111 protein-coding genes and 2 pseudogenes (2 of these 113 cut by a window edge) are annotated in these 115,343 nt (G+C 68.4%); 88 read left to right on the top strand and 25 right to left on the bottom strand.

The annotated features are described in order from the left end of the window. The 4 genes from tig to clpX all read left to right on the top strand — a co-directional run. Window positions 1–127: the end of a trigger factor gene (gene tig / locus PWF70_RS14665; protein WP_006360018.1), read on the top strand. 1,238 nt of this gene lie to the left of the window's left edge; the window shows 127 of its 1,365 coding nt (coding positions 1,239–1,365); its start codon lies off the left edge, out of view; its stop codon occupies window positions 125–127. 258 nt (window positions 128–385) lie between these two features. Then, complete coding sequence (locus PWF70_RS14660; protein ID WP_006360017.1) at window positions 386–985, top strand: ATP-dependent Clp protease proteolytic subunit; 600 nt, start codon at window positions 386–388, stop codon at window positions 983–985. A gap of 59 nt (window positions 986–1,044) precedes the next feature. Beyond that, window positions 1,045–1,743, top strand: a complete 699-nt coding sequence (locus PWF70_RS14655) for an ATP-dependent Clp protease proteolytic subunit (RefSeq protein ID WP_005198934.1) — start codon at window positions 1,045–1,047, stop codon at window positions 1,741–1,743. A 198-nt stretch (window positions 1,744–1,941) separates the two neighbouring features. Further along, window positions 1,942–3,222 carry an ATP-dependent Clp protease ATP-binding subunit ClpX gene (gene clpX, locus PWF70_RS14650; protein ID WP_042375851.1) on the top strand — a complete coding sequence of 427 codons (1,281 nt, stop codon included), beginning with the start codon at window positions 1,942–1,944 and terminating at the stop codon, window positions 3,220–3,222. 81 nt (window positions 3,223–3,303) lie between these two features. Here the strand turns inward: clpX and PWF70_RS14645 are convergent, their stop codons facing one another. Further along, window positions 3,304–5,610 carry an FdhF/YdeP family oxidoreductase gene (locus tag PWF70_RS14645; RefSeq protein WP_042375904.1) on the bottom strand — a complete coding sequence of 769 codons (2,307 nt, stop codon included), beginning with the start codon at window positions 5,608–5,610 and terminating at the stop codon, window positions 3,304–3,306. 49 nt (window positions 5,611–5,659) lie between these two features. Between PWF70_RS14645 and mobA the strand changes: the two genes are divergently transcribed. The 12 genes from mobA to proB all read left to right on the top strand — a co-directional run bounded on the left by mobA (window position 5,660) and on the right by proB (window position 19,689). Then, on the top strand, window positions 5,660–6,307 hold the full coding sequence (mobA, locus tag PWF70_RS14640; RefSeq protein WP_081724849.1) for a molybdenum cofactor guanylyltransferase: 648 nt from the start codon (window positions 5,660–5,662) through the stop codon (window positions 6,305–6,307). 36 nt (window positions 6,308–6,343) lie between these two features. Further along, window positions 6,344–6,511 (top strand): SDR family oxidoreductase, encoded by a 168-nt coding sequence (locus tag PWF70_RS14635; protein ID WP_006357951.1) that lies wholly within the window; start codon window positions 6,344–6,346, stop codon window positions 6,509–6,511. Between the two features lie 52 nt (window positions 6,512–6,563). After that, window positions 6,564–9,236, top strand: a complete 2,673-nt coding sequence (locus PWF70_RS14630; RefSeq protein WP_279938518.1) for a valine--tRNA ligase — start codon at window positions 6,564–6,566, stop codon at window positions 9,234–9,236. Beyond that, complete coding sequence (folC, locus tag PWF70_RS14625) at window positions 9,233–10,759, top strand: bifunctional tetrahydrofolate synthase/dihydrofolate synthase (RefSeq protein ID WP_279938521.1); 1,527 nt, start codon at window positions 9,233–9,235, stop codon at window positions 10,757–10,759. Before PWF70_RS14630 ends, folC begins: the two co-directional genes overlap by 4 nt. Further along, complete coding sequence (locus tag PWF70_RS14620) at window positions 10,756–11,145, top strand: DUF4233 domain-containing protein (protein ID WP_143931953.1); 390 nt, start codon at window positions 10,756–10,758, stop codon at window positions 11,143–11,145. The genes folC and PWF70_RS14620 overlap by 4 nt, the downstream gene beginning before the upstream one ends. 195 nt (window positions 11,146–11,340) lie before the next feature. Next, the gene (locus PWF70_RS14615; RefSeq protein WP_279956794.1) at window positions 11,341–11,817 is read left to right on the top strand and encodes a hypothetical protein; all 477 of its coding nucleotides are present in this window, start codon (window positions 11,341–11,343) and stop codon (window positions 11,815–11,817) included. A gap of 38 nt (window positions 11,818–11,855) precedes the next feature. Beyond that, window positions 11,856–12,272, top strand: coding sequence for a nucleoside-diphosphate kinase (gene ndk / locus PWF70_RS14610; RefSeq protein ID WP_042375858.1), 417 nt, complete (start codon window positions 11,856–11,858; stop codon window positions 12,270–12,272). Between the two features lie 446 nt (window positions 12,273–12,718). Continuing rightward, window positions 12,719–16,090 carry a translation initiation factor IF-2 N-terminal domain-containing protein gene (locus tag PWF70_RS14605; RefSeq protein WP_035754082.1) on the top strand — a complete coding sequence of 1,124 codons (3,372 nt, stop codon included), beginning with the start codon at window positions 12,719–12,721 and terminating at the stop codon, window positions 16,088–16,090. Window positions 16,091–16,371: 281 nt separating this feature from the next. Then, complete coding sequence (gene rplU, locus PWF70_RS14600; protein ID WP_006357944.1) at window positions 16,372–16,683, top strand: 50S ribosomal protein L21; 312 nt, start codon at window positions 16,372–16,374, stop codon at window positions 16,681–16,683. Window positions 16,684–16,721: 38 nt separating this feature from the next. After that, on the top strand, window positions 16,722–16,985 hold the full coding sequence (rpmA, locus tag PWF70_RS14595; protein WP_005198946.1) for a 50S ribosomal protein L27: 264 nt from the start codon (window positions 16,722–16,724) through the stop codon (window positions 16,983–16,985). 95 nt (window positions 16,986–17,080) lie between these two features. Beyond that, entirely contained in the window at window positions 17,081–18,547 is a 1,467-nt protein-coding gene (gene obgE, locus PWF70_RS14590) for a GTPase ObgE (protein WP_035754083.1), read from the top strand. After that, a complete protein-coding gene (proB, locus tag PWF70_RS14585; protein WP_035754084.1) occupies window positions 18,544–19,689 on the top strand; it encodes a glutamate 5-kinase in 1,146 nt (381 codons plus the stop codon). Before obgE ends, proB begins: the two co-directional genes overlap by 4 nt. A 19-nt stretch (window positions 19,690–19,708) precedes the next feature. On the opposite strand, the gene PWF70_RS14580 is transcribed toward proB, so the two are convergent. After that, window positions 19,709–20,587, bottom strand: a complete 879-nt coding sequence (locus PWF70_RS14580; protein WP_006357941.1) for a Sir2 family NAD-dependent protein deacetylase — start codon at window positions 20,585–20,587, stop codon at window positions 19,709–19,711. 21 nt (window positions 20,588–20,608) lie between these two features. Next, window positions 20,609–21,196 carry a TetR/AcrR family transcriptional regulator gene (locus PWF70_RS14575; protein ID WP_006357940.1) on the bottom strand — a complete coding sequence of 196 codons (588 nt, stop codon included), beginning with the start codon at window positions 21,194–21,196 and terminating at the stop codon, window positions 20,609–20,611. 120 nt (window positions 21,197–21,316) lie between these two features. On the opposite strand from PWF70_RS14575, the gene PWF70_RS14570 reads away from it, so the two are divergent. Beyond that, a complete protein-coding gene (locus PWF70_RS14570) occupies window positions 21,317–22,168 on the top strand; it encodes an alpha/beta fold hydrolase (protein WP_286352653.1) in 852 nt (283 codons plus the stop codon). Between the two features lie 49 nt (window positions 22,169–22,217). On the opposite strand, the gene PWF70_RS14565 is transcribed toward PWF70_RS14570, so the two are convergent. From PWF70_RS14565 to ectA, 3 genes are all read right to left on the bottom strand, one after another. Further along, complete coding sequence (locus PWF70_RS14565; protein ID WP_042375860.1) at window positions 22,218–22,658, bottom strand: ectoine synthase; 441 nt, start codon at window positions 22,656–22,658, stop codon at window positions 22,218–22,220. Further along, window positions 22,655–23,944, bottom strand: coding sequence for a diaminobutyrate--2-oxoglutarate transaminase (ectB, locus tag PWF70_RS14560; protein WP_035754087.1), 1,290 nt, complete (start codon window positions 23,942–23,944; stop codon window positions 22,655–22,657). Before ectB ends, PWF70_RS14565 begins: the two co-directional genes overlap by 4 nt. Before the next feature lie 218 nt (window positions 23,945–24,162). Further along, complete coding sequence (gene ectA / locus PWF70_RS14555; protein ID WP_035754088.1) at window positions 24,163–24,690, bottom strand: diaminobutyrate acetyltransferase; 528 nt, start codon at window positions 24,688–24,690, stop codon at window positions 24,163–24,165. 164 nt (window positions 24,691–24,854) lie between these two features. Here ectA and rsmD point away from each other — a divergent pair, with 164 nt between their 5' ends. From rsmD to PWF70_RS14415, 28 genes are all read left to right on the top strand, one after another. Beyond that, window positions 24,855–25,415, top strand: coding sequence for a 16S rRNA (guanine(966)-N(2))-methyltransferase RsmD (gene rsmD, locus PWF70_RS14550; RefSeq protein ID WP_035754089.1), 561 nt, complete (start codon window positions 24,855–24,857; stop codon window positions 25,413–25,415). 38 nt (window positions 25,416–25,453) lie between these two features. Continuing rightward, window positions 25,454–25,942, top strand: a complete 489-nt coding sequence (gene coaD / locus PWF70_RS14545; RefSeq protein WP_006357934.1) for a pantetheine-phosphate adenylyltransferase — start codon at window positions 25,454–25,456, stop codon at window positions 25,940–25,942. A 122-nt stretch (window positions 25,943–26,064) separates the two neighbouring features. Further along, window positions 26,065–26,868, top strand: a complete 804-nt coding sequence (locus PWF70_RS14540; RefSeq protein WP_006357933.1) for a DivIVA domain-containing protein — start codon at window positions 26,065–26,067, stop codon at window positions 26,866–26,868. Between the two features lie 42 nt (window positions 26,869–26,910). After that, window positions 26,911–27,567, top strand: coding sequence for a YceD family protein (locus PWF70_RS14535; RefSeq protein WP_196222006.1), 657 nt, complete (start codon window positions 26,911–26,913; stop codon window positions 27,565–27,567). Continuing rightward, on the top strand, window positions 27,560–28,285 hold the full coding sequence (gene rnc, locus PWF70_RS14530) for a ribonuclease III (RefSeq protein ID WP_006357931.1): 726 nt from the start codon (window positions 27,560–27,562) through the stop codon (window positions 28,283–28,285). Before PWF70_RS14535 ends, rnc begins: the two co-directional genes overlap by 8 nt. 26 nt (window positions 28,286–28,311) lie before the next feature. Continuing rightward, complete coding sequence (gene mutM, locus PWF70_RS14525) at window positions 28,312–29,187, top strand: bifunctional DNA-formamidopyrimidine glycosylase/DNA-(apurinic or apyrimidinic site) lyase (RefSeq protein ID WP_042375862.1); 876 nt, start codon at window positions 28,312–28,314, stop codon at window positions 29,185–29,187. A 223-nt stretch (window positions 29,188–29,410) separates the two neighbouring features. Continuing rightward, window positions 29,411–30,805, top strand: a complete 1,395-nt coding sequence (locus tag PWF70_RS14520) for an HNH endonuclease signature motif containing protein (RefSeq protein ID WP_042375907.1) — start codon at window positions 29,411–29,413, stop codon at window positions 30,803–30,805. A gap of 103 nt (window positions 30,806–30,908) precedes the next feature. Beyond that, window positions 30,909–31,367: an OsmC family protein gene (locus PWF70_RS14515; RefSeq protein ID WP_042375863.1), complete on the top strand. Its 459-nt coding sequence runs from the start codon at window positions 30,909–30,911 to the stop codon at window positions 31,365–31,367. A gap of 4 nt (window positions 31,368–31,371) precedes the next feature. Continuing rightward, window positions 31,372–31,653 (top strand): acylphosphatase, encoded by a 282-nt coding sequence (locus PWF70_RS14510; RefSeq protein WP_042375867.1) that lies wholly within the window; start codon window positions 31,372–31,374, stop codon window positions 31,651–31,653. A 58-nt stretch (window positions 31,654–31,711) separates the two neighbouring features. Beyond that, on the top strand, window positions 31,712–35,320 hold the full coding sequence (gene smc, locus PWF70_RS14505) for a chromosome segregation protein SMC (RefSeq protein WP_241548859.1): 3,609 nt from the start codon (window positions 31,712–31,714) through the stop codon (window positions 35,318–35,320). Next, a complete protein-coding gene (gene ftsY / locus PWF70_RS14500; protein WP_042375873.1) occupies window positions 35,317–36,858 on the top strand; it encodes a signal recognition particle-docking protein FtsY in 1,542 nt (513 codons plus the stop codon). Before smc ends, ftsY begins: the two co-directional genes overlap by 4 nt. A 210-nt stretch (window positions 36,859–37,068) precedes the next feature. Further along, window positions 37,069–38,421, top strand: coding sequence for an ammonium transporter (locus PWF70_RS14495; protein WP_042375875.1), 1,353 nt, complete (start codon window positions 37,069–37,071; stop codon window positions 38,419–38,421). Between the two features lie 50 nt (window positions 38,422–38,471). Then, window positions 38,472–38,810: a P-II family nitrogen regulator gene (locus PWF70_RS14490; protein ID WP_005198965.1), complete on the top strand. Its 339-nt coding sequence runs from the start codon at window positions 38,472–38,474 to the stop codon at window positions 38,808–38,810. A gap of 115 nt (window positions 38,811–38,925) precedes the next feature. Then, a complete protein-coding gene (locus tag PWF70_RS14485; protein ID WP_081790108.1) occupies window positions 38,926–41,466 on the top strand; it encodes a [protein-PII] uridylyltransferase in 2,541 nt (846 codons plus the stop codon). Window positions 41,467–41,504: 38 nt separating this feature from the next. Then, on the top strand, window positions 41,505–43,064 hold the full coding sequence (ffh, locus tag PWF70_RS14480; protein WP_006357920.1) for a signal recognition particle protein: 1,560 nt from the start codon (window positions 41,505–41,507) through the stop codon (window positions 43,062–43,064). Window positions 43,065–43,067: 3 nt separating this feature from the next. Continuing rightward, window positions 43,068–44,162, top strand: a complete 1,095-nt coding sequence (locus tag PWF70_RS14475; protein ID WP_006357919.1) for an amidohydrolase family protein — start codon at window positions 43,068–43,070, stop codon at window positions 44,160–44,162. A gap of 401 nt (window positions 44,163–44,563) precedes the next feature. Beyond that, the gene (gene rpsP, locus PWF70_RS14470) at window positions 44,564–45,016 is read left to right on the top strand and encodes a 30S ribosomal protein S16 (RefSeq protein WP_006357918.1); all 453 of its coding nucleotides are present in this window, start codon (window positions 44,564–44,566) and stop codon (window positions 45,014–45,016) included. Next, the gene (locus PWF70_RS14465; RefSeq protein ID WP_286352652.1) at window positions 45,013–45,255 is read left to right on the top strand and encodes an RNA-binding protein; all 243 of its coding nucleotides are present in this window, start codon (window positions 45,013–45,015) and stop codon (window positions 45,253–45,255) included. Before rpsP ends, PWF70_RS14465 begins: the two co-directional genes overlap by 4 nt. 26 nt (window positions 45,256–45,281) lie before the next feature. Then, complete coding sequence (rimM, locus tag PWF70_RS14460; protein WP_075862615.1) at window positions 45,282–45,815, top strand: ribosome maturation factor RimM; 534 nt, start codon at window positions 45,282–45,284, stop codon at window positions 45,813–45,815. Further along, window positions 45,815–46,534: a tRNA (guanosine(37)-N1)-methyltransferase TrmD gene (trmD, locus tag PWF70_RS14455; RefSeq protein ID WP_075862616.1), complete on the top strand. Its 720-nt coding sequence runs from the start codon at window positions 45,815–45,817 to the stop codon at window positions 46,532–46,534. Before rimM ends, trmD begins: the two co-directional genes overlap by 1 nt. A gap of 35 nt (window positions 46,535–46,569) precedes the next feature. Further along, entirely contained in the window at window positions 46,570–46,923 is a 354-nt protein-coding gene (locus PWF70_RS14450) for a YbaB/EbfC family nucleoid-associated protein (protein WP_075862617.1), read from the top strand. Further along, the gene (locus PWF70_RS14445; protein ID WP_286352651.1) at window positions 46,920–47,255 is read left to right on the top strand and encodes a hypothetical protein; all 336 of its coding nucleotides are present in this window, start codon (window positions 46,920–46,922) and stop codon (window positions 47,253–47,255) included. Before PWF70_RS14450 ends, PWF70_RS14445 begins: the two co-directional genes overlap by 4 nt. Continuing rightward, entirely contained in the window at window positions 47,252–48,253 is a 1,002-nt protein-coding gene (locus PWF70_RS14440) for a hypothetical protein (protein ID WP_286352650.1), read from the top strand. Before PWF70_RS14445 ends, PWF70_RS14440 begins: the two co-directional genes overlap by 4 nt. A gap of 156 nt (window positions 48,254–48,409) precedes the next feature. Further along, window positions 48,410–48,751, top strand: a complete 342-nt coding sequence (rplS, locus tag PWF70_RS14435) for a 50S ribosomal protein L19 (RefSeq protein ID WP_005198975.1) — start codon at window positions 48,410–48,412, stop codon at window positions 48,749–48,751. Between the two features lie 18 nt (window positions 48,752–48,769). After that, window positions 48,770–49,621 carry a signal peptidase I gene (lepB, locus tag PWF70_RS14430; protein ID WP_006357911.1) on the top strand — a complete coding sequence of 284 codons (852 nt, stop codon included), beginning with the start codon at window positions 48,770–48,772 and terminating at the stop codon, window positions 49,619–49,621. 22 nt (window positions 49,622–49,643) lie between these two features. Continuing rightward, the gene (locus PWF70_RS14425; RefSeq protein ID WP_035754153.1) at window positions 49,644–50,330 is read left to right on the top strand and encodes a ribonuclease HII; all 687 of its coding nucleotides are present in this window, start codon (window positions 49,644–49,646) and stop codon (window positions 50,328–50,330) included. Next, window positions 50,327–50,638, top strand: a complete 312-nt coding sequence (locus PWF70_RS14420; protein WP_005198978.1) for a DUF2469 domain-containing protein — start codon at window positions 50,327–50,329, stop codon at window positions 50,636–50,638. The genes PWF70_RS14425 and PWF70_RS14420 overlap by 4 nt, the downstream gene beginning before the upstream one ends. A 114-nt stretch (window positions 50,639–50,752) precedes the next feature. Continuing rightward, complete coding sequence (locus tag PWF70_RS14415) at window positions 50,753–51,145, top strand: YraN family protein (RefSeq protein WP_006357909.1); 393 nt, start codon at window positions 50,753–50,755, stop codon at window positions 51,143–51,145. A 16-nt stretch (window positions 51,146–51,161) separates the two neighbouring features. Here PWF70_RS14415 and PWF70_RS14410 read toward each other — a convergent pair whose 3' ends face one another. From PWF70_RS14410 to PWF70_RS14400, 3 genes are all read right to left on the bottom strand, one after another. Next, window positions 51,162–52,463, bottom strand: a complete 1,302-nt coding sequence (locus PWF70_RS14410; RefSeq protein ID WP_286352649.1) for a glycoside hydrolase family 183 protein — start codon at window positions 52,461–52,463, stop codon at window positions 51,162–51,164. A gap of 98 nt (window positions 52,464–52,561) precedes the next feature. After that, window positions 52,562–53,200 (bottom strand): 5,6-dimethylbenzimidazole synthase, encoded by a 639-nt coding sequence (gene bluB, locus PWF70_RS14405; RefSeq protein ID WP_241548862.1) that lies wholly within the window; start codon window positions 53,198–53,200, stop codon window positions 52,562–52,564. Window positions 53,201–53,229: 29 nt separating this feature from the next. Further along, a complete protein-coding gene (locus PWF70_RS14400; protein ID WP_420914649.1) occupies window positions 53,230–54,861 on the bottom strand; it encodes a DUF222 domain-containing protein in 1,632 nt (543 codons plus the stop codon). Window positions 54,862–55,061: 200 nt separating this feature from the next. Between PWF70_RS14400 and PWF70_RS14395 the strand changes: the two genes are divergently transcribed. The 3 genes from PWF70_RS14395 to dprA all read left to right on the top strand — a co-directional run bounded on the left by PWF70_RS14395 (window position 55,062) and on the right by dprA (window position 57,955). Next, window positions 55,062–55,217: a hypothetical protein gene (locus PWF70_RS14395; protein ID WP_006357905.1), complete on the top strand. Its 156-nt coding sequence runs from the start codon at window positions 55,062–55,064 to the stop codon at window positions 55,215–55,217. A gap of 96 nt (window positions 55,218–55,313) precedes the next feature. Then, window positions 55,314–56,822 carry a YifB family Mg chelatase-like AAA ATPase gene (locus tag PWF70_RS14390; protein ID WP_127962897.1) on the top strand — a complete coding sequence of 503 codons (1,509 nt, stop codon included), beginning with the start codon at window positions 55,314–55,316 and terminating at the stop codon, window positions 56,820–56,822. Between the two features lie 20 nt (window positions 56,823–56,842). Beyond that, a complete protein-coding gene (gene dprA / locus PWF70_RS14385) occupies window positions 56,843–57,955 on the top strand; it encodes a DNA-processing protein DprA (protein WP_196813053.1) in 1,113 nt (370 codons plus the stop codon). A gap of 1 nt (window position 57,956) precedes the next feature. Here dprA and PWF70_RS14380 read toward each other — a convergent pair whose 3' ends face one another. After that, window positions 57,957–58,550: a TetR/AcrR family transcriptional regulator gene (locus PWF70_RS14380; protein WP_035754097.1), complete on the bottom strand. Its 594-nt coding sequence runs from the start codon at window positions 58,548–58,550 to the stop codon at window positions 57,957–57,959. Between the two features lie 182 nt (window positions 58,551–58,732). Between PWF70_RS14380 and PWF70_RS14375 the strand changes: the two genes are divergently transcribed. After that, the gene (locus PWF70_RS14375) at window positions 58,733–59,611 is read left to right on the top strand and encodes a siderophore-interacting protein (protein WP_006359264.1); all 879 of its coding nucleotides are present in this window, start codon (window positions 58,733–58,735) and stop codon (window positions 59,609–59,611) included. Between the two features lie 68 nt (window positions 59,612–59,679). Then, entirely contained in the window at window positions 59,680–60,564 is an 885-nt protein-coding gene (locus PWF70_RS14370) for a tyrosine recombinase XerC (RefSeq protein ID WP_035754155.1), read from the top strand. Here PWF70_RS14370 and PWF70_RS14365 read toward each other — a convergent pair whose 3' ends face one another. Then, entirely contained in the window at window positions 60,565–61,089 is a 525-nt protein-coding gene (locus PWF70_RS14365) for a M23 family metallopeptidase (protein WP_006359266.1), read from the bottom strand. A gap of 262 nt (window positions 61,090–61,351) precedes the next feature. Between PWF70_RS14365 and rpsB the strand changes: the two genes are divergently transcribed. Beyond that, a complete protein-coding gene (gene rpsB / locus PWF70_RS14360; protein WP_005198990.1) occupies window positions 61,352–62,173 on the top strand; it encodes a 30S ribosomal protein S2 in 822 nt (273 codons plus the stop codon). A gap of 55 nt (window positions 62,174–62,228) precedes the next feature. Further along, on the top strand, window positions 62,229–63,053 hold the full coding sequence (gene tsf / locus PWF70_RS14355) for a translation elongation factor Ts (RefSeq protein WP_006359267.1): 825 nt from the start codon (window positions 62,229–62,231) through the stop codon (window positions 63,051–63,053). Here the strand turns inward: tsf and PWF70_RS14350 are convergent. Continuing rightward, on the bottom strand, window positions 63,025–63,885 hold the full coding sequence (locus PWF70_RS14350) for an MFS transporter (RefSeq protein ID WP_006359268.1): 861 nt from the start codon (window positions 63,883–63,885) through the stop codon (window positions 63,025–63,027). The two genes, tsf and PWF70_RS14350, sit on opposite strands and share 29 nt — an antisense overlap. 17 nt (window positions 63,886–63,902) lie before the next feature. Here PWF70_RS14350 and PWF70_RS14345 point away from each other — a divergent pair. The 5 genes and pseudogenes from PWF70_RS14345 to PWF70_RS14325 all read left to right on the top strand — a co-directional run. Then, window positions 63,903–64,439, top strand: a pseudogene (locus PWF70_RS14345) (alpha/beta hydrolase); the annotation flags it as partial. Then, a complete protein-coding gene (locus tag PWF70_RS14340) occupies window positions 64,436–64,999 on the top strand; it encodes a glycosyltransferase family protein (protein ID WP_006359270.1) in 564 nt (187 codons plus the stop codon). The pseudogene PWF70_RS14345 and the gene PWF70_RS14340, both read left to right, overlap by 4 nt. Window positions 65,000–65,040: 41 nt before the next feature. Next, window positions 65,041–65,796, top strand: a complete 756-nt coding sequence (gene pyrH / locus PWF70_RS14335) for a UMP kinase (RefSeq protein ID WP_006359271.1) — start codon at window positions 65,041–65,043, stop codon at window positions 65,794–65,796. Window positions 65,797–65,873: 77 nt separating this feature from the next. Next, the gene (gene frr, locus PWF70_RS14330; protein ID WP_006359272.1) at window positions 65,874–66,431 is read left to right on the top strand and encodes a ribosome recycling factor; all 558 of its coding nucleotides are present in this window, start codon (window positions 65,874–65,876) and stop codon (window positions 66,429–66,431) included. After that, complete coding sequence (locus PWF70_RS14325; RefSeq protein WP_006359273.1) at window positions 66,428–67,294, top strand: phosphatidate cytidylyltransferase; 867 nt, start codon at window positions 66,428–66,430, stop codon at window positions 67,292–67,294. The genes frr and PWF70_RS14325 overlap by 4 nt, the downstream gene beginning before the upstream one ends. A 10-nt stretch (window positions 67,295–67,304) precedes the next feature. On the opposite strand, the gene PWF70_RS14320 is transcribed toward PWF70_RS14325, so the two are convergent. Then, window positions 67,305–67,739, bottom strand: a complete 435-nt coding sequence (locus tag PWF70_RS14320; protein WP_040004198.1) for a LapA family protein — start codon at window positions 67,737–67,739, stop codon at window positions 67,305–67,307. Window positions 67,740–67,769: 30 nt separating this feature from the next. Between PWF70_RS14320 and rlmN the strand changes: the two genes are divergently transcribed. Continuing rightward, window positions 67,770–68,876: a dual-specificity RNA methyltransferase RlmN gene (gene rlmN / locus PWF70_RS14315; RefSeq protein ID WP_040004199.1), complete on the top strand. Its 1,107-nt coding sequence runs from the start codon at window positions 67,770–67,772 to the stop codon at window positions 68,874–68,876. 81 nt (window positions 68,877–68,957) lie between these two features. Here the strand turns inward: rlmN and PWF70_RS14310 are convergent, their stop codons facing one another. Continuing rightward, the gene (locus PWF70_RS14310) at window positions 68,958–69,239 is read right to left on the bottom strand and encodes a DUF2631 domain-containing protein (protein WP_006359276.1); all 282 of its coding nucleotides are present in this window, start codon (window positions 69,237–69,239) and stop codon (window positions 68,958–68,960) included. A gap of 114 nt (window positions 69,240–69,353) precedes the next feature. Here PWF70_RS14310 and puuE point away from each other — a divergent pair, with 114 nt between their 5' ends. The 6 genes from puuE to PWF70_RS14280 all read left to right on the top strand — a co-directional run bounded on the left by puuE (window position 69,354) and on the right by PWF70_RS14280 (window position 76,860). After that, a complete protein-coding gene (gene puuE / locus PWF70_RS14305) occupies window positions 69,354–70,340 on the top strand; it encodes an allantoinase PuuE (RefSeq protein ID WP_006359277.1) in 987 nt (328 codons plus the stop codon). Window positions 70,341–70,353: 13 nt separating this feature from the next. Then, window positions 70,354–71,526 carry a 1-deoxy-D-xylulose-5-phosphate reductoisomerase gene (gene dxr / locus PWF70_RS14300; protein ID WP_035754162.1) on the top strand — a complete coding sequence of 391 codons (1,173 nt, stop codon included), beginning with the start codon at window positions 70,354–70,356 and terminating at the stop codon, window positions 71,524–71,526. A 34-nt stretch (window positions 71,527–71,560) separates the two neighbouring features. Beyond that, entirely contained in the window at window positions 71,561–72,787 is a 1,227-nt protein-coding gene (locus PWF70_RS14295; RefSeq protein WP_035754101.1) for a M50 family metallopeptidase, read from the top strand. 65 nt (window positions 72,788–72,852) lie between these two features. Continuing rightward, window positions 72,853–74,040: a flavodoxin-dependent (E)-4-hydroxy-3-methylbut-2-enyl-diphosphate synthase gene (gene ispG, locus PWF70_RS14290; protein ID WP_006359280.1), complete on the top strand. Its 1,188-nt coding sequence runs from the start codon at window positions 72,853–72,855 to the stop codon at window positions 74,038–74,040. Window positions 74,041–74,102: 62 nt separating this feature from the next. Continuing rightward, window positions 74,103–74,939, top strand: coding sequence for a GNAT family N-acetyltransferase (locus tag PWF70_RS14285; RefSeq protein ID WP_035754163.1), 837 nt, complete (start codon window positions 74,103–74,105; stop codon window positions 74,937–74,939). A gap of 82 nt (window positions 74,940–75,021) precedes the next feature. Next, window positions 75,022–76,860, top strand: coding sequence for a penicillin-binding transpeptidase domain-containing protein (locus tag PWF70_RS14280; protein ID WP_042375889.1), 1,839 nt, complete (start codon window positions 75,022–75,024; stop codon window positions 76,858–76,860). On the opposite strand, the gene PWF70_RS14275 is transcribed toward PWF70_RS14280, so the two are convergent. From PWF70_RS14275 to PWF70_RS14265, 3 genes are read right to left on the bottom strand one after another with little or no spacing between them, the layout of a single operon-like run. Further along, window positions 76,857–77,648 (bottom strand): heme ABC transporter ATP-binding protein, encoded by a 792-nt coding sequence (locus PWF70_RS14275; RefSeq protein WP_006359283.1) that lies wholly within the window; start codon window positions 77,646–77,648, stop codon window positions 76,857–76,859. The two genes, PWF70_RS14280 and PWF70_RS14275, sit on opposite strands and share 4 nt — an antisense overlap. Then, window positions 77,645–78,751, bottom strand: a complete 1,107-nt coding sequence (locus PWF70_RS14270) for a FecCD family ABC transporter permease (RefSeq protein ID WP_006359284.1) — start codon at window positions 78,749–78,751, stop codon at window positions 77,645–77,647. Before PWF70_RS14270 ends, PWF70_RS14275 begins: the two co-directional genes overlap by 4 nt. Then, entirely contained in the window at window positions 78,748–79,725 is a 978-nt protein-coding gene (locus PWF70_RS14265; RefSeq protein WP_042375910.1) for a heme/hemin ABC transporter substrate-binding protein, read from the bottom strand. Before PWF70_RS14265 ends, PWF70_RS14270 begins: the two co-directional genes overlap by 4 nt. A gap of 174 nt (window positions 79,726–79,899) precedes the next feature. On the opposite strand from PWF70_RS14265, the gene map reads away from it, so the two are divergent. Both map and PWF70_RS14255 read left to right on the top strand, forming a co-directional pair. After that, a complete protein-coding gene (gene map / locus PWF70_RS14260) occupies window positions 79,900–80,763 on the top strand; it encodes a type I methionyl aminopeptidase (protein ID WP_286352648.1) in 864 nt (287 codons plus the stop codon). Window positions 80,764–80,824: 61 nt separating this feature from the next. Continuing rightward, window positions 80,825–81,916: an IS630 family transposase gene (locus PWF70_RS14255; protein WP_006356718.1), complete on the top strand. Its 1,092-nt coding sequence runs from the start codon at window positions 80,825–80,827 to the stop codon at window positions 81,914–81,916. Here the strand turns inward: PWF70_RS14255 and PWF70_RS14250 are convergent. Next, entirely contained in the window at window positions 81,913–84,102 is a 2,190-nt protein-coding gene (locus PWF70_RS14250; protein WP_286352647.1) for a protein kinase domain-containing protein, read from the bottom strand. The two genes, PWF70_RS14255 and PWF70_RS14250, sit on opposite strands and share 4 nt — an antisense overlap. Window positions 84,103–84,242: 140 nt before the next feature. Between PWF70_RS14250 and PWF70_RS14245 the strand changes: the two genes are divergently transcribed. Both PWF70_RS14245 and PWF70_RS14240 read left to right on the top strand, forming a co-directional pair. After that, a complete protein-coding gene (locus tag PWF70_RS14245; RefSeq protein WP_419773390.1) occupies window positions 84,243–85,820 on the top strand; it encodes a cobyric acid synthase in 1,578 nt (525 codons plus the stop codon). A gap of 13 nt (window positions 85,821–85,833) precedes the next feature. Next, window positions 85,834–86,637, top strand: a complete 804-nt coding sequence (locus PWF70_RS14240) for an alpha/beta fold hydrolase (protein WP_006359290.1) — start codon at window positions 85,834–85,836, stop codon at window positions 86,635–86,637. A 7-nt stretch (window positions 86,638–86,644) separates the two neighbouring features. Here PWF70_RS14240 and mtr read toward each other — a convergent pair whose 3' ends face one another. After that, window positions 86,645–88,042 carry a mycothione reductase gene (gene mtr, locus PWF70_RS14235; RefSeq protein WP_006359291.1) on the bottom strand — a complete coding sequence of 466 codons (1,398 nt, stop codon included), beginning with the start codon at window positions 88,040–88,042 and terminating at the stop codon, window positions 86,645–86,647. Further along, window positions 88,039–89,100, bottom strand: coding sequence for an alpha/beta hydrolase (locus tag PWF70_RS14230; protein ID WP_006359292.1), 1,062 nt, complete (start codon window positions 89,098–89,100; stop codon window positions 88,039–88,041). Before PWF70_RS14230 ends, mtr begins: the two co-directional genes overlap by 4 nt. A 152-nt stretch (window positions 89,101–89,252) precedes the next feature. Between PWF70_RS14230 and mqo the strand changes: the two genes are divergently transcribed. From mqo to PWF70_RS14200, 6 genes are read left to right on the top strand one after another with little or no spacing between them, the layout of a single operon-like run. Then, window positions 89,253–90,779 (top strand): malate dehydrogenase (quinone), encoded by a 1,527-nt coding sequence (mqo, locus tag PWF70_RS14225; RefSeq protein ID WP_040004202.1) that lies wholly within the window; start codon window positions 89,253–89,255, stop codon window positions 90,777–90,779. Window positions 90,780–90,811: 32 nt separating this feature from the next. Then, window positions 90,812–91,309, top strand: a complete 498-nt coding sequence (locus tag PWF70_RS14220; RefSeq protein ID WP_006359294.1) for a GNAT family N-acetyltransferase — start codon at window positions 90,812–90,814, stop codon at window positions 91,307–91,309. Continuing rightward, window positions 91,306–93,210, top strand: coding sequence for a VWA domain-containing protein (locus PWF70_RS14215; RefSeq protein WP_286352646.1), 1,905 nt, complete (start codon window positions 91,306–91,308; stop codon window positions 93,208–93,210). The genes PWF70_RS14220 and PWF70_RS14215 overlap by 4 nt, the downstream gene beginning before the upstream one ends. A 24-nt stretch (window positions 93,211–93,234) precedes the next feature. Beyond that, window positions 93,235–93,852, top strand: coding sequence for a cob(I)yrinic acid a,c-diamide adenosyltransferase (cobO, locus tag PWF70_RS14210; protein WP_006359296.1), 618 nt, complete (start codon window positions 93,235–93,237; stop codon window positions 93,850–93,852). Beyond that, complete coding sequence (locus PWF70_RS14205) at window positions 93,846–95,306, top strand: cobyrinic acid a,c-diamide synthase CobB (RefSeq protein ID WP_035754114.1); 1,461 nt, start codon at window positions 93,846–93,848, stop codon at window positions 95,304–95,306. Before cobO ends, PWF70_RS14205 begins: the two co-directional genes overlap by 7 nt. Beyond that, on the top strand, window positions 95,303–96,934 hold the full coding sequence (locus PWF70_RS14200; RefSeq protein WP_035754165.1) for a GAF domain-containing sensor histidine kinase: 1,632 nt from the start codon (window positions 95,303–95,305) through the stop codon (window positions 96,932–96,934). The genes PWF70_RS14205 and PWF70_RS14200 overlap by 4 nt, the downstream gene beginning before the upstream one ends. Here PWF70_RS14200 and PWF70_RS14195 read toward each other — a convergent pair. Continuing rightward, window positions 96,931–97,596, bottom strand: coding sequence for a response regulator (locus tag PWF70_RS14195; RefSeq protein WP_006359299.1), 666 nt, complete (start codon window positions 97,594–97,596; stop codon window positions 96,931–96,933). The genes PWF70_RS14200 and PWF70_RS14195 overlap by 4 nt on opposite strands. Window positions 97,597–97,804: 208 nt before the next feature. Here PWF70_RS14195 and PWF70_RS14190 point away from each other — a divergent pair, with 208 nt between their 5' ends. From PWF70_RS14190 to PWF70_RS14175, 4 genes are all read left to right on the top strand, one after another. After that, window positions 97,805–98,800, top strand: a complete 996-nt coding sequence (locus PWF70_RS14190) for an acyl-ACP desaturase (protein WP_006359300.1) — start codon at window positions 97,805–97,807, stop codon at window positions 98,798–98,800. Next, window positions 98,797–99,090, top strand: coding sequence for a hypothetical protein (locus tag PWF70_RS14185; RefSeq protein ID WP_006359301.1), 294 nt, complete (start codon window positions 98,797–98,799; stop codon window positions 99,088–99,090). Before PWF70_RS14190 ends, PWF70_RS14185 begins: the two co-directional genes overlap by 4 nt. A 53-nt stretch (window positions 99,091–99,143) precedes the next feature. Beyond that, on the top strand, window positions 99,144–100,343 hold the full coding sequence (cobA, locus tag PWF70_RS14180; protein ID WP_187346506.1) for a uroporphyrinogen-III C-methyltransferase: 1,200 nt from the start codon (window positions 99,144–99,146) through the stop codon (window positions 100,341–100,343). Window positions 100,344–100,415: 72 nt separating this feature from the next. After that, window positions 100,416–101,915 carry a DHA2 family efflux MFS transporter permease subunit gene (locus PWF70_RS14175; RefSeq protein ID WP_035754115.1) on the top strand — a complete coding sequence of 500 codons (1,500 nt, stop codon included), beginning with the start codon at window positions 100,416–100,418 and terminating at the stop codon, window positions 101,913–101,915. Here PWF70_RS14175 and yaaA read toward each other — a convergent pair whose 3' ends face one another. Further along, complete coding sequence (yaaA, locus tag PWF70_RS14170; protein ID WP_187346505.1) at window positions 101,916–102,698, bottom strand: peroxide stress protein YaaA; 783 nt, start codon at window positions 102,696–102,698, stop codon at window positions 101,916–101,918. On the opposite strand from yaaA, the gene PWF70_RS14165 reads away from it, so the two are divergent. Beyond that, window positions 102,697–104,427, top strand: coding sequence for a proline--tRNA ligase (locus PWF70_RS14165; protein ID WP_035754166.1), 1,731 nt, complete (start codon window positions 102,697–102,699; stop codon window positions 104,425–104,427). The genes yaaA and PWF70_RS14165 overlap by 2 nt on opposite strands. Here PWF70_RS14165 and PWF70_RS14160 read toward each other — a convergent pair. Both PWF70_RS14160 and PWF70_RS14155 read right to left on the bottom strand, forming a co-directional pair. Beyond that, a complete protein-coding gene (locus tag PWF70_RS14160; RefSeq protein ID WP_006359306.1) occupies window positions 104,424–104,888 on the bottom strand; it encodes a ferritin-like domain-containing protein in 465 nt (154 codons plus the stop codon). The genes PWF70_RS14165 and PWF70_RS14160 overlap by 4 nt on opposite strands. Then, window positions 104,885–105,388, bottom strand: a complete 504-nt coding sequence (locus PWF70_RS14155; protein ID WP_006359307.1) for a hypothetical protein — start codon at window positions 105,386–105,388, stop codon at window positions 104,885–104,887. The genes PWF70_RS14160 and PWF70_RS14155 overlap by 4 nt, the downstream gene beginning before the upstream one ends. A gap of 116 nt (window positions 105,389–105,504) precedes the next feature. Between PWF70_RS14155 and rimP the strand changes: the two genes are divergently transcribed. The 7 genes and pseudogenes from rimP to PWF70_RS14120 all read left to right on the top strand — a co-directional run bounded on the left by rimP (window position 105,505) and on the right by PWF70_RS14120 (window position 113,387). Continuing rightward, entirely contained in the window at window positions 105,505–106,074 is a 570-nt protein-coding gene (gene rimP, locus PWF70_RS14150) for a ribosome maturation factor RimP (protein WP_006359308.1), read from the top strand. Between the two features lie 63 nt (window positions 106,075–106,137). Beyond that, window positions 106,138–107,148, top strand: a complete 1,011-nt coding sequence (gene nusA / locus PWF70_RS14145; protein ID WP_006359309.1) for a transcription termination factor NusA — start codon at window positions 106,138–106,140, stop codon at window positions 107,146–107,148. A 103-nt stretch (window positions 107,149–107,251) separates the two neighbouring features. Then, on the top strand, window positions 107,252–107,506 hold the full coding sequence (locus PWF70_RS14140) for a YlxR family protein (RefSeq protein ID WP_006359310.1): 255 nt from the start codon (window positions 107,252–107,254) through the stop codon (window positions 107,504–107,506). A 131-nt stretch (window positions 107,507–107,637) separates the two neighbouring features. Continuing rightward, window positions 107,638–110,516: pseudogene (gene infB, locus PWF70_RS14135) on the top strand (translation initiation factor IF-2). A 95-nt stretch (window positions 110,517–110,611) separates the two neighbouring features. Further along, the gene (gene rbfA, locus PWF70_RS14130) at window positions 110,612–111,061 is read left to right on the top strand and encodes a 30S ribosome-binding factor RbfA (protein ID WP_006359570.1); all 450 of its coding nucleotides are present in this window, start codon (window positions 110,612–110,614) and stop codon (window positions 111,059–111,061) included. Continuing rightward, window positions 111,058–112,014, top strand: coding sequence for a DHH family phosphoesterase (locus PWF70_RS14125; protein WP_006359569.1), 957 nt, complete (start codon window positions 111,058–111,060; stop codon window positions 112,012–112,014). The genes rbfA and PWF70_RS14125 overlap by 4 nt, the downstream gene beginning before the upstream one ends. Then, a complete protein-coding gene (locus PWF70_RS14120; RefSeq protein WP_075863345.1) occupies window positions 112,011–113,387 on the top strand; it encodes an MATE family efflux transporter in 1,377 nt (458 codons plus the stop codon). Before PWF70_RS14125 ends, PWF70_RS14120 begins: the two co-directional genes overlap by 4 nt. A 3-nt stretch (window positions 113,388–113,390) precedes the next feature. Here the strand turns inward: PWF70_RS14120 and PWF70_RS14115 are convergent, their stop codons facing one another. Continuing rightward, window positions 113,391–114,266, bottom strand: coding sequence for a hypothetical protein (locus PWF70_RS14115; protein ID WP_035754118.1), 876 nt, complete (start codon window positions 114,264–114,266; stop codon window positions 113,391–113,393). 69 nt (window positions 114,267–114,335) lie between these two features. Between PWF70_RS14115 and PWF70_RS14110 the strand changes: the two genes are divergently transcribed. Both PWF70_RS14110 and PWF70_RS14105 read left to right on the top strand, forming a co-directional pair. Next, a complete protein-coding gene (locus tag PWF70_RS14110) occupies window positions 114,336–115,325 on the top strand; it encodes a metallophosphoesterase family protein (RefSeq protein WP_035754169.1) in 990 nt (329 codons plus the stop codon). Further along, a protein-coding gene (locus PWF70_RS14105) for a 4'-phosphopantetheinyl transferase family protein (RefSeq protein WP_006359565.1) crosses the window boundary here: on the top strand, window positions 115,322–115,343 show its 5' portion. Its footprint extends 635 nt past the window's final position; the window shows 22 of its 657 coding nt (coding positions 1–22); it begins with the start codon at window positions 115,322–115,324; its stop codon lies beyond the right edge, outside the window. The genes PWF70_RS14110 and PWF70_RS14105 overlap by 4 nt, the downstream gene beginning before the upstream one ends.

The following is a 115,343-nucleotide window of genomic DNA, read 5'->3' as shown; positions in this document are numbered from 1 at the left end:
GCTGGCCGGCATCGTCGGCGAGTTCACCGTCACCGACACCAAGGGCGCGACCGTCGACACCGCCGAGTTCTTCGGCGGCAACGACGAGGACGCCGAGTCGGACGAGGCGGCCGACGCCGACAACTGAGTCGACCCGGAACCTCACCACGCATCACCGATCGCCGGTCCCCGTTCGCGGGGGCCGGCGATCGGCGTCGGGTGCACCGTTCTGCATTCGCCGTTCACTGTGACGACCCGTTCTGCTCTCAGCGAATAGACGTGTCCTCGGGAGTGCCGGTGGGTGTGGATTGGTTAGTGTCGGTGAGGACGCCATCAGAGAAGAGAACATGTGCGACGCCCGAGACGGCGCGCACAGGTCATGACAACAAGGCAAAGGTAGGAACCCGTGAGTGAGCCGACCATCCACACACCCTCGATGAGTTCGGGTGTGGCTGGGTTGAACCTGACCGATTCGGTGTTCGAGCGTCTGCTGCGCGAACGCATCATCTTCCTGGGCACCCAGGTCGACGATGACATCGCCAACCGGCTGTGCGCACAGATCCTGCTGCTCGCCGCCGAGGACCCCACCAAGGACATCCACCTCTACATCAACTCGCCTGGTGGCTCGGTCACCGCGGGCATGGCCATCTTCGACACCATGCAACTCGCCGAGTGCGACGTCGCCACCTACGCGATGGGCATGGCGGCATCCATGGGCCAGTTCCTCCTCGCGGCCGGCACCAAGGGCAAGCGCCATGCCCTGCCGCACGCGCGGATCATGATGCACCAGCCGTCGGCGGGTATCGGCGGCACCGCGGCCGACATCGCCATCCAGGCCGAGCAGTTCGCGCTCACCAAGAAAGAGATGAACAAGCTCAACGCCGAGTTCAGCGGTCAGCCGCTCGAGAAGATCGAGGCCGATGCCGACCGCGACAAGTGGTTCACCGCAGAAGAGGCCAAGGAGTACGGCTTCGTCGACAAGGTGATCTCGCGTCCGGGTCAGTGACCCGGTCGATCGCGCGATCCAGCCACCCTCGAGCCACACCTACTCATTTGGAGCAACAGATGACCAACTCCCTTTCCCTGGACGGCATGCCCGCCGAGGTCGCCGCCGGTATCCCCGCGTCGGCGTTGGCGCTCAAGAACATCGAGGCGCGCTACATCCTGCCGTCGTTCATCGAGCACACCCCCAACGGTCAGCGCCAGTACGATCCGTACGCCAAGCTGTTCGAGGAGCGCATCGTCTTCGTCGGTACGCCGATCGACCAGGTCGTGTCCAACGATGTGATGGCGCAGCTGCTCGTCCTCGAATCGCAGGACCCGGATCGCGACATCACCATGTACATCAACTCGCCCGGCGGCAGCGTGCCCGACATGCTCGCCATCTACGACACGATGCAGTACGTCCACTGCGACATCGTGACCGTGTGCCTCGGCGAGGCGGCCTCGGCCGCGGCGATCCTGCTCGCCGGTGGAACCCCGGGTAAGCGTGCGGCCCTGCCGAACGCGACCGTGCTGATCCACCAGCCGCGCACCGGCGGTGCCTACCAGGGTCAGGTCTCCGACCTCGAGATCCAGGCCGCCGAGATCGAGCGCATCCGCGACCGGCTCGACGAGATCCTGTCCAATCACACCGGCCAGGACAAGGCGAAGATCCGCAAGGACACCGATCGCGACAACATCCTGACCGCTCACGCGGCCAAGGAATACGGAATCATCGACGAGGTCTTCGAATACCGCAAGAAGTCGATGAAGAAGTCCTAGCGACAACCCACAACCAGCACAGAAGTCGCGGGGATTTTCTGTCGCGACATTTGGCCTTATCGGTCGAAGTTCGAGCGGTGCGCGGGTACCGTCGGGTTACTGGGCATTCGGAGGTCGTCAGATCATCCGTGCCCGACTGCGCGCGACGCGACGGACCACGACGACAGTCCGGCAACGAGGAAGTAGGTACTACGCGAGATGGCACGAATCGGAGACGGTGGCGACCTGCTCAAGTGCTCTTTCTGCGGGAAGAGTCAGAAGCAGGTGAAGAAGCTCATCGCCGGCCCAGGCGTGTACATCTGCGATGAGTGCATCGACCTGTGCAACGAGATCATCGAGGAGGAGCTCGCCGAGAACGGCGACGTGAAACTCGACGAACTCCCGAAGCCCGCGGAGATCCGCGACTTCCTCGAGAAGTACGTCATCGGTCAGGACACGGCCAAGCGCACGCTCGCGGTGGCCGTCTACAACCACTACAAGCGCATCCAGGCGGGGGAGAAGAAGGACTCCCGCACGGGTGAGACCGTCGAACTGATGAAGTCGAACATCCTCATGCTCGGCCCGACCGGTTGTGGCAAGACGTACCTCGCGCAGACGCTGGCCAAGATGCTGAACGTGCCGTTCGCCATCGCCGACGCCACCGCCCTCACCGAGGCCGGCTACGTGGGTGAGGATGTCGAGAACATCCTGCTGAAGCTGATCCAGGCCGCCGACTACGACGTCAAGCGCGCCGAGACCGGCATCATCTACATCGACGAGGTCGACAAGATCGCCCGCAAGAGCGAGAACCCGTCGATCACTCGGGACGTGTCCGGTGAGGGCGTGCAGCAGGCGCTGCTGAAGATCCTCGAGGGCACTCAGGCATCGGTGCCGCCGCAGGGTGGTCGCAAGCACCCGCATCAGGAATTCATCCAGATCGACACCACCAACGTGCTGTTCATCGTGGCGGGTGCGTTCGCGGGTCTCGAGAAGATCGTGTCCGAGCGAATCGGCAAGCGCGGCTTGGGGTTCGGCAACGATGTGGCGAGCAAGGACGACGTCGACACCACCGATCAGTTTGCCGACGTCATGCCGGAGGACCTGATCAAGTTCGGGCTGATCCCCGAGTTCATCGGCCGTCTGCCGGTCGTCGCCTCGGTCACCAACCTCGACAAGGACTCGCTGGTGAGCATCCTGTCGGAGCCGAAGAACGCACTGGTGAAGCAGTACACCCGCCTGTTCGATATGGACAACGTCGAACTCGAGTTCACCCAGGACGCCCTCGAGGCGGTCGCCGACCAGGCGATTCATCGCGGCACCGGTGCTCGTGGTCTGCGCGCCATCATGGAAGAGGTACTGCTGCCGGTCATGTACGACATCCCGAGCCGCGACGACGTCGAGAAGGTCGTCGTCACTGGTGAGACGGTGCGCGACAACGTGTTGCCGACCATCGTGCCGCGCAAGGCCTCCAACGACGAGCGCCGCGACAAGACCGCCTGACGCGATCTCTTCGTAGACGACGAGAATCCCCGCCCGGATCGCCGGGCGGGGATTCTGTTCTCTCGCCTGAGGTCCGGCGGGTCAGGCCGGTTCGAGCCGGATGACCACGGCCTTGGACACCGGGGTGTTGGATTCCTTCGCCACCGAGCCCAGCGGCACCAGCGGGTTGGTCTCCGGGTAATAGGCGGCCGCGTTGCCCTGCGGGGTGTCGTACGCGACGATCTCGAAGCCGCGCACGCGACGCTCTTCGAGGCCGTTCTCGCCCTCGAACTCCGACACGATGTCCACGCGCTGGCCGTCGTGCAGTCCGAGTGCGGAGAGGTCCGCGGGACTGACCATGACCACATGCCGGTTGCCCTTGATCCCGCGGTAGCGGTCGTCGTGGCCGTAGACGGTGGTGTTGTACTGATCGTGGCTGCGCAGCGTCTGCAGGATGAGACGCCCCTCCGGGATGTGCACCCATTCGAGCGGATACGTCGCGAAGTTGGCCTTGCCGTTCGGGGTGTCGAAGGTCCGGTCGTCGCGGGGTGGATGCGGCAGGACGAAACCGTCGCTGCGCCGGACACGGATGTTGAAGTCCTCGAACCCCGGGATCACCCGTTCGATGCGATCGCGGATCGCGTCGTAGTTCCCCTTGAGTTCCTGCCACGGAACCGGATGATCGGCGCCGAGGGCGGCGGTGGCCAGGTCGCAGACGATGGCGACCTCGCTGCGCAGGTCGGCCGACACCGGCGGCAGCGAGCCCCGGGACAGGTGCACCACCGACATCGAGTCCTCGACCGAGACACGTTGGGCCACACCGTTGATGACGTCCCGGTCGGTTCGTCCGAGCGTCGGCAGGATGAGCGCCGCGCGACCGGTGACGGTATGCGATTCGTTGAGCTTGGTCGACACCTGCACGGTCAGGGCGCAGCGACGCAGCGCGTCTGCGGTGGCCTCGGTGTCGGGGGTGGCGGAGACGAAGTTGCCGCCCATCCCCATGAAGACCCGCACCTTGCCCGCGGCCATCGCGTTGATCGCCGCGACGGTGTCGTACCCGTGCTCGCGCGGGCTGACGATCCCGAACTCGGCATCCTGTGCGGCGAGGAAGGATTCGGGCATCTTCTCGAAGATGCCCATCGTGCGGTCGCCCTGGACGTTGGAATGGCCTCGCACCGGGCACAGTCCGGCCCCGACCTTGCCGATCATGCCGCGCAGCAACAGCACATTGGTGCCCTCGGCGATCGTCGCGACCGCGTGACGGTGCTGGGTGAGTCCCATCGCCCAGCACAGCACGATGCGCTGCGAGGTACGTACGGCGTCGGCGAGGTCGACGATCTGGGCTCTCGTCAGTCCCGTGATGGCGGCGACCTCGTCGATGTCGACGTCGTCGAGCAGGGCGAGGTAGTCCTCGGTGCCGGCGCACGACCCGGTGAGGAACTCGTGGTCGAAGACGGTGCCGGGGTTCGCCTGCTCGGCGTCGCGTAGCAGTCGGGCGACGCCCCGGAACAGGGCCATGTCCGAGCCGAGCCGGACCTGGAGGAAGTCGTCGGCGAGTTTGGTGCCCTCACCGATGACGCCGCCGATCTTCTGCGGGTCCTTGAACCGCATCAGGCCCGCCTCGGGCAGCGGGTTGATCGCGACGATCCGCGCCCCGTTGTTCTTGGCCTTCTCGAGGGTGGCCAGCATCCGTGGATGGTTGGTGCCGGGATTCTGGCCGGCGATGAGGATGAGGTCGGCGGCCTCGAGGTCGGGAACGGTCACCGACCCCTTGCCGATGCCGATGGACGTACCGAGCGCGGCGCCCGACGATTCGTGGCACATGTTCGAGCAGTCGGGGAGGTTGTTGGTCCCGAGGCTGCGTGCGAGCAGCTGGTAGACGAAGGCGGCCTCGTTGCTGGTCCGCCCGGAGGTGTAGAAGACGGCCTCGTCGGGGGAGGCCATCGCGGCGAACTCGTCGGCGATGATGCGGTTGGCGTCGTCCCAGCTCACCGGGCGGTAGTGGGTGTCGCCGGGGGCGAGATACATCGGATGCGCCAGCCGGCCCTGCTGCGAGAGCCAGTAGCCGCTGCGGGTGGCGAGGTCCTCGACGCTGTGGGCGGCGAAGAACTCGGGGGTCACCGAGCGCTTGGTGGCCTCCTCGGCGACGGCCTTCGCGCCGTTCTCGCAGAACTCGGCGTGTTTGCGGTGGCCGGGGGTCTCCGGCCAGGCGCAGCCGGGACAGTCGAATCCGTCGCGCTGGTTGAGTTTGACGAGCGTCTGCACGGTCCGCACCGGGCCCATCTGCTCGAGTCCGCGCTTGAGCGCCACGGCCACCGCGGGTACGCCGGCGGCCCAGGTCTTCACATGCTTGCGGTGGACATCGGTGGGCTCGTCGACGCGGGGGCCACCATCGGGGGTATGGCTCATGATGTCCATCTTGCCTCGTCGAGGTGATGGATCACGCACACTGGGTGTTGTGACTCAAGACACGGGATCAGACGGTTCGAAACTGGCGGCGATCGTTCTGGCCGGCGGGCGTTCGCGGCGGATGGGCAGCGACAAGGCGGCACTGGACTGGGAGGGTGAGCCGATGCTCGCCCGCGTGGTGCGGGTCGTCGCGCAACGGTGCGATCCGGTGCTCGTCGTGGCCGGTGCGACGTCGGCGGCCTTCCGCGGCATCGACGACATCCGGGACCGCGCGGCACCCGGCATCGACCGGTCCAGGGTGCACTGGGTGACCGATGAGCAGGAAGGGGCCGGCCCGCTGGGCGGGCTGGTGGCAGGCCTGGCCAAGGCCGCGGCCGACGGCGCCGACCTCGCTTTCGTGTGCGCCACCGACATGCCGCTGATCGCGCCCGAGCTCATCGACGAACTCCGACTGGGGCTCACCGACTCCACTCAGGCGGTGATCGCGCGCGACGCGCAGCGCGACCACCCGATGGCCGGGATCTACCGGACCGACGCGGGACCGGTGATCGCCGATCTGGTGGCCGGTGGTGAGCGCCGGATGCTCGGTGCGGTCGAGGCACTCAACACCCACCGCGTGGGCGTGTCCGACCCCGACTGGCTCGTGAACGTGAACGCGCCCGAGGACCTGCATCGTCTGCGTGTGACGACGGGCTGAGCGCAGTTGAACGCCGGCCGAGGAGTTCAGTCGCCGGTGGGCGTCCGCGGCGTTGCCGTGGCGTATCGGCTCGGCGAGCCGGTCGACGTGACCCGGCTCCTGCTGTTCCTCACGTCGCCGGAGGCGTCGTTCATCACGGGGGCGGAGTACGTCATCGACGGCGGACTCCTCCTCGGTCCGGCACTTCAGGCCGAGACCGCATGAACCCGTCCGCGAGTGAGGACCGGGGCGAGGTCACACCCGGCGGAAACATAGAATGGCGGCCGTGACATCACTCGACCCGACATCCGCGCCGCCCGAGAACGAGTTGCCGAAATCCTGGGACCCCGCCCAGCACGAGGCGACGCTCTACCAGGGCTGGGTCGATGCCGGCTACTTCACCGCCGACGCGAAGAGTGACAAGCCCCCGTTCTCGATCGTGATCCCGCCGCCCAATGTCAACGGGTCGCTGCACATGGGTCACGCCTACGAGCACGTCCTCATGGACGCGTTGTCGCGTCGTCGCCGGATGCAGGGCTACGAGGTGCTGTGGCTGCCCGGCATGGACCATGCCGCGATCGCCATGCAGACGATGGTCGAGCGCAAGCTGGCCGCCGAGGGCAAGACCCGCGACGACCTCGGCCGCGAGGCCTTCATCGAGCGCGTCTGGGCCGAGAAGGCCGAGATCGGCGGCAACATCGGTGAACAGATGCGCCGGCTCGGCGACAGCGTCGACTGGTCGCGCGAGCGCTTCACGATGGACGAGGGTCTGTCGCGTGCGGTGCACACGGTCTTCAAGAAGATGTTCGACGACGGGTTGATCTATCAGGCGGAGCGCCTGGTCAACTGGTCGCCGGTCCTCAAGACGGCGGTCAGCGACATCGAGGTCAGCTACGCCGACGTCGAGGGCGAACTCGTCAGCTTCCGTTACGGCTCGCTCGACGACTCCGAACCCCACATCGTGGTCGCCACGACGCGTCTGGAGACCATGCTCGGCGACACCGCGATCGCCGTGCACCCCGACGACGAGCGGTACGCGCACCTGATCGGCACCGAACTGCCGCACCCGTTCCTCGACCGGAACATCCCGATCGTCGCCGACGACTACGTCGACCCCGAATTCGGCAGCGGTGCGGTCAAGATCACCCCGGCCCACGACCCCAACGACTTCGCGCTGGGTCAGCGGCACAACCTGCCGATGCCGACGATCATGGACTCCTCCGCCCGGATCGCCGACACCGGAACGCAATTCGACGGCATGGACCGTTTCGAGGCGCGGGTCAAGGTGCGCGAGGCGCTCGCCGAGCAGGGTCGCATCGTCAAGGAGGTGCGCCCGTACCTGCACAGCGTCGGACACTCCGAGCGCACCGGTGAGCCGATCGAACCGCGACTGTCGATGCAGTGGTGGGTCGATGTCTCGTCGCTGGCCCAGGCCGCCGGAGACGCCGTCCGGGACGGTTCGACCGTGATCCACCCGAAGTCGATGGAGCCGCGCTGGTTCGGCTGGGTCGACGACATGCACGACTGGTGCATCTCGCGTCAGCTGTGGTGGGGTCACCGCATCCCGATCTGGTACGGCCCGGACGGCGAGGTCGTCTGCGTCGGACCCGACGAGGAGGCGCCGGAGGGGTACGTCCAGGAGACCGACGTCCTCGACACCTGGTTCTCCTCGGGTCTGTGGCCCTTCTCCACCATGGGGTGGCCGGAGAAGACCGACGACCTCGAGAAGTTCTATCCCACTTCGGTTCTCGTCACCGGTTACGACATCCTGTTCTTCTGGGTGGCGCGGATGATGATGTTCGGCACCTATGTCGGCAAGGACCTGGGCCCGGGCAACGAGATCCCGTTCCACAATCTGTTCCTGCACGGCCTGGTCCGCGACGAGCACGGCCGCAAGATGTCGAAGTCGAAGGGCAACGGCATCGACCCGCTCGACTGGGTGGAGCGCTTCGGCGCCGACGCGCTGCGCTTCACGCTGGCCCGCGGCGCGAACCCGGGCGCCGACATCTCGGTGGGCGAGGACCATGCCCAGTCGTCGCGCAACTTCGCGACCAAGCTGTACAACGCGGCGAAGTTCGCGATGATGAACGGCGCCAAGGTCGCCGCGCTGCCCGACGCGGAGGCATTGACCGACGCCGACCGCTGGATCCTCCGGCGCCTCGACGAGGTGCTCGCCGAGGTCGACGCCGGCTTCGAGTCCTACGAGTTCTCCAAGGCCTGCGAGTCGCTCTACCACTTCGCCTGGGACGAGGTGTGCGACTGGTACCTCGAGCTGGCCAAGGTGCAGTTCGCCGAGAACGACGAGAAGCGTTCGGAGACAACCTCCATCGTGCTCGGCGCGGTCCTCGAGCCGCTGCTGCGCGCGCTGTCGCCGGTGATGCCGTTCGTCACCGAGGTGCTGTGGAAGACGCTCACCGGGGGCGAGTCGCTGGTCATCGCCGAGTGGCCGACCCCGTCGGGACAGGACTGGTCGACCGATTCGGCGGCCCGGGTCGCCGACCTGCAGCGCCTCATCACCGAGGTGCGCCGCTTCCGTAGCGACCAGGGACTGCGTCCCGGTCAGCGGGTGGCCGCACAGTTCGACGGACTCGGAGAGTCGGGCATCGAGCCGCTGCTGCCGTATGTGCAGTCGCTGGCGCGTCTCGATGCCGCCGGACCCGGCTTCGGGGCGACCGCGACCATCGAGGTCCGGCTGTCCGTCGCGACCGTCACCGTCGCGATCGACACATCGGGAACAGTGGACGTCGAGGCCGAGCGGAAGCGCCTCACCAAGGACCTCGCGGTCGCCGAGAAGGAATTGGCGACCACCTCGGCCAAGCTGGGCAACGAGCAGTTCCTGTCGAAGGCCCCCGACCATGTGGTCACCAAGATCCGTGACCGCCAGCGGATCGCGACCGAAGAAGTCGAGCGCCTGAACGCGAAGCTGGCGAGTCTGGCCGGCGGCGCGTGAGCGACGAGACCGGCTTCCCCGAGGAGGATCCCGCCGTCGTCGGCGAGGACCCGTTGGGACTGTCGGAACTGCTCGACGCGGAGGAACGGGCGGCGGACGCCGAGCACGACCGTCCGCCGCTGACCGTCCACGACAGCGCCGACGATCTCGCCGAACTCGCCGACGTCGAGGCCGAACTCGACACCCGCTGGCCCGAGACCAAGATCGAGCCGTCGCTGACGCGGATCTCCACGCTGATGGATCTGCTCGGTTCGCCGCAGCGCAGCTACCCGGCGATCCACGTCGCGGGTACCAACGGCAAGACGTCGGTGACGCGGATGATCGATGCGCTGATGACCGCGCTGCATCGGCGGACCGGCCGGATCACGAGCCCTCATCTGCAGCGGGTCACCGAACGGATTTCGGTGGACGGCAAGCCGATTCGTGCGCGGACCTACATCGACACCTACCGCGAGCTCGAGCCGTACATCACGATGGTCGACGACAGCTCGACCGCGGCGGGAGGGCCGCGGATGAGCAAGTTCGAGGTGCTGACCGCGATGGCCTACGCGGTCTTCGCCGAGGCGCCGGTCGACGTGGCCGTGGTCGAGACCGGCATGGGTGGCCGCTGGGACGCCACCAATGTCATCGACGGCATCGTCTCGGTCATCACGCCCATCGCCATGGACCACGCCGACTATCTCGGCGACACGCTGTCGGCCATCGCGGGGGAGAAGGCCGGGATCATCAAGCCCGGTGAGCCCGACGCCCTTGGCGCCGTCGACCCGGTCACGATCATCGCCGAGCAGAACCCCGAGGTCATGGACGTGCTGCTGCGGGCCGCGGTCGAAGCGGGGACTGTCGTGGCTCGTCAGGGGTCGGAGTTCGCGGTCGTCGGCTCGGCCACCGCCGTCGGCGGTCAGATGCTCACGATCCAGGGGCTCGGCGGCGTCTACGACGAGGTGTTCCTGCCGCTGCACGGTGCTCATCAGGCCGCCAACGCGTCCTTGGCGCTCGCCGCGGTCGAGGCCTTCTTCGGTGCCGGCCCGGACCGTCAGCTCGACATCGACGCGATCCGGAGCGGTTTCGCCACGGTCGGCAATCCCGGCCGGCTCGAACGGCTCCGCAGCGCGCCGACGGTGTTCGCCGACGCCGCGCACAATCCGCACGGCGCGAACGCACTGGCCCAGACGCTCGCCGAGGAGTTCGACTTCCGGCGCCTCGTCGGCGTCATCGGTGTGCTCGGCGACAAGGACGCGCGGGGACTGCTCGAGGCGCTCGAGCCGGTGCTCGACGCCGTCGTCGTCACCAACAATGGCTCACCGCGTGCACTCGACGCCGAGACGCTCGCGGAGTACGCGACCGAGGTGTTCGGCGAGGAACGGGTCGTCGTGCAGCCGTTCCTGCCCGACGCCGTCGAAGAAGCCATCGCCCTCGCGGAGGAAGCCGAGGGCCAACGAGTCTCAGGTGCAGGCGTCGTGATCACCGGCTCGGTGGTCACCGCCGGCGCCGCGCGCACCTTGTTCGGTAAGGAACCGTCATGACCCGGTACACCCCACCCACCAACGACCCGTGGAAGGGCCTCCGCGGGGTGATGGCGGGGACGATGATCCTCGAGGTCATCGTCGTCATCCTCGCGTTCCCGATCGTCTGGCGCCTCGGCGGCGGACTGACCTGGGTGTCCGGTGGATACCTGATCCTGCTCGTGCTCGCCATGATCTCGGCCGCCGGGATGCAGGGCCGCCCGTATGCGCTCAAGCTCGACCTCGCCCTACAGGTGGCGGTGATCATCGGTGGCGTCTTCCACTGGTCCATCGCTGCGGTCGGTGTGGTCTTCGGGTCGGTCTGGCTCTACATCGTCTACATCAAGCGGGACGTGGAGAAGCGCGTCGAACAGGGCATGCTCCCCGGCCAGGAACCGATCGACTGACGCCTCTCACCTGGGTGGTCGAGGCGGCGGTTTGGTGATCGCAAAACCTGTGGCCGGACCGTTACCGGCGAAGCTGAGCGAACTGCGGGAGTTGCTGTAACAATGGCGCAAGCCGTGGGGGAGCGGACTGGTCCCCGCCCGGCTTTCTTTCATCGCGACTCGCAATCGCAGCGACATCCAAACGTGAGGACGTACGTGCAGTTCCTGTTTTCCCGGACCCCCGCCGGTATCGATCGCCCCCGCACCTCCGCCCGTCTCGGCCGCATGGCCGGCACGGCGCTGCTCGGGGCGGCCGCGTTCGCTCTGGGCGCTCCCGCCGTCGCCTCGGCGGAGCCCGCCCCCGAGCAGACGCCCCCGGCGCTCGAGGCGTTCTCGGTGCCCGAGGCAGGAGCGCCGGTGCCCGTCTCGCAGGGCGAGTTCAGCTACATCGCGACCCACGACATCACCACGCGCGCAGCCGGGATGAAGGCACCCGAGGCCATCGCGACCATGCCGGTGCCCGCCCAGTACCGTCCGGCGAATCTCGCTCTGGCGCAACAGTTCGACCTCGCTCTCGCCGGTGCGCTCGCCTCACCCGGGGGATGTCTGCAGATCGTCGTCGACCCGCAGGCACGCTCCGGCAGCCTGTTCAACTACGGGTTCTTCCCGGTCGCCGGTGAGTACTGCTCCTGACCGTCGAAATCCCCCGGCCGGTCGATAAGGTGTCAGTCGTGACTGAACGCACTCTCGTACTCATCAAGCCGGACGGCGTCGAACGCTCGCTCGTCGGCGACATCATCAGCCGTGTCGAGCGCAAGGGGCTCACCCTCGTCGCTCTCGAACTCAAGACCGCAGGCGACGAGGTGGCCCGCGCCCATTACGCCGAGCACGCGGACAAGCCCTTCTTCGGCTCGCTGCTGGAGTTCATCACCTCCGGCCCGCTGGTCGCCGCCGTCCTGGAGGGTCCGCGCGCCATCGCGGCCTTCCGCCAGATCGCCGGCGGCACCGATCCCGTGGAGAAGGCGGTGCCCGGCACCATCCGCGGCGATTTTGCCCTGAACACGCAGTACAACCTGGTCCACGGCTCGGACTCGCCGGAATCGGCCGAGCGTGAGATCGGTATCTGGTTCCCCGAACTCGCTGGCTGACCGGGGTCACCTCGGTTCGACTCGGTTCGACTCGGTTCGACGCGCGTGTCAAACGCGCATACTTTGCGGTCATCCGACCCCCGTGTGGGATACTTGCAGGGTTATCGCCGACACACTTTGTCGACGATGGCCGGATGACGCGCCTTGGTTCGGCGCGTCGCGGTGCGGCAGTCTCGCACCGCGACGCCCACAACCACAGCTGACCCCGCCGAGGTTCGTACTGCTGCCAGCAGCCGAACACTCAGGCTTCGCCCTGTGCCCGGTGTCGTGGAAGGCGCCCGGGATGCGGTCATCGACACAGCAAGAGCGTTCTCTGCTGAACCGACACTCGGCTCAGCGTGATGACGCGCAGACCACACAACACCGGCCATACGTGGACCGGGACACAGAGCAGACCCTCGCGTGGCCGCGTCAGCCCGACGCGCCCGGGGGTTCGAGGAGACTGAGTGACCGACAACGGGTCACCGGCTGACGCGAACGCAGCGCCAGAACCGGTGGAAGAATTTCCCAGCAAACTTCGTGTGCACGCACTGGCCCGCTTCCTGGGCCTGACGAGTCGGCAGGTGCTTGCGCACCTGGCCAATCTCGGGGTGCAGACACGCAGCCCCCAATCGAGCGTCGACCGTGAGTTGGCGCAGGCCGTGGCCGAACGGGTGCGGGCGAACGTCGATGCGGACGAGCCCGGCGTGACGCCGGCCGCCGCCGAGGAGGCCGCCCCCGAGGCGGCAGCCGACGTAGCCGCCACGACGGCAGAACCGGTCGCCGAGGAACCGGCCGCCCAGGAGCCCGCCCCCGAGGCGGAGGCCCCGACGGCCGACGAACCGCCGAGCCTGTTCTCGGCCGCCTCGACGCGATACGACGAGCCGGTTGCCACGCCCGCCGCCGAGTCCGACGCGTCCTACGGCACCCAGCCGCTGTTCCTGCAGCCGCAGGCCCCGGCCGACAAGCCGAAGGCAACCCGCGCGGCCAAGCAGGCGGACAAGACCGAGCAGGTCGACAAGCCCGCGAAGGCCGACGACTCGGACAAGCCGGAGGAAGCGTCGTCCACCGACGCCGATTCCGGCGCGACGACTCAGGAAGCCAAGGCACCCGAGACGAAGGTTGCCGAGACGAAGATTGCCGAGACGAAGGCTCCCGAAGCGGAGACCGTCGACTCGGATGTCTCCGACGAGACCGGCGCGGAGAACACCGACAGCTCCGACTCCGAGAGCGGTGACAACTCCGACACCGACGACTCGGGATCGGGTCGTAACCGTCGTCGGCGTCGCGGACGTCGTGGTCGCGGCCGCGGTCGCGGTGACCAGGGCGGTGACGGCGAGTCGGGCGATGCCTCGGACGACGACAACACCGACGACACCGACGACAAGGCCGAGGACACGACCCCCGACGTCGACTCCTCGACCGAGTCCGGCGAGACGACGACGGACGAGGCTGCAGACGATTCGAAGTCGGACGAGCCGACTTCTCGCCGCCGACGCCGTCGTCGGTCGGGGTCGGACACCTCGGAGGAGGCCGACCGCAAGGACTCTGCCTCCGACGACTCGTCGAAGGGCGAGTCGAAGGACGACGATTCCGATGACGACTCGGACGACAACGACGACGAGTCCGGTGACGATTCGGGTGAGGCGTCCTCGACCCGCCGCCGGCGTCGGCGTCGCCGCCGCAAGGGCGGGGGAGAGCCCGACGAGGGTTCGCCGGACGATCCGCCGAACACCGTCGTCCACGAGCGTGAACCCCGCAGCAAGCGGGCGCGCGACGAGGTGCAGGGCATCTCCGGTTCGACGCGACTCGAGGCCAAGCGTCAGCGCCGCCGCGACGGCCGCGACGCCGGTCGCCGGCGTCCGCCGATCCTGACCGAGTCGGAGTTCCTGGCCCGTCGTGAGGCCGTGGACCGCGTGATGGTGGTGCGCGAGCGCAGCGCCAACAGCAGCATCACCGACAGCGACGGCCACGACCATGCCGCGGTGGAGGACTACACCCAGGTCGCGGTCCTCGAGGACGGTGTCCTCGTCGAACACTTCGTCACCACGGCGACGTCGTCGTCGATGGTCGGCAACATCTACCTCGGCCGCGTCCAGAACGTGCTGCCCGGCATGGAGGCGGCCTTCGTCGACATCGGTCGCGGTCGCAACGGCGTGTTGTACGCCGGCGAGGTCAACTGGGACGCCGCCGGACTCGACGGCGGCTCGCGGAAGATCGAGCAGGCGCTCAAGCCCGGCGACCACGTGCTCGTACAGGTCAGCAAGGACCCGGTGGGACACAAGGGTGCCCGCCTGACCACGCAGATCTCGCTGGCCGGCCGGTACCTCGTCTACGTGCCCGGCGGGTCGTCGACCGGTATCAGCCGCAAGCTGCCCGACGTCGAGCGCAAGCGTCTCAAGCAGATCCTGTCGAAGCTGGTCCCCGAGGACGCCGGCGTGATCATCCGCACCGCCTCCGAGGGAGTGAGCGCCGAGGAGCTCGGTGCCGACATCGCCCGCCTCGAGGCGAAGTGGAAGTCGATCGAGGAGTCGGTCGAGAGCGTCAAGAAGTCCGGCTCCGGCGCGCCGAAGGCCCTCTACGAGGAGCCCGACCTGCTGGTCCGCGTGGTTCGCGACCTGTTCAACGAGGATTTCAAGAAGCTCGTCGTCGAGGGCGACAAGGCGTGGAACCTCGTCGAGGGCTACGTCAGCTCGGTTGCGCCCGACCTCATGGAGCGGGTGGAGAAGTTCAGCAAGCCGCATGCGGATGCCCCGGACTCGTTTGTGGTCCACCGCATCGACGAGCAGCTCGCGAAGGCGCTCGACCGCAAGGTGTGGCTGCCCTCGGGCGGCACGCTGATCATCGAGCACACCGAGGCGATGACGGTCGTTGACGTCAACACCGGCAAGTTCACCGGTTCGGGCGGAAACCTCGAGGAGACGGTCACCCGTAACAACCTCGAGGCGGCCGAGGAGATCGTGCGGCAGATGCGTCTGCGCGACATCGGCGGCATGATCATCGTCGACTTCATCGACATGGTCCTCGAGTCGAACCGGGACCTGGTGCTGCGTCGACTCACCGAGGCGCTGGCGCGGGACCGCACCCGTCACCAGGTGTCCGAGGTGACCTCGCTCGGCCTGGTCCAGATGACCCGCAAGCGTCTCGGAACCGGTCTGCTCGAAGCATTCTCGACCCCGTGCACCTCGTGTGGCGGGCGTGGACTCATCGTGCACGCGAATCCGGTCGAGGTGCGCGGCGACGATTCGGCGAAGTCGGACGGCGCGGGCTCCAAGCGTTCGCGCCGCGGCAAGAAGAAGTCGGAGGCCCCCGCCGAGGTGGCGGCGCCCAAGGCGGCTCCTCCGGCGATCCCGCCGCACAAGCCCGCCGCCGAGCACCCGTTGTTCCGGGCGATGGCCGCGAATCACCACGACGACGAACATCCCGAGGGCGAGCACCACGAGGGTGAGCACGTCGAGGTCGAGCAGGCTGTCGCGACTGCCGCCGAGACCCCGCCGGAGACGGAGCCAGCGCAGGCCCAGGAACCCACCAGGGCTGACGAACCCACCAAGGCCGACGAACCCACCAAGGTCGAAGAACCCGCCGAGGCCGCGGAACCGGCCGCGTCGACCGACGGCCAGGCGCCTGCGGCGAAGCGTCGCCGACGGGTGGTCCGGCGTCCGGCGCAGACGACGACCGCACCGGAGAACGTGGTGATGACGGCCGTGGACGCGGCTCCGGAAGCGCCCAAGACCACCTTCGGTCCCGTCTCCACGGGAGAGCCGGTGGTTGCGGTGCGTCGACGCCCACGGAAGCGGACGGCGGGCAGGCCCGCCGGACCGCCGCCGGCAGAAAGCTGAGGTCCGAGGTGAGGGACCGGCGGGGCGAGTTTGACCCGGCCGCCGCCGTTCCCGTAACCTTGGAAAGTCGCCTCCCGCGGAGGGTCTGCGCTGTTCTGCGTGCCACGTGCACCGGCAGCGGCGTGAATCCCGTGGCAGGCCCTCTGGTGTGATCTACAGCCACTCCCGGTCAGCTGACTGGGTCGACTGCGGCCCGCACCGGCATGCACACAACGAACGCCTTCGAGAGTGCCTCGGCGCTGGCGAAGGGCCCGACCAGACGAGTAAGAGGAAGAACTTCGATGGCAACGTACGCGATCGTCAAGACCGGCGGTAAGCAGTACAAGGTCGCTGAGGGCGACATTGTCAAGGTCGAGAAGATCGACGGAGAGATCGGCGCCACGGTGAGCCTGCCGGTCGCGCTTGTCGTCGACGGATCGAACCTGACCACCGACGCCGACAAGCTGGCCAAGATCTCGGTCACCGGCGAGGTCGTGGAGCACGTCAAGGGCCCCAAGATCCGCATTCACAAGTTCAAGAACAAGACCGGCTACCACAAGCGCCAGGGTCACCGTCAGAAGCTGACGGTCCTGAAGGTCACCGGCATCAAGTAGTTCGACAAGCTTCGCGAAGACCTCAGGAGGACTGACACATGGCACATAAGAAGGGCGCATCCAGCTCCCGCAACGGTCGCGATTCCAATGCCCAGCGACTCGGCGTGAAGCGCTTCGGTGGCCAGCAGGTGAGCGCAGGAGAGATCCTCGTTCGTCAGCGTGGCACCAAGTTCCACCCCGGCGTGAACGTCGGTCGCGGTGGCGACGACACCCTGTTCGCGCTCGCCGCGGGCGCGGTGGAGTTCGGCAGCAAGCGTGGCCGCAAGACGGTCAACATCGTCCCGGAAACCGCTCAGGTCTGACCCGAGCACTCCGGCACGACAAGCCTTTTCGCAGGGCGGGCAGGGTCATCACGTACCCGGCCCGCTCTGTTCTTTTTTGACGGAAGAAGGATTCGATGTCACGGTTCGTCGACCGCGTGACCATTCACGTCGCGGCGGGCAACGGTGGCCACGGTTGCGCCTCGGTTCACCGGGAGAAGTTCAAACCTCTCGGCGGCCCGGACGGCGGCAACGGCGGTAACGGCGGGTCGGTGCGACTCGTCGTCGACCCGCAGGTGCACACCCTGCTCGATTTCCACTTCCGTCCGCATGCCAAGGCGGGCAACGGCAAGCCCGGCGCCGGTGACAACCGCGACGGTGCCATGGGTGAGGACCTGGTCCTCAACGTGCCCGACGGTACGGTCGTCCTCGACGAGAACGGCACGATCCTCGCCGACCTCGTCGGCACCGGTACGACCTTCGAAGCCGCTCAGGGTGGCCGCGGTGGTCTCGGCAACGCCTCGCTCGCGTCGAAAGCCCGTAAGGCTCCCGGGTTCGCACTCCTGGGTGAGGAGGGCCAGCAGCGTTCGCTCGTCCTCGAGCTGAAGTCGGTGGCCGACGTCGGCCTCGTCGGCTTCCCGTCGGCGGGCAAGTCGTCGCTGGTGTCGGTGCTGTCGGCGGCCAAGCCGAAGATCGCCGACTACCCGTTCACCACGCTCGTGCCGAACCTCGGTGTGGTCCAGACCGCCGGTGACGTGTTCACCATCGCCGATGTGCCGGGTCTGATCCCGGGCGCCTCGACCGGTCGTGGTCTCGGCCTGGAGTTCCTGCGCCATCTCGAGCGGTGTGCTGTCCTCGCGCACGTCGTCGACTGCGCGACCCTCGAGCCCGGACGCGACCCGGTGTCCGACATCGACGCCCTCGAAGCCGAACTCGCCGCCTACAAGCCGGCACTCGACGCCGATCACGGTCTCGGTGACCTGGCCGAGCGGCCGCGTGTGGTGATCCTCAACAAGGTGGACGTCCCCGACGCCGCCGAACTCGCCGATCTCGTGGAACCCGAACTCGCCGAACGCGGTTGGCCCGTGTTCCGGATCTCGGCAGTGGCCCACGAGGGTCTGCGGGAACTGACCTTCGCGCTGGCGAAGATGGTCCGCGAGTACCGGGAAGCCCAGCCCGCCAAGACACCTCGCCGGGCGATCATCCGTCCGAAGGCCGTCGACGACACCGGTTTCACCATCGTCCGCGACCCCGAGATCGAGGGCGGCTTCATCGTCTACGGCACGCGGCCGGAGCGCTGGATCGCCCAGACGCAGTTCGACAACGACGAGGCCGTCGGTTACCTGGCCGATCGTCTCAACCGCCTCGGCGTCGAGGACGAACTGGTGAAGATGGGTGCCGAACCCGGCGCCCCGGTCACCATCGGTGCGGTCACCTTCGACTGGGAGCCGAGCACGCCCATGGGCGACGACGTCCCGGTCACCGGGCGTGGCACCGACATCCGACTCGACCGCAACGACCGTGTGGGTGCCGCCGAACGCAAGCAGGCCCGCCGGTTGCGGCGCGGACTGCCCGTCGAGGACGGAGAGCAGGACCAGTCGTGACCGCGGAGGTCGGCATCGAGGTGCGCGGCGTGCGGGAACAGATCGCGCACGCGCGCAGCGTGGTGGTGAAGATCGGCTCGTCGGCGCTGACCGACCTGGCCGAGGGACTCGACCGGGACCGGCTCGACGCCCTGGCGGACGCGCTCGAGGCGCGGATGCGCGCCGGCTCCGACGTCATCGTCGTGTCGTCGGGTGCGATCGGCGCGGGCATCGCCCCGCTCGGTCTCAAGAAGCGTCCGACCGACCTCGCCACCAAGCAGGCCGCGGCCAGCGTCGGACAGCTCGCCCTGGCGCACGCATGGGGTACTTCCTTCGCTCGGTACGGTCGCACCGTCGGGCAGGTCCTGCTGACCGCCGACGACATCTCGAACCGCTCGCATCACGCCAATGCCCAACGCACACTTGACCGTCTGCGGTCGCTCGGTGCGGTTGCCGTGGTCAACGAGAACGACACGGTCGCGACCAACGAGATCCGGTTCGGCGACAACGACCGGCTCGCCGCGCTCGTCGCCCACCTCAGCGGGGCGGACGCCCTGGTGCTCCTCTCCGACGTCGACGGCCTGTACGACGGCGACCCGCGCAAGGTCGGCGTGGACGGTCGGCGGGCGCGTCTGATCCCTGAGGTGAACGGGCCCGAGGACCTCGACGGCGTCATCGCCGGATCCGGGGGAACGCTCGGCACCGGCGGGATGGCCTCGAAGCTCGCCGCGGCCCGTCTGTCCGCGGACGCCGGTGTCCCGGTTCTGCTCGCCGCCGCGTCGTCCGCCGCGCAGGCGCTGGCCGATGCCTCGGTGGGCACGGTGTTCGCTGCCCGCGAGGAGCGGTTGTCCGCACGTCGCTTCTGGGTGCGTCACGCCGCCGACGCGCGGGGGAGGATCGTCCTCGACGACGGTGCGGTGGCAGCCGTATCCCGCAGGCGCCGTTCGCTTCTCGCAGCCGGCGTGGTCGGCGTCGAGGGCCGGTTCTTCGACGGCGACGTCGTCGAGCTGGTGGACCAGCGGGGCGTCGTGAAGGCGCGCGGGGTGGCATCCTATGACTTCGACGACATCACGTCGATGATCGGCCGTCAGACCGACGAACTCCCGCCCGAACTGCAGCGTCCCGTGGTGCACGCCGACGACCTCGTCGTCGTCTCGCGCTGAGCGTTGCCCGCTCGCGGACCTAGCGGTTCGCGAGCGCCGGTAGCACCACCCCGGCCCGGTGGTCGATCTTGAGCGATGCCAGCTCGTCGGCGCGGGTGTGGCCGCGATTGACGATGATCAACGGTTTGCCGGCGCGATGCGCCCTCCGAGCGAACCGAAGGCCCGACATGACCGTCAGCGACGATCCGACCACGAGTAGGGCATCCGCCTCGTCAACCGCCGAGAATGATTGCTCGACAAGAGGTTTGGGAACCGTCTCGCCGAAGTAGACGATGTCGGGTTTGAGGATGCCGCCGCAGTGCGGGCAGTCGATCATCCGGAAGTCCGTGGTGTCGGCGAGCATCGCGTCGGCGTCTGGCGCGACCTCGATGGCCCCACGCCCAGCCACGCGTTCGGCGAATCCGGTGTTGATCTCCTCGAGCTGTTGCGCGAGACGGTGCCGGGAGATCCGCCAGTCACACCGCAGGCAGCGCACGCGGCCGTAGCAGCCGTGCAGCTCCAGCACGCCCCTCGTCCCGGCCTTGGTGTGCAGCATGTCGACGTTCTGGGTGATCACCGCGGACACCCGGCCCTGGTCCTGCAGGCCGGTGAGTGCGAGGTGTGCCGGGTTGGGGAGGGCGGCGTCCATGTGGCGCCAGCCGACGTGGTTGCGTGCCCAGTAGTGCCGCCGGAACTCGGGGGAGGACAGGAACATCTCCAGGGTCATCGGCGTGCGCGGCGGCGACCCCGGGCTGCGGTAGTCGGGGATGCCCGAGTCGGTGGAGATGCCGGCGCCGGTCAGGACCGCGGTTCGGCGGCCGGCCAGGATGTCCGACGCGAGATCGATACGCTCGGCGACGTCGTCGTCGAGCGGTGTGTGGTCGGCCGGGGCGTGGCCGAGCTGAAGACGAGTGCGCACCCTGCCCAGGATAGGCGCGACTCAGACCGCGTCGACCTGGTCCAGCGCCGCGGTGGTCTGCGCGACAAACCATCGTTCCCACCGGTCGGGGGTCCACCCCCGATCTCCGACGAGGCGGAGCCAGGCGGTGCGCGAGGCGAGCATCCACATCGAGTCCACGTGCTCGTCGGCCGGCTCTTCTCCGAGGATCAGCGTGAGCGCCCAGCGCACCTCGGCCCAGCGGGTCTGTTCACGCTGGTCCCGCAGGATCGCCGCGTCGTCGTCGGTGACCGCGGCCTGGTCGAGAACGTGCTGGATGGCGGCCGACCGGAGGTGCGCGGCACTGAGCCAGCTCGCGGCAGCCCGGATGCGTGTGGCTCGATCGCCGTGTCCCATCGCCTGGTATTCAGTGGTCTCGCGGACCGGAACGGTCTCGTCGCGGCGCAGTGCCGAGACGATGCACGCGTCGAGCAGGTCGAGTTTGTCGGCGAACTGCCGGTAGACGGTGGGCCGTGTCAGCCCGGCGCGGGCCGCGACGGCGGCCATCGTCGTCGTCACCCAGCCTTCCTGGCAGAACATGGTGGTGGCGGTGTCGATGACCAGGGCGCGATTCTCGCGGGCGCGTGTCATTCGTAAAGCCGACGAGTAGGACCTGACCACGGGGATCAGTCTAGACATAATTCGAAATACACGGTGTAATGCCAATTATGGGTGACCCGCTCCGGGTGACCACCACGGGCGGGAGCGGCCATGACCGAATTCGATGTACCGACGCGTTTGGGGCGCATACGCGTTCGCGACGTCGGCGAGGGGCCGCCGGCGGTCCTGTGGCACAGCATGTTCGTCGATTCGGGTAGCTGGGATCGGATCGTTCCCGGGCTCGCGGGCCGACGACGGCTGTTCATCGTCGACGCCCCGTGGTGCGGTGCGAGCGAGAAGTCAGCCGCCGCCGCCGACATCGAGGCGTGTGCGGATGCCGTGCGGGAGATCATCGCGACGGTGGGGGATGTGTGCGGTGCCGAGGCCGTCGACTGGGTGGGCAACGCGTGGGGCGGTCACGTCGGCATGCATCTGGCCGCCGTCGAGCCGGAGCGGATCAACACACTGGTCGCGATGAGTGCGCCGACCCGTCCGATCGACCGGGCACTGCGGCGCCGGATCGGACTCCTGTTGCCGATGTACCGCGTCATCGGTGCGCGAGGCCCGGTGTGGTCGGCGATCTCGACCACGCTGTTCACCGACCGGACACGCAGCGACGATCCGGAGGCGATCGCGGTGTTGCGGCGCGGACTCCGGGCTTCCGGGCGGTCGATGATCCCGGCCATCCGCACAGCCATTCTGAACCGCACGGACCTCACGTGGGCGGCTGCGCGGATCACCTGTCCGGTGCTGTTCGTGACGACCGACGACCGCGGCGAGTGGACACCCGAGGAGGCCCGCGAGGTCGCGGCCACCATGCTCGATGCCCGTGAGGTCACCATCCGGGAGGCCCGGGTGATCCCGGCTCTCGAGCAGCCGGGCCAGACCGTTGACGCGGTGCTGGACTTCTGGGCGCAGAAGGCAGAAGAATCGCCACTCCCGGCGACAACCGCTGATAGCTAGCGATTGTCACCGGAAGTGGCGATCCTGGTGGGTCTTCTCAGGGGGCCGATCAGGAGGCCGCGGTCTCCTCGATGGCATCCTCGGCATGCTTGCCGGTCGGCTGCGGGACGGCGACCAGGGGGTACACGCCGTTCTCGTCGTGGACCTCGGTGCCGACCACCGGGGGATTGAACACGCACAGCATGCGCATCGGCGTGTCGGCGGTGACCGTGTGGCGTTCGTGGCCGTCCAGCAGATACATCGTGCCGGGGGCCAGGGGATGGGTCTCACCGGTCTCCCGGTTGAGCAGGGTGCCGGTGCCCTCGACAAGCCAGACGGCCTCGATGTGGTTGGCGTAGTGGAACTCGTTGACGCTGCCGGCTTCGATGGTGGTCTCGTGGAACGAGAACCCCACACCGTCGCCGCCGAGGACGATTCGCTTGGAGCGCCAGTGGCCGTCGGCCACGTCACGCTCGGTTCCGGTGATCTCTTCGGTGGTTCGGACGATCATCCGATCACCTCCTTGACTGCGTCGGAAAGGATGGACAGGCCGCGGTCGAGGTCCTCGCGCGAGATGGTCAACGGCGGGAGCAGCTTGACGACCTCGTCGGACGGACCCGACGTCTCGGCCAGCAAACCTGCGCCGAAGGCCAGCGCGCAGACCTTGCCTGCTGCCGTGTGTTCCTCGAACGCCAGGCCGCGGACCATGCCGCGACCGCGCGTCGAGATTCCCTCGTAGCGGTTGCAGAGGTCGGAGAAGACCTCGTGGATGCGCTCACCCTTTGTGTGGATGTCACGGCTCAGGGTGTCGTCGGACCAGTAGGCCTCGATGGCCTTGGCGGCGGTGACGAACGCGGGGTTGTTGCCGCGGAAGGTTCCGTTGTGCTCCCCGGGGGTCCAGACGTCGAGCTCCGGCTTGAACAGCGTCAGGGCGAACGGCAGACCGTAGCCGCTGATCGACTTCGACAGGGTGACGATGTCGGGCTTGATGCCGGCTTCCTCGAAGGAGAAGAACTCGCCGGTGCGGCCGCAACCCATCTGGACGTCGTCGACGATGAGCAGGATGTCGCGGCGCTCACACAGGTCGGCCAGGGCGCGCAGCCATTCGGCGCGTGCGACGTTGACGCCGCCCTCGCCCTGCACGGTCTCGACGATGACTGCGGCGGGGCGGTTGAGGCCACTGCCCGAGTCGTCGAGGACGCGCTCGAACCAGGCGAAGTCTTCCATGACGCCGCCGAAGTAGTTGTCGAACGGCATCGGGGTCGCATGGACCAGGGGGATGCCGGCGCCGGCACGCTTCATCGAGTTGCCGGTCACCGACAGCGAGCCCAGCGTCATGCCGTGGAAGGCGTTGGTGAAGCTGATGATCGACTCGCGGCCGGTCACCTTGCGGGCCAGCTTGAGTGCCGACTCGACGGCATTGGTGCCCGTGGGTCCGGGGAACTGGATCTTGTAGTCGAGTCCGCGGGGCTCGAGAATGTGCTTGGTGAACTTCTCGATGAAGTTGCCCTTGGCGACGGTGGCCATGTCCAGTCCATGGGTGATGCCGTCGGACTGGATGTACTCGATCAGAGCTTTCTTGAGCACGTCGTTGTTGTGGCCGTAGTTCAGCGAACCTGCGCCGGCGAAGAAGTCCAGGTACTCCCGACCGTTCTGGTCGGTGATGTAGGAGCCCTTGGCGGTGGTGAAGACCGCCGGCCAGTTGCGGCAGTAGCTGCGGACCTCGGACTCGTGCGTGGTGAACACAGAGTCGTCGAAAGTCTTGTCGAGAACAGGGGTGGTGTCGAGAAGTTGCATGACCTGCTTCCTTCTTCCTGGTATAACCGCGCTACAGCTATGTGAGCGCAGGAGTTCCGGTGCGGTTCGACGACCGCGTGTACCCAGAACTCGGAAATTTATGCCGGTTGTCGGCAACTTTTTCTGACTAGTGCCAACGACGTTGGGGCACTGCGTATTTCGATGGTGATCGGACTTACAACCCTCGACACGGGTGTGCCGGGATCACGCGCGAGCGCTCAGGGCTCGGGGATCTCCGGTTCGAGCATGTAGAGATCCTCGGGCTCGTGCGAGTCCGGAAAAGTGTTGGCGGCGAACAGGTCACGGCGCTCGAAACGGAGACCGCGGGCCTTCGCGACCGACTCGAACAGTCGCTGCGACGGGATGTTGTCGGGACTGATCGTGGTGTGCATCGCCACCATTCCGTGGCGGTTCGCACGATCGAACAGGTGATGCAGCATGGACGCGGCGACGCCGTGTCCACGCATCGAATCGTCCACGGCGACCTGCCACACCATGAGTGTGGAGGGGTCGCTCTGGCGGCGATATCCGGTGACGAAACCGACCGGACGGCCGTCTACTTCGGCGACGATCGAGGTGTCGGCGAAGTCGTGGCACCACAAGACGTAGGAGTACGACGAGTTGACGTCGAGAACCTTTGAGTCCGAGGCGATTTCCCAGAGGCGGGTACCGTCGGCGACAGTCGGCATCCGATAGTCGACGGTGAGGACAGTTGTTGGGGCCGTTCCTGCTTGTGAAGGGCTCATAACGCTCTCGACGTTAACAACGGGTATCCGGGAAGTCACCCACCAGCGGAAATTGCCTCATCGAACCCCTACCTTCTACCTGTTCAGACATGCAATGTGAAGTGAGTCACAAGAGTGTCACCCACGCGTCGATTCGGGGGTTCCCGGGGGAGCAGAATGGCCCCATGACGAGGATCATCGCGGGCGAGCTACGGGGTCGACGGCTCCGCGTTCCGGACGAGGGAACTCGTCCCACTTCCGACCGTGTGCGGGAGTCGGTCTTCAACATGCTCGACGCCCGATTCGATCTCGGCGGGCTCTGGGTCCTCGATCTGTACGCCGGGTCCGGGGCCCTCGGCATCGAGGCGGTCTCGCGTGGTGCGGCCGGCGCGACGTTCGTCGATTCCGCACGGAAGGCCGCCACCGTCATCGGCGCGAATGTGAAGGCCTGCGGGATCGCCTCGTCGGCCACCGTACTGACACGACCGGTGTCCGCCTACCTGTCCTCGCTGCCCGAGCGGAGATACGACCTCGTGTTCTCCGACCCGCCGTACGCGGTCGATGCGGCCGCACTGTCCGAGGATCTGACCAAGCTGGCCGCGTCCCGGCTCGCCGACGGCGCGCTGGTGGTGGTGGAGCGCTCGGCGCGCTCGACCGGTGACATCTGGCCCCGCGACTTCGAGGTCGTCGTCGACAAGAACTACGGCGACACCCGCGTCGAGGTCGGGGAGTTCATCGGCTCCTGACGCGCCTGATGTGTGGGGCCGGACGGTAAGTTCAGGCCATGACGACGGCAGTGTGTCCCGGTTCCTTCGATCCCTTCACCCTCGGCCACCGCTATGTGGTCGAACGCGCCGCGGCGTGTTTCGACGAGGTGGTCATCACCGTGGTGGTCAATCCGAACAAGCGAGGCATGTTCGGTGTCGACGAGCGGATCGCGCTCATCGAGGAGGACTGCGCGGATCTGCCCGGCGTGCGGGTCGATCGCTGGGAAGGCCTTCTCGTCGACTATCTGAAGCAGGAGTCGATCCACACCATCGTCAAGGGCCTGCGTTCGGCGGTCGACTTCGACTACGAGGTCCCGATGGCCCAGATGAACCGCGCACTCGCCGACGTCGAGACGGTCTTTCTGCTCACCGACCCCCGGTTCGCGCATGTGTCCAGCTCGCTCGTCAAAGAGGTGGCCAAGCTCGGCGGTGACGTCACGCCCTTCCTGTCGCCGCACATCCACAAGAACCTGACCGCGAAGCTCACCGGGGAGCGTTCCGTCTAGGACCCACCTGCGGGAATTGCGACACACCCCACGCGCTTCACTAATCACAGGCGCAACATTCGGCACAATAGTCACAGATTCACCAACTGTTGCAAACAGGCAAGCGCCGGATTGGGGTGGCTGTGTACCGGGTATTTGAGGCTCTCGACGAACTCGTGGCGATTGTCGAGGAGGCGCGGAGTGTGCCGATGACCGCGGGCTGTGTCGTGCCGCGCGGTGACGTGCTCGAACTCCTCGACGACATCAAGGACTCCATCCCGGGCGAACTCGACGACGCGCAGGACGTCCTCGATCAGCGCGACACCCTCATCGGCGATGCGCGCGAGCACGCCGAGACGACGGTGGCCAAGGCCGACTCCGAGTCCGAGGCCGTGCTGGCGCACGCCCGCGCCGAGGCCGACCGCATCCTGTCCGAGGCCAAGGCGCAGGCCGACCGCATGGTCGACGAGGCGAGCTCGCACTCGCACTCGCTCGTCGAGGACGCCACCGAGGAGGCGCGCCGGCTGCAGACCAGTGCCGCCCGCGAGTTCGAGGCCGTCACCGGTCGCGCCCGCGCCGAGGCGCAGCGCACCGTCGATGCGGCGAACAACACCTACGACAAGTCGGTGGCCGACGGCATCGCCGAGCAGCAGCGCCTGGTGTCGGAGACCGAGGTCGTCGGTGCGGCCAAGTCCGAAGCCGAACGCATCATCGACGCGGCCCACGCGGAGGCGGATCGCCTGCGCGGCGACTGCGACGTGTACGTGGACGAGAAGCTGGCCCAGTTCGAGGAGATCCTCACCGGCACACTGCGTTCGGTGAACCGTGGACGTCACCAGCTGCGCACCGGTGCGGGCATGCACGACTACGTCGAATACCCCCGCAGCGTCGACGAAGCGACCCGCAACTCCTACGACCGCGACCAGGGATCCCCGCTGGCGGTGTGACCTGCCCGACGGCCGATCCGGCGCATACCGTGGCGTCAGTCGATGATTCGCGATCGCGAGCGTATGGTGCAGTTTGTGTCTGATCATGCTGTGACATCAGAAGCGTCGCACGGTCCCGATTCGGCGTCGCGTCGCGATCCCTTCGTCCTCGACGTCCGGCCGCTGGGTCGGCGCCCGGGCACCATGTCCGAGGTGCACCGGACGGTCACGACCCCCGACAAGCTCGGGGTCGAGATGATCGGCATCCCGGCCGGCTCGGATGTCGATCTCGACCTCCGGCTCGAATCGGTGAGCGAGGGAATCCTGGTGACCGGCACCGCGTGCGGTGAGACCGCCGGTCAGTGTTCGCGCTGCATCGAACCGATCGACGGCACGGTGACTGTCTTCCTGACCGAGCTCTTCGCGTACCCCGACAGTGTGACCGAGCAGACCACCGAGGAAGACGACGTGCATCGCATCGTCGACGACCGCATCGACCTCGAGCAGTCGATCATCGACGCGGTCGCGCTGGAACTGCCGATGTCCCCGCTGTGCTCGGAGGACTGCCCGGGACTGTGCCAGGTGTGTGGCATCCGTCTCGCGGTCGCCGAACCGGGCCATGCGCACGAACTGATCGATCCCCGCTGGGCCGGTCTCGCGAACAAGTTCTCCGAACTCGCAGAAGACGGGAACCCGGACGACCAGGAAAGTCGTGACTGAAAGCACACGTGAGGAGGGTCGGCGGGCGCTGCTCGCCGCACTCGACACCGACATCCCCGAAGACCTTCTGACGCTGGCGCTCACGCACCGCTCGTACGCCTACGAGCACGGCGGTCTGCCGACCAACGAGCGCCTCGAGTTCCTCGGTGACTCCGTCCTGGGCGTGGTGATCACCGAGCGCCTGTACCTGCATTTTCCTGACCGTCCCGAGGGCGAACTCGCGAAGATCCGTGCGAGCGTGGTCAACATGCACGCGCTCGCCGACGTGGCACGCGGTCTCGGCGACGAGGGTGGCCTGGGCAAGTACCTGTATCTCGGCCGTGGCGAGGAGATGACGGGCGGTCGAGACAAGGACTCGATCCTCGCCGACGGTCTCGAATCCCTGTTCGGCGCGGTGTTTCTCAGCCACGGCCTGGAGACCTCGCAGCGGATCATCCTGCGCCTCTTCGACGAACGCATCGAGAAGGCCGGACAGCTCGGCGCCGGTCTGGACTGGAAGACCTCGCTGCAGGAGCTGAGCTCCGAACGCGGCTATGGCCCACCGCAGTACCAGATCTCGTCCACCGGCCCGGATCACAACAAAGAGTTCACCGCGATCGCGATGATCGCGGGGGAGAACCTCGGCGAGGGCGTCGGACGCACCAAGAAAGAGGCCGAGCAGCAGGCGGCGGCCCACGCGTGGAAGGCGCTCACCGAACGCGCCGAAGCGTCGTCGTGACAACAGCGTCGTGACAACAACTCTTCATGCCTGAACTACCCGAGGTCGAGACCGTCCGCATGGGTCTCGAGAAGCATCTGACCGGACGGACCGTGACCGCGGTCGAGGTGCTGCATCCGCGTGCCGCCCGCCGCCACGTCGGCGGCGAACCGGACCTGATCGGTCGCCTCGCGGGCAAACACGTCACCGGAGTGCGGCGTCGCGGCAAGTACATGTGGATCGACGTCGCCGACGACACCGACCGTGCCGCTCTCGTCGTGCATCTCGGCATGAGCGGGCAGATGCTCATCGCCCGCGACGGGGCGCCCGACCACACCCATCTCCGCATCCGCGCACACCTCGACGACGACAACGAACTGCGGTTCGTCGATCAGCGGACCTTCGGAGGTTGGCATCTCGACGACTATGCGGTCTCCGATGACGCGGCCGACATCCCGGTGTCGGTGGCGCACATCGCTCCCGACCCGTTCGACCCCGCCTTCGACTCGGCGGGCGTCGTAACGCGCATGCGCGCCAAGCACTCCGAGATCAAACGTGTCCTGCTCGACCAGACGGTCATCTCCGGGGTCGGCAACATCTACGCCGACGAGGCGCTGTGGCGGGCCCGACTTCACGGTGCGCGTGTCGCCGAGACGATCTCGCGTAAGAAGCTCCTCGAACTTATCGACGCCGCCACCGCGGTGATGACCGAGGCGGTCGAGGTCGGGGGCACGTCCTTCGACGCGCTGTACGTCAACGTCAACGGCCAGTCGGGGTACTTCGAACGCTCCCTCAACGCCTACGGGCGTGAGGGGCAGCCGTGCCGGCGATGCGGGGCGATCATGCGCCGGGAATCTTTCATGAACCGCAGCTCTTACTTTTGCCCGAAGTGCCAGACTGCTCCACGGCGTCGCACACGTTGAGTCCGTAGTGCTCCCTGCGCTTACGTGCGGAGCGTGACCGCGGCGAAGCCGCTGTGCAGGCATCGACGAGTCCGGTGAAGGCTACGAGCGTTCCGCGGAACGCTCGAAGAGCCTTGGCCAGCTGTTTTGTCGGTGGGCGCCGCTAAGTTGTTCGTATATCCGTTCGAACAGCTGGGGGCTTGGGGTGTCTGTTTCGGTGCTGCACGGTGAGAATGTGTCGTCGATGTTCGATGGCGCGGATCCGGCGTCCTTGTCCGATGACGTGTTGGAAAGCAGAGTGCTGGGTTATGCCGCGCAGATCACCGCGCTCACGGCCGAGTTCTTGTCTCTGGTGGCGGAATTGGATGAGCGGGAGTCGTGGCGGGGGCCGGGTGTGCATTCGCTCGCGCACTGGCTCTCGTGGAAGGCGGGTGTCTCTCAACGCACAGCGCAGGAGCAGGTACGGGTGGCGAAGGCTCTGACGGAGTTGCCGTTGATTCGGCAGGCGTTCGGTGCGGGGCGGTTGTCGTATTCGAAGGTGCGGGCGTTGACGCGGGTCGCGACCGCGTTGCGGGAGAAGGAACTGGTGAATCTGGCGTTGTCGTGTACGGCGTCGCAACTGGAGCGGGCGGTCCGTGCGATAGGACAGATCGACCGGGATCGTGGCATCGAGTCGGAGAATCGCCCACCGGTGGAGTCGACAGGCCGGTGGAAGTGGAATGCGGATGGCTCCTTGTCTGTGTCGCTGACGCTGTCTCCGCTAGACGGTGCCCGGCTTCTTGCCGGTGCGGTCCGGGCAGAGTACGAACGCACCCGGACCTGCGACGATGCGGATCTGTCCGCGGTGTCGAGCGTTCCGCGGAACGCTGCAAGCGAGTTGGAAACCGTGGATGGGGAACCGGACTCCGAGGTCAAACCGGCGAATCGTCGGGACCTGTGGCGAAATGTGCCGTCGAATCTGGCGCCGGCGTTGGTGGCCATGGCAGACATGGTGCACGAGGGGATCGCGATGCCTGATCTCGCACCGGGAGCCGAGATCCTGATACATACCGACGAGGGTGGGCAGCAGGCACACCTTGATGACGGGCCGGCACTGTCGGAGGCTGAGTTGGACGAGGCGCACTGCGGTGCTGCGGTTCGGAAGGCGTTGTCCAGCAGGGTTTCCGGAGCGCCGGGGAAGTTGGCGTTGCTGGGGTTGGGGCGTAAGTCGCGGACGCCGAACAAGGCACTCGTCAGGGCGTTGTTCGTGAGAGACCGGTGCTGTCAGATGCCCGGCTGTGAACGCACACGGCATCTGCACGCCCATCACGTGGTGTTCTGGTCGGCCGGTGGGGAGACCGAGTTGGACAATCTGATCTTGTTGTGTGGAAGCTGTCACCGTGCGTTGCATCGGGGTGAGTTCAGTATCACCGGGCATGGGTCGCAACGGTTTTCGTTCCACCGGCCGGGCGGTTCAGTGATCGACGTGAGTCCCGCGACACACGTGCCGGGGCAATGGTCGCCTGATGCGCGGGTGGCCGCGGATTCGACGGTGCCCGTGGGCGGCGGCAAGCCCGACCTCGGGTATGCGACCGAGGTGATCCACGCGGTGCGGGAATGGAAAGAACGCAACGCAAGCCGAGAGGCGGGAGCTGCCTGACGACGTCGGGCACGACCGGTTCGGGAATTCGTCCTGATCCACGGCTCTTACTATGGTCAGCGGTGCCAGCGCCGCCCCGCCGCCTGAGAGGACTCATCCCAGCATGACGATCGAACAGAACACAGCCACTCCGGCCCAGCCCGCGGAGCCCGCGCACACCGACCTCTGGGTCGAGCGCACCGGGACCCGGCTCTATACCGGCCGCAGCTCGCGCGGTGCCGAGGTGCTGATCGGCTCGCAGGATGTCGAGGGTGTCTTCACGCCGGGCGAGCTGCTGAAGATCGCGCTGGCGGCCTGCACGGGCATGTCGTCGGACCGTCCGCTGTCGCGCCGCCTCGGCGACGACTACGACGCCACGATCCGGGTCAGCGGTGACGCCGACCGTGAGAACGAGGTGTACCCGCGGATCTCCGAGATCCTCGAGGTCGACCTCTCCGAACTCGACCCCGACGCCGCGCAGCGCCTGCTCGTCGTCGTCGAGCGCGCCATCGACGCGGTGTGCACGGTCGGCCGCACCATCAAGGCCGGCGCCGAGGTCGACCTGAAGATCGAGACGGACTGACACCATGACCACCGACCGGGTCCGACTGTCGGCGTTCGTGCACGGCCACGTCCAGGGTGTGGGCTTCCGATGGTGGACGCGGTCGCGGGCCCTGGAGCTCGGTCTGGTCGGCTACGCGTCCAATCAGGCCGACGGACGGGTGCACGTCGTGGCCGAGGGACCCCGCGAGGAGGTGCAGGCGCTGCTCGATGCGCTGCGGTCCGGAGAGACCCCGGGCCGGGTGGATCTGGTCGTCGACAGTCTCGAGTCGGCACGCGGAGACCTGACCGGCTTCCTCGAGCGGTGAGCGCTGAACGGTGAGCGTTGCCCGAAACGCATCGCGATGGTGAGTACTCTGTACCGTCGTGCACCTCAAAAGCCTGACCCTGAAGGGCTTCAAGTCGTTCGCCTCGGCGACGACCCTGCGCTTCGAGCCGGGTATCACGTGCGTCGTCGGTCCCAACGGCTCGGGTAAGTCCAACGTCGTCGACGCCCTGACCTGGGTCATGGGCGAACAGGGCGCCAAGGCGCTGCGCGGCGGGAAGATGCAGGACGTGATCTTCGCCGGCACCTCCGGACGTCCGCCGCTGGGGCGTGCGGAGGTCACGCTGACCATCGACAACGCCGACGGTGCGCTGCCCATCGAATACTCCGAGGTCTCGATCACCCGCCGCATGTTCCGCGACGGCGCCGGCGAATACGAGATCAACGGCAGCACCTGCCGCCTCATGGACGTGCAGGAATTGCTCTCCGACTCCGGTATCGGCCGCGAGATGCACGTCATCGTCGGCCAGGGCCGCCTGTCGGCGATCCTGGAGTCGCGTCCCGAGGACCGTCGCGCGTTCATCGAGGAGGCCGCAGGCGTCCTCAAACACCGCAAACGCAAGGAAAAAGCGGTCCGCAAGCTCGACGCGATGCAGGCCAACCTGGCGCGTCTCACCGACCTCACCGCCGAGCTACGGCGTCAGCTCAAGCCGCTCGGCAGACAGGCCGAGGTCGCCCGCCGGGCGCAGACCGTGCAGGCCGATCTCCGCGACGCCCGGCTGCGCCTCGCCGCCGACGACCTGGTGATCCGCCGAGCCGAGATGGCCGAACACGCCGCCGTCGAGGACGAGGTCCGGCGCCGCCAGGACGAGGTGGCCGAGCAACTCGACGAGGCCAACGCGCAGGTCACCGAACACGAACAGCATCTCGCCGAGGTCACCCCGGCCGCCGCGGCGGCGAGCCGCGCCTGGTTCCGGCTGTCGGCGCTGGCCGAACGCGTCGACGCGACCCGCCGGGTCGCCGCCGAACGCAGCCGCTACCTCAGCGAGACCGCCACCGAGGCCACCGGACCCGATCCCGAGGAACTCGAGGAACAGGCCCTCGAAGCCGCCGAACTCGAGGCCGAACTGACCGAGGGCGTCGAGATCGCCGCCGAACAGCTCGAGACGGCACGCGAGGTGCTCCGCGAGCGCGAATCGATCGCCGAGGCCGCGGAAGCGGCACACCTGGCCGCCGTCCAGGCCATCGCCGACCGTCGGGAGGGTCTGGCCCGTCTGGAGGGCCAGGTCGACAACCTGCGGACGCGGTCGGAATCGGTCGACGCCGAGGCCGACCGCTTGACCGCTGCCATCGCCCACGCCACCGAGCGTGCGGAAAATGCTGCCTCACAACAAGATTCGGCGGCCAGTGAACTCGCGCAGCTGGAATCCTCCGAGCAGGCCCTCGACGAACACCACGAACGGTGCGTCGCCGCGCTGAACCTGTCCAACGAACGCGTCGCGACCCTGCAGGCCGAGCACCGCGAAGCCGAGCAGTCCATCGCCTCGCTGTCGGCGCGCGTGGAAGCCCTCGCCATGGGTCTCGAGCGCAACGACGGCGGTGCCTGGCTGCTCGACAACGCGCCCGACGGGTTACTCGGACCGATGTCGGAACTGCTCACCGTCGAGCCCGGTTTCGAGACCGCGATCGCCGGCGCCCTCGGCCCCGCGGTCGACGGCATCGTCACCGTTGACGGCATGGCGGCCATCCGTGCGCTCGAGGCCCTCAAATCCGGCGACGGGGGACGGGCCGCGCTGATCTGCGGTGGCCTCACCGAATCCGTCCGACCACGAGACGTCGCACTGCCCGACGGTGTGCGGTGGGCGGCTTCGGCGGTGACCTGCGGGCCGGAGATCCGCAACGCGATCGACACCGTCCTCGCCGACACCGTCGTCGTCGACGATCCGGCCCAGGGACTCGAGATCGCCCGTCGCCACGGCGTGCGCGTGGTCACCCACGCCGGCGACCGCATCGGCCCCGCGTCGATCGAGGGTGGCTCGTCGCGTCGCCCGTCGACGCTCGAGGTGCAGTCGGCCATCGACGCCGCGACCGAGGAACTCGCCGCCACCCGCCGCCGCGTCGAAGAGCTGGAGGCGGCACTCGACGGTGCTCTCACCGAACAGCGCGAACGCCGCGAAGCGGCGGAGGAAGCGCTCGCCGCGCTGCACGAATCGGATTCCAGTGTCGGCGCCGCCTATGAGCAGATGGCCCGGCTCGGCCACGAGATCCGCACCGCCCGTGCGGAGGCCGATCGCTTCACGCGTCAACGCAACCTCTTGGAAAAGGGTCGCGCCGAGACCCTGGAATCCCTGCACGAACTCGAGGAACGGTTGCGGCTGGCCCGCGACGAGTCGGATTCCGGACCGGAGATGGCGGCCGACGACTCCGAGCGGTCCACGGCCGCGGCAGCGGTCGGGATCGCCCGCGGCACCGAGATGGAGGCCCGCCTGGCACTGCGCACCGCCGAGGAACGTCTCGCCTCGGTGCGTGGGAAGGCCGACTCGTTGCGTCGAGCCGCCCAGCGTGAGCGGGAAGCACGGGAACGGGCGCGTCGTCAGGACGAGATCCGCCGGCAGGCCGCGGGTGTCGCGGCGGCGGTCGAGCGGGCCGGTGCCCGGGTCGCCGAACGTCTCGCGGCGGCGGTCGCGTCGGCGCAGGCGGGTCGCGACGAACTCGAGGAGATCCGGATCGCGCGGTCGGCGACTCTCGACGAGCTGCGCGTGCGGGCCGGTGAACTGACCACCACGCTGAACTCGTTGCGCGACACCGTGCATCGCGACGAGGTGGCCCGCGCCCAGGTGGCACTGCGCATCGAGCAGCTCGAGGAGCAGATCCTCGAGACGTTCGCGATGTCACCCGACGACCTGATCGCCGAATACGGTCCCGACGTACCGATGCCGCCCTCGGCACTGGAGATGCAGGAGTACGAGGAGGCCAAGGCGCGCGGCGACCAGGTGGTGGCCCCGGCGCCGATGCCGTACGACCGCGCCACCCAGGAGGCGCGCGCGAAGAAGGCGCAGAAGGACCTCAACACCCTCGGCCGGGTCAACCCGCTCGCGCTCGAGGAGTTCGCGGCGCTGGAGGAACGCTACAACTTCCTGTCCTCGCAGCTCGAGGACATCAAGGCCGCCCGTAAGGACCTGCTCGACGTCATCGAGGACGTGGACGCCCGCATCCTGCAGGTGTTCACCGAGGCCTACGCCGATGTCGAGCGAGAGTTCGGCCAGGTCTTCCAGACGCTGTTCCCCGGCGGTGAGGGCCGCCTGGTGCTGACCGAGCCCAACGACATGCTCACCACCGGCATCGAGGTGGAGGCCCGGCCGCCGGGTAAGAAGGTGAAGAGGCTGTCGCTGCTGTCGGGCGGGGAGAAGTCCCTGACCGCGGTCGCGATGCTCGTGGCGATCTTCCGCGCCCGCCCGTCGCCGTTCTACGTCATGGATGAGGTCGAGGCGGCGCTCGACGACACCAACCTGCGCCGACTCATCAAGCTGTTCGAGCAGCTGCGGGAGAAATCGCAGCTGATCGTCATCACACATCAGAAGCCCACGATGCAGATCGCCGACGCCCTCTACGGCGTCAGCATGCGCGGGGACGGCATCACGACCGTCATCTCGCAGCGCATGCGCGGCGTGAACATGCCCGTGGCTCAACAGGAGGACACCAGCCAGTGAACACCGGAATCATCATCGGGATCGTCATCGCGGTGGTCGTCATCGCCGCGCTGATCGTGATCGGACTGGTGCTGGCGCGTCGTCGTCGCATCTCGCTGTCCGACACGACGACGCAGCCGGAGATCGTCGACGGCACCACCCGTCAGGTCGACCGGTCCGGGGGATACCAGGCGGGGTCGGGCTTCAGTTTCAGTCGCGGTGACACGGCTCTGGCCGAACCGCCGGCCCGCAAGCCGGAACCACCGCGTGAGCCGGAACCGCAGCCCAAGCCGGAAGCGCCGGTCCAGCCGGTGGCGGAGCGCACCGACGTCGACGGCCAGCCCGCGATCGGCGACGACGCCGCGGTACCGCGTGACTCCCATCGCCGCGGGATCACCGAGGTGTCCCTCCCGGATGTGATCGAACCGGCCGAGGCGGAGCCGGAGACTGTCGAGCCGGAGACGACCGAGCCGGAGGCGAAGGTCGCAGAACCGGAAACCACCGAGCCGGAGGCGCCGGAGGCAGCCCAGGCCCCGGCGGTCGAGACTCCGGCGGTCGAGGAGCCGGTGGTCGAACCTCCAGTGACCACAGCGCCCGACGATGCGTCGGGTGCGGTGGCGGCACCGCCGCGCGAGGAGATCGCGCCGACTGCGGGGCGTCTGGGCAAGCTGCGCGGACGGCTGTCGCGGTCGCAGGGTGCGATCGGCAAGAGCGTGCTCGGTCTGCTCGGCGCGGGTGACCTCGACGAGGACAGCTGGGAGGAGATCGAGGACACCCTGCTGATGGCCGACCTCGGTACGGCCACCACCATGACCGTCGTCGAGAACCTCCGTACGGAACTGGCCGCCAACCCGGTGAAGAACGCGGGGGAGGCGCGGGCTCTCCTGAAACGGGTGCTCGTCGAGCAGCTCGATCCGACCCTGGACCGGTCGATCCGCGCGCTGCCGCATGCGGGGCGTCCGGCCGTCGTGCTGGTGGTCGGGGTCAACGGCACCGGAAAGACCACGACCACCGGCAAGCTGGCCCGTGTTCTCGTCGCCGACGGGCGTCGCGTACTGCTGGGGGCCGCCGACACCTTCCGTGCGGCCGCCGCCGATCAGCTGCAGACCTGGGGTGAGCGGGTCGGAGCGGAGATCGTGCGCGGCAAGGAGCAGGCCGATCCGGCCGCCGTGGCGTTCGACGCGGTCGACCGCGGGATCGCCACGGGTGTCGACGTCGTCATGATCGACACCGCGGGCCGACTGCACACCAAGACCGGCCTGATGGACGAGCTGGGCAAGGTCAAGCGAGTGGTGGAGAAGAAGGCGCCCGTCGACGAGGTGCTGCTCGTGCTCGACGCCACCGTCGGCCAGAACGGTCTGATGCAGGCGCGGGTGTTCGCCGAGGTCGTCGACATCACCGGCGTGGTGCTGACCAAGCTCGACGGCACGGCCAAGGGCGGCATCGTCTTCCATGTCCAGAAGGAGCTCGGGGTGCCGGTGAAACTGGTGGGTCTGGGCGAGGGCGCGGACGATCTGGCACCGTTCGAGCCGGAGGCGTTCGTCGACGCACTGCTGTGAAGTCGATTCACGATCGGCAAACCGGGGCGCAGTAGTGCCGGGATGAAACTGAGACAGGCCTCAGAGGCAACCTCGTATTTTACCTGAGCGAAATATAAATCGTTCATCGGGTTACGTGCCCGAAACGTCAAGGCACCACTGCCGAAACCGAGTGCCGACAAAGTCTTGGGAGGCGCCGAGCCGTCGGCGCATCCTGAGGAGGTTTTCACAGTGGTTTTGGCTCAGTTGCCAAACGAATCGTTTGGCCCTATCGACACGGGCAACACGGCATTCATGCTTGTGTCGGCCGCGCTTGTGTTGCTGATGACCCCAGGTCTCGCGTTCTTCTACGGGGGGTTGGCGCGCGGCAAGTCCGTCCTGAACATGATGATGATGTCGTTCGGTGCGTTGGCGTCGATCAGTGTCGTCTACGTCCTGTGGGGCTTCTCGATGTCGTTCAGTGACGGCATCACCGGTGAGAGCGACATTCTCGGTATCTTCGCCAACCCGTTCGCGCTGTTCGGGTCCGACCAGCTCATGAGCACGATCGGCGAGGGCGACAGCGAGCAGTTCGTCACCGGTGGATTGTCGATCCCGGCGATCGTCTTCATGGGCTTCCAGCTGACCTTCGCGGTCATCACCGTTGCCCTCATCAGTGGTGCGCTGGCCGAGCGGGTGAAGTTCTCGACCTGGATGGTCTTCACCGTCCTGTGGTCGACGATCGTGTACTTCCCTCTGTCCCACATGGTCTGGGGAGGCCTGGTCGGCGGCGGCGGTCTTCTCGGTGCCGGTGAGGACGGTCTCGCGGCCAAGATGTTCGGAACCGACAGCGAGGGCGCAGCCAATGTCGCACCGATCGACTTCGCGGGTGGCACCGTCGTGCACATCAACGCCGGTATCGCAGCGCTGGTGCTGGTCCTCATCATCGGCAAGCGCGTCGGGTTCGGGCGCACCGCATACCGTCCGCACAACATCCCCTTCGTGATGCTCGGCGCGGCACTCCTGTGGTTCGGCTGGTTCGGTTTCAACGTCGGGTCCGAGCTGGGCGCCGACCTTCTCGCCGGCCAGGTGTGGGTCAACACGACCGCCGCGACCGCCGCCGCGATCATCGGCTGGCTCGCAGTCGAACTCATTCGAGACAAGCACGCCACCAGCGTCGGCGCCGCATCGGGCATCGTGGCCGGTCTGGTCGCGATCACCCCGGCCTGTGGTGCGCTGACCCCGGTCGGCTCGCTGATCCTGGGTGTCATCGCAGGTGCGCTGGCCGCTCTCGCCATCGGTCTGAAGAACAAGTTCGGCTACGACGACTCGCTCGATGTCGTCGGCGTCCACCTGGTCGCCGGCCTGTGGGGCACCCTCGCCATCGGTCTCCTGGGCAAGGACGTCGGTCTCCTCTGGGGTGGCGATTACAAGCAGCTCGTGGTGCAGGCGGTCATCGCCTTCTTCGCGCTGGCCTTCACCGCTGTGCTCACCGCGATCATCGCCTTCGCCCTCAAGCCGCTCGGCTGGCGTGTCAGCGATGAGGACGAGAAGAGCGGCATCGACGAGGCAGAACACGCCGAGACTGCCTACGAGCTGGCATGACGCTCACGCCAAATCGCTACTACGCTGACACCCGTGGAGAGGGATAACAAATGAAGCTGATCACTGCAATCGTCAAGCCGTTCACGCTCGAGGACGTCAAAGCCGGCCTGGAGCAGGCGGGAATCCTGGGTATGACCGTCAGCGAGGTCCAGGGTTACGGACGCCAGAAGGGACACACCGAGGTCTACCGCGGCGCCGAGTACTCGGTCGACTTCGTGCCGAAGGTCCGCGTCGAGGTCGTCGTCGACGACTCGGCCGTGGACAAGGTCGTCGACGTGATTGTCGAGGCCGCCCGTACCGGCAAGATCGGTGACGGCAAGGTGTGGGTCTCGCCGGTCGAGTCGGTGGTGCGCGTCCGCACCGGCGAGCGCGGCGGCGACGCTCTGTAAGTGAGCTCGTGCCCTTTCTGAACCCCAGCGCGGCCCCGCGTCCGACGACGAGTCGGGCGCGGGGCCGCACCGTTCAACCCCCGAGACCGAGGAGCCTCCCGTAGCCGCCACCGACCTGGCCAAGACCCGCCGGCAGCTCACCGAGTCGAGCCGGAACGGGAAACTCGACGCACCGGCGCTCCGCCAGGTGCTCGTCGACCTGCACGAGTTCTGGCTCACCAGCAAGGGCGCCGAGCTCGGCATCAAGTCCCACAGCGGATTCGCGATCGTCGCGGTCGGCGGTCTGGGACGCGGCGAACTGCTGCCGTACTCCGACCTCGACCTGATCCTGCTGCACGACGACATGCCCGTCGAGCGGGTGTCCGAGGTCGCCGACGGGCTCTGGTATCCGTTGTGGGACGCCAACATTCCCCTTGACCACAGCGTCCGGACCGTGCCGCAGGCGCTGCAGGTCGCAGGCGAGGACGTGACCGCCGCCCTCGGCCTGCTCGAGGCCCGCCACATCGCAGGCGACGAGGACCTGTCGAGCCTGCTGATCGGTGGCGTACGCCAGCAGTGGCGCAACGACATCCGTAATCGTTTCCCCGACGTGGTCGCCCATGCGCAGGATCGCTGGCGTCGTGCCGGCGACATCGCGCACCGCGCGGAACCCGACCTGAAGAACGGTCGAGGAGGGCTGCGCGACGTCCAGCTCCTCGGTGCCCTGGCGATCGCCCAGCTCACCGACGGAATGGCGAGTCTGCGGCCGGATTCCCCCGGCGCCGGACCGCAGGTCGCGTACGAGCGTCTCCTCGACATCCGGACCGAGCTGCACCGCATAGCTGGTCGCCCGCGCGAGCAGGTCCGCGCCCAGGACGCCGACGAGATCGGTGCCGCGCTGCGGATCGGGGACCGGTTCGACCTGGCGCGCGTCATCAGCGACTCCGCCCGAACCATCAGCTATTCCATCGACGTCGGTCTGCGGACCGCGGGGAATGCTCTCCCGCGTCGCGGGCTGGCCAAGCTGCGCCGTTCCCCGCTGCGTCGTCCGCTCGACGAGGGCGTGGTCGAGCACAGTGGTGAGATCGTGTTGGCGCGCAACGCGATTCCGAGCAAGGACCCCGGGCTCATCCTCCGCGTGGCTGCCGCCTCGGCGCGGACGGGCCTGCCGATCAGCGCATCGACCCTGAGCCGACTGGCCGACTACGCACCGGAGCTGCGGGAGCCGTGGCCGGCCGAGGCGCGCAGCGACCTGCTGGTCCTGCTCAGCTCGGGCCACCACATGGTCGACCCGATCGAGGCGCTCGACCGCACCGGGCTCTGGGGTCGGCTGCTGCCGGAATGGGGTGCGGTGCGCGACCTCCCGCCGCGCGATGCGATCCACACCTGGACCGTCGATCGTCACCTCGTGGAGACCGCGGCCTACGCGAGCTCGATGACGACGCGGGTCTCGCGGCCCGATCTCCTCGTCCTCGGAGCGCTCATCCACGACCTCGGCAAGGGGCGGGGAGCCGACCACAGCATCGTCGGCGCCGAACTCGCGGTCCAGATCGGCAACCGGTTCGGTCTGTGGCCGCAGGACGTGACGATCCTGTCCGACATGGTGCGGCATCACCTCCTGCTGCCGCAGGTCGCGACGCGCCGCGACCTCGACGACCCGGCCACCGCCGAATTCGTCGCGACCACACTGGGTCACAACCGGGTGCTGCTGGAACTCCTTGCGGCACTGGCCGAAGCGGATTCGCGGGCGACCGGACCCGGCGTGTGGGGGGAGTGGAAGGCCTCACTCATCGGTGAGCTCGTCAGGCGGTCCATGCGCCACATCGACGGCGTTCCACCGGCCGTGCCCGAGCCGTTGACCCCCGAGCAGCTGGCGATTGCCGCCGAGGGGGACTTCGCGGTCCGGCTGGTGCGCGCCGACGGGCAGCACACCTACGACGTCACGATGGTGGCGCCGGATCAGCCCGGACTGCTGTCGAAGATGGCCGGGGTGCTCGCGCTCGGCGGTCTGCGCTCGCACAAGGCCTGCGCCCAGAGCCACGACGGCAAGGCGATCAACTCCTTCATCGTCGTGCCGATGTTCGGCAGTCCGCCCGACGCGGGTCTGCTCCGCCAGCAGCTCATCGCCTCGGTGAACGGCAAGATCGACGTCCTCGCGCGCCTCGATGCGCGCGAGCGGGACTCGCCGATACCGACGATCGCCTCGGTCAGCACCCTGCCCGGGACGATGGTGAGCCTCGGGGCGAGTGCCGGCAGCACCGATCCCGACGTCGACGGGGCGGGTCACCCGAAGAACGCCGTGCCCGCACTGTTCGCGGTCGCGCCGCCGCGGGTGACCTGGCTCGATGCCCCGGAGCCCGACGCCGCCGAGGGTGCGGTGCTGCTCGAGGTCCGGTCCGACGACCGGATCGGGTTGCTGAGCCGAGTGAGTTCGGTGCTGGAGAAGTTCGGTGCCGACATCCGGTGGGCGAAGGTCTCGACCCTGGGTGCGACCGTCGTCGACATCTTCAGCCTGCGGTTGGCCCCGAATGCCGAAACCGCCGACACCGAGCAGTTGCGTGCGACGATCACCGACGCGATCATCGCGGTGTGCCCGCCGCCGCAGCCCAAGCGTGACGAGGAGGACGGCCCGCAGACGCCCGGCGGGACGGGACGGTCCGGAGTGCCGATCTCCTAAATGGAATGACCGGGGAACCACATGGAAGGATGGGACCCATGTTCGATTCCCTCTCCGACCGGTTGACCGGTGCCCTGAAGGACCTCCGCGGCAAGGGGCGGCTCTCCGATGCCGACATCGACCGCACCTGCCGCGAGATCCGGCTCGCCCTGCTCGAGGCCGACGTCTCGCTGCCGGTGGTGCGCGCCTTCATCGCGCGGATCAAGGAACGGGCGAAGGGTGCGGAGGTCTCCGCGGCGCTGAACCCGGCCCAGACGGTCGTCAAGATCGTCAACGAGGAACTCATCGGCATCCTCGGCGGCGAGACCCGCCGGGTGCGGTTCGCGAAGAACCCGCCCACGGTCATCATGTTGGCCGGTCTGCAGGGCGCCGGTAAGACGACCCTCGCCGGCAAGCTGGGCAACTGGCTCAAGCAGCAGGGACACACGCCGCTGCTGGTGGCCTGTGACCTCCAGCGTCCGGGCGCGGTCTCGCAGCTGCAGATCGTCGGCGAGCGTGCGGGCGTGCCGGTCTTCGCGCCGCACCCCGGCACGGGCGTCGGCGGCGAGGGAACACTCGGCGTCACCTCCGGCGACCCGGTCTCGGTCGCCCGAGCCGGTGTCGAGGAGGCGAAGGCCAAGCACTACGACGTCGTCGTCATCGACACCGCGGGCCGCCTCGGTATCGACGCCGAGCTTATGAAGCAGGCCTCCGACATCCGCGACGCCACCACGCCCGACGAAGTGCTGTTCGTCGTCGACGCGATGATCGGTCAGGACGCGGTCACCACCGCCGAGGCCTTCGCCGACGGCGTCGGTTTCACCGGTGTCGTGCTGACCAAACTCGACGGCGACGCCCGCGGCGGTGCCGCCCTGTCGGTACGCGAGGTCACCGGTCAGCCGATCATGTTCGCGTCCTCCGGCGAGAAGCTCGAGGACTTCGACGTTTTCCACCCCGACCGCATGGCCAGCCGGATCCTCGGCATGGGCGACGTGCTCAGCCTCATCGAGCAGGCCGAGCAGCACTGGGACGCCGAGCAGGCCGAGGCCGCCGCGGCCAAGATCACGCAGGGTGAGCTGACCCTCGAGGACTTCCTCGAACAGATGCTGATGATCCGCAAGATGGGACCCATCGGCAACATCCTGGGCATGCTCCCCGGCGCGGGCCAGATGAAGGACGCGCTGTCGCAGGTCGACGACAAGCAGCTCGACCGGGTCCAGGCGATCATCCGCGGCATGACCCCCGCCGAGCGGGACAACCCGAAGATCATCAACGCCTCGCGCCGCCTGCGTATCGCCAACGGTTCGGGCGTGACCGTCAGTGAGGTCAACCAGCTCGTCGACCGCTTTTTCGAGGCCCGCAAGATGATGGCCCAGATGTCGGGGCGCATGGGCATGGGCGGGATGAACCGGAAGTCCAACCGCAAGGGCAAGAAGGGGAAGAAGGGCAAGGGACGCGGTCCCACGCCGCCGAAGGTGCGCGGTGGCTTCCCGGGGATGCCGGGTGGTATGCCCGCCGGCTTCCCGGACCTGTCCAACATGCCCGCCGGACTCGACCAGCTGCCGCCGGGCCTCGAGGGCATCGACGTCTCCCAGTTCCAGCCCAAGAAGAAGAAGTAGCCGATGGGCGGCACGGCGGAGGGTGACACGGCCCGCCACTACCGCGGCACCGATCCGCTCACCGGCGAACCGATCGAGTTCTGGGTGTCCGGTGAGACCATCAGCCACACGGCCATCGCCGATGCCGAGACCGCTGTCGACGGCGGCTGGATTCTGCCCGGTCTCGTCGACGCCCACAATCACGTCGGCATCGCACCCGGCCTCGGCGTCGACATCGAGCAGGCCCGCGGTTTCGCGTACGCCGACGCCCGGGCCGGGACGCTCCTGATCCGCGAGGTCGGCTCACCGCTCGACACCCACCCGCTCGACGATGATCCGGCGTGTCCGCGGTTCATCCGCTCCGGCAAGCACATCGCCCGGCCCAAGCGCTATCTGCGCGACTACGGAGTCGACCTCGACGACCCAGACGAGCTGGCCGCCGAGGTGGCACGCCAGGCGCGGGCCGGCGACGGCTGGGTGAAGATCGTGGGGGACTGGATCGACCGCGACGCCGGCGACCTCGCGCCGCTGTGGACGCGGGACCAGATCGAGGCCGCCGTCGCCGTCGCACACGAACACGGCGCCCGGATCACCGCGCACGTCTTCGGCACCGACGCCCTCGTCGACCTCATCGGAGCCGGTGTCGACTGCATCGAACACGGCACCGGGCTCACCGCCGATCTGATCGATCAGCTCGTCGAACGCTCGATCGCGTTGGTGCCCACCATGATCCAGGTGGAGAACTTCCCGGGCATCGCCGACGGCGCCGAGCGGTTCCCGACCTACGCCGCCCACATGCGCCGGTTGCACGCCGACGCGCCGAAGGTGTTCGAATCCGCCCGCGAGGCCGGGGTCGCGATCTTCGCCGGGACCGACGCCGGCGGGTTCGTCGAGCACGGGCGCATCGTCGACGAGATCGAGGCGCTCTCGAAGGTCGGTCTGGGCAACGCCGGGGCGATCGCAGCAGCGTCCGTGCAACCTCGACAGTGGCTCGGCGCCGACCTCCTGGCCGACGGCGACCGCGCCGATTTCGTGGTCTACGGCGAGAACCCTTGCGATGACCTGGGGGTCCTGCGTCATCCGCAGGCAGTGGTGTCGTCGGGCCGAAACATTCTGTGAGCAACGCCACAAGGTGACTGCTGGTTGCGTTTACCTACTGCCGCGTAAGGTAGCAACCGCGTTGCACAGGTTCGTAAGGGGACGAACCGATCAGCTCAGTGCAGACCCCGCCGAAACCGGGGGTGAAAACGGGGTTTCGGTGAGGGTCGCGCAAGCCTGGGGGCCGAATTCATCGGTAGGCAAGTGGCGTTGACGACGTACGGCATGTGGTTGTTCTCGCGGGGTGGACAACCACATGCCGGATTTCTTTCCGGAGCCTCTGGTCTGGCAGAATGGCTCGACGGTTCGTCGGATGCGGTCACGGCCGCCCGACGGTCACACCGAAACAGACGCAAAACCGGGTCCACCATTCCGGGTGGGTCGCAGAATTGCGCAGTGACCACACGAAAGTAGAAGAAGTCATGGCTGTCAAGATCAAGCTCACGCGGCTCGGCAAGATCCGCAACCCGCAGTACCGCATCGTCGTCGCCGACGCTCGGACCCGCCGCAACGGCCGGGTGATCGAGACCATCGGCAAGTACCACCCGAAGGAAGAGCCCTCGCTGATCGAGGTCGACTCCGAGCGCGCCCAGTACTGGCTGGGTGTCGGCGCACAGCCGACCGAGCCTGTGGCCGCGATCCTCAAGGTCACCGGTGACTGGCAGAAGTTCAAGGGCCTGCCGGGCGCCGAGGGCACCCTGAAGACCGCCGAGGCGAAGCCGTCCAAGCTCGACGTGTTCAACGCTGCGCTCGCCGCCGCCGAGAACGAGCCGGTCGCCGCGGCCACCACCCCGAAGAAGAAGGCCGCCAAGAAGGACGAGGCCCCGGCAGAGGAAGCTGCCGCCGAGGCTCCTGCCGCCGAGGGTGACGCGTGAGCGCTGTGGTCGCCGACGCGGTCGAGCATCTCGTCCGCGGAATCGTCTCGAACCCTGACGACGTCCGGGTCGACCTCGTCACCGGTCGTCGCGGCCGGCTCGTCGAGGTCCACGTGAGCCCCAACGATCTGGGTAAGGTCATCGGCCGCAACGGTCGGACGGCCACCGCCCTGCGCACCCTCGTCTCCGGTATCGGCGGACGCGGCATGCGCGTCGACATCGTCGACACCGACCGCTGACGGCCGACTCGCAGGACGAACGCATCGTGGATCTCGTCGTCGGACGCGTCGTGAAGTCGCACGGCATTCGTGGCGAACTCGTCGTCGACGTCCGTACCGACGAACCCGAACTGCGTTTCGCTCGCGGCTCGGTGCTGCGCGGCCGACTGCCGCGCGGTGGCGGAGAACGTGGATTCACCGTGACAGCCGCCCGGGAACATTCCGGGCGGCTGTTGGTGTCTCTCGAGGGCGTCGCCGGCCGCGATGCGGCCGACGCCCTGCGCGGCACCCTGTTTCTCATCGACTCCTCGGAGGTCGAACCGTCCGACGATCCGGACGAGTTCTACGACCATGAACTCGAAGGCGTCCCGGTGCAGCTCACCGACGGAACCGAGGTGGGCGTCGTCGAATCGGTGCTGCACATGCCCGGCGGCGAACTGTTGTCGGTGCGCACCCCCGACAAACGTGAGGTCCTCATCCCGTTCGTGCGGCAGATCGTCCCGACGGTGACCCGCGAACTCATCGTGATCGACCCGCCCGAGGGCCTCCTCGATCCGGACTCGGCCGACGGCGCGCAGTGATGCGCCTCGACATCGTCTCGATCTTCCCCGAATATCTCGATCCGCTGCGGGTTGCATTGCTGGGCAAGGCAATCGACGCCGGCCGCATCAGCGTCGACGTCCACGACCTGCGCGAGTGGACACACGATGTGCACCGCAGCGTCGACGACTCGCCGTACGGCGGCGGACCCGGCATGGTCATGAAGCCCGAGGTGTGGGGGCCGTGTCTCGACGACGTGTGCCCCGACGACGCGCTTCTCGTCGTCCCGACCCCGGCCGGTGTGCCGTTCACCCAGGCGACCGCCCAGCGGTGGAGCGCCGAGAGACATCTCGTCTTCGCCTGCGGCCGCTATGAGGGCATCGACCAGCGTGTCTTCGACGACGCGGCGCGCCGGGTGCGTGTCGAAGAGGTGTCTCTCGGCGACTTCGTCCTCATCGGCGGCGAGGTCGCGGTCATGGCGATGATCGAGGCGACGGTCCGGCTGATCGACGGTGTCCTCGGGAATCCTCGCTCGCACCAAGAGGATTCGTTCTCCGACGGGCTCCTCGAAGGGCCGAGCTACACGCGCCCGGTGAGCTGGCGCGGGCTCGACGTCCCGCCGGTGCTGCTCAGCGGCGATCATGCGAAGGTCGCGCGGTGGCGGCACGAGCAGGCTCTCGAACGGACCCGTGCCCGCCGGCCGGATCTTCTCGCCGAGCCTGTGAATCCCCACGATGGCCCCGAGGCCGATCCCCGCTAGGATTCGGCACAACTCGAGCGCACGGGGGAGGGCAGATGCAGGGCTATGAGGCCATGGTCGACGAACTCGACCGTCAACGCGCCGAACTCGCGCAGACCCGTGCCGCGCTGTCGGCGTTGACCTCCCGTGCGATCAGTCGCGACCGGCTCGTCGCCGTCACCGTCAATGCACGCGGCCTCGCCGTCGACATCTCGATCGATCCCACCGCGTTGCGTCGCTACCGTGCGGATCAGCTCTCCGAACTCCTCACCACCCTCATCGCCGAAGCCGATCATGCGCTGAGTACCCGGCGCAGTGAACTTCTCGCTGCCGCAACGGGTTCCGGAGTGGACTACGCCGACGCCCGTCTCGACACCGCCCGTCTCGACACCGCCCGGACCACCCGATGACGGCCGGAGGGCGCCGGAACCGGATCGCCGCGGACGTGGGCACCGCGGCGGATCTGTCCGCGCGCCTGGCCAACGCCGAGGCGCGGCTGGGTGCGGTGCACTCCGAACTCGTCGAACTGCTCGCCGACATCGACACCGCGGTCGGGGTCGGGGAGGGGGCGATGGCCTTCCGCCGGGGTTTCGGTCCCGCGAGCATCGAGTCGAGTGACCTGCTGCGGACCGCGGTCGCGCGCCTCGCCGAACATCGGCGGGCGCTGACCTCCGGTGTCGAGTCGCTCGCCGCCGCCGATGCCGACGCCGCAGCCGCCTTCGAACCCGGTGACCCGCGGTGAACTCTGCGCCCCGACAGATCGCGGACGAACTCGCACCGGGGGTGTGGCCGGGCGCGGACCCGATGTCGCTCCGTGAGGCCGCACGACGGGCACGCGCCCTCGCCGAATCCGTGGAACGGGTGACCGACGTGGTCGTCTTGGCCACCGCCGCGTACTCATCGCCGGCCGCCGGCGGCGCGGCCGTCGAGGGGGAGTTCGGCGACGCCGTCGTCGACGGGCTGGCCGAGGTCACCGGCGCCGGACCACAGTCCCTGCCCCACGTCGCCGAACGGCTTCGCGCCATGGCCGCGTCATTGGACACCTATGCCGATGTCGTCGTGGAGACCGAGCAGCAGCTGACGACGATCGCCCTCGTCGCCGACCGTGACCGGCATCGTGCGGAGGTCTTCGCCGAGGTCGGGGACGATTCGTGGCGGGTGAGTGCGGCAAGCGCCGGACGTCTGGCCCTGACGGCTGCCGGCGACGACTACACCCAACGGTCCGAGGAGGCCGGACAATCCGCCGGCGGAACCCCGCCCGCGGCGACCAGCGGGATGATGCCGTTCGCCCCGATGGGTGCGATGGGCGGTGCCGGAGCGATGGCCGCGGGCCTGGGTGCCGCAGTGGGCGCCGCCGCGTCGGGCGCCGACCGGGACACCGCCGGGGGAGACCTCACCTGGTTGCGCCGCCGCGCCGACGCCCTGCAGTCGACGGTGCCGCCGACCATCGCGGGCTGGTTCCGGACCGCGGTCGGCGTCGGCGTCGGAGCCCGTGGGCGCCGCGTGGTCGTCGTCGGGACCAACGATCCGCAGCCGTACCAACGCGCGGGGCTCGAACTAGCCGACGACGAGGCGCTGACCGCGAACGGGCGCGCACCCGAACTCGCGATCGTCGAACACATGACGAGCTCGGGGATCACTCCCACGGCGATCGCCGCAGCCACCCCGATGGACTCGGCCACCGTGTCGGCGCTGCGGGCCGCCGACGTGGTCGCGATGGCGCCCGGTTCACAGCGCTGACCGGCGATTTCGTCCGACCGGGGTGTCTCTGGCACAATAGTCGGGTTGCCTGTCCCGTGTGACGGGCACCGACGACTCGGAGTATGAACCGGTCCGAAGCCGCAAGGCCCGCCAGGTTCCTCTGCTCAACGTTCACGCCAGAATAGGACCCAACCAATGAACACGCTCGACTTCCTCGACAAGCAGTCCCTTCGCGACGATGTCCCGGAGTTCGGCCCCGGCGACACCCTCGACGTCCACGTCAAGGTCATCGAGGGCAGCAAGGAACGCGTCCAGGTGTTCAAGGGTGTCGTGATCCGTCGCCAGGGTGGCGGCGTCCGCGAGACCTTCACCGTCCGCAAGGTGTCCTTCGGCGTCGGCGTTGAGCGCACCTTCCCGGTGCACAGCCCGAACATCGCCAAGATCGACGTCCTCACCCGCGGTGACGTCCGTCGCGCCAAGCTCTACTACCTGCGTGATCTGCGCGGCAAGGCCGCAAAGATCAAGGAAAAGCGCTGACGCGTCTACCCTGACGAGGTGGCCGACACACAGCGACCCAGCGACGATCGCGACCTTGACACCGAAGGCAACGACGGTGAGAAGCGTCCCTGGCGGTTGAAGTCCGATCCGGACGAGGCCGAGGACGGCAATCGCAAGTCGGGTTCCGGTTCGTTCTTGCGCGAGGTCGCGATCATCGTGGGGTGCGTCCTGCTCCTCACCTGGCTGCTGCAGACCTTCATCGGCCGGCAGTACGTCATCCCGTCGGAGTCGATGGAGTCGACTCTGATCGGTTGCGACGGGTGCACCAACGATCGCATCGTCATCGACAAGTTGGTCTACCGCTTCGGGGACCCCGAGCCCGGTGACGTCGTCGTCTTCAAGGGACCGTCGGAATCATGGAACGGTGCCTGGGTGTCCCCGCGCTCGACCAACCCGGTCATGCACAAGATGCAGGATGCGCTGTCGTGGTTCGGTTTCGCACCGCCCGACGAGAACAATCTGGTCAAGCGCGTGATCGCGACCGGCGGGCAGACCATCGAGTGCCGCAACGACGAGGGTGTCGGCGTGAAGGTCGACGGCAAGCCGTTGCGCGAGCCGTACATCAACATGGAGCTGCAGCGCGAGACCCTGGCGGCCTTCGGGCCCGCTTCCGGGGTCAGCGACAAGCTGCCGCCGTGCCTCGGCCCCGACTTCGGTCCGATCAAGGTGCCCGAGGGCAACGTGTGGGTGATGGGCGACAACCGCCTCAACTCGCAGGACTCGCGGTACCACGTCGACGACCAGTACCAGGGCACCGTTCCGGTCAGCGACATTCGCGGCAAGGTCCGGACCATCATCTATCCCTTCTCGCGGATCGGTGGTGTCGGGTCGATCAATCCTCAGCAATGACCGTGTGGGGATTGCAGACACCATGAGCCGCTGGCCACCGCGTTCGCCCGTCCGTAGGGCAGCCGGACTGCGGACCTTCGAGTTCGCGCTCCACCGGCAGGGCCTCGGCCCGGTCGCGGGGGTCGACGAGGCCGGTCGCGGTGCGTGCGCCGGGCCGCTGGTGGTCGCGGCATGCGTGCTGAAACCGACGCAGCTGGCCTCCCTCGCCGACCTCGACGACTCCAAGCGGCTCACCGAGAAGACCCGTGAGACGCTGTACCAGTCGGTGACCCGGTACGCGCACGCCTGGAGCGCGGTGATCATCGACGCCGCCGAGATCGACCGGATCGGCATCCATGTCGCGAACATCGAGGGGATGCGCCGAGCGGTCGCCGCACTCGACGTGACTCCCGGATACGTGCTGTCCGACGGATTCGTGGTCCCCGGTCTGACCGCGCCGTCACTCCCCGTGATCGGCGGTGACGGGGCCGCGGCCTGCATCGCGGCCGCGAGCATCATCGCGAAGGTGACGCGGGATCGGATCATGGTCGCGATGGACGCCGACCTGCCCGGCTATGATTTCGCGATCCACAAGGGATACAGCACTGCTCTTCACATGTCCCGCATCGATGCGGCGGGACCGTCACCACAACACCGCATGTCGTACCGGAACGTCGCGGCACGAGTGGTCTCCAGCGCAAACGACGACAGAGATAGGCTTACAGGATGAGTGCTGAGGATCTCGAGAAGTACGAAACCGAGATGGAACTCTCTCTGTACCGCGAGTACAAGGACATTGTCGGCCAGTTCACCTATGTGGTGGAGACCGAGCGGCGCTTCTACCTTGCCAACGCGGTCGAGATGATTCCCCGCAACACCGACGGCGAGGTGTACTTCGAGCTTCGGATGAGTGACGCCTGGGTCTGGGACATGTACCGGCCGGCGCGTTTCGTCAAGCAGGTTCGGGTGATCACCTTCAAGGACGTCAACATCGAGGAGCTCGAGAAGCCGGAGCTACGGCTTCCCGACGAGCCCTGAACTCTCATGGGGTGATCCGGCCACCCTGTGCGTGGTGGGGTGGTTCTCCACAGATTCGGCCGCGGCGGGTGTGTTCCCGCCGCGGCCGAGTCGTGTTCGGGGAACCTTCAGCGCATGAGCAATCGCCGCGCGCACGTGGGCAAGCTGGGGGAGGACATCGCCGCCGAGTTCGTCGGCTCACTGGGTTGGGTTGTGCTGGAGCGCAACTGGCGCAACCGGTATGGCGAGCTCGACCTGATCGCCGTCGACCCGCAAGACCGGGCCGGTCCCACGCTGGTGGTCGTCGAGGTGAAGACGCGTGCCAGCCGCACGTTCGACGACGCCGTGATGGCCGTGACCCCGGACAAGCTCGCCCGGATGCGCCGGCTCGCCCGGACCTGGCTCACGGGGCAGGAACGACGATGGCATCAGATCCGGTTCGACGTCATCAGCGTGCAATTGGATGGCTTCACTCCCGACGACGCCGCGGCGGTGCGTGTGAGGCACCACCGCGGAGTCCACGAGTGAGTCTTCGAAGCGTGGGCTACAACTTGTCGAGGTCGGAGCGGATCAGCATGACGTTGTAGTCGCTCCAGCGGGAGGCGTTGAAGTACAACTCTTTTCCCGTGCCCGTCAGTGCCGGCGAGCTCGGCAACATCATCGGTCCGTAGACCACCGGGTTGCCGGGGGCCACGATGTTGCGCGGCGAGCTCCATGGGCCTTCCGGATGGTCCGCGGTGCGGAGCCGGATCCCGTTGTCCCCGTCGAGCATGAGGTATTTGTTCAGGGAGGGGCTCCACGCCACGGACAGTTCGCTGACCGGCTGACGGGCGACGACGCCTTCGGTGTCGTGGATGTCGCTGATGCTGTTGACCCACCCGGTGTTCTGACCGGACCAGTACTGGTACTTGCCGAGGTCGAGGATGTCCGCCGGCTTGAACCGCGCCAGGAACGCGGCCCCGAAACGGCCGTTGGGCGTACCGAATTGGTAGATGTAGTCCTCTTCATCGGTGCCGGGCCGGCCGCGCATGTACGCGTTCTGCTGGAACTTGCCGTTGTTGACGTCGATCGCGCGCAAGTTGCCGGGGAGTGCGAGGTCGATCGGTGCGTTGATGAGGATGGTGTCGGGGTCGCTGGTCCAGGTCTGACCGTTGTTGTCGGAGTACGCGATACCCGAATAGTTGGTGATCCAGTTGCCTGCCGAACCCCAGGACCGCACCGACATGTAGTTGATGTACTGCCGGAACCCGTTGCCGTGGGGGAGCGAGATCGCGGCGGTCGGGATCGTGGTGACCTCGATGTTCGAGATGCCCAGTGAGGGAATGAGTTCCTGGGCGTAGTTCGGCCTGCCGGGTGCGATCACGGTGCCGGATTCGACATCCCCGGCGACTCCGTCGGGGATGGTGATCTTTCCGTCGCCGAAGTCGTCGTCGTTCGTGCGCAGCAGGACGTTGTGCCGCCATTCCTGGCCGACGACACTGCAGTTGCCGAAGGTGTCGCCGAACGCCATCAACGTCTGCCCCCGGCCGTTGTCCCAGGCGATGCCGAGGTCGGTGCCGCTGATGCCGAAACGGTCGTAGGTGTCGTTGTTGCTGCGCGGCCCGGTGACCCAGCTGAGAACCTTCGAGATGTTCCCGTTGTAGACGGGGAGCGGGCCCTGCGGCCCACGCTCGGGCCCGGTGGAACTGCCCGACGACCCGGTACCGAAACTCGAGCCGGAGCCGGAATTGCCGCACGGCGCGGCCTCTGCGATGCCGGGACCGGCGGTCAGGACGATCGCGGAGGTACCGAGTGCGAAGGCTCCCGCCAGCGCCAGTCGGACACCCTTGGTGAAACGGCTGGGCACTCAGACCTCCGTGTGACAGGTGTTGCTGAAGTTGTGGACGTGACTATTGTTACTAGAGTTGTGTCACGGAAGGCCCCGAGATCGGTCACGATCCGGTGTCAGCGGATGAGGTGCCGCTTCTCGGAGTCTGTGCGCGACTGCCAGCCGACGCGTTCGAGTTCGGGGGTCTCGCTCTCGCGTTCGGGATATCCGACGCAGAGGTAGGCCACCAACTTCCAGGCGGGTGGGACGGCGAGGGCGGCGGTCACCTCGTTCGGGTCGAGGATGGACACCCAGCCGATTCCGACGCCGCGGGCCCGGGCGGCGAGCCACATCGTGGTGATTGCTGTGACGACGGAGTACTCGAGTGTCTCCGGCACGGTCTGGCGACCCAAGCCGTGGCCCTGGTCGGCATCGGGCTCGCAGAACACGGCCAGGTGGACCGGAGCGTCGTCGAGGCCGGCGAGTTTGAGTGACGAGTACAGCTGTCCGCGTTCGCCGGTGTACCCGCCGAGCGCTTCGGCGTTGCAGCGGACGAAGCTGTCGCGCACGGCCTCCCGCGCCGACCTGGTCTGCACCTCGACCCACCGCCAGGGCTGACTGTTGCCGACGGACGGTGAGAGCTCTGCCGCTTCGAGGATCTCGGGGAGGAGATGCGGCTCGAGCGGTTCGCGACTGAACCGGCGGACGTCGCGGCGCCAACGGAAGAGTCGGTTCAGGTCGTCGACGAACGCGTCGTCGAAAGTTCCGTCACTCATCGGTTGTCGAGCCTAGCGAGGGCGATCGATCAGAACGGCGCCGGTCCGTCGATTTGCTCGCGGCGTTCGCGTTCGCGCCGGTTACGGGCACGTTCGGCTCGCCGCCGGGCGTGCTTCGCGGCGGTTCGGTTGTTCGGTGGCGGGGTGTCGTCACCGGTGATGACCCGCGGGGTGGGTGGGGCCTGGGCGGGTTGCTCGAAGCGGATGCGGCGCAGGTTGGGGAAGAGGTCTTCCAGGGTTTCGGCGTCACCGCGGATGCGGTATCCCTCGGGGGTGATGAACTCGGTGACCAGGCGGCCGTCTTCGTCGCGGTACTGGACGTCGATCCAGTCGCCGAAGGTCTTGTGCAGGTGCCCGTACCGGCATTTGGCGTTCAGGTTCTCACTGGAAGTCAGTCCGCCGCGCGTCGGGCATTGACGGTCGAACTCGGCGACGTGGTCGAGGTCGCAGTCGAAGGACGACCGCTCACAACCCGGTTCGGTGCAGTAACCGTCGCGGATGCGGACGAAGTCGGCGCAGGCGGTGGTAGGACGATAGGGATCAGACGGTTGGGAGCCCGGGTATACGACGATCTCCGCCGAGGCCGTGCGCTTCCCGGCGGGGTCTGTCGCAGTATCGGTGACTGGTGAATCGACTCGTGGGCGTTCGTGTTCGGTGGCGACACGTGTCGGTGCGGTACGGACCGGAGTCACCGATTTGATCGTCGCGTCGGGCCGGTTGGCGAGATCACGGACGTGTTCGTCGGAGATGACGCCGTGGCCGTCGATCCAGCCGATCCCGGGTGCGCCGTTCAGGGTCGCAGGATCGGTGACGGCATGGATGACGATCTCGCTGCGCACCGACGCGACAGCCGCCCCGGGTTCGGGCACCTCGGCCGCGCAGTCCTCACGATCGCAGCAGCACTCGAACGGTGTGCTGGTCAGGAGGGCGAACGTCGCGTCGGAGGTGCGTTGCCCGACGGTGCGGCCGTCGTGTTTGCACACCGAGTCCGCGAGTGCGCGGACGGCTTTGGCGGCGATGCGGGTGTTTTCCGCGGACATGACCGCGGAGAACACGCCGGTGCCGTCGTCGAGGATGTCGATCCACATGCCCCGGTTGTCGAGGGCTTCTTTGCGGCGTTCGCGTACCAGGTCGGGGTCGTGGCGGAACACCAGGCGGTCGACCATGTCTCGCAGGCGTGCGCGGCTCCACGCGCCCTTCTTGGTGCGGAGGTTGGCGGCGATGTCGGCGTCGAGGATCGGGATGATCGACGAGTCGGCGGGGATGAGTGCGGTGCGGGATGCGATCACCTGCAGCTGCCAACGGGTCGTGATGCCATCGCGCAGGGTGTCGAGTACCTCGGGCAGGTTCTCGTGCAGGGTGATGGTTTCGTCGATGAGGATCTCGGCTTGGCGTCGTGTCAAAGACAATTGGCGCGACACCCGCTGGACGCACTCGGCCTCACCGGTGACGACGATCCCGCCGTCGAAGGTGTTGCCGGTGGTTATGCAGCGTTCGGCGATCGCGTGCACCGTCTTGTATCGGGCCCAGTGTTCGTGTGATTCGCGGTGCTGGGACGCTTTGAGTTCGTCCATGAGGGAGTACATGTCGGCGTCGTAGGGGTGGGCAGGGTCGATCCCGGCGAAAACCTCGCCAGTTGGATCGTTACGTTGCCCCGACACTCTGCCCCCAGAAGTGTTGCAGCGCCAACCCGGTCGGGCGGCTCACCTGTTGATAACCAATGTAAACCCGGCCACCGACAAGATCGGATTTCCATCCACAGGGTTCGTCTCGTTACATAGTTGTGCAGCAGCACTATTCGCCGATCTCATTCCGGAGAAACCGCTCGACTCGGGGCGGTGCACTGCGCGAGAATTCTCGAATGTCCGAGTACGAGAAGGTCACACGCTTCGAGGTCATTGATCACACGACCGGCGGTCGCGGTCGCGTCTACAGCAGGCATGACGTCTCGATCGAACTGAGCTATCAGGACGACGGCCGGACGCTCAAGGTCTTCGTCGACGATCCCAAGCCGTAGTCCGGGGCGGTGGACAACCCGTCTTCCTTCCACAGATAGCGCGTCGGGGAGTCGCTACGCCGTTTCAATCCGCGATTGCCGAAGAGACTGACTCTCATGTTGGGGCAAACACAGTCGGTGGGGCTCAATGCCTTTGCGGCGCGGGTCGTCGACGTGCAGGCGAGCGTCGGCTCGGGGTTACCGGGCTTCGCGGTGACCGGTAACCCGGACCCGTCGGTGCGTGAGGCGCGCGACCGGGTGCGGGCGGCGGTCAAGAACTCGGGGTTCAAATTCCCCGACCTGAAGGTGACGGTGGCGTTGTCGCCGGCGGACATGCCGAAGGTCGGTTCGGGTTTCGATCTGTCCATGGCAGTCGCGATTCTTGCAGCGACAGAACAGGTGTCGTCGGAGAAGCTGACGTCGACGATCTTCCTCGGTGAGCTCGGGCTCGACGGGAACGTCCGGCCGATCCGGGGAGTACTGCCCGCGGTGATCGCCGCCCGTCAGGCGGGTTATCGACGTGCGGTGGTGCCGATCGAGACCGTGGCCGAGGCGACGCTGGTCGAGGGGGTCGACGTCGGGGGAGCGTCGAGTCTCAAGGAGGTGGCCGCCTGGCTCGCCGGTGACCTCGTACTGGACAACTTTCAGCGGACGCCGCCCACGAAGCCGCCGCCGATACCGGACATGGCCGACGTGGTGGGTCAGCACGAGGCGCGGCATGCGCTCGAGATCGCCGCGGCCGGAGCACATCACGTTCTCATGACCGGGTCGCCCGGCATCGGGAAGACCATGCTCGCACGTCGGCTCCCGGGCATACTGCCACCGCTGGGCATCGAGGACTCGCTAGAAGTGACGGCGATCCACTCGCTGGTCGGGGAGTTGTCACCGGGACGCCCGCTGATCACCGAGCCGCCGTTCGTCGCGCCGCACCACAGTTCCTCGACGACGGCGCTGCTCGGCGGCGGAACCGGATTCGCCCGGCCGGGCGCGGTCTCCAAGGCACACCGGGGCGTCTTGTTCCTCGACGAATGCGCCGAGATGAGCGCGAAAGTCCTCGAATCCCTGCGGGAACCCCTCGAAGACGGCGAGGTGCGGGTGCCGCGGCGGGACGGCGTCGCGTCGTACCCGGCGCGGTTCCAGCTCATCCTCGCCGCGAATCCGTGCCCATGCGCACCCGCGCACGATGTCGACTGTGTATGCACCGCAGTCGTGCGACGCCGGTACCTCGGCAAGCTGTCGGGGCCGCTGCTCGACCGTGTCGACATCCGCGTCCGCATGGATCCGCCGGGCAACGCCGCGCTGATGAGCGGGACGGGGGAGTCGAGTGCCGAGGTCCGTGCCCGGGTCACCGCGGCGCGTGCGGCAGCGGTCGAGCGATGGTCCGAGTTCGGCTGGCGAACCAACGCCGAGGTGCCGGGAGCCGCACTCCGGCAGAAGTTCCGGCTCCCGCCCGATGTTCTCCGGCCCATCGAGTTGTTTCTCCGCGACGGGCGCGTGACGGCCCGTGGCGCCGACCGCGCGCTGCGACTGGCCTGGACCCTGAGCGATCTACGCGGCACTGATCAACCCGTCGAAGATGATGTCGCGCAAGCACTTCTGTACCGAGACCGAGGAGCAACGTGGTGAGTGGCAAGTACCCGGCGGAGATGACGGCATGGGCGTACCTGGCGCGCGTGGCCGAGCCGCCGTGTGCGGACGTGATCGCGCTGGTGGATCAGGTCGGTCCGGTGGACGCAGCATCGGCGATCCGCACCCGGGCTGTCCCGGACGGTCACGAACCGGTCCTGGCCGCGACGGCAGCCCGACACGAGTCCGACCGTGCGACCGAGGATCTCGACGCGGCCGCCGCGATCGGTGCACGGCTGGTCACCAGATCCGATCCGGAGTGGCCGGCCTGGGCGCTCCTCGCCCTCGGCCAGGCCGACACCGCCGCACGCGGCGGCGAGCCACTGGCGCTCTGGGTGCGTGGCCCCGCCCGGCTCGACGATCTCGCCGCCGCATCGGTCGCGCTCATCGGGTCCCGCGCGGCATCGCCCTACGGCGGGCACGTCACGCAGATGTTGGCATCGGGGCTCTCGGGCGAGGGCTTCGCGGTGATCTCCGGTGGCGCCTTCGGCATAGACGGGGTGGCGCACCGCGCCGTCGTCGCGGCCGGTGGGGTGACCGCGGCCGTGATGGCCTGTGGTATCGACCGCGACTATCCGGCTGCGCACTCCGCGCTGTTGGCGGAGATCGCCCGGACCGGCGCGATCATCAGCGAGTACCCGCCGGGCACGACCGCCGCCAAACATCGCTTCCTCACCCGTAACCGGCTGGTCGCGTCACTGTCGGGTGCGACTGTCGTCGTAGAGGCCGGCAGACGTTCGGGCGCGGCGAACACGGCCGCCTGGGCGCGGAAACTCGGCCGACCGCTGGGTGCGGTGCCCGGGCCGGTGACATCGGCGACGTCGGTCGGGTGTCATCGGATGATCGCCGACGGACTGGCGGTGCTGGTCTCCGACGTCGCGTCGGCGGTGAACCTTGTCCGGCCCGACGGCGGGGGAGACATCGGTCGGGGGAGGGCGAAACCGACCGACGGGCTCAGCGCCGAGCAGTTGCGCGTGCACGACGCGATTCCGGGCAGGGGTGGCGTGGGTATTCAGGAGATCGCCTTCGCGGCGGGGCTCGAGGTGCCGGCCGTCCGGGCGGCGTTGGCACGGCTCGACATCGACGGGCTGGTGGAAAACGTCGGCGGTCAGTGGCGGCTGGCCACCGGGTGACTCACTTCCGCGTCAGGATGTCCAGGAAGATGCGCAGATCGTCGGCCGTTGCCTCGCCGAGCCGTCCGTGAGCGTGCACGAAGCCGATACCTGCGTAGAGCAGCGTGGTGGCGCGGGCGTGGGCCTCGGCCTCGTCGAAGCCGAGTTCCCGCATCGCCTGATGGGAGATCTGGAAGATCTGTCCGTCGAGCTCGGCGATCGAGTCGGCGATCGACCCGTCGGTCTCTGCCCACCGGCGCATCGCGGCTTCCATCCGCCAGCGCCGGGGATCGGAGATGAGCCCTGCCATACCCTCTATCCGCTCGACCGGAGGGAGCTCCTCGAGGTTCGCGAGCCGGGTGACGGCCGCGGCCTGGACCTTCCGGCAGTGGTCGGCGAGCTCGGACTTCATCGTCGCGATGTCGGTGAAGTGCCAGTAGAAGCTGCCCTTGGTGACCCCGAGCCGGGAGCTGAGCCGCGAGATCTTCAGCCCGCCGATGCCGTCCTCGAGCAGGACCTCCACGGCCGCGTCGAGCCAGTCGTCGGCCCCGAGACGCGATCCGCGGACGGGAGCGCTGTCTTCTACGGGCTGGGGTTCCACTGGTTGGTCCGGCATGGAATCGCCTCTGGTCGGGGTCTCGCGACGTCTGATCTCAAGAATTGCGAACTCTCGGATCACATCGCTTGATCGTGAGAAAACCTTACAAAGGGCCACCAGTGCCTTCCCCGGACGAACCCGCACCGGCTCTTAGGCTCACCTAAGTTGAAGGCGTAAGGTGAACGCGACAAGGAGGTCCCATGGCCAAGCGTGTGAACACGATGACGGTGCTCCGTCGCGAGCAGATCAGCCCGCACTTCGTCCGCCTGTACCTCGGTGGCGAGGGTTTCGACGACTTCCAGGCGGCGGTCGGTACATCCGGTGACCCCGACACGGACATGTACGTGAAGTTCATCTTCGCGCCGGAGGGCGTGACCTACCCGGAGCCGTTCGACCTCCAGGAAGTCCGGACGACACTCCCGCCCGAACAGCAACCGGTCCTGCGCACCTACACGGTTCGCCGCGTCGACCCGCAGGCTCGCGAGATCCTCGTCGACTTCGTCGTCCACGGCGACGAGGGCATCGCCGGACCGTGGGCCGCATCGGTGGAGCCGGGCGAGACCGTTCGGTTCATCGGCCCGGGCAGCGGATACCGGCCCAAGTCCGACGCCGCGTGGCATCTCCTCGCGGCCGACGAGGCGGGACTGCCCGCCGTGGCCGCGGCACTCGAGGCGCTGCCCGCCGACGCGATCGCCAAGGTGTTCATCGAGGTCGCCGGACCCGAGGACGAACTCGACCTCATCGCACCCCCGGGTGCGGAGATCGTCTGGGTCCACCGCGGTGGAGCGGCCGGCGAGGTCGACGACTCGGTCGCCGGCGACAACGCGCCCCTCATCGCCGCCGTCCGCAACGCGGAATGGCTCGACGGCGAACCCCACGTCTTCATCCACGGTGAGGCGCAGGCCGTCATGCACAACCTGCGCAGCTACATTCGCAAGGAACGCAAGGTCAGTCCGGCCAACGCCTCGATCTCCGGGTACTGGCGCCGCGGCCGCACGGAAGAGGGCTTCCGGACATGGAAGGCCGAACTGCGCGCCGCCGAGGAAGGCGCGCCGGCCGGCCGGCCACCGAGTACGTAGGCATCGATCCGGCCACGGCACCGCGTGTGGGGTTGCACCCGCTCCAGTCGCGCGCTGTGCTGACGGGCATGCTCGACGACTTCGCCGATCACCTGCGCCTGGAGAAGGGTCGCAGTGAACACACCATCCGCGCCTATGTCGGTGGTGCACGTGCGCTGCTGTCGTTCGCGGGTGCCCGGGGAATCGCTGCGGCCGACATCGACCTCGCCCTCCTGCGTGCCTGGCTGGCCGAACTGACGCGGCGCGGCGCCGCCCGCACGACGATCGCGCGGCAGGTCTCCGCGGCGAAGACCTTCTGCGCGTGGGCGGTTCGCGAGGGCATCATGGCCGCCGACCCCTCACAGCGACTCAAGGCCCCGAAGGCCCATCGCACACTGCCGGCCGTCCTCGCGCCCGGCCAGGCCGACGCCGCGATCGGTGCGACCGCACAGGATCGTGACCCCGACGACCCGATCTCACTCCGGGACAGGTTGATCCTGGAGTTGTTGTACGCCAGCGGGATTCGCGTCGGCGAACTGTGCGGGCTGGACATCGACGACATCGACACGGGGCGTCGAATCCTGCGCGTGATCGGCAAGGGCGACAAGGAACGGTCCGTGCCCTACGGCGAACCCGCGGCCAAGGCCATCGACGACTGGTTGCGAGGCGGACGACCGGCACTGGCCACCGACACCTCGGGAGCTGCACTGCTACTGGGAGCACGTGGCGGCCGGCTCGACCAGCGGATGGCACGGTCGGTGGTGTCCGGCGCGGTCCAGGCCGCCGGTGGCCCGGCGATGGGGCCGCACGGCCTCCGGCACAGCGCCGCGACGCATCTCCTCGAAGGTGGCGCCGACCTACGCGTCGTACAGGAACTGCTCGGACACTCCTCGCTGGCGACGACGCAGATCTACACCCATGTGAGCGTCGAACGCCTCCGCGCAGTGCACCGTCAGGCGCATCCCCGGGCCTGATCAGGGTTCTCCGGCGTTCAGCGGTTTGAGCCGCACCCGCACGGCCCCGAGCAGACCCAGGGGATTCAGGTACTCGGCATCGCGCCCCACCCCGCGTCGAGCGCCCCAGTGCAGGCACGTGAGCGTCGGACATCCGGGATGCCCAGCGACGAGTGTGCCGATCGTGTCGCCCCGGGACACGGGGTCGCCCTCGCCGACGGTGGCCTCGACGGGCTCATAGGTGGTGATCAGCCCGTCCGGATGCTGCACCGAGACCACCGGCCGACCCGCCACCCGGCCGGCGAACCGCACACGACCGGCACCCGCCGTGGAGACCGCGACACCGGGTACGGCCGCCAGGTCGACGCCCCGGTGCCCCGGCTGCCACCGTTTCTCCGGCGCATCGAAGCCGGTCACGACGGTGGGACGGGGCGGCAGCGGCGCTGAATAGGGACGAGGCGCGGCGGTAACCTGGGGCGGCGTCGAGTACAGCACGACCAGGAACAAGGACGCCGCCAACGCGGTGCGGGAACCCGAGGTCTGCATTCCTGTTGGACGCACCGGAACGCGATCCGGATCCGTCGCCCGGGCAGGGGACCGGAGCGTTTTGGTTTTCGCTGGTCGACGCGCGTAAACTCTGGTCCGCACCTCATCGGTTGTTGATGGGGTGACTTCGCGCGCCTGCGACAACACGCCGAATGTGCAGTCCCGACCCGGTCATCGACCGAAATCGGGTGACATCCGCCGGCAGGCGCCAGGGTCGACACCAACCCGGTGCCGACAGACAACTGCGACAAAAGGAAATCTCATGGCTGTCGTGACCATGAAGCAGCTGCTTGACAGCGGCGCACACTTCGGGCACCAGACCCGCCGTTGGAACCCGAAGATGAAGCGATTCATCTTCACCGACCGCAACGGCATCTACATCATCGATCTGCAGCAGACGCTGACCTACATCGACAAGGCCTACGAGTTCGTCAAGGAGACCGTCGCCCACGGCGGCACCATCCTCTTCGTCGGCACCAAGAAGCAGGCTCAGGAGTCCATCGCCGCTGAGGCCACCCGCGTCGGGATGCCTTACGTCAACCAGCGTTGGCTCGGCGGCATGCTCACCAACTTCAACACCGTGCACAAGCGTCTCCAGCGCATGAAGGAGCTGGAGACCATGGAGCAGACCGGTGGCTTCGAGGGTCGCACCAAGAAGGAGATCTTGATGCTGACCCGCGAGAAGAACAAGCTCGAGCGCACGCTCGGCGGTATCCGCGACATGGCCAAGGTTCCCTCGGCCGTGTGGGTCGTCGACACCAACAAGGAGCACATCGCCGTCGGTGAGGCTCGCAAGCTGAACATCCCGGTCATCGCGATCCTGGACACCAACTGCGACCCCGACCTCGTCGACTACCCGATCCCGGGCAACGACGACGCCATCCGTTCGGCTGCTCTGCTGACCCGCGTCGTGGCCTCGGCCGTCGCCGAGGGCCTGCAGGCCCGCGCCGGTGCTGCCGGTGGCGACGCCAAGCCGGAGGCAGCCGCAGGCGAGCCGCTCGCCGAGTGGGAGCAGGAGCTGCTGACCCAGGCCGCCGCTCCGGCCGGTGGCGAAGCAGCCACCGACGCGCCGGCTGCCCAGTAACACCTGCCGCAGCAATTCGGTCCCACCACACTCTTTCGAAGGAGGCTCGCCAACGATGGCGAACTACACCGCAGCCGACGTGAAGCGACTTCGCGAACTCACCGGTTCTGGAATGCTGGACTGCAAGAACGCGCTGGCCAACAACGACGGTGATTTCGACAAGGCCGTCGAGGAGCTGCGCATCAAGGGCGCCAAGGACGTGGGCAAGCGCGCTGAGCGCTCCACCGCCGAGGGCCTGGTCGCCGCCAAGGGCGGTGCGCTGATCGAGATCAACTCCGAGACCGACTTCGTCGCCAAGAACGACGAGTTCCAGAAGCTCGCCGATGACATCGTCACCGCCGCCGCCGAGGCCAAGACCAACGATGTCGAGGAGCTGAAGAAGGCTGCTCTCGGCAGCGGCACGGTCGACGAGGCCATCGCCGCGCTCTCGGCCAAGATCGGCGAGAAGCTCGAGCTCCGTCGCGTCGTCTTCTACGACGGCCCGGTCGCCGTGTACCTGCACAAGCGTGCTTCGGACCTCCCGCCCGCCGTCGGCGTGCTGGTGTCCTACACCGGTGAGGGCGAGGGTGCCGCAGAGGCCGCTCGCGGCGCCGCCATGCAGGTCGCAGCTCTCAAGGCCAAGTACGCCACTCGCGAAGAGGTCCCCGCGGACGTCGTCGAGAACGAGCGTCGTATCGCCGAGCAGACCGCCAAGGAGGAGGGCAAGCCGGAGCAGGCTCTGCCCAAGATCGTGGAGGGTCGGGTCAACGGCTTCTACAAGGACGTCGTGCTGCTCGACCAGCCGTCGGTCCAGGATTCGAAGAAGACCGTCAAGGCTCTGCTCGACGAGGCCGGTGTGACCGTCAACGGCTTCACCCGCTTCGAGGTCGGACAGGCCTGATCGCCTCCGGGGTCTCCCCGGACGACGACTCGACCGCCCCGTCTCCCATCGTGGAGGCGGGGCGGTTGTCGTTGCGCCGCAACACGAATGTCAAACCGCCGACGCCGATGGCGAGTGCGGCCAGCACCCACAGCGTCGTGCGGAACGCGTCCAGGAAGGTGCGCGCGGTGACGGCCCGCGCCGCCTCCTGCGTGTAAGGCTGCGCGTCGGCGGCGATCGCCGCGACGGCGCTGTTCGCCGGGGTGTCGGCGCATCCCGGGACCGGTCGCTCCGGATGCGGTGAGGTGAGCTGTTGCGTCGCACACCAGGCGAACCGGTCGGCGACGGTCGGCCGGAACATCGGGTCGACCGGCGAATCCTCCAGGGCGACGGCGAGTTCGGCGCGTACCGCGGGCACACTGGTGTCGGTCTGCCCGGCCACCTGGCCGAAGAAGAACATCGTCACCAGCGCCAGGCCGATCGACGCCCCTATCTGCTGCACGGTGGGGATCGTGCCGCTGGCCGACCCGACCGTTTCCGGCGAGGTGTCGGAGAGGATGACCGCCTGAAGGGGTGCGACGAACAATCCCGTGCCCACCCCGCCGAGTACCAGGGGAGCCAGGATCGCGCCCACCGGAAGGATTTCCGACGCCGGGTCGAGGGTCATCGCGATCCATGCGAACGCCACCCCGACGGTGACCACACCGCCGAGCAGCACCCGGGGCGCGCCCATCCGGGCGACGGCCCACGGCGACGCGACCGACCCCACGGCCGCCCCGCCGGCGAACGGCAATGCGAGAAGTCCGGTGTCCAGTGCCGAGTACCCGAGACCGAACTGCGCGGAAATCGACACGGTGAAGAAGAATCCCGCGCAACGCGGTCGCCGGGATCTCGATGGCCGGCACCTCGGTGTTCCAGCTCTCGCTGCACGCGCCCGAACTGTACGAGGCGCTCGGTTCGTTCAGCGGGTGCGCGCAGACGAGCGATCCGCTGGGGCAGGCCGTGGTGCGCATGGTCGTCGAGGGGCGCGGCCACGGCAACACCCTCAACATGTGGGGGCCGCCGACGAGTCCGGCGTGGCGCGCCAACGATCCCTTCGTGCATGCGGAGTCGTTCCGCGGCAAGTCGATCTACGTGTCCAACGGTTCCGGTGCGCCGGGGCGTTACGACACGATCGACGGGCCGGGCATCGACGGCAACGGTTCCAAGCTGTTCGACCAGCTCGCCGTGGGCGCGGTGATCGAGACCGCCACGGCGGAGTGCACCCGCAATCTGCAGCGTCGGATGCGGGAGCTCGGGGTGCCGGCGACCTTCCATCTGTACGAGGGCGGCACCCACTCGTGGCCGTACTGGCAGGACGAACTGCACCGCGCCTGGCCCCAGTTCCGCGCGGCACTCGCCGGGTGACCCCCGACGACCTCGTCGTCTTCGTCGATGCCGACGTCGTCGACCCTGAACCGGCGGATGTCTCCCGGATGCTCGGCCCGCTGCTCACCACCCCGGGCCTGCAGCTGGTCAAGGGGTACCGCCGGGATCCGGCCGGTGGCGGTCGTGTCACGGAGTTGCTGGTGCGGCCCCTGGTCGCGTCGCTGTGTCCCGAGCTGGCGGGGATCATCCAACCGGTCGGCGGTGACCTCGCCGGGACACGCGACCTGCTGACGTCGATCCCGTTCGCGCCCGGCCACGGCGTCGACATCGGCATCCTCCTCGACACCCTCGCGGAGTTCGGGACAGATGCCGTCGGTCAGGTCGATCTGGGCGTCCGGGAATCGCGGAGTCGCCCGCTGGTGGAGCTCGGCCCGGTGGCGCGCCAGATCGTCGCCACCCTGCTCGAACGGCTCGGGATCGAGGACTCGCAGGCCCCCTGGCACAGTTTCTGCCCGACGGCGACGGGTATCGGTGTGTGCGGACGTTTCCGATGCCGGCCCGGACCGAGGAGTACGCGTGTCGCGAGTCGCATTCGGTGAGGACGTAACATAGTCCACCGAACCGACGAGTGAGGAAGCGAATGAGCGAAGCGCCCGATCCCACCCCATCCGATCTCAAGAAGGCCGAGCGTTCCGGATTCAAACGAGTCCTGTTGAAGCTGGGCGGTGAGATGTTCGGCGGGGGAGAGGTCGGTCTGGACCCGGACGTCGTGGCGACCGTGGCCGATCAGATCGCCGACGTCGTGAACTCCGGCGTCCAGGTGGCCGTCGTCATCGGCGGCGGCAACTTCTTCCGCGGGGCCGAACTGCAGCAGCGCGGCCTCGACCGCAGCCGCTCGGATTACATGGGCATGCTCGGCACCGTGATGAATTGCCTTGCTCTGCAAGACTTCCTGGAGAAGCGCGGCATCAGCACCCGCGTGCAGACCGCCATCACCATGGGCCAGGTCGCCGAGCCGTACCTGCCGCTGCGCGCCCAGCGCCACCTCGAGAAGGGGCGCGTGGTCATCTTCGGCGCCGGCATGGGCATGCCGTACTTCTCCACCGACACCACCGCGGCCCAGCGTGCGCTGGAGATCAAGGCGGAGGTGGTCCTCATGGCCAAGGCCGTCGACGGTGTCTACGACGCCGACCCGCGGACCGATCCGAACGCCAGGCTATTCACCGAGATCACCCACCGCGAGGTCCTCGACAAGGAACTCAAGGTCGCCGACGCGACCGCCTTCAGTCTGTGTATGGACAACAAGATGCCGATCTTGGTGTTCAATTTGCTCCAACAGGGCAACATCGCCAGGGCGGTGGCCGGTGACCGGATCGGCACGCTGGTCAGCACCTAGCAGCCCGCGACCCCACGAGAACACGGCCCGCACGAGAACCGGCCTGCCAGGCCCTACGGAACGGAACAAGGACGAAGATGATCGACGACGCGCTGCTCGACGCCGAGGAGAAGATGGAGAAGGCGGTCAACGTCGCCAAGGAGGACATGGGCTCCATCCGCACCGGACGTGCGAACCCGGCCATGTTCAACAGGATCAACATCGAGTACTACGGCTCCATGACCCCGGTGACGCAGGTCGCGTCGATCAACACGCCCGAGCCGCGCCTGGTCGTCATCAAGCCGTACGAGGCGTCGACGCTCCGTGACATCGAGACCGCGATCCGCAACTCCGATCTCGGCGTGAACCCGACCAACGACGGCACGATCATCCGCGTCGCCATCCCGCAGCTCACCGAGGAGCGTCGCCGCGACCTGGTGAAGCAGGCCAAGGGCAAGGGTGAGGACGCGAAGGTCGCCATCCGCAACGTGCGCCGCAAGGCCGCCGACGAGCTCAAGCGCATCCAGAAGGACGGCGAGGCGGGCGAGGACGAGGTCACCCGTGCTGAGAAGGAACTCGACAAGACCACGGCCACGTATGTGCATCAGGTCGACGAATTGGTGAAGCACAAAGAAGACGAATTGCTCGAGGTGTGAGCGAGAAGGCATCCGACCCCGAGAACAAGACCGGCCCCGAGAAGAAGTCACGGGCAGGTCGTGACCTGCCGGCCGCCATCGCGGTCGGAGGCACTCTCGGCGTCAGCATCATCCTGATCCTGCTGTTCGCGCCGATGCTCTGGTACGTCCTCGTCGCGGTCGCCTTCGCGATCGCGACCTGGGAGGTCACCAAGCGGCTGCAGACCGCGGGGTACAACGTCGCGTTCTGGCCGCTGCTCATCGGCGGTCAGGCCATCATCTGGGTCAGCTGGCCGTACGGGCCCACCGGCGTGCTGGTCGCGTTCGTCGCGACCGTGCTGGTGTCGATGGTGTGGAAACTGCTCGCCCAGGGCATCTCGAACGCACCGGAGAACTACCTCAAGGACCTCGCCCTCACGGTGTTCGTGCTGGCCTGGCTACCGCTCCTGGCGTCTTTCGGCGTCCACCTCGTCACGCAGGAGGACGGCGCCGCCCGGGTCGCGACCCTCATGGTGGTCGTCGTCTGCTCCGACGTCGGCGGATACGCCGCCGGTGTCATGTTCGGCAGGCACCCGATGGCGCCGGCGATCAGCCCCAAGAAGTCCTGGGAGGGTCTCGTCGGTTCGCTGCTCGTCGGCACGATCGGCGCGGTCGGCTGCATCACGTTCCTGATCGGCAGCCACTGGTGGATCGGTCTGATCCTCGGACCCGTGCTGGTCGTGTGCGCAACGCTCGGCGACCTGGTGGAGTCGCAGGTCAAGCGTGATCTCGGCATCAAGGACATGGGCACGCTGCTGCCGGGCCACGGCGGCATCATGGATCGCCTCGACAGCCTGCTGCCCTCGGCGTTCGTGGTGTGGGCGGTGCTGACGGCTCTGCTGTAGGGAGCCCGACCTACCCGGCGGCCCTCTTCAGCGCCCGACGCAGCTGCAACATGCGCAGACCGCCGATGATGGCGACGATCAACGCACCCGCGATCGCGGCGATCAGCAGGCTCACCCCGAGCGGGAGGTTGACCTCCCAGAAGATCAGCTCGATCCGCTGACTCTCCAGGTTCTGCACGATGAACACCAGCAGCAGGACCAGGATGATCGCGCCGATGACGACGCCGAACCAGGTCGCGCGGGTGCGGGTGTGCTCGACGTCGGCGACGGTCTGGCGCAGACGGTCGCGCTCGGCCAGCACGGCGTCGTGATCATCCGCGGCCGGTACCGGGGTCACGGGTGCGGGCTCGGGGACGGGCACGGCGTCATGAGCGGGGTGGGGCTCGCCCTGCGAACCCCACTGGGGGACCGGATTCCCGGTTCGTCGGCGATCGGGTGTGGTCATGGGTTCATCATGACATGCGACAATGGCCCGATGACCTCATTACCGCTGGTGTTCGACGCGCCCAAACGTGGGCTGCCGCCGACACACTTCGCCGACCTCGACGCCGCCGGCCGCGTCGCGGCGCTGGCCGAATTGGGTCTCCCGAAGTTCCGGGCCGATCAGCTGGCCCGGCAGTACTACGCGCGCCTCAACGGCGACGTCGAGGAGATGACCGATCTGCCCGCGGCCTCCCGCGACGCCGTGCGAGAAAAGCTCTTCCCGCAGCTCCTCACGCCGGTGCGGCACATCTCGTGCGACGACGACTCGACCCGCAAGACCCTGTGGCGCCTGCACGACGGCACTCTCCTCGAGAGCGTGCTGATGCGCTACACCGAGCGCAACACGCTGTGCATCTCCAGTCAGGCCGGCTGCGGCATGGCCTGCCCGTTCTGCGCCACCGGACAGGGTGGCCTCGACCGCAACCTGTCGACCGCCGAGATCGTCGACCAGGTGCGGGCCGCGGCGCGTGCCCTGCGCGACGGAGAACTCGGCGAGCCGGGACGCCTGTCGAACGTCGTGTTCATGGGCATGGGCGAGCCGCTCGCGAACTACAAGCGCGTCGTCAGTGCCGTCCGCCAGATCACCTCGCCGGCACCCGACGGGCTCGGGATCTCGGCGCGATCGGTGACCGTCTCGACCGTCGGTCTCGCCCCGTCGATCCGGCGTCTCGCCGATGAGGGCCTCGCGGTCACGCTCGCGGTGTCCCTGCACACCCCCGACGACGAACTGCGCGACACCCTCGTGCCGGTCAACAACCGTTGGTCGGTGGCCGAGGTGCTGGAGGCCGCGCGCTACTACGCCGACACCACCGGACGCCGCGTCTCCATCGAGTACGCGCTGATCCGCGACGTCAACGACCAGCCCTGGCGGGCCGACATGCTGGGACAGAAGCTGCACAAGGCGCTCGGCTCCCTCGTGCACGTGAACCTCATCCCGCTCAACCCCACACCGGGCTCGGAGTGGGATGCCAGTCCCAAGCCGGTGGAACGGGAGTTCGTGCGCCGCGTCCGCGAACAGGGCGTGTCCTGCACGGTGCGCGACACCCGCGGGCAGGAGATCGCCGCGGCCTGCGGCCAGCTCGCCGCCGAAGAGCGCTAGCCCGCAGGAGGCTGTGGACACAAAAAAACGCTGAACGGCAAAGCCGTTCAGCGTTTTTCGAATGTCTGGGTCAGGGGTGCGTCAGGACCACTTGCCGCGGTTCATCCACCAGCCGCGCACCACGAAGTACAGGACTCCGACCGCGAAGGCGATGAGCCAGAGGTCCTCGACGTGGCCGGTGTGGTTGCCGATCATCATGAGCAGCAGGAAGGCCGCGAAGAAGATGGCGGCACCGTAGAAGGTCTTCGTCGCCGATCCGAACCAGCCGAAACGAGCCGACGGTGCATCGGCGGGCTCACGACGCCAGCCGGTGTCGATGACGTCGGCGTGTCCGCCAGTGTGCTCCACATCGGTGCTTGCCACAGCCACTCCTCACAGCGCGGGTCGTCAGAAGTCTGACGAACGGTAGTAGTTCTCGATCAGCATAGCGGCACGGTGATCTCGCCGACCGAGCCCGGTGGGTGATTCGGTGACAGAATGCGGCACATGTCTTCGTCCGAGTTCCGCGATGGCCCGGGTGCGGGCCGTTCCCTGGCCGACTACCGCGCCGAGGCCTATCCCCGCGACATGGTCGGATACGGTGCCACGCCACCGAATCCGCAGTGGCCCGGCGACGCGAAGATCGCCGTCCAGTTCGTTCTCAACTACGAGGAGGGCGGCGAGAACAACGTGCTCGAGAACGACCGCGGCAGTGAGACCTTCCTGTCGGAGATGGTCGGCGCCCAGCCTTTCCCGAACCGGCACATGAGCATGGAGAGCATGTACGAGTACGGCTCGCGGGCCGGGGTGTGGCGGGTCCTGCGCGCCTTCGACCGCCGCGGGTTGCCGCTGACGATCTTCGCGGTCTCCCAGGCGATGGCCCGTAACCCCGAGGTGGCGGCGGCCTTCGTCGATCGCGGCCACGAGATCGCGTGCCACGGCTACCGGTGGCTCAACTATCAGCTGATCGACCCCGAGGTCGAACGTGATCACATGCGCGCAGGCATCGAACTGCTCACCGAGATCACCGGTGAACGCCCACGCGGCTGGTACACCGGCCGGGACTCACCCAACACGCGGCGCCTCGTCGTCGAACAGGGCGGATTCACCTACGACTCCGACAGTTACGCCGACGATCTGCCGTATTGGGTGAAGGTCCCGCGCGGCGACGAACTCGTCGATCACCTGGTCGTGCCCTACACCCTCGACACCAACGACATGCGGTTCTCCTCGCCCGGCGGCTTTCCGTCGGGGGAGCAGTTCTTCGCGCATCTGCGCGATGCCTTCGACGTGCTCTACCGCGAGGGCGTCGAGGGTGCGCCGAAGATGCTGTCCGTCGGACTGCACTGCCGGCTCGTGGGCCGGCCGGCACGGCTGGCGGCTCTCGAGCGGTTCCTCGACCACATCGGGTCCCACGACGACGTGTGGATCACCCGCCGGATCGACATCGCCGAACACTGGCGGAAGGTGCACCCGGCCGGCTGACACAATGGACAACGTGCCCACACGTGTCTTGATCCTCGGTTCGACCGGCTCCATCGGCGTTCAGGCGCTCGAGGTGATCGCCGAACATCCCGACCGCTTCGAGGTCGCCGGTCTCGGCGCGGGTGGCGGGAACCTCGACCGGCTGGCCGATCAGGCCGCGGCCTTCGGGGTCCCCGCATCTCGGCTGGCCGTCGCCGACGAGGCTCGCGCCGCCGAGCTCGCCGAACGACTCGGAGCGCCGGTTCTCGGTGGCACCGAAGCCATGTGCGACCTGATCGATGCGGTCGCCGCCGACGGCGGAACCGATGTGGTGCTGAACGCCGTGGTCGGTTCGATCGGCCTGGCGCCCTCGCTCGCCGCGCTGCGGACGGGTGCGCGTCTCGCGCTCGCGAACAAGGAGTCCCTCGTCGCCGGCGGGTCGCTCGTCCTCGATGCGGCGGCTCCCGACCAGATCGTCCCCGTCGACTCCGAGCATTCGGCCATTGCCCAGTGTCTGCGCGCCGGAACCGCCGCCGAGGTGGACCGCTTGGTCCTCACCGCGTCGGGCGGACCGTTCCGCGGCTGGTCGGCCGAACAGCTCCACAACGTCACCCCCGAGCAGGCCGGGCGCCATCCCACCTGGTCGATGGGCCCGATGATCACCCTCAACTCGGCGACCCTGGTCAACAAGGCCCTCGAGGTCATCGAGGCGCACCTGCTCTTCGACGTCGACTACGACCACATCGACGTCACCGTCCATCCGCAGTCGATCGTGCACTCGATGGTGACCTTCGTCGACGGCGCGACCGTCGCCAAGGCGTCGCCGCCGTCGATGAAGCTGCCCATCGCGCTGGCACTGGGCTGGCCGGATCGTGTCCCCGGATCGTCGACCGCGTGCGACTTCTCCACCGCCTCGGCGTGGACGTTCGAGCCCGTCGACGACAAGGTCTTCCCGGCGATCGAGCTCGCCCGGGAGGCGGGACGGGGTGGCGGGAGTCTCACCGCGGTGTACAACGCCGCGAACGAGGCGGCCGCCGCGGGCTTCTTCGCAGGTACGATCCGTTTTCCGCGGATCGTCGAGATCATCGGTGAGGTGCTCGGCGAGGCGGATCAGTGGCGAGTCGAGCCAGGTACTGTGGAGGAGGTCTTCGCCGCCGATCGGTGGGCCCGGGAGCGCGCCGCACAGCTGGTCGCCGCCTCGTCGTGATCGGTGCGCATCGTGATCTGGATGGAGTGAGTACGTGAGTTTCGCGATCGGTGTCACGCTCTTCGCGGTGGCGCTGTTGCTGTCGGTCGCCTGGCATGAGTGCGGTCACATGTGGGCCGCACAGGCAACCGGCATGAAGGTCCGTCGCTACTTCGTTGGCTTCGGGCCGACGATCTGGTCGACGCGCCGCGGCGAGACCGAGTACGGACTCAAGGCGATCCCGCTCGGCGGCTTCTGCGACATCGCGGGCATGACCCCGCACGAGGAGCTCACCGCCGACGAGCAGGACCGGGCGATGTACAAGCAGAAGGCCTGGAAACGCCTCGTCGTGCTGTTCGCCGGTCCCGCGCAGAACTTCATCCTCGGCTTCGTCCTGATCATCATCGTCGGCCTCACCTTCGGGCTGCCCGATCTCAGCCCGCCGCCGACCCCGGCGAAGGTCGCCGAGACCCAGTGCGTGTCGTCGACGATCACCATCGCCGACGGCGAGCAGACCAACTCGCCCTGCACCGGCGGCGGACCTGCGGCCGCCGCGGGTCTGCGCCCGGGCGACGAGATCGTGGCCATCAACGGGACACCCGTCGGCAAGGCCGCGGACCTGACCCCGGTCATCCGTGAGTCCACGGGCCCGGTGGTCCTCACCGTCGACCGCGCCGGTGAACGCCTCGACCTGACGATGACGCCCGAGCCGGTCACCGTCACCGCCAAGCGCGCCGACGGCACCACCGAGAGCGTGTCCTACAACATGGTCGGCATCGCCTACGACGCCCCGCCGGCGATCAAGGACTTCAGCGGCCTCGACGTGATCCCGGGTGCTTTCGTCTTCACCGGCGACCTGATCAAGGAGACCTGGAACGCGCTCCTGTCGCTGCCCACCAAGATTGGTGCACTGTGGACCGCGGTGACCGGTGGCGAGCGCGCGCTCGACACCCCGGTCAGCGTCTACGGTGCCTCGGTGCTCGGCGGCCAGGCGGTCGAACGCGGCCTGTGGGACATGTTCTGGATGCTGCTGATCAGCATCAACTTCTTCCTCGGCCTGTTCAACCTGGTCCCGCTGCTGCCGCTGGACGGCGGACACATGGCGATCGTCGGCTATGAGAAGGGCCGCGACACCGTCCGTCGCTGGTTCGGCCGGGCCCCCGGCGCGGCCGTCGACTACTACAAGCTGCTCCCGATCACCTACGCCGCGGTGGTGGTGATGGCCGGCTTCATGGTGCTCACCCTCACCGCCGACATCATCAACCCGATCAATCCGTGGTGACCTCCCACAACGAATTCCCACCCGACACCCGACACACCCACACCCGAATCCCAGAGGTGAATGCGATGAACGCCCCGACTCCTGCCAACGCCGTGCCGATCGGGCTCGGCATGCCGGCCGGACCCCCGCCGGTGCTGGCCCCGCGCCGCAAGACCCGGCAGCTGTTCGTCGGCTCGGTCGGCGTCGGCAGTGACCACCCCATCTCGGTGCAGTCGATGACGACCACCAAGACCCACGACATCAACGCGACCCTGCAGCAGATCGCGGAACTCACCGCGTCGGGCTGCGACATCGTGCGCGTGGCCTGCCCGCGACCCGAGGACGCCGAGGCGCTGCCGATCATCGCGAAGAAGTCCAAGATCCCGGTCATCGCCGACATCCACTTCCAGCCGAAGTACATCTTCGCCGCGATCGACGCGGGGTGTGCGGCGGTGCGCGTGAACCCGGGCAACATCAAGGAATTCGACGGCCGCGTGAAAGAGGTCGCGAAAGCCGCCGGGGACGCGGGCATCCCGATCCGCATCGGCGTGAACGCGGGCTCCCTGGACAAGCGCATCCTGCAGAAATACGGCAAGGCGACGCCCGAGGCGCTCGTCGAGTCGGCGCTGTGGGAGGCGGGTCTGTTCGAGGAGCACGGCTTCGGGGACATCAAGATCTCGGTCAAGCACAACGACCCGGTGATCATGGTCGAGGCCTACCGCCAGCTGGCCGCCCAGTGCGACTACCCGCTGCATCTCGGCGTCACCGAGGCCGGTCCGGCGTTCCAGGGCACCATCAAGTCGGCCGTGGCCTTCGGTGCACTGCTGAGCGAGGGCATCGGCGACACCATCCGCGTGTCGCTGTCGGCGCCGCCGGCCGAGGAGATCAAGGTCGGCGACCAGATCCTGCAGTCGCTCAACCTGCGTCCCCGCAAGCTCGAGATCGTGTCGTGCCCGTCGTGTGGCCGTGCCCAGGTCGACGTCTACAAGCTGGCCGACGAGGTGACCGCAGGCCTCGAGGGCATGGAGGTCCCGCTGCGCGTCGCCGTCATGGGCTGCGTGGTCAACGGACCGGGTGAGGCCCGCGAGGCCGACCTCGGCGTCGCCTCCGGAAACGGCAAGGGTCAGATCTTCGTCAAGGGCGAGGTCATCAAGACCGTGCCGGAGGCGCAGATCGTGGAGACATTGATCGAAGAAGCGCTGCGGATTGCCGAGGAATCAGGGGAAACTGGAGACGGCACGCACGTCGGCCCGCCGGTGGTCACCGTCTCCTAGGGTCCGCGACCCGAACCGAACGGGCGCTGTCGCGAGTCCCCATGGGGAAGTGAGGAGCGGTGGTGCTGAAGCTACTGGGCGACAAACCGCTCGGCGCGCGTGACTCGGCAGCCGTCGAACGCGTCCTCATGTCCGACCCGGTGGCGATGTGCATGGTCGCCGCGAGGTTCGAAACCCACGGCATCAACCCGCGCCTGCTCGGCGGTGAACTCTGGACCGCGCACGATCCGTCGACGTCGCTGTGTTTCTCCGGCGCCAACCTGATCCCGCTGATCGGGTCCGCCGACGACCTCGACTACTTCTCCGATCGCGCGGTCGCCGCACCCCGCGCCTGCTCGTCGATCGTCGGCCGCGCCGACCTGGTGTTGCCGATGTGGCAGCAGATCGAGCCCGTCTGGGGTCCGGCGCGAGAGGTGCGTCCGGTCCAGCCGCTGCTGGTCCTGTCCGGGAATCCGGCGGTCCCGTCGGATCCGGCCGTGCGGCTGGTGACCCTCGACGATCTCGACGCCTACATGCCGGCCGCGGTCGACATGTTCATCGGTGAGGTCGGCGTCGACCCGACGGCCGGCGACGGCGGACGTTCGTATCGCAGACGGCTGGCGTCGCTGATCTCGGCGCAACGTGTCTTCGCGCGTTTCGACGGTCCCGATGTCGTGTTCAAGGCGGAGATCGGGTCGCTGTCCCGGCGCGTCGGCCAGATCCAGGGTGTGTGGGTGTCGCCGGACCGACGCGGTGAGGGTCTGGGCCTGGGTGGCACCGCGGCCGTCGCCGAGGCGGTCGCCGCCCACGGACGACTTCCGAGCCTGTACGTCAACAGCTTCAACGAGACCGCCCGTGCGGTGTACGACCGTATCGGGTTCACCGAGGTCGGTACCTTCGCGACCGTCCTCGTCGACTGAACGGATCTCCGGGCGACGTCACACCGTGGCCTCCCGCGTGGCTTCCCGGGATCGGCCGGTCGCGGCCCTAGACTCGACCGCGATGTGGCGCACGCGAACTCGATGGACCCCGGCGGTGATCGTCGCGGTCTGTGCTGTCGTGATCACCGCGACCGCCGCCTGCTCGTCCGCGGAGGACGACGGCCCGCGCCGGGCCGCAGAACGATTCCTCGAGGCGTACTCGCAACAGGAACTCGACGCCGCGGCCGCCCTCACCGACGTGCCGCAGACCTCCCGCTCGGCGATGGAGTCGGCGTGGTCGGGACTCGCCGCGGAAGAGCTCGAGGCGAAAGCCGGCCGGGTCCGCGTCACCGGTGACACCGCCGAGGTGCAGGTCGACTACACCTGGGCGCTGCCGCGCGGTCGTGACTGGTCGTACGACGCGACGCTGCGCCTGGGCCGATCCGACTCCGGCTGGGCGGTGCGCTGGGCGTCGACCGCGGTCCATCCGAAACTCGGCGCCGACCAACGACTCTCGCTGCAGATCATCGAGGCGCCCCGGGCGACGGTGAACGAGGCCGACGGTTCGGAGGTCATGGTCAACGGCACTGTCGTCGGCGTGAACTTCGACCCGGAGAAGGCCACCGAACTGGGGGCCTCGGTCGCGTCCTCGGTCACGAGCGCGGTCGCCGTGCTGCGTCGGTTCAACCGCGACCTCGACGAGCAGCTGATCACCGAACAGGTCACCTCGAACGGTCAGCAGTATCCACTGGCCCGCCTCACCCACGCCCAGTTCGACCGGCTGCGCGACCAGCTCGCGATCCCCGGCGTCGTCACCAACGAACAGGCCGAGCTGGTCCCCAAGGACCCGAAGTTCGCGCCGGCGCTGCTGACCGAGGTCAAGAAGGTCGTCGACGGCGAGGTCGCCGGACGTGCCGGCTGGCGGGTGGTCTCGGTGAACCCCAACGGACTCGACGCCGACGTGCTGGCCGACCACGACGCCGACCCGTCGCCCGCCGTGTCGCTCAGCCTGTCGCGGACCGTGCAGAACGCCGCTCAGCGAGCGGTCAACGCCGCCAACAGATTTCAGGTCGCGATGGTCGTCGTGCAGCCGTCCACCGGCCGAATCCTCGCCGTCGCACAGAACCCCAATGCCGACCGGCAGGGTCCGATCGCGACGACCGGCCTGTACCCGCCCGGTTCGACCTTCAAGATGGTCACCGCGGCTGCCGCCATCAACCGCAAGATGGCCGGACCCGACACCACCGTCGGCTGCCCGGGGGAGATCCAGATCGGTCCGCGCCTGATCCCGAACTACAACGGCTTCTCGCTCGGCACGGTGTCGATGCTGCAGGCGTTCGCCGCGTCCTGCAACACCACGTTCGCCAAGCTCGCCAGCCAGATGGGTCCGTCGGACCTCGCCCACGCCGCCGCGGCGATGGGGATCGGTCAGCGGTACTCGATCGCCGGCCTCGACGCGGTGTCCGGGTCGGTGCCCATCGAGAACGAACTGGTCGCACGCAGCGAGGACGGCTTCGGCCAGGGCAAGGTGCTGGTGTCACCCCTCGGCCTGGCGCTCGTCGCCGCAACCGTCGCCAACGGTTCCAAAGCCCCGGTGCCGCAACTGATCCTGGACAAGCCCACCGAAATCGAGGGGCCGACCCCGACGATGCCGCCGGAGGTCTACCAGCAACTGCGGCCGATGATGCGCGCGGTCATCACCAGCGGTACCGCGTCGGTCATCGACGGTCGTGGAGCGGTGTTCGGCAAGACCGGTGAGGCCGAATTCGCCGGCGGATCTCACGCCTGGTTCGCCGGCTACCGCGGCGACATCGCCTTCGCGACGCTCGTCGTCCGCGGTGGCGACTCGAACAACGCGGTCGCCGTCACCCGCGACTTCTTCGACGGGCTGGGCCCGGGGTACGCGATCCGTACGCCCTAGCTGCGTTCGGGCAGGATCACCCGCCGCCCGCCGTGGTCGATGACCTCGACCGGATGGTCGTAGGTGCGGCTCAGCAGTTCGGCCGTCATCACCTCGTCGGTGGAACCGATGGCGAGCAGCTCACCGTGTTTCATCACCGCGATGCGGTCGGCGTAAGCCGCGGCGAGGGTCAGGTCGTGCACGACGAGCAGCACGGCGTTTCCGGCATCGCGGTGGATGCGCAGGATCTCGAGGACCTGTTCCTGGTGGTGGATGTCGAGGGCGGCGGTCGGCTCGTCGAGCATCATCACCGGGGTGTCCTGGGCCAGCGCCCGCGCCAGCGACACCCGGGCCTGCTGTCCGCCGGACAGCTGGGCGAAGGGGCGGTCGACGATGTCGGAGAGTTCGCACAGGTCGACGGCGTCGGCGATGACCGCGGGGGAGTCGGCGGCCCGCGGGGTCCGCAACCAGGGATAGCGGCCCATGGCGACGACCTCGGCAACGGTGAACGGGGTGTCCACGCGGTTCTGCTGGGTGACCACGCTGCGGTGTCGTGCGAGCTCGCGGAGCGAGGTGGTCGACACGTCCCGTCCGTCGATGGTCACGCGACCGCTCTTCGGGGGACGCGTGCCCGACAACACCGACAGCAGCGTCGATTTGCCGCATCCGTTGGGGCCGACCAGCGCGACGAGTTCGCCGGCATGGACCTCCAGGGACACACCGCGGACGACCTCACGGCCGCCGAGCTCGACCCGGACGCTCTCGGCGGCGATGCCCGGCGTACCCGGGGGTTGCACGACGGCGGTCACCAGCCCGCTCCCGCACGACGGCTGCGGCGCAGCAGGATGAAGAAGACCGGCCCGCCGATCAGTGCGGTGAACATGCCGAGGGGGAGGTCGGCGTCGCCGAGTATCGTGCGGGCCGCGAGGTCGGCGCCGGTGATGACCAGCGCGCCACCGATCACGCTGGTGGGCAGCAGGATCGAGTGTTTGGGGCCGACGATGAGTCGCATCACGTGCGGGACCACGAGGCCGACGAAGGCGATGATCCCGGCGAAGGCGACGGCCGCGGCGGTGAGGATCGCGGTCAGCACGATCGCCTGACGTCGAACCGATTCCACGTTGACGCCGAGCGACGCCGCCTGGATCTCACCGAGGGCGAGCAGGTCGAGTTTGTGGACCAGCAGTACGCAGGCGGCGACGCCCACGACCACGAGTGGCGCCACCACCCAGATCTCGCTCCAGGTGCGGCCGGCCAGCGAACCGAGCTGCCAGAAGATGATCTGCTCGCGGGCGGCGGTGGAGGCGACGAAGGTCAGGAAGGCAATGACGCCCGCGGCGAACGCGTTCACCGCGATACCGGTCAGCACCAGCATGATCGCCGACGACGATCCGTCGCGCAGCGAGAGCAGGTAGACCGCGGCGGCGGTGACGAGTCCGAAGAGGAAGGCCGCGCCGGCCAGCGCCCAGTTCCCGGCGGCCCCACCGGCTCCCGCCGATCCACCCGCGAGGACGATCACCAGGCAGGCGCCGATGGCCGACCCGGAGGACACCCCGATGATGCTCGGCTCGGCGAGCGGATTGGCGAGGACGCCCTGCAGCAGGCACCCCGCGGCGCCGAGTGCGGCACCGACGAACAGTCCGAGCACGATGCGCGGGAACCGGACGTTCCAGAGCGCCCCTTCGCCGTTGGGATGTGAGGGCAGCGGCCCGATCTCGAGGTGGAAGTGGTGCGCGATGCTGCCGAGCACCTCCAACGGTGGGATCTCCACCTGACCGATCCCGGCGGAGGCGATCGCGAGCGTCGCGGTCGCGAGAAGCATCACGGCGACGACGACGGTGTTGCGCATCCGGTGCGAGCGGGCGACTGGTGCCGCGGCGTCGGTCCTGGTCTCGGCGGTCGGGATGCTCACGTGTAGATCGCCTTCGCCAGCGCCGAGAGGACGAGTCCGACATCGGGACCGAAGGCCAGGATCTTGCTCTCGTCCATCTGCACGACGCGGCGGTTGCGGCCCGCCTCGGTGTCGGCGATCCCGGGAAGCGTCAGCACCCCGTCGGGTCCGCCGACGGTGTCGGCGCCCTGGGTCATGACGATGAGGACGTCGGGGTCGGCGGTGATCATCGACTCGGCGGTGACGGCGGTGAACGCACCGGTGAGCCGGGCCGCCTCACCGGCGTCCCGGCCGCCGAGTTCGGCGATCAGATCGTCGGCGCCCGAACCGGGACCGGCGAGGAGCAGGAGATTGCGGCCGCGGATGTAGAGGAAGGCCATCGTCGGGTCGCCGGAGGGGTCGGGGACGAGATCGCGGGCCGCCTCGATCTGCGCATCGGTGCGGTCGACGAGCTTCTCACCCGCCTCGGGAACGCCGAGTGCCTTGGCGACCGACCGCATCAACGTGTCGTTGGACGCGAGGTCGCGAGTGGCGGGGAACACCACGACGGTGACCCCGGAGTCGCGGATCTGGTCCACCGCGGTCACCGGTACCGTCGACTCGCTGACCAGCAGGACCGTCGGTGCAAGGGCCAGAACGGATTCGGCGTTGAGGCTGTGCCCGCGGTTCGTCACCACCGGGAGTCCGATCGCGGACGGGAAGGCCGTCGAGGTGTCGCGGCCGACGACCCGCGAGCCCATGCCGAGAGCGAAGACGATGCTGCCGAGGGTGCCGCTGACGTCGACGGCGATGATCCGGCTGGTGTCGGTCACGGTCACCGGTCCGTAGCGAACGGAATCGACGGTGACCGGCAGTGCCGATCTCGGATCGTCGGCGACGGGTGTCACGTCGTTTCCGTCGAGGGCGGCCGTCTGCGGCCCGTTGCGAAGGTGCGCACCGGGGGAGTGCCGGTCCTGTTCGATCGGGGTGACGAAGCACGCCGAGACGGTCACCATGGTGAGGACCACCACCAGCAAGGCCCGCACCGATCTGATCGACGCGCCCACCGTCACCACCTTCGAATCGGTTTCCGACGCCCAGTGGCGTGGAAGTCTTAGGGCGAGCTTAGTTGTCGCGAGCTTGCCGTCCGCGCGCCGGTCCTCCTCGGACGGGCGGATAAAGTGGTTCGCATGCCAGTTCGCAGTGTCCTGACCCCCGGTACCCCGACGCCGATCCGGACCGTGCCCGACTCCATCGAGCGGCCGGAATACGTGTGGAAACCCACCGTGAACGAGGGCCACGAACCCTGGGTGCAGACGCCGGAGACCATCGGGAAGATGCGCCTCGCCGGCAAGATCGCCGCGAATGCGCTCGCCGAGGCCGGCAAGGCCGTCGCACCCGGCGTGACGACCGATGAACTGGACCGGATCGCGCACGAGTACATGGTCGACCACGGCGCCTACCCGTCGACGCTGGGTTACAAGGACTTCCCCAAGTCCTGCTGCACCTCGCTCAACGAGGTGATCTGTCACGGCATCCCGGACTCGACCGTCATCGCCGACGGCGACATCGTCAACATCGATGTCACCGCCTACATCGACGGCGTGCACGGCGACACCAACGCGACCTTCCTCGCCGGGGACGTCGAGCAGGAGGTCGTCGACCTCGTCGAGCGCACCCGTACCGCCACCGAGCGGGCGATCAAGGCGGTCAAGCCGGGACGCGAACTCAACGTCGTCGGTCGCGTCATCGAGGCGTACGCGAATCGCTTCGGCTACAGCGTCGTCCGCGACTTCACCGGGCACGGCATCGGCGAGACCTTTCACAACGGGCTCGTGGTGCTGCACTACGACGAGCCCAACGTCGACACCGTCCTCGAACCCGGCATGGTGTTCACCATCGAGCCGATGATCAACCTCGGCGGCCTCGCCTGGGAGATGTGGGACGACGGCTGGACCGTGGTGACCGCCGACCGGAAGTGGACCGCGCAGTTCGAACACACCCTCGTGGTCACCGAGGACGGCGCAGAGATCCTGACCCTGCCGGACGCCTGATCGGCATTCCCCTGACTAGTGTCCTGAGTCATTAATTGTCGTTCGGTTGTTAGGCTAGGGAATGGCAACCCGGGGTCCGCGAGCAGTGGATATCGTTCTGACCGATGACGAGCGCCGTGAGCTCGAAGGGTGGGCGCGTCGACGAACGACAGCCTCGGGTTTGGCGATGCGATCACGAATCGTTCTCGCCGCCGCCGAGGGTGGTTCTAATACCGAAGTGGCACAACGACTCGGACTCAATCGAAGTACCGTGCGGCGGTGGCGAGGCCGGTTCGTCGAGCAACGCTGTGATGGGTTGCTCGACGAACCCAGGCCCGGTCGACCACGAACCGTCGACGACGAGCAGATCAAAGACTTGATCACCGCAACTCTCGAGACCACTCCGAAGAATGCGACACACTGGTCGACCCGGTCGATGGCTGAGCATCTCGACATGTCGCAGTCAACGGTGTCGCGTGTCTGGCGAGCGTTCGGATTGGCTCCGCACAAACAGGATTCGTGGAAGCTGTCGAAGGATCCTCTGTTTACCGAGAAGGTCCGCGACGTCGTCGGGCTCTACATGAACCCACCCGAACGTGCCTTGGTGCTCTGCGTTGACGAGAAAACCCAAATTCAAGCGCTCGATCGCACCCAGCCGATCTTTCCCATGCTCCCGGGCACCCCGCAACGGGCCAGCCACGACTACGTGCGCAACGGCACCTCCAGCCTGTACGCGGCGTTGGACATAGCGTCGGGAAAAGTCATCGGCTCGCTTCACTCACGCCATCGCGCAACAGAATTCATCGGATTCCTACGCAAGATCGACGCCGAGGTGCCCGACGAGCTCGACGTCCACCTGGTCATGGACAACGCCTCTACCCACAAGACACCCGCAGTGAAGCGATGGCTGACCTCGCACCCACGGTTTGTTGTCCACTTCACCCCGACCAGCTCATCCTGGATGAACCTCGTTGAACGCTGGTTCGCTGAACTGACCACCAAGAAGCTCCAACGTTCCACCCACCGCACCGTAAGAGCGCTCAACGCCGACATCAGAGCGTGGATCGACACCTGGAACGACAACCCCCGCCCCTACGTGTGGGTGAAGACCGCTGATCAAATCCTCGACTCCATCGCCCACTACTGCACACGAATTAATGACTCAGGACACTAGGCCGGGAAGCGCACGGGCTGCGGCTCGTTGCTGGTCGTCGTGGTCCCGTTGCCGAGCTGTCCCTTGCCGTTGAGTCCCCAGCAGTACATCTCGGCGCCCGCGACCGCGCAGACGTTGGCCGAGCCGGTGGTCACCTGGGTGACGCCCGACAGCCCGTTGATCCGGCTCGGGGCGTGGTCGGGGAGCGTGCTCCGCGAACCCCAGCAGTAGGCGGAACCGCTCGCCGCGGCGCAGGCGGCGTAACCCGCGGTGGAGACCTGTGTCGCGCCCCGCACATCGATCGGGGTCGGTCGCTGTCGGCTGACCTCGGTGCCGTCGCCGAGTTGACCGGAACCGTTCTCGCCCCAGCAGAACACGGTCCCCGAGCCGCCGGAACCGCTCGCCACCGCGCACGTCGAATAGAGACTCGTGCTGATCGAGGAGGGGGAGTCCAGGTCGAGCCTGGTCGGGGTGGGCCGGTTGGTGGTGGTGCCATCGCCGACCTGCCCGTCGGCGTTGTTGCCCCAGCAGTAGGCGGAGCCTGCGGCGATGGCACAGGTCGTCGTGTGCGAGGTCGAGACCGCCGTGACATCGGACAGACCCGAGACCCGCGTCGGGGTGGGGATGGTGGGGTCGGTGCCCGCACCGGTCTGCCCGTTGAGATTGTTGCCCCAGCAGTAGAGGTCGCCGGAGCTGATCGCGCAGGTGGTGAGGCCGACGGCCACCGCTCTCACGTCGGTCAGGCCGGACACCTTGGTCGGCAGCGTGACGTTCTGGCCGGTCGGCCCGGCACCCTGGCCCCAGCAGTAGAGGTCGCCCGAGGCGATCGCGCAGGTTCTACCGAGGCCGCCCATGCCGACCGCCGACACGTCCTCGAGACCGGACACCTTCTCCGGGCGCGCCCGGTCCGTCGTCGAACCGTCGCCGAGGGTGCCGTACAGGTTTCCGCCCCAGCAGAACAGCTCGCCGCCACGCACCGCGCAGGTGCTGTCGCCGCTCGAGGCGATGGACTCGAAGTCGCCCGAACCCGTTGTGGCACCGCTCGATCCGGCGGACGAACGCGTCGATGTCGAGGCCCCGGAAGCCGGGGTCGCCGGGGCGTCGTCGGAGCCGACCAGGACGATCGCGGTGATCACGAGCGCGAGGACGAGGACGAGGACACCTGCGCCGACACCCACGAAGAGCCCGGTTCGCTTTTTCGGCGGTGGCGGGGTGAAGCCGCCGGCGAAGACCGGGGCCGGGGTGTGTGGCCGGTGCGGGTGGTAGCCCGGTGGCGGGAGCGGGGGGCGCTGCCGGGTAGGCGGGTGTTGCCGAGCCGGAGGGTGATGGCCGACGCGTGGCGGAAACGCCGGGGCCGGCGTGGTGGGCGCCGCACGACGCGGGCCCGCGGCCACCGCCTGCTCGAGTGCCCGCGCGAAGTCCGTGCACGAGGCGAACCGGTCGCCGGGCTGCTTGGCCAGCGCCCGGGCGAAGACCGGATCGAGATGCGCCAGAGCCGGATCGTGGTCCGACGGCCGGGGCACGGGGGAGTTCACGTGACCCGAGATGAGTGCCATCGGCGTCGTGCCCGGGAACGGCTGACGGCCGGTGAGCAGCTGGAAGACGGTGCAGGCCAGGGCGTACTGGTCCGAGGCGGGGATCGCGGCCTCGCCGGTGAGCAGCTCGGGGGCGGCGTAGGCCAGGGTGCCGACGAACAGGTTGGTCGCGGTCATCTTGTTGCCGTCGACCAGTCGGGCGATACCGAAGTCGAGAACCGTGACGCGGGTGATGCGGCCGTCCGGTCCGCGGGCGACGACGATGTTCGCCGGCTTGATGTCGCGGTGGATGACCCGCTGACCATGCGCGTAGTCGAGAGCGTCGGCGACGCGACCGGCGATGGTGACGACCTCGTCGACGGGCATCGGGCCGGCGCCGGTGAGGTCTTTGCCGTCGAGGTAGGTCATCGAGAACCACGGGCTGCCGTGCTCGACGCCGTGGGTGAAGACGGTGACGATGCCGGGGTGATCGAGGGCTGCCGCTGTCCGGGCCTCGTTGCGGAACCGCTCGTGGAAGCTGGGGTCCGCAGGATTCGGCGAGATGATCTTCAGGGCCTCGCGACGGCCCAGTGTCGGGTGTTCGACGAGCCAGACCTGGCCCATCCCGCCGCGCCCGAGCAGGGAGACCACGCGATACCCGGCGAACACCGATCCGGGTTCCACGATCTCCACGCCCGACGACCCCCTGTCCCGACCTGCTCGCACAGGCCCTCCCGACCACGCCCTCGCAGGCGTTGCCGTCACTGTAACCAGCCGGAGCGGCCGGCGAGGCAAGTGGTGCGTCGTGTGAACGACCCCACCACTACGCTGTCGTGGTGGCCGATCTCGGTGGTGCGTTGCTCGTGGGCGGGACCAGTAGTGACGCCGGTAAGAGTCTCCTCGTCGCAGGTCTCTGTCGTGCTCTCGCGCGCGACGGCGTCCGGGTCGCGCCGTTCAAGGCGCAGAACATGTCCAACAACTCGGTGGTGACGCTCGACGGCGGTGAGATCGGCCGCGCCCAGGCCCTGCAGGCCTTCGCCTGCGGGCTCGAACCCTCGACGCGGTTCAATCCTGTTCTGCTGAAACCCGGCAGCGACCGGCGCTCCCATGTCGTGCTGCGAGGGCGCCCGGCCGGGGACGTCGGTGCCTGGGACTACATGGCCTGGCGGTCCCGGCTGAGGGAGGTCGTCACCGAGGAGCTCGCCGCGCTCCGCCGCGACTTCGACGTCGTGCTCTGTGAGGGAGCGGGTTCGGTCGCCGAGATCAACCTCCGCCGCAACGACATCGCCAACATGGGGCTCGCGCAGGCCGCACGGCTCCCGGTGCTGCTGGTCACCGACATCGACCGCGGTGGCTCGTTGGCCTCGCTGTTCGGCACCACCGCGATCCTCGAACCCGCAGACCAGGCGCTGATCGCGGGCTACGTCGTCAACAAGTTCCGGGGCGACCCGAGCATCCTCGAACCCGGGCTCCGGCAGGTCGAGGAGATCACCGGCCGCCCGACCCTCGGTGTCCTGCCGTTCGCCGACGACCTGTGGCTCGACGCCGAGGACTCGCTGGCCGCCCCCGTCGGTCGGCGGGTCGGGCCGCCGCTGGGCGCGGCCGGCTCGTGCGTCCGACTCCGCGTCGCCGCGATCCGGTTGCCCCGCATCTCCAATTCCACCGACGTCGAGGCGCTCGCCTGCGAACCGGGGGTCGACGTGACCTGGGTCGACGACCCGGGGAGCGTCGCCGCCGCCGACCTGGTGGTGATCCCGGGGACCCGTGCCACGGTCGCCGACCTCGCCTGGATGCGGGACCGCGGGCTCGCCGAGGCGGTCACCGCCCGCGCGGCCCGCGGTGCCCCCGTGGTCGCGATCTGCGGTGGTTTCCAGATGCTCGCCCGGACCATCGACGACACGATCGAATCCGGGCGCGGCCGCGTCGACGGCCTCGGCGTCTTCGACCTCGACATCTCCTTCGCCACCGACAAGACACTGCGCCAGGTCAGCGGTACCGGTCGTGGCGAGCGCATCGGCGGCTACGAGATCCACCACGGACGGGTCGTCGGGTCACGGGAGGACACCTGGATCGTCGACGACGTCGCCGGACCCGAAGGCGCGGTGCGCGGTGCGGTCCGTGGGACGCACTGGCACGGACTGCTGGCCAACGACGCCTTCCGGCGTCGTCTGCTCACCGAGGTGGCCGCCGAGGCCGGTGTGCGGGACTTCCGGGTCGCCGGCGACACCGCGGTGGAGGCGATCCGCCGCCGGCAGGTCGACACGATGGCCGACCTGGTCGCCGAGCACCTCGACATGGACGCGGTGATGCATCTCATCGCGACCGGGCCGCCCGCCTCCGCGCCGGTCATCCGCCACCACCTGGACCCCGACGCCGGTTCGGCGCAGACGCTATCGTGGCCCAATGACTGAAGATCAGCGTCAGGTGACCGTCAACGGCCTCACCTTCGACGTCCGGATCGGGGGACCGGAACGGGGCCCGTGGGTCCTGCTGCTTCACGGATTCCCGGTGGACGGATCCTGCTACGACGCGGTGCTCCCGCGACTCCACGAATCGGGCCTGCGGACGTTGGTCCTGAACCAGCGCGGCTACAGCCCCGGCGCACGACCCGAGGCCGTCGAGGACTATCACCTCAGCCACCTGGTGTCGGATGTGATCGCCGTGCTCGACGAACTGAAGGTCGGGTACGCGATCCTCGTCGGGCACGACTGGGGCGGCATCGTCGCGTGGCATCTCGCGGGCAAGTACCCCGACCGGTTCACCGGTCTGGTGGTCGCCAGCACCGGCCACCCGTCGGCGATGCGGGATGCACTCGCGGCGAGCGATCAGCGCGAACGATCGTCCTACATCCTCGATTTCGTCGCCGACGGCGCCGAGGAGACACTCCTCGCCGACGACGGCGCCAAGCTGCGCGCGGCCGGGGTCACCGCCGAGGAGCTCGCCCCGCTGCGCGAACCGGGCGCCCTGCGGGCTGCATTGAACTGGTACCGGGCCAACTTCGTCGGCGACATCAAGGGCACCATGGCGTGCCCGCCGGTGGAGATCCCGACGACGCTCGTCTGGAGCGACGCCGACGCCGCGCTCGGCCGTGAGCAGGCGCAGGGCAGCGGCCGGTACGCCTACTCCGACTTCCGGTTCTGCGAACTGGCCGGCGTCGACCACTGGATTCCGCAGAACGCTCCCGCCGAACTGGCCAGCGAGATCGCCCTGCGGTCGACGGTGTTCTAGATCGCCACTAGATCTCCAGACCCAACAGCGCGTTCTCGAGCACCTCGGGCATCGCCGGGTGGATCCAGTACTGCCCCTTGGCGACCTCGAGGGCGGTCTGGCCGAACGACATCGCCTGGATGACCGGCTGGATGACGGTCGGGGCCTGCGGGCCGATGATGTGCGTGCCGAGGATCTTGCCGGTGCCGCGTTCGGCGATCACCTTGCAGAAACCGGTGGTGTCCTCCATCGCCCAGCCGTAGGCGACGTCACCGTAGGCCTGGACCTTGACCGTGATGTCGTATCCGGCGTCGCGGGCCTCGTCTTCGGTCAGCCCCACCGAGGCGATCTGCGGGTGTGTGAAGACGGCCGCCGGGACGAACCGGTGGTCGAACTCGACGAGATCGTCTGCATCCCAACCCTTCAGCAGGTTGGCCTGCACCACCCGCTCCTCGTGGTTGGCGACGTGCTTGAGCTGGTACGGCGAGCTGACGTCGCCGAGCGCCCACACCCCGCGTGCGGAGGTGCGGCCGTGGATGTCGCAGTGCACCCGGCCCTCTTCGTCGAGTTCGATGCCGACCGAGGAGAGGTTGAGGCGGTCGCCGTTGGGCTTCCGGCCGGTGGCGACGAGCAGGACGTCGGCCTCCAGGTGCGTCCCGTCGTCGAACTGCAGGCGGACACCGCCGTCGGGCAGGTCCTCCGCACCGGTGATGGCGGTGTCGAGGTGGACGTCCCACTTCTCCTCGGCGACCTGGGTGAAACGGTTGGAGATGTCGGCATCCTGCTTGCGCAGCAGGGCGGGGCCGCGGGCGATGATCGACACCTTGGAGCCGAGAGCGCCGAAGACGTGCGCGAATTCGGCTGCGATGTAACCGCTTCCGACGATGGCGAGCCGCTCGGGCAGTTCCGGCAGACGCATCACGTCGTTGTTGGTGTAGTACGCCACGCCGGAATCGGCGATGACCGGCGGGATGACCGCGCGCGAACCCGCGGCCAGGACCACCTCGCGGGCGAGAACCGTTGCACCGTCGGCGGTGACGAGACGGTAGAGGCCGTCGTCGTCCCGACCGTCGAACTCGACATGGGAGCTGTAGACGGTGATGTTCTCGCACCGGTCCACGCGATACTCCTTGCCGCCCTCGGAGATCGGGTCGATGCGTCCGAAGACGCGCTCGACGATGCCGGGCCAGTCCACCGAGTCGACCTTGGCGTGCACCCCGAGACGCGCGCCCTGCGTGGCGATCTCGGCGACCTCCGCCGCGTAGACGAACATCTTTGTCGGGATGCAGCCGACGTTGAGGCAGGTGCCGCCGTACACGCCTTCCTCGAAGATGGCGATCGTCGTGTCGGCATAGCGCTCGTCGGGGATGGAGTTGCCGCTGCCGGAGCCGATGATGGCCAGGTCGACGACCTGCGTGGCGGTCATAGGGTGCTCTCTTTTCTACTGGTTTCCGAGGATTCGGTCGCGGGCCGGATGGTGCGGGCGAGCCAGTCGTCGACCTCGCGATAGGCGTGCTCACGGGCATGCGGCACGGAGAGGAACACGTCGTGGCGGGCGTCGGGGATGGGGACGGTCGACACGCGCCCGCCGAGACACCCGCTCCAGCGGGCGATCTGGCGGACGTCGAGGACGGCGTCGGCGCGATCGGTCGACGCCGAGTAGGTCTTCGCGAAATGGGTCTTGTCCGAACGCAACACGAGCGCCGGCGTGCCGACGTCGATGCCGCGGTGCAGACGTCGTTGCCCGCTCCGGACCGCGTTCAGGAACCCGAAGGTGACCGGGAAACCGCCCATCGGTTTGAGGGCGAGGTCGTAACTCCACTCGCCGTGCGCACTCTCGTGAAGACTCTCGCCGTAGGCCGAGGAGAGTTCCTGCGGGATCACGCGGGTGGGTTGCACCGCGGCCACCGCCTTGATCAGCATCGTCACCGGCAGCGTCCGCAGGACGGCGTCGCCCTGGAGATCCAGCCACGGCGAGTTGAGCAGCAGGCCGTCGACGAGCCCGTGCCGGGCCGGGTCCTGCTCGCGCAGCCGGTCGAGCCACAGCGCGGTGATCAGGCCACCCGTCGAATGCCCGGCGATGATCGTGCGGGTGTCCGCACCCACCTCCTCGGCGATCAGCTCGAGCGCGAGGCCGAGTTCCTCGTCGTATCGAGCGAGGTCCGTCGTGAAGTGGGCGGTGTGGTGGCTCTCCCGCGACCGTCCGCACTTACGCAGGTCGATCGCGTAGAACGCGTAGCCGCGGGCGGTGAAGAAATCGGCCAGCGGCTCGTGGAAGAAGTAGTCGGTGAAGCCGTGGACATAGAGCACCGCGCCGGCCACGGGCCGCGGACCGGCGATCCGCGCACCCGCCTCGGCGCGGCGGATCAGGGTCGCGGTGACGGGTGATTCCCCGTCCGGATCGTCGCCCAGCGGGATGGTGCGGAGTTGGTAGTGGTCCAGGAAGCGGTCGGGTTGCCAGCCGGTGCCTGCGGATACGCTCACAGCAGCCAGCTTAGTGACCCGTCTGCTCGGGCAGGGGACGCCGCGGAAGTGTCACGGATGCCACAGTTGAGCAGGTCGATTCTGTGACAGGACGTGCCATGCTGGACAATGGCCGATGTAGAGATCGTTGATCAGGTTGAAGTGGAGTCCAGGTGTCGAAAACGGTGATCAAGACCGACGTGGCGTTGGTGGGTGCAGGCATCATGAGTGCCACCCTGGGAGCGCTGCTCCGTCAGCTGCAGCCCGATTGGTCGATCAGCCTGTTCGAACGGCTCGACGCCGCTGCGGCGGAGAGCAGCGACCCGTGGAACAACGCGGGCACCGGGCACTCGGCGCTGTGTGAGCTCAACTACACGCCCAAGACCGCCGACGGCGACGTCGACATCACCAAGGCGCTCAACATCAACGAGCAGTTCCAGGTGTCGCGTCAGTTCTGGGCACATGCGGTCGACAAGGGCATCCTCGGCGATCCCTCGGAGTTCATCAACCCGATCCCGCACGTCGCCTTCACCCACGGCGACGCCGGCGTGAAGTACCTGCGCAAGCGCTACGACAACCTCGCAGGACAAACCCTGTTCGAGGGCATGGAGTTCATCGACGATCCGGCCGAGTTCACCAAGCGTCTCCCGCTGATGTCGGCCGGTCGCGACTTCTCCGACCCGGTCGCGCTGAACTGGTTCGACCAGGGCACCGACGTAGACTTCGGCGCGCTGACCCAGCAGCTGCTCAACTATGTCGCGCAGGGCGCCGACATCTACTTCGGTCACTCGGTGACCAACCTGTCCAAGCAGTCCGACGGCAGCTGGATCGTCAAGGTCCGCAACGGCCGCACCGGCGACGTCCTGAAAGTCCATGCGAAGTTCGTCTTCGTCGGCGCCGGCGGAGGTGCGCTGCACCTGCTGCAGAAGTCGGGCATCAAGGAGGCCAAGGGCTTCGGTGGCTTCCCGGTCTCGGGCGAGTTCTTCCGCTGCACCAACCCCGACCTCATCGGTGAGCACCAGGCCAAGGTCTACGGCCAGGCCGCCGTCGGCGCACCGCCGATGTCGGTGCCGCACCTCGACACCCGTGTGATCAACCACAAGCCGGGCCTGCTGTTCGGCCCGTACGCCGGCTGGTCGCCCAAGTTCCTCAAGTCGGGCAAGATCACCGACCTGCCCGCCTCGATCAAGCCGGGGAACCTGCTGCCGATGGTGTCGATCGCGCCGCAGGAGTTCGGTCTGCTCAAGTACCTCATCAGCGAGCTCGCCGCGAACAAGGCCGACCGCGTCAACACGCTGTCGGAGTTCGTGCCGCGTGCGCTCGGCGCCGACTGGGAGCTCATCACCGCCGGTCAGCGCGTCCAGGTCATCCGCAAGACCGGCGTCGGCGGCAAGCTCGAGTTCGGTACCGCGGTCGTGACCTCCGAGGACGGCACCATGTCCGGCCTGCTCGGTGCGTCCCCGGGTGCCTCGACCGCCGTCCCCGCGATGCTCTCGGTGCTCGAGAAGTGCTTCCCGGCCGAGTACGCCGGCTGGTCGCCGAAGCTCACCCAGATCATCCCGTCGTTCGGTCAGAAGCTCAACGGCAACCGTGACCTGTACCGACAGGTGTGGGATTGGACCAACAAGTCCCTGCGGCTGACCGGTCGCGATGCGAGCAGCGTCGAGACCGGCGCGCTCGCCCCCGCCACCGCGGGGTGATCCCGGGCGGTCATCTGTGCTAACCACGACACATGAGTCCTGAACCGCAGCACGACCGGCGCCCGCAGGTACACCGCAGTACGTCTGCCGAGATCGACGCGGCCACGCTGTACCGGCTCCTGCGGCTCCGGGTCGATGTGTTCGTCGTGGAGCAGGCCTGTCCGTACCCGGAGATCGACGGCCGTGACCTCGAGCCGACGACGCGTCAATTCTGGATCACCGAGAGCGGCGAACCCGACGACGACGCCGTGCTGGCGACCCTGCGACTCCTCGAAGAGCCGCCGGGGCCGGACGGTGGGACCGTCTACCGGATCGGGCGTGCCTGCACGGCACGGGCGCATCGCGGCCATGGGCTGGTCGCCCGGCTCCTGACGGTTGCGCTCGACGAGGTCGGGGACCGACCCTGCCGGATCGAGGCGCAGGCCTACCTCACCGAGATGTACGGCAAGTTCGGTTTCGTCGCCGAGGGCGACGAGTACCTCGAAGATGGGATCCCGCACGTGTCGATGCTCCGATCCGGTTCCCGATGACCGACGTCCAGGATTCGGCCCCGGTCCGCTATCCGTTCAGCGCGGTCGTCGGACAGGAACAGCTCAAGCTGGCCCTCGTCCTGTCCGCCATCTCGCCGGGCATCGGCGGCGTCCTCATCCGCGGCGAGAAGGGCACGGCCAAGTCGACCATCGTGCGCGGGCTCGGCCCGCTGATCGGCGGAGACGACCGATCCGGGCGCGTCGTCGAACTGCCGATCGGCGCGACCGAGGACCGGGTGATCGGTTCACTCGACCTGACCTCCGTGCTGCGCGACGGTCGCGCGGAGTTCACCCCCGGGCTCCTCGCCCGCGCCCATCGGGGTGTTCTCTACATCGACGAGGTCAACCTGCTCGCCGACCATCTCGTCGATGTCCTCCTCGATGCCGCCGCGAGCGGGCGCGTCACCATCGAGCGTGACGGCGTATCCCACACGCAGGAAGCAGATTTCGTGCTCGTCGGCACCATGAACCCGGAAGAGGGGGAGTTGCGCCCGCAGCTCCTCGACCGTTTCGGGCTGGCGGTCGACGTCGCCGCGGGAAAGGATCTCGACGAACGTGTCGAGGTCATCCGGCGGCGGATGGCGTTCGACGCCGACCCGGACGGGTTCGCGGCCGAGTACCTCGAAACCGAACATGAACTGGCACAACGGATTCATGCGGCCCGGGAAGCGGTGAGCGGAGTCGAGATCCCGACGCGCGAACTGCGCCGCATCGCCGGCATCTGCGCCCACCTCGACGTCGACGGACTCCGCGGCGACATCGTCGTCGCGCGCACCGCCGCCGCACACGCGGCTTGGCGCGGGGCTCCGACGGTGGACGAGGAGGACGTGCGGGCCGCCGTCGAACTCGCCCTGCCGCACCGCAGGCGCCGCAACCCCTTCGACGAGTCCGGTCTCTCGAACGACCAGCTCGACGACGCCATGTCGGCCGGCCAGGACGCCGCCGGCCCCGGCTCTCCCGATTCCCCGGACGACGATCCGACACCGCCGGAGGGTGGACCGGGCGGCGGTGCCCCGGAGCCGGGGGAGTCCTCGGAATCCTCCGGGGCCTCGGAAGAGGCCAATACGCACGAAGACTCGGAGCCCGGGTCGCAGCGGGCCCCCGGGCCCGCTTTCGGTGCCGCCCCGACGCCGACGGGGCGCCGGGTGCGTGCGCTCCGCGTGACCGGGGTCGGAGACGGAGACCCCGGCCGCCGGTCGAAGGCGCGCAGCCGGCGCGGGCACACGACCCACGCCGTCGACTTCGCCGACGGCCGGCCGGTGCACCTGTTCGCCACCGTCCTCGCCGCGGCGGGCCGGGCGCCGCAGTCGTCGGTCCGCATCGCGGCACCCGATTTGCGCGCAGCCGAACGCATCGGCCAGGAATCCAATCTCGTCGTCTTCGTGGTGGACCTGAGCGGATCGATGACCGCCCGCCGCCGGCTCACCGCGGTCGCAGAACTGTGCGTCGAGATGCTGCGGGACTCCTACACGCGTCGTGACCGGGTGGCCGTGGTCGTCGCCCGCGGCGGTACCGCGACGCTGGCCGTGCCGCCCACCAAGTCGGTGGACATCGCGGTGCGCCGCCTCGCCGAGATCCGTACCGGTGGCCGGACGCCACTGGCCGAGGGGCTGACCCTGGCCGGCGACGTCGTCGAACGCTGTCGCCGCACCGAACCGAATCGTCGGCCGCTCGTCGTCGTCCTCACCGACGGTCGCGCCACCTCCGGCCGGGATGCCCCGGCACGGGCGCGGCTCGCGGCGTCGGCGATCCGGCGCCGGGGGATCGAGTCGGTGGTCGTCGACTGCGAGCAGGGGCTGGTGCGGCTCGGCCTCGCCGCCGACCTCGCCTCCCACCTCGGCGCCGAGTTGCTGACCATGGACAAGCTGTCCGCGACCGCGCTGACCCGCGGCGCGGCCTGAGTCCGCCGAAGAAGGAGACAACAAGTGCCCCAAGGGGTTCCCGCCTCGGTTCCCGACGACGGCCTGACCACCCGCCAGCGTCGGAACCAGCCCGTGCTGGCCGTCCACACCGGTGACGGCAAAGGCAAGTCCACCGCCGCCTTCGGGATGGCGATGCGCGCCTGGAACGCCGGTATGCGGGTCGCCGTCTTCCAGTTCGTGAAGAGCGCGAAGTGGAAGGTCGGGGAGGAGTCGGCGTTGCTGGCTCTCGGGCAGTGCCACACCGACACCGGTGCGGGTGGTCCGGTGGAGTGGCACAAGATGGGCCAGGGATGGTCGTGGTTGCGAGCCAACACCGAGCACGCCGACAACCACGCCGCCGCCGCGCGCGCCGGTTGGGCCGAGATCGCCCGGCGGCTCGATGCCGGCGAACACGACTTCTACGTGCTCGACGAGTTCACCTATCCGCTCGACTGGGGCTGGGTCGACACCGACGAGGTCATCGAGACGCTCGCCCGGCGCCCCGGACGTCAGCACGTCGTCATCACCGGCCGCCGTGCACCGCAGGCGCTGGTCGACGCCGCGGACCTCGTGACCGAGATGCGCAAGATCGCCCACCCGATGGATGCCGGCCGCAAAGGCCAGAAGGGCATCGAGTGGTGACCGTGTCCCGCGCGACACCGGCGGTCGTGATCGCCGCGCCGTCCTCGGGCAGCGGCAAGACGACGGTGACGACCGGACTCATCGGCGCGTTGCGTGCAGCCGGTCACCGGGTTGCACCGTTCAAGGTCGGTCCCGACTACATCGACCCCGGGTATCACGCCGTCGCCGCCGGGCGTCCCGGTCGCAACCTGGACCCCAACCTGGTGGGCGAGAAGCTGATCGCACCGCTGTTCGCCCACGGTTCGGCCGGTGCCGACATCGCCGTCGTCGAGGGCGTGATGGGGCTGTTCGACGGCCGTATCACCAGCGACGACCCCGACGCCGCCGACACCGACGCGCTGGGCATCGGCTCGACCGCGCACGTGGCGTCGATCATCGGTGCGCCCGTCGTGCTGGTCGTCGACGCGGGTGGGCACAGTCAGTCGCTCGCCGCGGTGCTGCACGGGTTCCTGTCCTACGACACCTCGGTCCACATCGCCGGCGTCATCCTCAACCGGGTCGGCTCGCCGCGCCACGAGATGGTGCTGCGACAGGCGTGCGCCCGCGTGGGTGTCCCGGTCTTCGGCGTGCTGCGTCGCGACCCGTCGCTGACCGTGCCGTCCCGCCATCTCGGACTCATCCCCGCGGCCGAACGCAGCGCCGACGCGGTCGCCGCCGTCGCGTCGATGACCGATCACCTGCGCGACGCACTCGACCTTCCCGCGATCGTGGCCGCGGCCCGGCAGCGTCGGATTCCCGACGCCGCGCCGTGGTCGGCGACCGACGCACTCGCGCCCTACGTCGACGGCGCTCCGGCCCCGTCCTCGCGGCCCGTCATTGCGGTGGCCGGGGGCGCGGCGTTCACGTTCGGCTACGCGGAACATACCGAGATGCTGCGGGCCGCGGGTGCCGAGGTCGTGGCGTTCGACCCGCTGTGCGACCGGCTTCCGCCGGACACCGCCGGTGTCGTCATCGGCGGCGGTTTCCCGGAGGAACATGCCGAGGAACTCGGCGCCAATCACGAACTGCGGGCCGACCTGCGTGCACACGCGGCCGCGGGCAGGCCCATCCACGCCGAGTGCGCCGGCCTGGTCTACCTGGCCGACCGCCTCGACAATCGCCCGATGAGCGGCGTCCTCGACATCGCCGGCAGCTTCGGGCCCACACTGACGCTCGGCTACCGCGACGCGGTGGCCCTCGGCGACTCGGTCCTGTTCCGTGCCGGCGAGCGCGTCACCGGGCACGAGTTCCACCGCAGCACCGTGCACGTGGGAGACGCGTCGACGCCCGCGTGGGCCTGGCGTGACGTCGAGGGCCGGCCGGCCACCGACGGCGTCGTCACCGATGCTGTCCACGCCTCGTATCTGCACGTGCATCCGGCGGCCATCCCGGAGGCGCTGAACCGCTTCGTGTCCCGAGTAGGCTCCTCGTCGTGGACGATGCCGACAAACTCCTCGACGCAGGCTCACCGATGACGGCACAACGGCTCCGCGAGACCCTCGACGCGCTGGCGACCCACGGCGCCGACGACCCCGAACTGCTGCGTCAGTTGCTCGAGGCGGTGCTCGTCGTCGGACAGGGTGTCGAACTCGACCGGGCGCTGCAGCGCATCGTCGAGGTGGCCGCCGGTCTGGTGGACGCGCAGTACGGTGCGCTGGGCGTGCGCGGTCCCGATGGCGGTCTGAGCGAGTTCGTGCACATCGGGATCACCGAGGCCCAACGGGCGACGATGGGGCACCTGCCGGTCGGCCGCGGCGTGCTGGGTCTGCTGATCGACGACCCGCGACTGCACCGCATCCACGACCTCGGGTCGCATCCGACCTCGGTCGGGTTTCCGCCGAATCACCCGCCCATGCGCACCTTCCTCGGTGCGCCGATCCTGGTGCGCGGTGAGGTCTTCGGCAGTATCTACCTCACCGAGAAACGGTCGGCCGACGACTTCTCCGAGGTCGACGAGACGGTCGTGGCGGTGCTCGCGGTGGCCGCCGGTATCGCCATCGACAACGCCGGACTCTTCGAACGTGCGCGTACCCGGCACCGCTGGATGCAGGTTCTGGCCCGCCGCGGATCGGAGCCGCTCGCCGGAATCGCTTTGTCGGACACCATGTCCCGGATGTGTGTCGACGTCGCCGACCTGGTGGATGCGGTCGACGTCTTCCTCCTCACCGAACTCGACGGCGAGGTGGAGTTGCGCGGTCACACCGGGGAGCGGATCGAGATCGACAGCTTCACCGCGCCGCACGCGAACGCGCCCACCGTCCTGCGCGCCGGCACCATCCCGCCGTCTCTGGTGCGCCGGGGCGCCCGCTGGACGACGGTGCAACCGCTGCAGCGGGCATCAGGTGCCTTCGGCTGGATGCTCATCACCCACCGCAATCGTCCGTACTGGGACGACGAGGAGATCGCCGGACTGGCGGGCGTCGCCGAGATCGCCTCGCTGGCCGTCGTCTACGCCGAACAGCAGCAGATCGCCCGCGACCTCGAGGTGCTCGAGGACCGTCACCGCATCGCCCGTGACCTGCACGACCACGTGATCCAACGTCTGTTCGCGGTGGGTATGTCGGTGCAGACGCTGCTGGCCGGGTCGACCGATCCCGCCGCCGCCACCGCGCGACTCGAACAGATCATGACCGACCTCGATCGCACGATCGCGCAGATCCGGACGTCGATCTTCGACCTGCAGACGGTGACCGCCGACGCCGACGGGTCTACCCTGCGGCGTCGAGTACTCGACATCGTCTCCGAACTGTCCGGACACGCGTCGATCTCACCGAGCGTCCAGTTCGACGGCCCCGTCGACACCGTGGTGCCCGACACGCTGGGACCCCACATCGACGCGGTGCTGCGTGAGGGGCTGAGCAACGCGTTGCGGCACGCGCAGGCCGAACACATCGCCGTCGCGGTCCGCGCCGACGACGTGCTGACGGTCGAGATCACCGACGACGGTGTCGGTATCGGCACCGACGTCACCTACCGCGGGCTGGAGAACCTCACCCGTCGCGCCGAGGACTGCGACGGGACGTTCAGCGTGATGACCCGCCCGCGCGGTAACCGCGACGAGGGCGGGACGACCCTCACCTGGTCGGTACCCCTGATCGGTTAGTCCTTGCCGTCGCGCAGTTTGGTCGCCATCACCGCGACCTGGGTGCGGCGCTGCATGTCCAGCTTGCCGAGGATACGGGACACGTAGTTCTTGATCGTCTTCTCCGCCAAGAACATCCGTCCGGCGATCTGCCGGTTGGTCAGACCCTCGCCGATGAGGTTGAACACCTCGCGCTCCTGGTGGGTGAGATCGGCGAGCGGGTCCTTCTCCTGCTGCTTGCCGTCGCGCAGCTTTGCCAGCAGGGCGGCGGTCGACCGGTCGTCGAGCAGCGAACCGCCCTGTCCGACGGTGCGGACCGCGGCCACCAGGTTGTGGCCGAGGATCTGCTTGAGCACGAAGCCCGACGCGCCGGCGAGGACCGCGGCGAGCAGGGCGTCGTCGTCGGCGTAGCTGGTCAGCATCAGGCACTTCACGTCCGGTTCGGCCGCACGGACGTCGCGGCAGAGTTCGACACCGTTGCCGTCGGGCAGCCGGACGTCGAGCACGGCCACGTCGGGCTTGGTCGCGAGGATGCCGACCAGCGCCTCACCGACGGATGCGGCCTCGCCGACGACCTCGATGTCGCCTGCGGTGCCGAGGAGGTCGCGGAGTCCGCGTCGGACGAGTTCGTGGTCGTCGACGAGGTAGACGCGAACCGGGGTGGGGGTCGAATCGTCAGCCATGGTCTGAACGTACCGGACCTTCTCAGCTGCGAGAACTCACAGCCGGCGTTGTGTCGGCGGAGAGGAGGGTCCCGGCCGGATTCGCGACGTCCGCCCCCATGGAAGCGGGACTTTCTCCCCACGAGCAGCACCCGTCCCGGCGCGCAGAGTGGTTGTCGACGGATTCTCGATCCGCCTGTCCCACCCGACCTTCGGACCAGGAGAGCACGTGACCACCCTCATCGGACCCCCCGAACTGACCAACAGCGGGATGACCGGATCGGACCTGCTGCGCGAACTGCTACCCGTGTGCGAGACCGAGGTGGAGCGTCACATGCGGATGACCAAGGACTGGCATCCGCACGACTACGTGCCGTGGGACTCCGGCCGCAACTTCGCGATGCTCGGCGGCATCGACTGGGACCCGGAACAGTCGCAGCTGTCGGAGACCGCCAAGGCCGCGATGATCACCAACCTGCTCACCGAGGACAACCTGCCGTCGTACCACCGGGTCATCGCCGAGAACTTCAGCCTCGACGACGCGTGGGGCTGGTGGGTCGGCCGTTGGACCGCCGAGGAGAACCGCCACTCGGTGGTCATGCGCGACTACCTCGTCGTCACCCGCGGCGTCGACCCGGTCGAACTCGAAGAGATCCGGATGGCCCACATGACGTCCGGCTTCAACCCGCTGCCCGAAGATGACGGACAGCGCGACCACAGCTTCGACATGCTCTATGCCGTCGCCTATGTCAGCTTCCAGGAGCTCGCCACCCGCGTCTCGCACCGCAACACCGGCAAGGCCTGTGGCGACCCCATCGCCGACCGTATGCTGCAGCGCGTGGCGGCCGACGAGAACCTGCACATGCTCTTCTACCGCAACATCGTCGCCGGCGCCCTCGACCTGGTTCCCGACCAGACGATGGCCGCAATCTACGCGATCGTCTCCAACTTCCAGATGCCCGGCGCCACCATGCCGAACTTCCGGCGCAACGCGGTGCTGATCGCCAAGGGCGGCATCTACGACCTGCCGCAGCACATGTCCGAGGTGGTCATGCCGGTGCTGCGCAAGTGGCGCATCTTCGAGCGCGAGGACTTCGGGCCGCTCGGTGAGCACTACCGCGAACAGCTCGCGGCCTTCCTCGATGAGATGAACGTCAAGGTCGAGAAGTTCGAGGCCTCGCGTGAGCGCGCCCTGCAGCGCGAGCGGGCACGGAGCCGGGCATGACGCTCACACAGCCGATGGAGGTGGACGAGCTCGCGTGCGGGTGCGAGTCCGGGTTCGCCACGGCGATCTCGATGGCCGAGGCGGCCGCCGACCGGAACCCGGCATGGTGGAACGAGATCCGGACGGGCGCCGACGACGCGCTCGACGCCGCCTACTGCAGTTCCAAGCTGCTCGGCGCGCTGCTGCAGTCGGCCGCGCACCGGCTCGGTGTGCCATCCGCCGACATCTGGGCCCACATCCGCCGGACCGGCGAACTGCCGCTGCAGATCACACCGGACGGGCAGCTGTAGATCACACCGGCGGGCGCCGGGGACGGGGCGACCGCCCGGTAGTGTTCCGTGCCATGTCTGGTCACTACCTCGTCGGCCTCGATCTCGCGGGCCGCAGGGTGGTCGTCGTCGGCGGCGGTTCCGTCGCACAGCGTCGGCTGCCGAACCTCATCGCGGCCGGAGCCGACGTGCACGTCATCGCCATCGACCCGACGCCGGCCGTCGAGTCGTTCCAGGGCATCACCGTGACCCGCCGCGCGTACGCCGACGGCGACCTCGAAGGCGCCTGGTACGCGATGGCCTGCACCGATGATCCGGCGGTCAATGCGGCGGTCGTCGCCGAGGCCGAACGCCGCCACACCTTCTGTGTGCGCGCCGACGACGCACAGTACGGAACCGCGGTCACCCCGGCGTCCGCCCGGCACCGCGACGTCCAGTTCGGTGTCCTCGCCGGTGGCGACCACAAGCTGTCGGCCGCGTTGCGTGCCGCGATCAGCCGTGCGTTGGCGGAGGGCTCGCTGTCCGTGGACGACGTCGAACCGCACGCCCCGGGTGTCGCGCTGGTCGGCGGCGGTCCCGGCGATCCCGACCTCATCACGGTGCGTGGCCAGCGCCTCCTCGCCGAGGCCGACGTCGTCGTCGCCGACCGTCTCGCGCCGGCCGAACTGCTCGAATCCCTCGGCCCACAGGTGGAGATCATCGACGCCGCGAAGGTTCCCTACGGCCGCGCGATGAAGCAGGAGGCCATCAACGACGTCCTCGTGGCGCGCGCCAAGGAGGGCAAATTCGTCGTCCGGCTCAAGGGCGGCGACCCCTATGTCTACGGTCGCGGCTTCGAGGAGCTGCAGGCCTGCGTCGCCGCCGGTGTACCGGTGACCGTGGTGCCCGGCATCAGCAGCTCGATCGCCGCACCCGCGTCGGCCGGCATCCCGGTGACCCACCGCGGCGTCACCCATGAGGTGGTCATCGCCTCCGGTCACGTCCCGCCCGGCCACCCCGACTCGCTGATCGACTGGTCGGCGATGGGCAAGCTGCGCGGCACGCTCGTGCTGATGATGGCCGTCGAACGGGTCGACGTCTTCGCCGACGCCCTGCTCGAGGGCGGCCGGCCCGCCGACACCCCGGTGGCCATGATCGAGAACGGATCGCTGCCGACGCAGCGCCTGCTGCGCACCGACCTCGCGCATGCCGCCGAGGTCGCCGAGGCCGAGGGGTTGCGCCCGCCGGCCATCGTCGTCATCGGCCAGGTGGCCGCTTTCACCGAAGGCGCCTGAACCGGGCAGTTCGGGACATCGAACCAACAGGGATTGGCACATCGGCGCGCTCGGCCGGTACCGTCGTGCCTTATGTCGAATCCCGGATCAGTGCACGCTGGAACTGTGGACACCGCCCAGTTCCGTCCGGTCTTCGGACTGCCGATCCTGGTGCTGTCCGGAATGCAGCTGCTCATGGTGCTCGATGGCACCGTCGCGGCGCTGGCCCTCCCACGGATCCGCGACGCCCTCAGCCTCTCCGAGTCGAGCGCCAACTGGGTCATCTCCAGCTACGTCCTGGCCTTCGGTGGCCTGATGCTGCTCGGCGGCCGCCTCGGTGACACCTTCGGCCGCAAGCGGATGTTCATCGTCGGCGTCGTGGCCTTCACCCTGACCTCACTTCTGTGCGGTCTCGCGTGGAACGAGGCCAGCCTGATCGTCGGCCGCGCACTGCAGGGGGCGTCGGCCGCCATCGCCGCCCCGACCGCGATGGCCCTGGTCGCGACCACCTTCGCGCCGGGCAAACCCCGCAGCCAGGCCTTCGCCGTCTATGCGGCGATGACCGGCGTCGGTTCGGTCGCCGGCCTGATAGTGGGCGGCGTGCTGACCGAGGTGTCGTGGCGACTCGTGTTCCTCATCAACGTGCCGATCGGCCTGGTCGTCGTGATCGGCGCGATCATCGCGCTGCGCGAATCGCAGGGCGAGCGTCTGCCGCTCGACGTTCCCGGCGCGGTGCTCGGCACCCTCGGCTGCACCTTGCTGGTCCTCGGCGTCAACGAGGGTCCCAACGGCTGGGGTTCGCCCGTCGTGATCGGCTCGTTCGTGCTCGGCGTGCTGGCGCTGATCGCCTTCGTGGTGGTCGAGCGACGCGCCGCCAACCCGATCCTGCCGTTCTCGCTGTTCGACAACACCTCACGCGTCGCGGCACTCGGGGCGATCCTGTTCGCCAGCATGATCATGATGTGCATGGCGGTGTTCATCTCGCTGTATCTGCAGGGGATTCTGAAGTACTCGCCGATCCAGAGTGGTCTGGCCGTCGTGCCCTTCGCCTTCGGCCTCGGCATCGCCGCGGCGATCGCGTCGAAGCTCTCGCTGATGACCCAGCCGCGCTGGCTGGTCCTGGTCGGCGGCGCGGTGATCCTCGCCGGCTGCTTCTACGCCTCGTCGATCGCCACCGATGCCCCCGACTACTTCCCGAGCATCTTCCTGCCGGTCATCGTGATCGGCTTCGGCGTGGGCCTCGCCGTCATCCCGCTCACCCTGTCGGTGGTCGCCGGCGTCGGACCGAACGAGATCGGTCCGCTGACCGCCCTCGCGCAGGTCGCGCAGAACCTCGGCGGAGCGGTCGGCCTCGTCGTGGTGGGGGCGATGGTGACGTCGCGGGCACTGTCCAAGGGCGGCACCACCGAGCCCGTCGAGACCATGAACCCGACTCAGCTGGCCGCTCAGGCCGAGGGCTACGGCCTCGCCTTCGCGGCGTGTGCCGGCATCGCGGTCATCGCCGCGATCGTCGTCCTGTTCATGCGGTTCACCCCGGAACAGGTCGCCGAGGGCCAGGCCGCCCAGGAAGCAGCCGACGCGGGCGTCGAATAGTCAGTCCGTCAGCACCACGATCTGGTCGGGTGCGGGGATCTCGACGCGCTGACCGGCGTCGGACAGGACCGCGGCAAGGCCGTTGATGTCGCGCACGTTGCGTCGTGTGCGGACCAGTTCGCGCGCCATCAGGCCCTTGTAGTGCTTGTTGAAGTGGCTCACGACCTTGCGTGATCCATCGGGCTGTTCGGTCATCACCGTCGCGGTGACCGCACCCTTGACGGGCCCGAGCTGCTGGTAGACGCCGGAACGCAGATCCACCACGAAGTCGTCGACGGCGTCGAGCGTGGGGGACAGCTCCGGCTTCCAGATCGACGCCAGCGTCGGCATGCCGGGGAGCTTGGATCCACCCGACAGCCGGTAGGCGGGAATCGGGTCGGCAGCGCGCACCACACCGAACAGTGCCGAGCCGATGGCCAGTCGTTCGGCTGCCTTGGTCTTGCCGGCCTTGGTCAGCGCGGCGTGGTCGAGGGCGTCGTAGAGCACGCCGGTGTAGCGCTCGATCGCCGGGCGGGTGGGGGAGAGCCACAGGTCGGCGTTGCGGTCCACCTCGGAGAGCTGGGTGGCGCCGAGGCCGAGCGCCGTGCGGCTCGCGTCGAGGTCGCCGGCGAGGTCGACGATGGCCTCACCGATCCGTTTGCGGACGGGGTTCAGCTCGGAAAACGACAGGGTGTCCAGATCGAGGGGAGCCCCGCGCCCACCGTCGGATTTGGTCTCGGAGGGAGGGAGGATGACGAGCACCGGAACACCATAACTAAGCTGGTTTGTCGTGATCACACGCATGTCGACCCTGTTCCTGCGGACCCTGCGCGACGACCCGGCCGATGCCGAGGTGCCCAGCCACAAGCTGCTGGTGAGAGCGGGCTACGTCCGCCGCGTCGCGCCCGGCGTCTACTCCTGGCTCCCCCTGGGTCTGCGCGTGCTCAAGGCCATCGAGAACGTCGTGCGCGAGGAGATGAACGCGATCGGCGGTCAGGAGATCCTGCTGCCGGCGCTCCTGCCGCGCGAACCCTACGAGGCCACCAACCGATGGACCGAGTACGGCGACGCGCTGTTCCGTCTCAAGGACCGCAAGGGCGCCGACATGCTCCTCGGACCCACGCACGAGGAACTCTTCGCGACGCTGGTCAAGGGCGAGTACTCGTCCTACAAGGACATGCCGGTCATCCTGTACCAGATCCAGACCAAGTACCGCGACGAGGAGCGTCCGCGCGCGGGCATCCTCCGCGGTCGCGAGTTCGTGATGAAGGACGCCTACTCCTTCGACCTCGACGACGCCGGCCTCAAGAAGGCCTACAACGCCCATCGCGAGGCGTACCAGAAGATCTTCGAACGCCTGCAGATCAAGTACGTCATCGTCTCCGCCACCTCCGGCGCGATGGGCGGCAGTGCCTCCGAGGAGTTCCTGGCCGAGTCCGAGGTCGGCGAGGACACCTTCGTGCGATGCCTGGAGTCGGGGTACGCGGCGAATGTGGAGGCGGTCGTCACGCATGCGCCCGCCCCGAAGCCGATCGACGGTCTGCCCGAGGCAGTCGTCCACGACACCCCGGACACCTCGACCATCGACACGCTCGTGGCGTGGGCCAACGAGACCCTCGACGGTGAGTACACCGGTGCCGACACACTGAAGAACGTGATGGTGAAACTGCATGCGCCGGGCAAGGATCCGGAGATCATCGGTGTCGGCGTCCCCGGCGACCGCGAGGTCGATCTCAAGCGTCTCGAGGCATCCGTGTCGCCGGCCGAGGTCGAGCTGCTCACCGAGGCCGACTTCACCGCCAACCCGTTCCTCGTCAAGGGTTACATCGGTCCGAAGGCGTTGCAGGCCAACGGTATCCGCTACCTCGTCGACCCGCGCGTGGTCGACGGGACGTCGTGGATGACCGGTGCCGACGAGCCCGGACGCCACTACGTCGGTCTCGTCGCCGGCCGCGACTTCACGCCCGACGGCACGGTCGAGGCCGCCGAGGTCCGCGACGGCGACCCGTCGCCGGACGGCGCCGGGGTGCTGGTGAGCGCCAAGGGCATCGAGATCGGGCACATCTTCCAGCTCGGCCAGAAGTACACCGACGCCTTCGAGGTCGACGTGCTCGGCGAGAACGGCAAGCCGGTCCGGCTGACCCAGGGTTCCTACGGTGTCGGTGTGTCGCGCCTGGTGGCGGTCATCGCCGAACAGTCGCACGACGACAAGGGTCTGCGCTGGCCGAAGACCGTGGCGCCGTTCGCCGTTCACCTCGTCATCGCCAACAAGGACGAGGCCGCGATCGCCGGTGCCGAGCAGCTCGCCGCGGACCTCGACGCCGCCGGGCTCGAGGTGCTCCTCGACGACCGCAAGGCCTCGCCCGGTGTGAAGTTCAAGGATGCCGAGCTCCTCGGCATGCCGACGGTCGTGGTGGTCGGACGCGGCTATGCCAACGGCACCATCGAGATCCGCGACCGGTTCACCGGTGAGGCCGCGGAGGTGGCCGTCGACGGTGCGGTGGACGCGGTCGTCGCGGCGGCACGCGCCTAGCCTGAGACGGGAGACCCCGGGAACGCCACCGTGACCGGGGTTTCCTGCAGCAGCGCTCGCCACGTGGCGGCGCGGACCGCACAGTCCGACAGGCCGTCGACCCCGATCCGGCGGCCGGCTTCGTCGTCGGCCTGTTCGAGCAGGGCCCGGTATGCGGTCGTGCAGTCGATCTCGGCCGCGAGTGCCGCCCGAGCGGCGGTCTCGGGGTCGGTGACCTGCACCGGCAGCGTGTAACCGGCTGCGGCCAGCGGCGATGTGCCGCCGGCGGCGGTGATGGCCCGGTCGATCTCGTCCCGGCGGGCGCGGTGCTCGGCGGCGTAGTCGCCGACCATGCGACGGCGCGCGGCCGTGACGAACGCGGTGATCACCCCGTAGGTGAAGATCGCGGCGTTCTCGGCGTCCGCGGCGACGACGAGCGGGTCGCCGGTGTCGGCCACCGGGGAGGGGACGGGGCTGGTCATGCCAGTTGCACCTCTCGCATCGAGGTCACGGCGGCCGCGACCGATCCGGCCAGACCGGCCGGGTATCCGGGCAGGGAGATCGCCACATCGCGCGCTTCACCCGAGGACTGCTCGAGTCCGGCGCGCAGGCCCACCAGGGTCGGCGGTTCGGCCGGAGTGGGTGTCGTCGAGGGGCCCGGCTCGTCGACGGTGGTCGCGACGTCCTGGTCCAGGCGGATGATCTCCTCACGCAGCGCCCGTGCGTGCTCGGCGCGCTGATCTGCGACGACCGCGAGGGCTGCGGCATATCTGGGCTCGGCGCCGGCGAGCGATCGAGCGCTCTTCTCGTCGGCGAGGGCGCTGCGCACGAGGGGTACCAACCGCTCGGCGGTGATGGTTTCCTCCGACGGTCCCGTGCTGCAGCCCGACACGCCGACGGCTCCCAGGCCGGCCACCGCGACCCCTGCCACGAGTCCTCCGCGCAACACGGTGCGCCGATCCAATGTGGTCACGCGACACATGATGCCAGCCGCGAAACGAAGGTGGTCGGGGCATGCCCGGCGATCCACTAGGATGTGTCGAAGCAACTTCGTGCGAGACCTGGCACGGCCCGACAACTGAAGACGAGGGGAGTGGCATGCCGATCAGCCCGCCGCAGGTGAGTGAACTCGTCGAAAAGCTTGTCGTAGAGCAAGGTTTCGACCTCGAAGACGTCATCGTCAACCGACGCGACGGCCAGGACGAACTGACGATCGTCGTCGACCGCGACGGCGGTGGCGATCTCGACGTCCTCGCCGACCTGTCCAACCGGATCTCCGAGCTCCTCGACGCGGTTCCCGAACTCACCGACGAGGATGCCTACGTCCTCGAGGTGACCTCGCCCGGCGTCGACCGTCCCCTGACCCTTCCGCGGCACTGGCGTCGCAACACCGGACGCCGCGTCGCCGTCGACGTGGCCCCGCTCGAGGGGAGCGAGGAGCGGTCTCTCACCGGTCGCATCGGCAAGCTCGACGAGACGAACGTCGAGATCGTGATGAACCTCCGCGGACGGATCGCGGTGGAGACCATCCCGCTCGAGGCCGTGACGAGAGCCGTCGTGCAGGTCGACTTCTCGCAGCCGAGCGTCGCCGAACTCGAACTCTGCGGACTCGACGCCGAGGAGATCGAGCGTCGGCGGGCGCGGGACCGCACGCAACTGAACGACTGAAGACCGAAGAACCGAACAAGTGACAAGTGAAGAGCGGCGACAAGTGAATAGGAGCCAGACCCCATGAACATCGACATCGGCGCACTGCGCATGATCGAGGCCGACAAGGGCATCTCGATCGAGACGGTCATCACCGCCATCGAGACCGCCCTGCTGACCGCCTACCGTCACACCGACGGCTTCGCGCCGCATGCGCGTGTCGACATCAATCGCAAGTCCGGTGCCGTCCGCGTGATGGCACAGGAACTCGACCAGAACGGCGACGTCGTCCACGAGTGGGATGACACCCCCGAGGGCTTCGGCCGGATCGCGGCCACCACGGCGCGTCAGGTCATCCTGCAGCGCCTCCGCGACGCCGAGAACGAGAAGAACTTCGGCGACCTCGTGGCCCATGAGGGCGAGATCGTCGGCGGCGTGGTCCAGCAGGACTCCCGCGCCAACGCCCGAGGCATGGTCGTGGTGCAGATCGGCAGCGACGCCAACAGCACCGAGGGCGTCATCCCGCCCGCCGAGCAGGTGCCCGGCGAGGTCTACACCCACGGCGACCGCATCAAGTGCTATGTCGTCGGCGTCAGCCGCGGCCCCCGCGGACCGCAGATCACGCTGTCGCGCACCCACCCGAACCTGGTCCGCAAGCTGTTCTCGCTGGAGGTGCCCGAGATCGAGGACGGTTCGGTCGAGATCGTCGCGGTCGCCCGCGAGGCCGGTCACCGCTCCAAGATCGCCGTGCACACCGGTGTCGCCGGGCTCAACGCCAAGGGCGCCTGCATCGGCCCGATGGGCCAGCGCGTGCGCAACGTGATGAGCGAACTTGCCGGCGAGAAGATCGACATCATCGACTTCGACTCCGATCCCGGTGTGTTCGTCGGGAATGCGCTGTCTCCGGCGAAGGTTGTATCGGTCACCGTGGTCGACGAGGCCGCGAAGGCGGCCCGGGTCGTCGTGCCGGACTATCAGCTCTCCCTCGCCATCGGCAAGGAAGGACAGAACGCCCGTCTCGCCGCCCGGCTGACCGGTTGGCGGATCGACATCCGCTCCGACGCCGCCCCCGCGGCCGAGGAGGGAGCCGAGTGACACGGGTGACAGCCGATTGTTCGCAACCCGCCCGGTCGCGCTAGACTGATCGATGGTTCAGCGATCCGCCCCCCGCACGTCAACCAATCACAGGCCGGTACGGATGTGTGTCGGTTGCCGGCAACGGGCACAGGCCGCCGAGTTGGTTCGTGTCGTCGCGCAACAGCGCGAGGACGCCACCGTGCTCGTGGCCGATCCCGCGAAGACCATGCCGGGACGTGGCGCTTGGTTGCATGCGAGGGCGGAGTGCATCTCCGTCGCGACGCGACGCAGGGCCTTCGCCGCGGCACTCCGGACTCCCGGTCTGACCGCGGACCCGGACGATCTCGCCGAACAGCTCGGCGTGATCACCCACTAAAGATGGCTCCTCGGAGCCGGAACAGGTTGCAGAAGACATGAGCACACCGTGAAGTCCCCACGATGAGCATGTACCGGACATAAATCGAGGCCGTAGCGGGTTAGCCGCTTGGCCTCCAGCAAAGGAGAGCAGTGGCAGGCAAAGCCCGCGTGCACGAACTGGCCAAAGAGCTCGGTGTTACGAGCAAGCAGGTGCTCGAGCGCCTGAAGGAACAGGGCGAGTTCGTCAAATCGGCGTCGTCGACGGTAGAGGCCCCAGTGGCCCGTCGACTGCGTGAATCATTCCCCGGCACGGACGGGGGAGCCAAGGACGGCGGTTCGTCGTCGGCACCCAGTCCTCGTCAGTCGGCCAAGCCCGGACCCAAGCCGTCCGGTGCGCCGAAGCCCGGTGCCGCCCCGGCAGCGCCGGCCGAGCGTCCCGCCCCGGGACCCCAGACCAGCGCGCCCCAGTCGGGCGCACCCAAGCCGGGCGGCCCGAAGCCGGGTCCCGCCCCGGTCGAGACACCCGCACCGGCGGCGGCCGAGCGTCCGAGCACGGCCCCGACCCCGGTGCACCCAAGCCCGCGGCACCGGCACCTGAGGCGCCGGCGCCTGCGGCAGCTCAGGCGCCCGCCGCCTCGGCAGCACCCACGCCGCCGACCAAGGCGCCGGGTCCTCGTCCCGGCCCCAAGCCCGGCCCGCGTGCTCCGCGTGTCGGCAACAACCCGTACTCGTCGGCCCCGGCTCCCGCGCCGCGCCCGGCGGCTCGTCCCGGCCCCGGCCAGGGCGGTCCGCGTCCCGGTGGCGGCCGTCCCGGACCTGCCGGTCAGGGTGGCCCCCGCCCCGGTGGCGGTCGGCCCGCTCCCGGTCAGGGCGGTCCGCGTCCCAACCCGGGCAACATGCCCCCTCGTCCCAGCCCCGGCGCGATGCCCTCGCGTGCGGCACGTCCTGACGCCCGACCGGGTGGTCGCGGCGGCGGTGCCGGTGGTGGCCGTGGCGGAGGCGGCGGCGGTTACCGCGGCGGACCCGGCGGTGGCGGCGGCGCTCCCGGCGCACCCGCCGGTGGTGGCTTCCGCGGTCGTCCCGGTGGCGGCGGCGGTCGTGGCCGCGGCGGTGCAGCCGGTGCGTTCGGTCGTCCCGGTGGCGCTCCCCGCAAGGGTCGCAAGTCGAAGCGGGCAAAACGCGCCGAGTACGAGAGCATGCAAGCTCCGTCCGTCGGTGGCGTCCGTCTGCCGCGCGGCAACGGCGAGACAATCCGTCTCGCCCGTGGTGCCTCGCTGTCCGACTTCGCCGACAAGATCGACGCCAACCCGGCATCGCTGGTCCAGGCGCTGTTCAACCTCGGCGAGATGGTGACGGCGACCGAGTCGGTCAACGACGAGACGCTCGAGCTGCTCGGCTCGGAGATGAACTACCGTGTCCAGGTCGTCAGCCCGGAGGACGAGGACCGCGAGCTGCTCGACAGCTTCGACCTCACCTACGGCGAGGACGAGGGCGGCGAGGACGACCTCGCACAGCGTCCGCCGGTGGTCACCGTCATGGGCCACGTCGATCACGGTAAGACCCGATTGCTCGACACGATCCGTAAGGCCAACGTCCGCGAGGGCGAGGCCGGCGGCATCACGCAGCACATCGGTGCCTACCAGGTGAACACCCACCTCAACGGTGAGGATCGCCTGATCACCTTCATCGACACCCCGGGTCACGAGGCGTTCACCGCCATGCGTGCCCGCGGTGCGAAGGCCACCGACATCGCGATCCTCGTGGTCGCGGCCGACGACGGTGTCATGCCGCAGACGGTGGAGGCGGTCAACCACGCCCAGGCGGCAGATGTGCCGATCGTGGTCGCGGTGAACAAGATCGACAAGGAAGGCGCCGATCCGCAGAAGATCCGCGGACAGCTGACCGAATACGGTCTGGTGCCCGAGGAGTACGGCGGCGACGCCATGTTCGTCGACATCTCGGCCAAGCAGGGCGAGAACATCGACGCACTGCTCGAAGCCGTGCTGCTCACCGCGGACGCATCGCTCGACCTGCGTGCCAACCCGGACATGGACGCCCAGGGTGTCGCCATCGAGGCGCACCTCGACCGCGGCCGTGGCCCGGTGGCGACCGTGCTGGTACAGCGCGGCACGCTCCGCGTCGGCGACTCGATCGTCGCCGGTGACGCCTACGGTCGTGTCCGTCGCATGGTCGACGAGCACGGCGAGGACGTCCCCGAGGCGCTGCCGTCGCGACCGGTCCAGGTCATCGGTTTCACCTCGGTCCCCGGCGCAGGCGACAACCTGCTCGTGGTCGAGGAGGACCGCATCGCCCGGCAGATCGCCGACCGCCGCAATGCGCGCAAGCGCAACGCGCTGGCCGCGCGCAGCCGCAAGCGGATCAGCCTGGAAGACCTGGATTCGGCTCTCAAGGAGACCAGCCAGCTCAACCTCATCCTCAAGGGTGACAACTCGGGCACGGTCGAAGCCCTCGAAGAGGCCCTGCTGGGCATCGAGATGGGCGACGAGGTGTCGCTGCGCATCATCGACCGCGGTGTCGGTGGCGTCACCGAGACCAACGTCAACCTGGCGGCGGCCTCGGATGCGATCATCATCGGCTTCAACGTCCGTGCGGAGGGCAAGGCCACCGAGCTGGCCAACCGCGAGGGCGTCGACATCCGGTACTACTCGGTGATCTACCAGGCCATCGACGAGATCGAGAGCGCGCTCAAGGGCATGCTCAAGCCGATCTACGAAGAGGTGGAGCTCGGCCGCGCCGAGATCCGCGCCATCTTCAAGTCGTCGAAGATCGGCAACATCGCCGGTTGCCTCGTCCAGTCGGGCATCATGCGCCGCAACGCCAAGGCGCGCCTGCTGCGTGACAACGTCGTGGTCGCCGAGAACCTCACCGTGTCGTCGCTCAAGCGCGAGAAGGACGATGCCACCGAGGTTCGCGAAGGCTACGAATGTGGTCTCACGCTGACCTACTCGGACATCAAGGTGGACGACGTGATCGAGACCTACGAGCTGCGGGAGAAGCCGCGCGACTGATGCGCGTCAGCTTCTGAGCTCTCTCGACCCACGTCCGTGCGCGTCGGCCCGACACCGGGCCGGCGCGCACGGCACCGCTCACGGAAGGACTCCCGATGGCTGATCCAGCACGGGCACAACGTCTGGCCAAGCGGATCTCGACGATCGTCGCGTCGGCGATCGCCACCGAGATCAAGGACCCGCGCCTGGCCTACGTGACGGTCACCGACACCCGCGTGACCAACGATCTGCACGACGCGACCGTCTACTACACGGTGATGGGCGAATCCATCGACGCCGACCCCGACTACGAGGCGGCGGCCGCGGGACTGGCCAAGGCGACCGGCGTGCTCCGGTCCAAGGTCGGCGCCGGCACCGGCGTCCGCTTCACCCCGACCCTGCGCTTCATGCTCGACACGGTCCCAGACGCGGCCCGTCAGATGGAGGAGCTCGTCGCGCGCGCCCGCGCCAACGACGAGCTCGTCGCGCGGCGGGCGGCCGAGGCATCACCGGCCGGTGACGCCGATCCCTACCGCTCGGCAGACGACGCCGGCGACGACGAGTGAACGCTTCGGCGAGTGCGGCGATCGCCGCAGAGCTGGCGTCCGCGTCGGCGGTGACCATCTGCTGTCACATCCGACCGGATGCGGACACCATCGGCAGCGGTCTCGCACTGGGACTGGCCCTCGACCGGCGCGGCGTCGACGTCGAGGTGTCCTATCCCGGTTCCGAGCAGCTGCCGGCCTCCCTCGGCGGGTTGCCCGGCAGCAAACTCCTGTGTTCCCCGAACCAGGTGGTCGGGCACCCACTGGTGGTGTCGGTCGACGCCGCGAACCTCGAGCGCCTCGACTCGCTGGGCGAGGTCTTCACTGCGGCCGACACGTCGATCACCATCGACCATCATGCGTCGAATCCCGGTTTCGGTGACCTCGACCTGATCGATCCCGCTGCCGACTGCACGTCGGTCCTGGTGCTCGACGTACTCGACGAGCTCGGGGTCGAACTCGACGCCGACATCGCCACCTGCATCTACGCCGGGCTGACCACCGACACCGGTTCCTTCCGCTGGGCCCGGCCGCAGTCCTTCCGGATCGCGGCGCGCCTGCTGGAGACCGGCGTCGACGCACGCCGGTGGAGCCGCATCCTCTTCGACTCCCACCCGTTCGAGTGGTTCGCCATGATGTCCGGCGTCCTCGCCTCGGCGAAGCTGGTCCCGTCGGCGTGCAACGGCGAGGGACTCGTCTACGCGATCGTCGACCAGAAGGCCCTCGCCGGCATGAGCTGGGAGGAGTCCGAGAGCGTCGTCGACACCATCCGGACCGCCCGCGACGCCGAGGTGGCGGCGGTGTTCAAGGAGAGCGAACCGCAGGTGTGGACGGTGTCGCTGCGGTCCAAGGAGGTCGTCGACCTCGTCCCGATCGCCCGCGCCCATGGAGGCGGCGGGCATCGTCAGGCCTCCGGCTACAGCGACACCGGCACCGCCGACGAGGTGGTCGCGAGGTTGCTGGAGTCGCTCTGAGCGACACCCGCGACGAGGCCGCGACATCTGACGAGACAGGTGTCGCCCGTATCGCGACGCTGACCGTCTCGGCGCTCGCGGTCCTCATCGCTCCACCCCTCTACCTGCTCCTCGACCTCGCGGTCGTCGGCCGCCTCGGTGGCGAGCAGCTCGCCGCGCTCGGTGTCGGCACGCTGGTGCTCTCGATCGTCAGCACCCAGCTCACCTTCCTGTCGTACGGCACGACGGCCCGCTCGGCGCGCAGGTTCGGTGCGGGTGACCGTGCCGGCGCGGTGCGCGAGGGCGTGCAGGCCAGCTGGATCGCGGTCGCCGTCGGCGTGGTGATCGTGGCGGTCTCCTATCCGCTCGCGCCGATGGTCATGCGGCTCCTCGTCGGGGCGTCGTCGCCGGAGTCGGCCGCGGTGGCCGCCGATGCCGCGCACTGGATGCGCATCGCGATGTTCGGGGTGCCGCTGATCCTGCTGTCGATGGCCGGCAACGGCTGGATGCGCGGTGTGCAGGAGACGCGCCGGCCCGTGGTCTACGTGGTGATCGGGCTGTCCCTCGCGGCCGTTCTCGTGGTCGGCCTCGTGCACGGCATCGGGCCGTTTCCGCGGCTCGGCCTCCCGGGCAGCGCCGTCGCGAACGTGATCGGCCAAGGCGTCACGGGCGTGCTGTTCGCGGTGCGGGTGATCCGCGAGGCGGGCTCGTCACCGGAATCGAAGGGGTTCCGCCCCGACCGGACGATCATCGTCGCGCAGCTGGCGATGGCACGCGATCTCATCGTGCGCAGCCTGTCGTTCCAGATCTGCTTCGTCTCGGCCGCCGCGGTGGCCGCCCGATTCGGCGTCGCGCAGGTCGCGGCGCATCAGCTCGTACTGCAGCTCTGGGAGTTCATGGCGCTGTTCCTCGACTCGGTGGCGATCGCCGCGCAGGCGCTCGTCGGCGCCGCGCTCGGGGGCGGCCGCCTCAAGGTCGCCGACACCGTGGCGCGCCGCGTGACCGGGGTGTCGGTGGTCGCCGCGACCGCGATGGCCGCGGTCTTCGCGGCCGGCGCGACGCTCATCCCGCGCGTCTTCACCTCCGACGACGCCGTGCTCGACGCCATCGGTGTGCCGTGGTGGTTCTTCGTCGGCATGCTGCCGATCGCCGGCGTGGTCTTCGCCCTCGACGGCGTGCTGCTCGGCAGCGGCGATGCCGCCTTCCTCCGCACTGCGACCCTGACCGGCGCGCTCGTCGGGTTCCTGCCGCTGATCTGGCTGTCGCTGATCTTCGACTGGGGACTGGCCGGGGTGTGGTCGGGCCTGGTGGTCTTCATGGTCGTCCGCCTCGCGACCGTCGTGTGGCGCATCCGCTCCGGCCGCTGGCGGCAGACGGGAGCCGTACCCGCCTGACCCTCAGCGCTCGTCCCGGTTGTCGCCGGGGGTTCCGTCGCCGCGGGGCCGTCGGATCTGCGTCGTCCGGAAGCTCGGGTCGTCGGGTCGCCGTTGCGGCTGGGCGAGCGGGGGCGGCGGTGGCCGGTACCGCTCGGTCTCCCGCAGATCCGTCTGGCCGGCCTGCGTCCGGTAGAGCTGGGTGGTCCGGAAGCTCTCCACGTTCGGCGTGGTCGACGGCGTGCTCGTCGCGGGCGATCGGCGGGTGGCGAGGCCGATCGCGTCGCACGCCCACAGGACGAGGACGGCCGCGACGCCGAACATGGTCTCGAACGCGATCACGCCGATCCAGTAATGCAGGGGCAGGGCGACCTCGGTGGCCGTGAGGTCGACGCCGAAATCCGGTTGGTGATAGTAGGTGGCCCAGGTCCCCAGGGCGACCAGCCCGGCGGACGGGAGCAGACCCACCCAGGTCATGGCCGTCTGTCGCCGGGCGATCGACCACACGAGGATCAGGCCGGTGAGCAGCATCGCGGTCGCGGCCATCGAGGCGAGCCGGAACACCTCCGACGACCAGTCCTGGGTGACCGAGAGATCGAGGTAGAACGGGAGCAGCGCGAGTCGCTCCAACCCGACGAACAGCAACCCGAGCAGTACTGCAACGGTGACCCGCCATCCCGACCGCGCCCACGCCGCGGTGATCACCACGAAGATCACCAGGACGCCCGCGCTCAGGCCGTACTGCGTCCACCGCTCGGTGGTGTCGCCGACGGCGAATGCCGTCACCTGCGCGACGAGGTAGGCGAGCAGGATCAGGGAGCTCACGACGACCTGGACCCACCAGGGTCCGCGACTGCCCGGGAGGCGTGATCCGCTCGGGGCGACGGGTGCGCCGTACACCGCTCGATCGTCCCACGCCGACCCGCCCCGGGCACGGTGGAATCACGACCTCTGGCACGATGGATCCTCGTGGCAACTTTGTGGGCGATCAGCGATCTGCACGTCGCCCATCGGGGCAACGAGCACATCATCGACGAGATCCGGCCGACGTCGTCGGCGGACTGGCTCATCGTGGCCGGTGACGTCGCCGAACGCACCGACGACATCGTCGACACCCTGCGCCGCCTCCGGACCCGTTTCCACACGGTTATCTGGGTCCCGGGCAACCACGAGTTGTACACCACGGCCAAGGACCCGCTGCAGGTGTTCGGTGTGGCACGCTACGACTATCTCGTGCAGGCGTGCCGCGACATCGGCGTGGTGACCCCCGAGGACATCTACCCGCTGTTCGACCCGGGCGACGGCAGCGATCCGGTCCGCGTCGTCCCGATGTTCCTGCTGTACGACTACACCTTCCGGCCGGAGGGCACCGCCAATAAACTCACCGCGCTGGCGCTCGCGCGCGAGCGCAACGTGGTGGCCACGGATGAGTTCCTGCTCTCGCCCGAGCCGTTCCCGACCCGCGACGCCTGGGGTCGTGCGCGGATCGAGATCACGCGTCGCCGGCTGCAGGCCCTCGACCCGTCGGAGAAGACGGTCCTGATCAACCACTGGCCGTTGCGCCGCGAACCGTGTGATGCGCTCATCTACCCGGAGTTCGCGCTGTGGTGCGGCAGTGAGCTGACCGCGCACTGGCACACCGAGTTCAATGCGTCGTGTTGCGTGTACGGGCACCTGCACATCCCGCGCACCACCTGGTACGACGGCATCCGGTTCGAGGAGGTGTCGGTCGGCTATCCCCGCGAGTGGAAGCGGCGCGGCCTGCCGAACCCGTTGATGCGCAACATCGTGCCGGGTGACGGCCTCGGCGAGTCCGACCTCCCCGAGCACGGGGTGCGGTTCGACCTGCCGCCCGACTACGCCGAGCGTGCCGCGGAATTCCGGGCACGGGTGGAGCAGAGGCAGGCAGAGCGCCGGACGCGACAGGCGGAACGGCAAGAACGAAAGGGCGAGCAGTGATCGAACAACTCCTCCCAT

The organism is Gordonia sp. Swx-4 (genome assembly GCF_030316175.1).
Taxonomy (GTDB): domain Bacteria; phylum Actinomycetota; class Actinomycetes; order Mycobacteriales; family Mycobacteriaceae; genus Gordonia; species Gordonia alkanivorans.
This window is presented reverse-complemented; position numbering and strand designations above follow the sequence as displayed.

Excerpts from the sequence above, each read along its gene's own strand:
- puuE (WP_006359277.1), top strand. The coding sequence starts at position 69,354 with ATGCGGCACATGTCTTCGTCCGAGTTCCGCGATGGCCCGGGTGCGGGC.
- PWF70_RS14375 (WP_006359264.1), top strand. The coding sequence starts at position 58,733 with ATGGCCAAGCGTGTGAACACGATGACGGTGCTCCGTCGCGAGCAGATC.
- PWF70_RS14510 (WP_042375867.1), top strand. The coding sequence starts at position 31,372 with ATGACCACCGACCGGGTCCGACTGTCGGCGTTCGTGCACGGCCACGTC.
- clpX (WP_042375851.1), top strand. The coding sequence starts at position 1,942 with ATGGCACGAATCGGAGACGGTGGCGACCTGCTCAAGTGCTCTTTCTGC.
- obgE (WP_035754083.1), top strand. The coding sequence starts at position 17,081 with ATGTCACGGTTCGTCGACCGCGTGACCATTCACGTCGCGGCGGGCAAC.
- ectA (WP_035754088.1), bottom strand. The coding sequence starts at position 24,690 with ATGAGCCCTTCACAAGCAGGAACGGCCCCAACAACTGTCCTCACCGTC.
- pyrH (WP_006359271.1), top strand. The coding sequence starts at position 65,041 with ATGAGCGAAGCGCCCGATCCCACCCCATCCGATCTCAAGAAGGCCGAG.
- PWF70_RS14420 (WP_005198978.1), top strand. The coding sequence starts at position 50,327 with ATGAGTGCTGAGGATCTCGAGAAGTACGAAACCGAGATGGAACTCTCT.
- ispG (WP_006359280.1), top strand. The coding sequence starts at position 72,853 with ATGAACGCCCCGACTCCTGCCAACGCCGTGCCGATCGGGCTCGGCATG.
- PWF70_RS14575 (WP_006357940.1), bottom strand. The coding sequence starts at position 21,196 with ATGACACGCGCCCGCGAGAATCGCGCCCTGGTCATCGACACCGCCACC.
- PWF70_RS14570 (WP_286352653.1), top strand. The coding sequence starts at position 21,317 with ATGACCGAATTCGATGTACCGACGCGTTTGGGGCGCATACGCGTTCGC.
- PWF70_RS14280 (WP_042375889.1), top strand. The coding sequence starts at position 75,022 with ATGTGGCGCACGCGAACTCGATGGACCCCGGCGGTGATCGTCGCGGTC.
- PWF70_RS14630 (WP_279938518.1), top strand. The coding sequence starts at position 6,564 with ATGGCGGCCGTGACATCACTCGACCCGACATCCGCGCCGCCCGAGAAC.
- rpsP (WP_006357918.1), top strand. The coding sequence starts at position 44,564 with ATGGCTGTCAAGATCAAGCTCACGCGGCTCGGCAAGATCCGCAACCCG.
- PWF70_RS14565 (WP_042375860.1), bottom strand. The coding sequence starts at position 22,658 with ATGATCGTCCGAACCACCGAAGAGATCACCGGAACCGAGCGTGACGTG.
- rpsB (WP_005198990.1), top strand. The coding sequence starts at position 61,352 with ATGGCTGTCGTGACCATGAAGCAGCTGCTTGACAGCGGCGCACACTTC.
- PWF70_RS14265 (WP_042375910.1), bottom strand. The coding sequence starts at position 79,725 with ATGGTGACCGTCTCGGCGTGCTTCGTCACCCCGATCGAACAGGACCGG.
- ectB (WP_035754087.1), bottom strand. The coding sequence starts at position 23,944 with ATGCAACTTCTCGACACCACCCCTGTTCTCGACAAGACTTTCGACGAC.
- tsf (WP_006359267.1), top strand. The coding sequence starts at position 62,229 with ATGGCGAACTACACCGCAGCCGACGTGAAGCGACTTCGCGAACTCACC.
- rlmN (WP_040004199.1), top strand. The coding sequence starts at position 67,770 with ATGACCTCATTACCGCTGGTGTTCGACGCGCCCAAACGTGGGCTGCCG.
- PWF70_RS14415 (WP_006357909.1), top strand. The coding sequence starts at position 50,753 with ATGAGCAATCGCCGCGCGCACGTGGGCAAGCTGGGGGAGGACATCGCC.
- PWF70_RS14380 (WP_035754097.1), bottom strand. The coding sequence starts at position 58,550 with ATGCCGGACCAACCAGTGGAACCCCAGCCCGTAGAAGACAGCGCTCCC.
- PWF70_RS14185 (WP_006359301.1), top strand. The coding sequence starts at position 98,797 with ATGACGCTCACACAGCCGATGGAGGTGGACGAGCTCGCGTGCGGGTGC.
- dprA (WP_196813053.1), top strand. The coding sequence starts at position 56,843 with ATGACGGCATGGGCGTACCTGGCGCGCGTGGCCGAGCCGCCGTGTGCG.
- PWF70_RS14645 (WP_042375904.1), bottom strand. The coding sequence starts at position 5,610 with ATGAGCCATACCCCCGATGGTGGCCCCCGCGTCGACGAGCCCACCGAT.
- PWF70_RS14370 (WP_035754155.1), top strand. The coding sequence starts at position 59,680 with ATGCTCGACGACTTCGCCGATCACCTGCGCCTGGAGAAGGGTCGCAGT.
- cobA (WP_187346506.1), top strand. The coding sequence starts at position 99,144 with ATGTCTGGTCACTACCTCGTCGGCCTCGATCTCGCGGGCCGCAGGGTG.
- rplU (WP_006357944.1), top strand. The coding sequence starts at position 16,372 with ATGGCAACGTACGCGATCGTCAAGACCGGCGGTAAGCAGTACAAGGTC.
- ffh (WP_006357920.1), top strand. The coding sequence starts at position 41,505 with ATGTTCGATTCCCTCTCCGACCGGTTGACCGGTGCCCTGAAGGACCTC.
- PWF70_RS14255 (WP_006356718.1), top strand. The coding sequence starts at position 80,825 with ATGGCAACCCGGGGTCCGCGAGCAGTGGATATCGTTCTGACCGATGAC.
- PWF70_RS14195 (WP_006359299.1), bottom strand. The coding sequence starts at position 97,596 with ATGGCTGACGATTCGACCCCCACCCCGGTTCGCGTCTACCTCGTCGAC.
- PWF70_RS14475 (WP_006357919.1), top strand. The coding sequence starts at position 43,068 with ATGGGCGGCACGGCGGAGGGTGACACGGCCCGCCACTACCGCGGCACC.
- rsmD (WP_035754089.1), top strand. The coding sequence starts at position 24,855 with ATGACGAGGATCATCGCGGGCGAGCTACGGGGTCGACGGCTCCGCGTT.
- PWF70_RS14175 (WP_035754115.1), top strand. The coding sequence starts at position 100,416 with ATGTCGAATCCCGGATCAGTGCACGCTGGAACTGTGGACACCGCCCAG.
- PWF70_RS14215 (WP_286352646.1), top strand. The coding sequence starts at position 91,306 with ATGACCGACGTCCAGGATTCGGCCCCGGTCCGCTATCCGTTCAGCGCG.
- PWF70_RS14390 (WP_127962897.1), top strand. The coding sequence starts at position 55,314 with ATGTTGGGGCAAACACAGTCGGTGGGGCTCAATGCCTTTGCGGCGCGG.
- PWF70_RS14445 (WP_286352651.1), top strand. The coding sequence starts at position 46,920 with ATGACGGCCGGAGGGCGCCGGAACCGGATCGCCGCGGACGTGGGCACC.
- PWF70_RS14165 (WP_035754166.1), top strand. The coding sequence starts at position 102,697 with ATGTCGACCCTGTTCCTGCGGACCCTGCGCGACGACCCGGCCGATGCC.
- PWF70_RS14490 (WP_005198965.1), top strand. The coding sequence starts at position 38,472 with ATGAAGCTGATCACTGCAATCGTCAAGCCGTTCACGCTCGAGGACGTC.
- trmD (WP_075862616.1), top strand. The coding sequence starts at position 45,815 with ATGCGCCTCGACATCGTCTCGATCTTCCCCGAATATCTCGATCCGCTG.
- PWF70_RS14320 (WP_040004198.1), bottom strand. The coding sequence starts at position 67,739 with ATGACCACACCCGATCGCCGACGAACCGGGAATCCGGTCCCCCAGTGG.
- rbfA (WP_006359570.1), top strand. The coding sequence starts at position 110,612 with ATGGCTGATCCAGCACGGGCACAACGTCTGGCCAAGCGGATCTCGACG.
- PWF70_RS14450 (WP_075862617.1), top strand. The coding sequence starts at position 46,570 with ATGCAGGGCTATGAGGCCATGGTCGACGAACTCGACCGTCAACGCGCC.
- mtr (WP_006359291.1), bottom strand. The coding sequence starts at position 88,042 with ATGACCGCCACGCAGGTCGTCGACCTGGCCATCATCGGCTCCGGCAGC.
- PWF70_RS14220 (WP_006359294.1), top strand. The coding sequence starts at position 90,812 with ATGAGTCCTGAACCGCAGCACGACCGGCGCCCGCAGGTACACCGCAGT.
- PWF70_RS14655 (WP_005198934.1), top strand. The coding sequence starts at position 1,045 with ATGACCAACTCCCTTTCCCTGGACGGCATGCCCGCCGAGGTCGCCGCC.
- mutM (WP_042375862.1), top strand. The coding sequence starts at position 28,312 with ATGCCTGAACTACCCGAGGTCGAGACCGTCCGCATGGGTCTCGAGAAG.
- rimP (WP_006359308.1), top strand. The coding sequence starts at position 105,505 with ATGCCGATCAGCCCGCCGCAGGTGAGTGAACTCGTCGAAAAGCTTGTC.
- map (WP_286352648.1), top strand. The coding sequence starts at position 79,900 with ATGCCAGTTCGCAGTGTCCTGACCCCCGGTACCCCGACGCCGATCCGG.
- PWF70_RS14620 (WP_143931953.1), top strand. The coding sequence starts at position 10,756 with ATGACCCGGTACACCCCACCCACCAACGACCCGTGGAAGGGCCTCCGC.
- PWF70_RS14515 (WP_042375863.1), top strand. The coding sequence starts at position 30,909 with ATGACGATCGAACAGAACACAGCCACTCCGGCCCAGCCCGCGGAGCCC.
- PWF70_RS14520 (WP_042375907.1), top strand. The coding sequence starts at position 29,411 with ATGTTCGATGGCGCGGATCCGGCGTCCTTGTCCGATGACGTGTTGGAA.
- coaD (WP_006357934.1), top strand. The coding sequence starts at position 25,454 with ATGACGACGGCAGTGTGTCCCGGTTCCTTCGATCCCTTCACCCTCGGC.
- PWF70_RS14140 (WP_006359310.1), top strand. The coding sequence starts at position 107,252 with ATGTGTGTCGGTTGCCGGCAACGGGCACAGGCCGCCGAGTTGGTTCGT.
- PWF70_RS14200 (WP_035754165.1), top strand. The coding sequence starts at position 95,303 with ATGACGGCACAACGGCTCCGCGAGACCCTCGACGCGCTGGCGACCCAC.
- nusA (WP_006359309.1), top strand. The coding sequence starts at position 106,138 with ATGAACATCGACATCGGCGCACTGCGCATGATCGAGGCCGACAAGGGC.
- PWF70_RS14535 (WP_196222006.1), top strand. The coding sequence starts at position 26,911 with ATGATTCGCGATCGCGAGCGTATGGTGCAGTTTGTGTCTGATCATGCT.
- PWF70_RS14365 (WP_006359266.1), bottom strand. The coding sequence starts at position 61,089 with ATGCAGACCTCGGGTTCCCGCACCGCGTTGGCGGCGTCCTTGTTCCTG.
- rplS (WP_005198975.1), top strand. The coding sequence starts at position 48,410 with ATGAACACGCTCGACTTCCTCGACAAGCAGTCCCTTCGCGACGATGTC.
- PWF70_RS14425 (WP_035754153.1), top strand. The coding sequence starts at position 49,644 with ATGAGCCGCTGGCCACCGCGTTCGCCCGTCCGTAGGGCAGCCGGACTG.
- rpmA (WP_005198946.1), top strand. The coding sequence starts at position 16,722 with ATGGCACATAAGAAGGGCGCATCCAGCTCCCGCAACGGTCGCGATTCC.
- bluB (WP_241548862.1), bottom strand. The coding sequence starts at position 53,200 with ATGAGTGACGGAACTTTCGACGACGCGTTCGTCGACGACCTGAACCGA.
- PWF70_RS14155 (WP_006359307.1), bottom strand. The coding sequence starts at position 105,388 with ATGTGTCGCGTGACCACATTGGATCGGCGCACCGTGTTGCGCGGAGGA.
- PWF70_RS14395 (WP_006357905.1), top strand. The coding sequence starts at position 55,062 with ATGTCCGAGTACGAGAAGGTCACACGCTTCGAGGTCATTGATCACACG.
- yaaA (WP_187346505.1), bottom strand. The coding sequence starts at position 102,698 with ATGCGTGTGATCACGACAAACCAGCTTAGTTATGGTGTTCCGGTGCTC.
- frr (WP_006359272.1), top strand. The coding sequence starts at position 65,874 with ATGATCGACGACGCGCTGCTCGACGCCGAGGAGAAGATGGAGAAGGCG.
- PWF70_RS14160 (WP_006359306.1), bottom strand. The coding sequence starts at position 104,888 with ATGACCAGCCCCGTCCCCTCCCCGGTGGCCGACACCGGCGACCCGCTC.